The organism is Pseudomonas sp. NY15364, from assembly GCF_048068235.1.
In the GTDB taxonomy this organism is placed as follows: domain Bacteria; phylum Pseudomonadota; class Gammaproteobacteria; order Pseudomonadales; family Pseudomonadaceae; genus Aquipseudomonas; species Aquipseudomonas mendocina_D.
Genome location: NZ_JBLUPX010000006.1, coordinates 1 through 109,646, shown reverse-complemented (window position 1 = coordinate 109,646; position 109,646 = coordinate 1). Strand labels below are relative to the sequence as shown.

The window sequence follows — 109,646 nt, the reverse complement described above, 5'->3', positions numbered from 1 at the left end:
CGACGTTGTTTTCGATCACCTCGTCGGTGCGCAGTTCATCGGCGCGCTGCATCAGCGACTGGCCGACGATGATATCGCCGAAGGCGATCACATAGGCGATCACCGCGGTGGGCACGGCCAGCATGAACACGTCCAGGCTCGGGAAACCAACGTTGAACGGTAGGTAGTTCCACATTTCGCCGAAGGCCGGCGCGGTGATGCCCCATTTCACGTCCGGCATCTTGTACTCGCCCACGCCGATGCCGATGAAGATGGCGATCAGCATACCCGGCACCATGCCGTAGTTGACGATCTTGCGGGCGAAGGGCACGCGTTCGGTCAGGCCTTTGAACGACACCGAAAACATCAGGTACAGGCAGATCAGGCTGCCCAGCACCAGGGAAATCGGCGTGTTGGCCAGACGGCCGCCCGCGCTGATCTCGCCCATCAGTGCGGCGATACCGGCGCCGATGATGATGCCGCCCTTCATCGAGTTGGGGATCAGTCGTACCAGAGCGCTGCCCAGGCGGGTGACGCCGAGGAAGAGGAAGATCACGAACACCAAAAACTGCAGGGCGAACAGCGCCTGAATGGCCGCAGGGCCCGGCTCGTAGTTGCCGAGAAACAGCAGCACCACGGGGATGCCGGGGGTGATCCAGCCCGGCACCAGCGGCACGCCGAGCAGCGCCGGCAGCATGAAGCCGATGCCACATACCACCACGTAGGCCAGGGCCACGTCGTAGGGCAGGCCGAGGTATTTCTCCAGCAGCGGGATCATCGCCAGGCTGACCACGAACATGATCAGTGCCTGCAGCATCTCGGCGGTTTCCCAGCGGTAATGCACGAAGGGCAGGCGCACCTTGAACGGGCCGAATGGCCAGTAAGGTTGTTCGTCGCCGTCACGGCGCTTGAAAATTTGCATGAAGGTTCTCCGTCGGCCGCCAGGGCCGGTTCTTGTTGTTGTGCAAACGGTTCACTCACCCCTCTCCCACCGGGAGAGGGGCCGGGGGTGAGGGCCGCTTCTACAGCGCCTTGGCCATATCGCGCAGGACGAACTTCTGGATCTTGCCGGTGCTGGTCTTGGGCAACTGGGTGAAGACCACGGTCTTGGGCACCTTGAAGCCGGCCAGGTGCTCGCGGCAGAAGGTCATGATCTCGCTGTCGCTGGCCTGTTGGCCGGTCTTCAGGGTGATGAAGGCGCAGGGCGTCTCGCCCCATTTCTCGTCCGGGCGGGCGACAACCGCCGCCTCCAGTACCGCCGGGTGGCGATAGAGCACGCCTTCGATCTCGATGGTGGAGATGTTCTCGCCGCCGGAGATGATGATGTCCTTGAGGCGGTCGCGGATTTCCACATAGCCGTCGGCGTGGCATACGCCCAGGTCGCCGGTGTGGAACCAGCCGCCTTCGAAGGCTTCGGCGGTGGCGCTGGGGTTCTTCAGGTAGCCCTTCATCACCGTGTTGCCGCGCATGAAGATCTCGCCAATGGTCTGGCCGTCACGCGGCACCGGCTCGAGGGTTTTCGGGTCGGCGACCATCACCCCTTCCAGGGTCGGGTAGCGCACACCCTGGCGCGCCTTGATGGTGGCGCGTTGTTCCAGCGGCAGTTCGTCCCATTCGGCGTGCCAGGCGCACAGCGTCACCGGGCCATACACCTCGGTGAGGCCGTAGACGTGGGTCACGGCGATGCCCATTTCTTCCACGGCGCCGATCACCTTGGCGGGTGGCGCAGCGCCGGCGACCATGGCCTTTACCGGATGATCGATGGCCGCCTTGGCCTCGTCCGGCATGTTCACCAGTGCGTTGAGCACGATGGGCGCGCCGCACAGGTGGGTGACCTGCTCGTCGCGGATCAGGGTGAGGATCTTCGCCGGGTCGACGCGGCGCAGGAACACGTGCACGCCCGCCAGGGCGGTGATGGTCCAGGGGTAGCACCAGCCGTTGCAGTGGAACATCGGCAACGTCCACAGGTAGACCGGATGGTTGCCCATGGCCCAGGTCATCTGGTTGCCCATGGCGTTGAGGAAGGCGCCACGGTGGTGATAGACCACGCCCTTGGGGTTGCCGGTGGTGCCGGATGTGTAGTTGAGGCTGATGGCCTGCCACTCGTCTTCCGGCCACTGCCAGGCAAATTCCGGGTCGCCCTCGGCGAGGAAGGCCTCGTAATCCAGGTCGCTGACCGCCTGGCCTTCGCCGTACTCGGGGTCGTCGACGTCGATCACCAGCGGCGGATGGTCGAGCATGCCGATGGCGGCGTGAATCACGTCGAAGAACTCGCGGTCGGCGATCACCACCTTGGCTTCGCCATGCTGCAGCATGAAGGCGATGGCCTCGGCATCTAGGCGCACGTTGAGGGTGTTGAGCACCGCGCCGATCATTGGCACGCCGAAATGCGCTTCGAGCATGGCCGGGATGTTCGGCAGCATCACCGCCACCGTGTCGCCCTTGCCGATGCCACGGCCGGCCAGCGCCGAGGCCAGGCGCCGGCAACGCGCATAGGTCTCGGCCCAGTTACGGCGAATCGAGCCATGCACCACCGCCGGATAGTGCGGGTATACAGCCGCCGTACGTTCGATGAAGCTCAGGGGGCTGAGGGCGACGTGGTTGACGGCAGCGCGGCCGAGACCCTGCTCGTAGATCGACATGGCGGATACACCTTTGGCTGATTGTTAGCTCTGATTATTCCGGTAATGATGCGGGCATTACCGAAGCTTGCTGGCGGCAATTTATAGGTCATTTCTATTTTCTATGGAAGTTGTACCAAGGTTTTATAGAATAATTACTATATGAACATCGACGCTCATCTTTCCGCTGTTCCCCTGCAGTCCTGGCTGCGCATCCAGCGTGAGGCACCGCCCCTGGGGGCGCGTGCCGAGGCGTTGCGCCAGGCCTTGCTGGGGTGCCCGCAGGTGCGCCAGGCTTGGTACCTCACCTGGCAGCCGGCCAGTCGTACCTATGCCCAGGTCGATGACGGCCCGCGCCTGCCACCCGGCATGGGCGATCCGCTGGAGGCCAGTGACGAGACACTGTTCACCGCGCTTGGCGAGCAGGCCAGTCTGACCTTCGACGCCCTGCGCCAGCTACCGTGCTGGTTGGCTGGGCGTTTGCGTCGCGCCGCGCTGCATCATGGCCAGGCGCTGGCCCTGCAACTGCAGCCTGGCCAACCGGGCGTGCTGCTGTTGCAGGTTGACGAGGCGGCCGGGCTGGAGTGGCTGCCCTGGTTGCGCGAGCTGCTGGTGCAGATGGTCGAACTGGCCTCGGGGCTGGCGCGCAGTGCGCCGCTGCTGTCATCCGACCCGCAGCCGGCGCTGCTGCTCGACGCCGAGGCGCGTCTGCTGGAGAGCAACGCGGCGTTGCAGGGGCTACTTGGTGAGCGCTCGCTGGCTCAGGTCGGCGAGCTGCTGCCGGTGAACCATTTGCCGCTGGTGCGCGCCTGCCTGGAGCAGTCGCGGGCTGTGGAGGCGGTGGAGGCGCAGGATGGCGAGCGCATCCTGATATGGAGTTTCATTCCCGATGTCGCCGAGCGCCGCGTGCTGGCGCGCTGCCGCGAAGCGACCCAGGAAATCCGCGAGCAGCGCGAGGCCGCGCGGGCACGACGGCTGTACCGGCTGATCACCGAGAACACCACCGACCTGATCTCCCGGCATACCCCGGACGGCGTGTTCCTCGACGCCACGCCGGCCAGCTGGACGTTGCTCGGCTACTGGCCGGAAGAGCTGCGCGGCATGGCGGTCGACGGCCTGCTGCATCCGCAGGATCAGTTGCAGCAGGCCAAGCAGGCGCGCGAGGCGCTGGAGCAGAACGGCTACCACACCATGAGCTATCGCATCCGTCATCGCGATGGGCGTTATCTCTGGTTCGAGACCGCCAGCCGCGCGATTCGCGAGACCTACACCGGTGCGGTGGTGGAGGTGGTCAGCGTGTCGCGTGACATCAGTGCACGCATCCAGGCCGAGGAAAACAAGCGCCGCCTGGAGGACGAGCTGGCGCACACCACGCGGCTGATCACCCTGGGTGAACTGGCCTCGGGGATTGCCCACGAGATCAATCAGCCGCTGGCGGCAGTGGTCAACTACGCCAGCGCCAGCCAGCGCTATCTGCAGGGGGTGGGCGGCGATCCAGCCGGTGTCGACAAGGTGGGCCAGGGCCTGGCGCGCATCACCGAACACGCCAACCACGCCTCGGCAGTGATCAAGCGCCTGCGCGCCTTCCTGCGCAAGGGCCAGCGGCGTATGCAGGCGCTCAATCTGGCCGAGGTGGCGCGCGAAGCGGTGCGCCTGTGCAACTGGGAAGCCGGCGCGGCACAGGTGGCGGTCAGCGACGCCTTGCCGGACAATCTGCCGCCGGTATTCGCCGACCGTGTGTTGCTCGAACAGGTGCTGCTCAACCTGCTGCGCAATGCCATCGATGCCAACCGCGAACGCCACCCCGGCGCACCCTCGCAGGTGCGTCTGGAGGCAAGCGAAGCGGACGGCAGCCTGGCGATCCGGGTGATCGATCAGGGGCCGGGTGTCAGCGACGAGCAGATGGGCAAGCTGTTCACACCGTTCTACACCAGCAAGGCCGATGGACTGGGGCTTGGCCTGTCCATGAGCCGCAGCATTATCGAGGGTTTTGGTGGGGCGCTGGAGGCATTGCCGGCCGAGGGCGGCGGGTTGTGCCTGGAGTGTCGTTTGCCGTTGGGCAGAGAGGATTAGGTTGATCTGTAGGAGCCGGCTTGCCGGCGATCAGGACTCGTGGCGCGACGCGAATCGGCGGACTGTTCGCTGGCGCTCCTGAGTCCGCCCTACGAGCGGCCAAGTCACTGATAACAACAAGAGGAGCAGCACAGGGATGCAACAACTGGTTTACGTGGTCGATGACGACCAGGGCATGCTCGACTCGACCCTCTGGCTGCTGGAGTCGGTAGGCCTCAAGGGCGTGCCGTTCACCAGCGGTCGTGCCTTTCTCGAGGCCTGCGATGCGGCGGCCAACGCCTGTGTGCTGCTCGACGTGCGCATGCCGGGTATGGGGGGGCTCAATGTGCAGGAGGAAATGCGCGCACGGGGTATCGACCTGCCGATAATTTTCGTCAGCGGTCATGCCGACGTGCCTATCGTCGTGCGTGCGTTCAAGGCCGGCGCCGTGGATTTCATCGAGAAGCCCTACAACGAGCAGTTGCTGCTCGACAGCGTGCAGCAGGCGCTGGATCGCCGTCCGGCCCGCCCGCGGCGCGATGCGCGCCTGGCCGAGGTGCAGGCGCGGCTCGATCAGCTCACTCCCCGCGAGCGTGACGTGCTGCTGCCGCTGGTGCGCGGCTACACCAACCGCGAAGTCGCCGAGCAGCTCGATATCAGCGTGAAGACCGTCGACCTGTATCGCTCGCGGGTGATGAAACGCATGCAGGCCGAGACGCTGCCAGAGCTGGTAGGCATGGCCATCGCCGCCGGGCTGGTCGATCCGCTGGCGTTGCGTTCCGGTGCGGTAAGCAGCTAGTTGCTCAGTCGGCCCAGCCGCGATAGACGTGGGTCATCGGCCTTGGCCCCTTGAGATAGCCAGTGCTCAGTTCGCGGATATGAAAGCCGCCGGCTCCTATTAGCGCGGGTATGTCGCGATCCAGATGGCAGCCGCCGGCCAGCGGTTTCCACAGCGGCGTCAGGCGCTTTTGCCAGCGCACCACCGGCAGATCCGGCGCCAGACCGTGTTCGCAAAACAGCAGGCGCCCGCCAGGCTTCAATACGCGGCGCATTTCGCGCAGGGCGGCGATGGCATCGGGGATAGTGCACAGGGTGAAGGTGCAGACGATGTCATCGAAGCTGGCGTCCGCCGCCTGAATCTGGCCCAGTTCCAGGGCGATCATTTCCACCGGCACCTGGCAGCGCGCGGCGCGTTCACGGGCCAGGCGCTGCATGGCGGCGGATGGGTCGACGCCAACCACCACCTCGACCCGCTGCGGGTCGTAGAAACCCAGGTTGAGGCCACTGCCGATGCCGATTTCCAGCACACGGCCCTGCGCCAGTGGCACGAGTTGCGAGCGCGCCTTCATCACCGCGCCCATGCCGCAGGCGAAATCGATCAGGTGCGGCAGGAGATGGCGGTCATAAAGGCCCATGGTTCAGGCTTCGTCCTGCCCCTCATCGTCCTCATCATTGTCGCCGCGATAGGCGGCAAAGCATTTGAGGGTGTGGTTGACCTCGCTGCCTGCGATCAACCAGCTGTCGTCCGCTTCGCTGTAGCGCGCGGCCTGTACCGAAGCCAGGGAGAACTTCCACAGGCGACGTTCGCGACCATCGATGCAGTGCACCTGTAGCACCGGCCTGGCTGCGCTGTCGCTGCCCGCCGTGCCGGCGCTGATCTGCGCCAGCAGTTCGGTGTCGAGGTCGAACTGCCAGGCATACAGACTGTCGATCTCGAGCATGTCGGCGTCTTGCAGGGCCTCGATCAGGCTTGTCGGTTTCATCGCTTCATCCACGGCATCAGCGCCCCAGGCGGCGCAGGTCGGCAGACTCTATCACGCGCACACCGTCTTCCTCTTCCAGGGCCAGACGCCACAGGGCGCGAGCCAGGGCACAGGCGTCGATGCCGCGATACTTGCCCGGCAGCCAGCGCAGCAGGGGAGCCGCGAGGCGCTCGCCGAGACGAAACTCATGGCGTGCTCCGAGCAGGAGCGATGGGCGGGCGATGGTCAGTTGCGGCCAGTCCATGGCTTTCAGCGCTTGCTCGGTTTCGCCCTTGATGCGGTTGTAGAACACCTTTGATCCTGCGTTGGCGCCCAGGGCGCTGATTACCACCAGGTGCCGTGCGCCGAGCTCGCGAGCGCGACAGGCGAATGCCAGCACCAGGTCATGGTCGACAGCGCGGAAGGCTTCCTGTGAGCCGGCCTGCTTGATAGTGCTGCCCAGGCAACAGAAGGCGGTATCGACCTGCCCGGATAGCTGCGGCAGCAGGGCCTGCAGGTCACCTACCGGGTTTTCCAGGTGCGGGTGTGCGGCCAGGGGGCGGCGTGTCGGTGCCAGCACGCGGGCGACCGTTGGCTCGCTGAGCAGGCGGTCGAGCAGGTGTTCACCGGTGAGTCCGGTGGCGCCGGCGATAAGGATGTGCTGCGGGGTCAGGTACATGCAGTTGTCTCTTGTCCATTACAGTTCAGCTTAACAGGCTGTTGAAAAACTACCTGCGTTGGCAATGCTTCGTTTAAAACAGCCTCGTGCGCGAGTCCGATCAAAATGCTCATTTACAACTCGTAAAGTCGTGCGCGACTCCGAGCGTTTTTCGGCTGTTTTTGCGGGGCCGCCATCGGTATCGTCTTGCCTGCCTGCCTGCCTGCCTGCCTGCCTGCCTGCCTGCCTGCCTCGGCTCGGGCTTCCTGCTTCGCTCTACCTCCTGCATCCATGCAGTCGTCGCCTACGTTTTTCAACGGCCTGTTAGTCCTTTGCCGGACCGCTGGCCACGGCACCGAGCGCGCGCTCGGCCTGGCTTTGGCGTAGTTCGCGCCAGTGCTGGAGTACGCCGCGGGGCGCCCAGATTTGCGGTTCGGAAGGTTCGAAGCCGTCGCTCTGCTCACGCTCGGCGACACGTTCCTTGGCCAGTTCGAAGGCTCGTTCCAAGTTGTCGGTTTCGCCGAGGGCCTCGGCGAACAAGGCGCGGCCGAAATAGGTGAAGTCGTTCTCCTCGCTGCAGCCGAAGGAAACCCGGTCGGCGCGTGCGGCGGTCATCACCAGGGTCTTTTCGTCTTTCAGCGGCGGGATGAAACCGCCGGAGTAGCAGGCGGAAATCACCACCACCTTGTTGCGCTGCTTGAGCGGAGCGAGCAGGGCAGCCAGCTCGCTGGCAGGCAGGTCGGCCAGTTGCAGGCGCGGCTGGTCGAGATTGAGTTCATGACGACGCGAGCCGTGACTGGTCAGGTAAATGAAGATCAGGTCTTCCTCGCCGCTGCGTTCGGCAAGAGCCTGAACCACGCGGGTGAGGTTCTCGCGCGTGGCCAATGGGCGGTCGGCAAGATGGTCGCGGTGATTGATCAGGCTGACGCTGCCGTATGCACCAAAGCGATCACGCATCAACCTGCTGACGTAATCGGCTTCACGCATGAACACGCTCTGCTTGCCGTCGCCCGCCAGGGTCAGCGCGTAGAGTTCGCGTGATGGTGTCGAGGCGGGGATCGCGGCGATGGCCTCTTCGAGCAGTTGTCCCTGTTGCAGCAGGCCCAGCTCCAGGCTGTCGGGCAGTGGCTGGCCCTGTTCGTCACGTACCAGGCGCCCGCTTTGCCAGGTGCCGGACTGACGGCTGCCGTCGGCCAGGGTCAGGGTGCCCTCGCCACTGTATTCTCCGCCGGAGAAATGGCCTCGGTAGGCGCTGCCGTCTGGCAAGGTGAGCAGGCCTTCGCCCTCGTACTGCCAGTCGGCGAATTCGCCGAGGTAGCGGGTGCCTTCGCCATCGGTGTATTCGCCGGGGCCCTGCATCACGCCTTCTACGAATTCGCCGGCCCAGGTCTCGCCGCCAGCGCTCTGGTAGCGACCTTTGCCATGAAACTCGTCGTTCTTGAAACCGCCGCTGTAGTTATCGCCATCGGCGTTGTGGTAGCTGCCCTGGCCGCTGAGCAGACCCTGGGCGAACACGCCGCTGTACTGATTGCCGTAGGCGTCGATGCGTACGCCCTGGCCCTCTGGCTGTCCCTTGACGAACTGGCCCTGGAAGCTGCTGCCGTCGGCCATTTCCAGTTTGCCCAGACCGTGGAAGCGGTCGTTGAGAAATTCCCCCTGATAGCGTTGGCCGCCCTGTTCGAGCAGGCCCACGCCACTGAACCGGTTGCGTTCGAAACCGCCTTCGTAGCGGCTGCCGTCGCTGTAGGTGAGGGTGCCCTGGCCGTGGAACATGCCTTCATGAAATTCGCCCAGATAGTGCTCGCCACCGGGGCCTTGCCACTCGCCGCTGCCTTCCAGCATGCCGTCCTTGAACTGGCCGACGAACCAGCTGCCATTGCGGTAGTCCAGACGCCCGGGGCCTTGCAGTAGGCCATCGACGATCTCGCCGCGATACTGGCCGCCGTCGGGCAGGGTGGCATTGGCCGGCAGTAGCGGACGCGCTTCGTCGCAACCGGCGATCAGCAGGGACAAGCAAACAGGCAGCAGGCGCAAGGCAAGGGAATTCATGGCGGACGTCCAGGTCGGTGCTTTGCTCGGCAGTATGCCGCAAGCCCGCAGGCTTGCGCTGTCGCATCGCACGCTTTGCTGACGCGAGAAGATTCCCGTTCCGGCCAGAGGGCCGGAAACGGGAGCAGGCGGGGATCAAACGAAGCAGAGGGTCAGCGGCTCGGCGATGTAGGCCGGTTTTTCCTGGCCTTCGATTTCCAGCACGGCGCGCGCCTTGAGCAGCCACTGGCCGGGGTTCTTCTCGGTGGCATCGGTCAGGGTGACCACCAGGCGCACCTTGGAATTGACCTTGACCGGCTGGATGAAGCGCACACTGTCGAGGCCGTAGTTCACCGCCATCTTCAGTCCCTGCGGCATGATCATGATCTTTTCCATCAGCATCGGCACCAGCGACAGCGACAGGAAACCGTGGGCGATGGTGGTGCCGAAGGGGGTGAGCTTGGCCTTTTCCGGGTCGACGTGGATGAACTGGTGGTCGCCGGTGCACTCGGCGAACTGGTTGATGCGCTGCTGGTCGATGGTCAGCCACTCGGACTTGCCTAGTTCCTTGCCAACATAGTCCTTGAGCTCTGCTACGGGTACGAACGGCATAGTTCCTCCTTGAGGACGCGTGTGTTGTTTTTGTTTGCGTGAAACCGTTGCGGCCTAGATCATCATGGGGGCGGCATCGGGTCAAGCCTGCCTTGGCGTGATGAATGACGCTGTATAGGTCCGCTCGACGAAGCAATACAGAGGCCAGCGAGATGGCATCACGCCTATAATGGCCGACATGCCTCAATAGATGCCTGGAATCCCCTCTTATGAGCGGAGATCACGGCCATCGCTCGTTTTTCCGGAGATTTCAAACATGCTGCTTCGCGGTCTTTCCTGGCTGGTGCTGTGCCAGTTACTGGGTACCGTTCTCAACGTCCTGCTGCTGCCGATGTTGCCTGGTCCGATCATCGGCATGCTGTTGTTGTTCGTCTTTCTCATGCTGCGTGGCGAGGTGGGCGAGCCGCTCAGCGTCGCGTCTAGCAGCCTGCTCAAATACCTGCCACTGATTCTGGTGCCGCCGGCCGTGGGCGTGATGGCTTATGCCAGCGATATCGCCGCCGATTTCTGGGCTGTGGTCGGCGCGCTGGTACTGTCGTTGCTGGTGTCGCTGGCGTTCGCTGGCTGGCTGATGCAGAAATTGATCGAGCGTCAGCAGCGCCAGGAGGACGTATGAGTCCGGATTGGCAGGGCGCCTGGCAGGCGCTGACCCATCACCCGCTGTTCGGCATCGGCATCACCCTGGGCGCCTACCAACTGGCCATGGCCGCCTACGAGCGAACCCGCTGGGTATTGCTGCAACCGGTACTGGTGTCGATGCTCACGGTGATCGGCATTCTGCTGCTGTGCGGCCTGAGTTTTGCCGAGTACCGCAACAGCGTCGCGGCGCTGACTCTGCTGCTCGGCCCGGCCACGGTGGCTCTGGCCGTGCCGCTGTACCTCAACCTGCGGCGGATTCGCCAGCTGTTCTGGCCGATCATCCTGACGTTGCTGATTGCCGGCACCTTCGCCACTGTACTCGGCGCGGGGCTGGCCTGGCTGTTCGGCGCCGAGCGCATCATGCTGATGAGCATGGCGCCGAAATCGGTAACTTCGCCGATCGCCATGCTGGTGGCCGATCAGATTGGCGGCATCGCGGCACTGGCGGCGGTGTTCGTGATGATCACCGGGGTCATCGGCGCCATCGTCGGACCGTCCATTCTGCGTCTGTGCCGGGTTCATCATCCGGCGGCGCAGGGTATGGCGCTGGGCATCACCGCGCATGCCGTGGGTACGGCGCGCGCCCTGCAGGAGAGCGACGAGTGCGGCGCCTTCGCCGCGCTGGCGATGAGCCTGATGGGGGTGATCACCGCCGTGCTGTTGCCTCTGGCGATTGTCCTGTTGCTGTGAGAGCCTGCCAGGCGATTGGCGATGCCTTGGCCCCCTGCATGAATAACAGGTCATGAACCGATGAATCTGCCGCTGTTTCCGCTCAACACCGTACTGTTTCCCGGTTGCGTGCTCGATTTGCAGATATTCGAGGCACGCTACCTGGACATGATCAGTCGCTGCATGAAACAGGGCTCAGGCTTTGGCGTGGTGTGCATCATCGAGGGTGCCGAGGTCGGCGATGCGGCCAGCCATTTCGCGGCGATCGGCTGCGAAGCGCGGGTCTGCGATTTCCAGCAGCGTCCCAATGGCCTGCTGGGCATTCGCGTGGAGGGTGGCCGGCGCTTCAGGGTCGAGCGCGCTCAGGTGCTGCCGGACCAACTGACCGTCGCCGACGTGCAGTGGCTGGAGGAGCAACCCAACAGCCCGCTGCAGGCCGAGCATGCTGATCTGGCCGCCCTGCACGCGGCCCTGGCCGAGCATCCGCTGGTGGCTGGCCTGGATATGACCGGCGTGGTCGCCGGTCAGCAGCAACTGGCCAATCAGCTGGCCTATCTATTGCCGCTGGAGCCGGCGCAGAAACTGCAGCTACTTCAGCTCGATGATCCTGCCCTGCGCCTGGAGCAACTGCACGCCATGCTCGAGGTGCTCCAGGGCGATGTCTGAGGCGACGCCTTAATAGGAATAGCGCAGTAGTGCGGTGGACAACTGCCAGGTCGCCATGGCGCCCAGCACCGATAGGCAGGCGGGCAGGATGATCCACCACAGGCGCGCCGGCAGCGGCGGCAGCGCTTCCTGGCGCTGACATAGGGCCAGGCTCAGGCCGCATACCGCTGAGGCCAACAGAGCGCCGGCGATAATGTCGCTGGGCCAGTGCACCCCCAGATAGACCCGCGACAAGGCGATCGCCAAGGCAGGCAGGCACGCCACTACCAGCCAGGCCAGGCGCAGGCGTGCCGATTGACCACGGCCGGCCAGCACCCCCAGCACCAGGAAAAAGGCAAAGGCTGCCGAGCTATGACCGCTGGGGAAACTGTACGTCGTTAGCGGTTCGCTCAGCACATCGGGGCGGGCCCGGGCAAACCCATGCTTGAGCGTGGTGTTGCCTAGCGCCGTGACCAGCAGGGTCGAGCCGGCGAAGACCAGGTGACGCCATTGCCGCGCCAGGAACAGCAAGGCGCACAGCACTGCAGCCGCCGCAAACTGGATATGGAAGTCGCCCAGCCGGGTCAGGGTGCCGATCCACTGGTCCAGGTGCGCCTGACGCTGCTCCTGAACCAGAGTCATCAGGCCCTGATCCAGCGCATCGAGATGCGGCCAGCCGATGACGATGGCTATCAGCAGCACGAGGCTGAGCCCGCCACCCAGCAGGCTGGCCCGCGGCTTTTCCGCCAGGCTGGCCTGGATGGTCAGCAGTAGGATCACGCCGATACCGGCCAGCAGCACCGCGGCCTCGGTCCAGAAACCTTCCGCCATTGGCAGGCGCAGTGCCGCGCCGGTGGCCCAGCCCGGTAACAGGTAGGCCACGGCCCAGCCGGCTGCAGCCACCAGGCTGACCAGAATGAAGCGCAGCACTGGCATGTTCAGCATGCCGGCCACCATGGGCAGCATGGGCCGCAGCGGGCCGATGAAACGCCCGACCAGCAGGCTGGCCACGCCGTAATGGCGGAAATACAGCTCGGCGCGCAGGATCCATTGCGGGTGATGGCGCAGTACCGGCAGGCGGCCGATGTTGCGCTTGAAACGTCTGCCCAGCGCGTAGGAAATCATGTCGCCGCACAGCGCACCGGCGTAGGCCAGCAGCAGCGTTTGCCAGAGTGTCAGCACGCCGCTGCCGGCGAGCAGGGCGACACTGAACAGCAGCACCACGCCGGGCAGCGCGATGCCCACCAGTGCCAGGCATTCGAGCAGGGCGATGAGGAAGATCGCCACCCCCAGCCATTGCGGGTTGCCACTCAGCCAGGTGGTCAGGTTGTCCAACCAGACGCTCATCGTTCTGCTCCCTAAACGCTCAACAATCGATAGTCTTGGCCTTCGACCTGCCCACGACGCAAAGGGTTGCGTGTGCAATGGCGAGCATATTGCGCGTCGACGAAACGGTAGGGCAGGTGTTCGTCGCGCCCCAGGGGAATGCCCAGACGTGCGCACTGGATGATCGAGTGCGGTCGTTCGCCGACATCCTCGACGAACAGTCGCTGCGGGTCGAAGCGACGTGCATCCCAGTCCGGCACTTTCAGGCCGAGCGCCTTGCACAGCAACGTCTGCCCGGCGCACAGGCGTTCGGCCGCGCGTGGCCGGCCGAGACTGTCGGGATTGTTGCGCTGCATCGCGGCGAGCGAGTCGGCGCCGCTGATGGCGTCGATCCAAGGATGTCCGGACTTGATCAGTACGGCGTTGCCAGGCCCTTGAGCGCTGAAGTTCAACGAGTCGCCGCCGCGTGCGTAGTACATATAGATGTGCCCGCCATCGGCAAACAGCGCCTTGCGCTTCTCGGTGTAGCCGAGCGAGGCATGGCTGCCCTTGTCCACCAGGTAGTAGGCCTCGGTCTCGATGATCCTTGCGCTCAGCCACAGTGCACCGACGCGATGGCGGATGACCTTGCCGAGAAGCTCGCGCGCCAGCAACTGAGCGTCGCGGTCGAAGAAGGTGTCAGGCAATGGCCTGGCGCCGGGCCAGGGCAGGTTTGAGGGCGGTGTCGCGGGCATGATCTATGCGCAGGGCTCGAAGTGGGCTGATCCGGGCGGCGAGCATAGCAATAAGCACCTTAAAATTGCCTGAATGGGTCTGTATCGGGTTTGGTTGGCCGGGTTGCGTGTTCGGCCTGTCGTTGCCGCGCTTCAGGTCGGCATCCTGTACCGCTTGCCAGACGCCGCTGGGCGCAGCCTCGCGAGCCGGCTATAATCAGCCCCTTTTTCCAACTGCCAGACCTCCGCCGCCATGACCGAGTCCGTGCACGCTTACATGACCCGCCTGGGCCAGGCCGCCCGCCAGGCATCAAAGGTGCTCGCCCGCGCCAGCACCGCGCAGAAGAATCGCGCGCTGCACGCTGCCGCCGATGCCCTCGACGCCGCTCGCGCCGAGCTGACTGCCGCCAACGAACTGGACCTGGCCGCCGCCCGTGCCAGCGGCCTGGAACCGGCGATGGTCGACCGCCTGGCGCTGACGCCGCAGGTGATCGACAGCATGATCGAAGGCCTGCGCCAGGTGGCGACCCTGCCCGACCCGATTGGTGAGATTCAGGGTATGCGCTACCTGCCGTCCGGCATTCAGGTCGGCAAGATGCGTGTGCCGCTGGGGGTGATCGGCATCATCTACGAGTCGCGTCCGAACGTGACCATCGATGCCGCCAGCCTGTGCCTGAAGTCCGGCAATGCCACCATCCTGCGTGGCGGCTCCGAGGCGATTCATTCCAACCAGGCGATTGCCCGCTGCATCCAGCAGGGCCTGGCCGAGGCCGATTTGCCGGCGGCTGCCGTGCAGGTGGTGGAAACCACTGATCGCGCTGCCGTCGGTGAGCTGATCGCCATGCCGAAGTTCGTCGACGTGATCGTGCCACGCGGTGGCAAGGGCCTGATCGAACGCATCAGCCGTGATGCCAAGGTGCCGGTGATCAAGCATCTGGATGGCGTTTGCCACGTCTATATCGACGTCGCCGCTGATCTGGACAAGGCGATTCGCGTTGCCGACAACGCCAAGACCCAGCGTTATTCGCCGTGCAACGCCATGGAAACCCTGCTGGTGCACGCTGCCGTGGCGGGCAAGGTACTGCCGCCACTGGCCGCCATCTACCGCGACAAAGGTGTTGAGCTGCGTGGCGATGCCGCCACCCGCGAGCTGCTGGGTGGCGATGTGCTGGAAGCGAGCGAAGACGACTGGTTCGCCGAGTACAACGCGCCGATCCTGGCGATTCGCATCGTCGACTCGCTGGATGCGGCCATCGAGCACATCAATCATTACGGCTCGCAGCACACCGACTCGATCATCACCGAGAACTTCAGCGATGCGCGGCGTTTCCTCACCGAGGTGGATTCTTCCTCGGTGATGGTCAACGCCTCGACCCGCTTCGCCGATGGTTTCGAGTACGGCCTGGGGGCGGAGATCGGCATTTCCACCGACAAGCTGCACGCACGTGGCCCGGTCGGCCTGGAAGGCCTGACCAGCGAGAAATACGTGGTCTTCGGCGACGGACACATTCGTACATAAATGAAACGGATCGGCGCCCGACGCATCGGCCTGCTCGGCGGTACCTTCAACCCGGTGCACATCGGGCATCTGCGTGCCGCGCTGGAGGTGGCCGAATTCATGGCGCTGGACGAGCTGCGGCTGATCCCCAGCGCCAGACCACCGCACCGCGACACGCCGCAGGCGACGGCCGAGCAGCGTCTGGCCATGGTCGAACTGGCGGTGTCAGGCGAGACGCGGTTGACGGTTGATGACCGCGAGCTGCGCCGCGACAAGCCGTCGTACACCGTGGACACGCTGGAGTCGGTGCGTGCCGAGCTGGCAGCGGACGATCAGCTGTTTCTGCTGCTGGGCTGGGATGCCTTCTGCGGTTTGCCGAGCTGGCATCGCTGGCAGGAATTGCTCGAGCACTGTCACCTGCTGGTGTTGCAACGGCCGGATGCCGACAGTGAAGCGCCGGAGGCGCTGCGCGATCTGCTGGCCGCGCGCAGTGTCAGCGACCCGTTGAGCCTGGTGGGTGCAGGCGGGCAAATCAGTTTCATCTGGCAGACTCCGTTGGCGATTTCCGCCACGCAGATTCGCCACTTGTTGGCAACTGGCCGCTCGGCGCGTTATCTGCTGCCGGATGCGGTACTGGCCTATATCCAGGCGCACGATCTGTACCGTGCGCCCAATGCTTGAAACGCCATGCATGTGCGCTGGCGTCCATTACACGAGGCAAATGAGTCATTTATGAGCAAGCAGAACATGCCCAGCGAAGAGCTGGTCAAGATCGCCGTGGCGGCGCTGGAAGAGATCAAGGCGACCGACATCACCGTGATCGACGTCAAGGACAAGACCAGCATCACCGATTTCATGGTGATCGCCAGCGGTAGCTCCAGCCGTCAGGTCAAGGCGCTGGTGGACAATGTGCTGGAAAAGGTCAAGGAGCAGGGCGTGCGCCCGATCGGCAGCGAAGGTCTGGACAGCGGTGAATGGGCGCTGCTCGATCTGGGCGACATCGTCGTGCACGTGATGCTGCCGACCGCGCGTCAGTTCTACGACCTCGAGCGCCTGTGGCAGGGCGCCGAGCAGAGTCGCGCCCAGCACAGCGCCGAGTAAGCGTAAACCGTGCGGATCAAACTGATCGCCGTCGGTTCGCGCATGCCGCGTTGGGTCGAAGAGGGCTGGCAGGAGTACGTCAAGCGTCTGCCAGCAGAATTGCCGCTGGAGCTGGTGGAAATTCCCCTCAATACCCGCGGCAAGAATGCCGACGTCGCCCGTCTGATCCGTCAGGAGGGTGAGGCCATGCTGAGCAAGGTGCAGCCCGGCGAACGTATAGTCACGCTGGAGGTCCATGGCAAGCCATGGAGCACCGAGCAATTGGCGGCGGAGCTCGATCGCTGGCGCCTCGATGCACGCAACGTCAACCTCATGGTCGGTGGCCCGGAAGGGCTGGCGCCGGAGGTCTGCGCGCGTAGCGAGCAGCGCTGGTCGCTGTCGCCGCTGACGTTGCCGCATCCGCTGGTGCGTATCCTGCTCGGCGAGCAGATCTACCGAGCCTGGACCGTATTGTCCGGCCACCCGTATCACAAGTGATCAAGTAGTCATGCCGCAGCCGATTCGCCTCAAGGATCACGAAAAGGACGCTCGCCTAGTCAAGCGCCGGGTGCTCGTCGGCGGCGTGGTGATCATCCTGCTGACCTGCGTGCTGGTCATGCGCATGTACTACCTGCAGGTGATCCAGTACGAGCATCACAGCACCCTGGCAGAGAACAACCGTATCCACGTGCAGCCGCTGCCGCCGACCCGTGGGCTGATCTACGACCGCAACGGCGTGATCATCGCCGACAACCGCCCCAGCTTCAGCCTGACCGTGACCCGAGAGCGTGCCGGTGACTGGCTTAGCGTGCTCGATACAGTGGTCGAGGTACTGGAGCTTAGCGAGGACGAGCGCGCGTTGTTCGAGCGCCGCGTGCGCCAGGGGCGGCGTCCGTTCGAACCGGTACCGATCCTGTTCGAGCTGAGCGAGGAGCAGATTGCCCGCATCGCGGTCAACCAGTTCCGTCTGCCGGGGGTCGAAGTGGCTGCGCAGCTGGTGCGGCATTACCCGCAGCAGGAGCACTTCGCTCATTCGGTCGGTTATGTCGGGCGCATCAACGAGCAGGAGCTCAAGCGCCTCGATCCTACCGACTATGCCGGCACGCACCATATCGGCAAGACCGGTATCGAGCGTTTCTACGAGGACGAGCTGCACGGCGAGGTCGGCTATGAGGAGGTCGAGACCAATGCCCGTGGCCGCGTATTGCGTGTACTCAATCGCGTCGATCCGAAACCGGGCAAGGACATCGTGCTCAGCCTCGACGTGCACCTGCAGGAGGCGGCCGAGAACGCCCTGGGCGGCCGACGTGGCGCCGTGGTGGCCATCGATCCGAACAATGGCGAAGTGCTGGCGATGGTCAGCCAGCCCAGCTTCGACCCCAATCCCTTCGTCACCGGTATCAGCTTCAAGGCCTACGGTGAGCTGCGCGACTCCATCGATCAGCCGCTGTATAACCGGGTGTTGCGCGGCCTCTATCCGCCAGGCTCGACGATCAAACCGATGGTTGCTGTGGCCGGTCTCGATGCCGGTGTAGTCACGCCTACTTCGCGGGTGTTCGACCCGGGCTTCTATCAGTTGCCCAACCACAGCCACAAATACCGTAACTGGAACCGTAATGGTGACGGTTGGGTCGATCTCAATCTGGCCATCGCTCGCTCCAATGACACCTATTTCTACGATCTGGCGCACAAGATGGGCGTCGATCGCATGCACGATTACATGAGCCGCTTCGGCCTTGGGCAGCGTGTTTCGCTGGATATGTTCGAGGAAGCCGCCGGCCTAATGCCTTCGCGCGACTGGAAACGGGCACGTTATCGTCAACCCTGGTATCCGGGCGAGACGCTGATTCTCGGTATCGGTCAGGGCTATATGCAGACCACACCGCTGCAACTGGCGCAGGCCACCGCATTGATGGCCACGCGCGGCAAGTGGATTCGTCCGCACCTGGCCAAGAGCGTCGATGGCCGCCTGCCGTCAGACCCCAATCCGATTGCGGATATCGTCCTGCGTGATCCCAAGTTCTGGGATTACGGTATTCGCGGTATGGAAGAGGTGTTGCACGGCCCTCGCGGTACCGCGCGCAAAGTCGGTGACAGTTCGGTCTATCGTATCGCTGGCAAGAGCGGTACGGCGCAGGTGGTGGCGATCAAGCAAGGTGAGAAGTACGACCGTAACAAGGTGCAGGAGCGCCACCGCGACCACGCGCTGTTCATCGGTTTTGCACCGGCGAACAACCCGCAGATCGCCGTCGCGGTCATGGTGGAAAACGGTGAGTCCGGCTCCGGTGTTGCCGCCCCGGTGGTCAAGCAGGTGATGGATGCCTGGCTGCTGGATAAGGAAACCGGCCAGCTCAAGGCCAAGTTCGCGTTGCCCAAGCCTGCCGAGGTCAGTCAGCGATGATCAGCAATTTCGACCGTACCCTGTCCGACGAGGACGTGCTGCGTCGTCGCGCCAGTCTGCTGCAGCGCATGCACATCGATGGCTGGTTGCTGCTGCTGTTGCTGATTCTCGGCACTGGCAGCCTGTTCATCCTGTATTCGGCCAGTGGCAAGAACATCGACCTGCTGCTCAAGCAGGCGTCGTCCTTTGGCATTGGCATGCTCGCGGTGGTGGTGATTGCCCAGTTCGACCCGCGCTTCATGGCGCGCTGGGTGCCTCTTGCCTACGTGATAGGCGTCGCGCTGCTGATGGTGGTGGAAGTCATGGGTCATACCGCGATGGGCGCCACACGCTGGATCAATATCCCCGGGGTGATCCGCTTCCAGCCGTCGGAGCTGATGAAAATCATCATGCCGATGACCATCGCCTGGTACCTGTCGCGGCACAACCTGCCGCCGCGCTTCAAGCACATTGTCATCAGCCTGGCGATGATCGGTGTGCCCTTCGTACTGATCGTCAAACAACCCGACCTGGGCACCTCGCTGCTGATCCTCGCCTCGGGCGCATTCGTGGTGTTCATGGCCGGCCTGCAATGGCGCTGGATCATCGGCGCCGCCGCTGCCGTGGTGCCGATCGCGGTGGGCATGTGGTACTTCGTCATGCACGATTACCAGAAACGCCGCGTGCTGACCTTCCTCAATCCCGAGAGCGATCCGCTGGGGTCGGGCTGGAACATCATCCAGTCCAAGGCGGCGATCGGTTCCGGCGGCGTGCTGGGTAAGGGCTGGCTACTGGGTACTCAGTCGCACCTGGATTTTTTGCCGGAAAGCCACACGGACTTTATCATTGCCGTGCTCGCGGAGGAGTTCGGCCTTGTCGGCGTCTGTCTGTTGTTGTTGCTCTATCTGCTGCTGCTGGCGCGCGGCCTGGTGATCACCGCCCAGGCGCAGACGCTGTTCGGCAAGCTGCTGGCGGGGGCGCTGACCATGACCTTCTTCGTCTACGTATTCGTCAACATCGGCATGGTCAGCGGGCTGCTGCCGGTGGTTGGGGTTCCGCTGCCCTTCATTAGTTACGGCGGAACCCATCTGGTCACGCTGTTGTCAGGCTTCGGGATATTGATGGCGATCCACACCCACAGAAAGTGGATCGCTCAGGTTTGATTTGGGGGTTATGGGTTAATGCATTCTCTGCGTAGTTGGGCTGCTCGTACGTTGATGGGAGTCGGTATCGCCGGCGTGTTCGGCACTGGCGCTCAGGCGCTGGCTGCCGATTACGACGGCTCGCCGCAGGTGGCCGAGTTCATCGAGGAAATGACCCGCGACTATGGCTTTGCCAGTGAGCAACTGGTCAGTCTGTTCGCCGAGGTCGAGCGCAAGCAGGCGATCCTCGATGCCATTTCGCGTCCGGCCGAGAAGGTCAAACCCTGGAAGGACTATCGCCCGATTTTCATCACCGACAAGCGTATCGCTCAGGGTGTGGAGTTCTGGAACAAGAACCAGGCTGCGCTGGAAAAAGCCGAGGCCGAGTACGGTGTGCCGCCGCAGTTCATCGTCGCCATCATCGGCGTGGAAACCTTCTACGGCGGCAATACCGGCAGCTGGCGGGTAATGGATGCGCTGTCGACCCTGGCCTTCGACTACCCGCCGCGCGCACCGTTCTTCCGCAAGGAATTGCGCGAGTTTCTGCTGCTGACCCGTGAGGAGCAGGTCGACCCGATCAGCCTCAAGGGCTCTTACGCCGGTGCCATGGGCCTGCCGCAGTTCATGCCGAGCAGCTTCCGTGCTTACGCCGTGGACTTCGATGGCGACGGCCATATCAACATCTGGAGCAACCCGACCGATGCCATCGGCAGTGTTGCCAGCTATTTCAAACGTCACGGTTGGCAGGCCGGCGGCCAGGTCGCCAGTCGCGTCGAGGCCAGCGGTGCTCGCGTCGACGAAGGCCTGACCCAGGGCCTGGACCCGGTGAAGAGCGTCGCCGAGCTGCGCGCGCTGGGCTGGAAGAGCCAGGACAAGCTGGCAGAAGACCTGCCGGTGACCGCATTCCGTCTGGAAGGCGCGCAAGGCGACGAATACTGGTTCGGTTTGCCCAACTTCTACACCATCACTCGCTACAATCGCAGCGTGATGTATGCCATGGCAGTCAACCAACTGGCCGAACTGCTGGTCGAAACGCGGGGTAATCGATGAGTGCGTCCAAACTGCTGCCGCTGGCAGCCTGCGTAACGGCAGCGCTGTTGCTGGCGAGCTGCTCCTCCAATCGGGCACCGCAGCCCGCGGTGGTGCCCGGTCAGTCGGCCGGTATCTCTGGCCCGGATGATTTCAACCGGCCACACAGGGATGGCGCACCCTGGTGGGACGTCGATGTCTCGAAGATTCAGGACGCCATCCCCATGCCACATTACGGGCCGGTCAAAGCCAGCCCATATGTGGTATTCGGCAAGCAGTACTACCCGATTCAGGACGCCCGTCGCTACCAGGCGACAGGGCCTGCTTCCTGGTACGGCACCAAATTCCATGGCCAGGCTACTGCCAACGGCGAAACCTACGATCTGTACGGCATGACCGCAGCGCACAAGACATTGCCACTGCCCAGTTACGTGCGCGTGACCAACCTGGAGAACGGCAAGGTGGTGATCCTGCGGGTCAATGACCGTGGGCCGTTCTACTCCGACCGCATCATCGATCTGTCCTTCGCTGCCGCGAAGAAGCTCGGCTATGCCGAGAAGGGCACTGCGCGGGTCAAGGTCGAAGGTATCGACCCGCACGAGTGGTGGGCGCAGCAGGGTCGTCCGGTGCCATTGGTGCTGGCCAACAATCAGCCGGCCAAGGCTGCTGTGGCTCAACCCGTCGCGCAGCCCGTGCCGCAGGTCGTCGAGCAGTACGCGCCGCCGCCGACGCAGCACGCCGCTGCGGTGGTGCCCGTGCAGATCGACGCAAAAAAAAACGATTCACTCGGAGCCTCTGGCCTGTATCTCCAGGTGGGAGCCTTCGCCAATCCGGACGCTGCGGAGCTGCTCAAGTCCAAGCTGAGCCAGACCAGCAGTGTGCCGGTGTTCATCAGCTCAGTGGTGCGCGACCAGCAGATTCTGCATCGGGTGCGCATGGGGCCGATCAGCAACCAGGGCGAGGCTGAGCAGCTACAGAGCAGCGTGCGCCTGGCCAATCTGGGGCAGGCCACGCTAGTGCGTGCCGACTGATGGCAACTTAACCGGTGTTTGCCGGACTAAATCCGAGGCTCGCCTATTGGCGAGTCGAAAGATGGCCCTTCGGGGCCGTACAACCCATGCAACGATTTTCGAGAGACGGATGAACATCACCAGCTTCGTGCAACGTGCTTCACTGGTTCTTACCCTTCTGGCCGCGCCACTCGCCATGGCCAACCAGCAGGTGGTGCCTGCGGCGCCGCAACTGGCCGCCAAATCCTATGTTCTGATGGACGCCGCCAGCGGCAACATCCTTGTCGAGAACAACGCTGACCAGCGCCTGCCGCCGGCCAGTCTGACCAAGCTGATGACCGCTTACATCGCCACCTTGGAAATCCGCAACGGCAAGATCGGCGAGCAGGATCTGGTGACCATCAGCGAGCATGCCTGGCGCACCGGTGGCGCCGCGTCCGGTGGTTCCACCATGTTCCTGCCGCTGAACAGCCAGGCCACGGTCGACGATCTGCTGCACGGCATCATCATCCAGTCCGGCAACGACGCCAGCATCGCCATCGCCGAATACATCGCCGGCAGCGAAGACGCCTTCGCCGACATGATGAACACTACCGCCGAGCGCCTGGGCATGAAGAACAGTCACTTCATGAACGCCACCGGCCTGCCGCACCCGGAGCACTACTCCAGTGCCCATGACATGGCGATCCTGGCGCGCGCGATCATCGACGAGGACGCCGAGCACTATGCGATCTACTCGCAGAAGGAGTTCCTCTGGAACAACATCAAGCAGCCCAACCGTAACCTGCTGCTGTGGCGCGACCGTACCGTCGATGGCCTGAAAACCGGTCACACCTCGGAGGCCGGCTACTGCCTGGTGGCCTCGGCCGTACGTGATGGTGCGCGCATGATCACCTCGGTATTCGGCACCGACAGCGAGCAGGCCCGTGCGGCGGAAACCCAGAAGCTGCTGACCTATGGCTTCCGCTTCTTCGAAAGCCGCACCTTCTACCAGAAAGGCGCAGAGCTAGCTCAGGCCACCGTCTGGAAGGGCGCCGCACATCAGGTCAAGGCAGGTCTGGCAGAGAACCTGACCATCACCATGCCCAAGGGCCAGCTGGAAAAACTGCAGGCCAGCATGATCATCAACCCGCAGCTGATCGCACCGATCCAGCAGGGCGATGTGATCGGCAAGGTCGAAGTCAAACTGGGTGACGACGTGGTGCGCAGCACCGATCTGGTGGCGCTGGAGCCAGTAGAAGAGGGCGGCCTGCTGCGTCGTCTGTGGGACAGCATTCGACTGTTCTTCTTCGGCCTGTTCAACTGACAGTCACCGCTGAAAGCGACCTGCGTTGTCGTCATGGCATTGAAACCGGCTGAAGCAGTGCCCATTTACGTGCTGTAAGCCATGCCTCTTTTAGCCCGCCGCTCCAACCCGGAGCGGCCCTTTCTGGACGGGCCACAAGCCCGCTGATGCCATGACCGATAGTGATGTCCAACCGCCAAAAATCGATTTTCCCTGTGAGCGTTACCCGATCAAGGTCATTGGTACCGCTGGCGAGGGTTTCTCCGACCTGGTAATCGAAGTGATCCAGCGCCACGCCCCCGACCTGGATACCTCCACGTTGGTGATGCGTGACAGCCGCAACGGTAACTTCCTTTCCGTTCAGGTGCTGATCACTGCCACCGGTGTCGAGCAGCTGCAGGCGATTCACGTCGACCTGCGTGCAACCGGCCGCGTGCATATGGTGCTGTGATACCCATGCCCGAGCTTGTCGTCCGTCACCTCGGGCTGGTCGACTACCAGCCCACGCTGGAGGCCATGCGCCAACTGACCCGTGAGCGCGATGCGCAGACTCCCGACGAAATCTGGTTGCTGCAACATCCCAAGGTGTTCACTCAGGGGCAGGCCGGCAAGGCCGAGCATGTGCTCGCTGCGGGCGATATTCCGGTGATCCAGGTCGAGCGTGGCGGGCAGGTGACCTATCACGGTCCTGGGCAGCTGGTGGCCTATCTGATGCTCGATCTACGTCGCCTCGATCTCGGCGTACGTGAGCTGGTCACCGCCATGGAGCAGGGCCTGGTCGAGCTATTGGCCGGCTATGGCATCGAGGCAGCGCCCAAGGCGGATGCGCCCGGTGTATACGTGGCAGGCGACAAGATCGCTTCCCTGGGGTTGCGCGTCAGCCGTGGCTGCTCGTTCCACGGCCTGGCGCTGAACGTCGATATGGACATGACGCCTTTCCTGCGTATCAACCCCTGTGGCTACGCCGGGTTGAAGATGGTTCAACTTAGGGATCTGGTCGATGCACCGCCGTCAATCGACGAGGTGGCGCAGCGGCTGGAGCAGGCGCTACGCGGCCGATTGGGCTACAGCACAGCAGAGGGCGGTTCCAGGGCGTAGGGCGGACTCAGGAGCGAAGCGAACAGTCCGCCAGGGTCATGTTAAGGCAGGCAGCGCGCGGGCCCTTGAACAGCAGAAAAGTCAAAGGGGCGCCATGGCGCCCCTTTCGTTTATCCAGCGATAGCCGTCAGTTCAGATTCAGCGCTGGAATGAGGCTGGCGTTGACCTCCTGGCCAGGCACTGGAACCGGGGCGGCGAGGCCCAGGTTGTTCTTCTCGAACACGCGGTCGGCGCGATAGCTGGAACGTACCAGCGGGCCGGCGGCGACTTCCATGAAGCCTTTCTCCAGGCCGATGTCACGCAAGCGATTGAACTCTTCAGGGCTGACCCAGCGTTGCACCTTGAGGTGGTTGCGCGTGGGTTGCAGGTACTGGCCGAGGGTGAGGATGTCCACGCCGATGGCGCGCAGGTCATCCATGGTTTCCAGGATTTCTTCGTCGGTTTCACCCAGGCCAAGCATCAGGCTGGTTTTGGTCAGTACGTCCGGGCGGTGTTTCTTGGCGTGCTCGAGCACCTTGAGGGTCTTCTCGTAGCCAGCGCGCGGGTCGCGAACCACATAGGTGAGGCGTTTGACCGTCTCGACGTTCTGCGCGAAGACTTCCAGGCCGGAATCGACCACGCGCTCGATGGCCTGGTGATCGCCATCGAAGTCCGGAGTCAGGGCCTCGACTACCACCTGCGGGGTGTTTTCCTTGATCGCTCGCACGCAGGCTGCATAGTGGCCGGCGCCGCCGTCTTCGAGGTCGTCACGATCCACCGAGGTCAGCACGATATAACGCAGGGCCATCAGCTCCACCGACTTGGCGGTGTTCTGCGGCTCTTCCAGATCCAGCCAGCCATTGGGGTTGCCGGTGTCCACGGCGCAGAAGCGGCAGGCACGGGTGCACACCGACCCCATCAGCATGATCGTGGCCGTGCCGTTGGACCAGCACTCGCCCATGTTCGGGCAATGCGATTCCTGGCAAACGGTGCTCAGGCGGTGTTCGCCGACGTTGCGCTTGACCGCCTCGAAGCGGCTACCGCCAGGGGCCTTGACCCGCAGCCACTTGGGCTTGGGTTCGAAAACCTGGGGCTCGGCCGAGGCGCGGCGCTTCTGGCCATCCTTGATCGCGGTGATGCCTTGGGCGGTGCGAAACTTTTCGCCGCTGGCGACGGATTTGGGCGAGGAGGTGTCGGACATCGGAAATCTGGGCTCCGGTAGAGGCTCCGTGGGCAGGTGGCTTTTGGCCGCCGGCCAGTCTACCACAGAAGGTGTATGCAGACGTTGAGGCCGCCTGTCGACAAAGCACCGGCAAGGTGCCGCCTGGGCGTCGCTGCGACAGCTCGGCAAGGGCTCGCATGGCAAGCCCTTGCCGGAGCAGGCATGGATTCAGCGTGTGCGCAGCTGTTCCAGCAACTGGGTATTGGGGTAGCCATCGGCTGGCCAGTTCAACTGCAGTTGCAGGGCGCGAATGGCTTTGCGCGTATTGGCGCCGATGATGCCGTCGGCCGGGCCTGGGTCGAATCCTGCCTTGGTCAGCAGCTCCTGCAGTTCGACGCGCTCGCTACGACCCAGTTGGCGCTCGCCGCGCGGCCACTGTCCTTTGACTTCGCTTGGACGCAGCAGGTTGTCGGCAAGCAGGCCGATGGCCAGCGCGTAGGACGTGGAGTTGTTGTACTTGAGGATGCTGCGGAAGTTATCCAGCAACAGGAAAGCCGGGCCTTTGTGGCCGGCAGGCAGCTGCAGGCTGGCGCGGGCGCTGGCGGCCGCACCTGTCGGTGCCAGCGGGCGGACGCCGAGCTCTGCCCACTCGGCCAGCGTGCGGCGCTGATCGGGATCGGCCAGGGCGTAGTCGAAGCCGTTCGGTAGATTCACCTCGAAGCCCCAAGGTTGACCACGCTGCCAGCCAGAGGCCTGTAGATAATGTGCGGCGGATGCCAGTGCGTCGGTCGAAGAACCCCACAGATCGCGTTTGCCATCGCCGTCGAAGTCGACGGCATGCTGGTTGTAGGTCGTCGGCATGAACTGGGTCTGCCCCATGGCACCGGCCCAGGAGCCGATCATGCGCTCGCTGGACACATCGCCGTTCTGCAGGATTTGCAGCGCAGCCAGCAACTGGGCGCGCCAGAAACCCTGGCGGCGACCGTCATAGGCCAGGGTGGCGAGGGAGCGAATGACGCTATTGCTGCCGATGTTGTTGCCGAAGTTGCTCTCCAGGCCCCAGATGGCTACCAGGATCGGGGCTTCGACGCCGTACTGCTGCTCGATGCGTTGCAGCACCAGGCTGTGCTGCGCTAGCAGTACCCGGCCGCGGCCGATACGGCTGGAGGAGACGGCACCGTCCAGATATTCCCACACCGGGCGAGTGAACTCGGGCTGACTACTATCTGCTTTAAGCACTGCAGGGTCGGGGGTGACGCCGGCGAATACGCGATCGAATAGCGCTGCGTCGATGCCGGCGGCAATCGCTTCGCTACGCATCGTCTGGCGCCAGTCGGCAAAACTGGGCAAGGGCGTTTCGGCTGCGGTCTGGACCGCTGCAGGGGCAGTGGCAGTAGGCAGATTTTCCGCTGGGGCCTGGGCGCAGGCCGCCAGCAGCAGGAGAGGAAGCAGAGCCAGGGCGCGACGTGGAAGCTGGTGTGGCATGTCTATCTCAAGGCGTTTAAGCAGGCAGTTACCTTAGCATGCTCGACGGGGATTCTGGGCTATCAGCGAAGCGAAGAGGCCCATAAAGCAAGAAGCCTCCCAATTGTGGGAGGCTTCGCGGCGGTAGCTGCCTTTACCTTTCTGTGGTCGTTCCTGGCGGGAGCGAAACAGTGGCTGGGCGACGATGGATTTGGCCTTGTTCGGCCGTTTGCCGGCTTTCTTGCTCATGGCGTTTCCTCATGCAGACTGTCCTGCGCCAATGCAGGCGGCGGAGACTATGCGCCGCTGTACAGAAAATGTCCAGGTTGCGGTCTGGATGGGGAGCTCGTAGGAGCGAGCTCTGCTCGCGAAGCCTTTCAGCTCGTAGGGTGGGCAGCAACAATTACAGGCGCAGACGCTGTCCGGCCAACTGCAGGGTCAGCAGTGCCAGCTCGCTCCACGGATCACCGGGCGCCTGGCCCTTGATTTGTGCGTCGATCAACTGCGCCTGCTGCAGCAACTGGCCCCAGCGTTTGCTGCTGTGACGCTGCAAGGCTTTGGAAACCAGGGGGCGACGTTTATCCCAGACTGGCGGGCGGGCGCTGGAGAAGGTTTTGTCCAATGGGATGCCCTGGCTCTGTTGGTGGGCGATGCCGGCCAGCAGACGAATCTCGCGCGCCAGCGCCCAGAGAATCACCGGGGTTTCCACCCCTTCACCACGTAGCCCTTCGAGGACGCGCAGGGCGTGTGCGGCATCGCCAGCGAGGGCGCAGTCGATCAGGCCGAAGACGTCAAAACGCGCACTGTCAGCTACGGCGGCCTGGACGGTTTCGGCATCCACCTGATTGCCTTCGGCGAGCAGCTTGAGCTTTTCCACTTCCTGGGCGGCCGCCAGCAGGTTGCCTTCGACCCGCGCGGCGATCATGTCCACCGCATCGGCGCTGGCGCTCAGGCCGGCCTGCGCGAGGCGCTGGCGAATCCACTGCGGCAGCTGATTGGCATCTACCGGCCAGATCTGGATGAACTGGCTCACCTGGCCGTCGATCAGCGCTTTGGCCCATTTGGATTTTTGCGTGCTGCCATCGAGCTTGGGCAGGCTCAGCAGCAGGACGGTGTCCTCGGGCGGGCGGGCCAGGTACTCGAGCAGGGCGGCGGCGCCCTTGTCGCCTGGCTTGCCGGAGGGCAGGCGCAGTTCCAGCAGGCGCTTCTCGGCGAACAGCGAGAGGCTGGCACCCGCCTGTAGCAGGTTGCCCCAGTCGAAGTTGGCTTCGGCATTGAACACCTGGCGTTCGCCGAACCCCTGCTGGCGACAGGCATTACGGACGGCGTCAGCGGTTTCCTGGCACAGCAATGGCTCGTCGCCGCTGATCGCATAGACAGGTGCGAGCGTGCCTTGCAGGTGTTTGCCGAGTTGCGCGGGGGCAAGCTTCATCGAGTCGATGTCATTAGGCAGGCGGGGCGTCGGGCCGCAGGTGCGGCCCTTGAGCCTTTAGCGGGACGGCAGTTCGATTGGCGACTGCTGCGGGGCGACCTGGCTCTCGCGAGCACGACGAGCCGCTTCCAGGGCTTCGGCTTCGGCCTTGGCGCGGGCTTCTGCGGTCTGCTGCAGTTGGTCCAGTTGTTCTGGGGTGATCTGCTGCAGGTTCTGCGCAAGTTGCTGGATCATTTCACGGCGCAGCTCGCTGCGCAGCTGAGCAGCTTCCTGGTCGGAACCTGCGAGGTTGTTGTCGTCTTGTTGGTAGTAGTTCTGCACTTCCACCTTGTTACCGGTCAGCAGCAGGTTCTGTGCGCCGCGGATCTCGTATTCCAGGCCCATGGTCAGCTCGTACTCGGCGGTACGCGCACCGCTGCTGTAGCTGGCACTGCGACGATTCTCGGTCTCGCGGGCGATCACCAGTTTGTAGGGCGCACCGGAGTAGACGCGAACATCGTTGTTCTCCAGGATTTCGCGCACTTGCTGCACGGTGTCGCCGTAGGCGTCGCGCGCGCTGACGTCGAGTTCCTTGAGAGCGAACTGTACGTCGCCGGTGCCACGCAGCTGGAAGCCGCACGCGCTGAGCAGGCCAGCCAGGCCGATGATCAGCAGATTCCGTTTCATCATTCTCATATCCCCTTGGCGGATCACGGCGCCACACATGTGTGGCGCCGAGCTTAATCAGTTGGCGACTATGTTGACCAGCTTGCCTGGCACCACGATGACCTTGCGAATGCTCAGGCCTTCGGTGAAGCGCAGCACGTTTTCGTTGGCACGAGCGGCGGCCTCGACGTCTTCACGGCTGGCGCTGGCTGCCACGATGATCTCGCCACGCAATTTGCCGTTGACCTGTACCACCAGGGTCAGGCTGTCCTGCACCAGGGCCGACTCGTCGACCTGTGGCCACTGCGCATCGATCACCGCATCGGTATGACCCAGGTGCTGCCACAGCTCATGGCTGATGTGCGGGGTAATCGGCGCGAGCAGCAGAGTGACGATTTCCAGGCCTTCCTGCAGCAGTGCGCGATCCTGTTCGGTCGCAGTGGCAGCCTTTTCCAGCACGTTCATCAGGGTCATCACCTGGGCGATGGCGGTGTTGAATTTGTGGTGCTGACCGATATCGTTGCTGGCTTGCTTGATGGCCAAGTGAATGGCGCGGCGTACAGCCTTCTGCTCGTCGGTGAGAGTGTTCACATCCAGCTTGCCCGGCAGGCCGGCGCTGACGTGACTCTGCGCCAGACGCCAGACGCGACGCAGGAAGCGGTTGGCGCCTTCGACACCGGCATCCGACCACTCGCAGCTCATGTCGGGCGGCGAGGCGAACATCATGAACAGGCGGCAGGTGTCGGCGCCGTAAGCGTCGATCATGTCCTGCGGGTCGACGCCGTTGTTTTTCGACTTGGACATCTTCTCGGTGCCGCCGATTTCCACCGGCAGGCCGTCGCTCTTGAGCTTGGCGCCGATGACCTTGGCCTTGGCGTCACGCTCGACTTCCACGTCGGCCGGATTGAACCAGTCCTTGCCGCCGTTTTCCAGGGTGCGGTAGTAGGTCTCGGCGACCACCATGCCTTGGGTCAGCAGGTTCTTGAACGGCTCGTTGGACGACACCAGGCCTTCGTCGCGCATCAGCTTGTGGAAGAAGCGCGCGTACAAGAGGTGCAGGATGGCGTGCTCGATGCCGCCGATGTACTGATCCACCGGCAGCCAGTGGTTGGCTGCAGCCGGGTCGACCATACCGCCGGTGTATTGCGGCGAGGCGTAGCGCGCGTAGTACCAGGACGACTCGACGAAGGTGTCCATGGTGTCGGTTTCGCGCTTGGCCGGGGCGCCGCATTTCGGGCAGCTGCACTCGTAGAACTCGGGCATCTTGGCCAGCGGTGAGCCGGCGCCGTCCGGGACCACGTCTTCGGGCAGCACTACCGGTAACTGGTCTTCCGGCACCGGCACGTCGCCGCAGGCGTCGCAGTGGATGATCGGGATCGGGCAGCCCCAGTAGCGCTGGCGGCTGATGCCCCAGTCGCGCAGGCGGAACTGGGTCTTGCGCGCGCCGTGCTCGCTGGCTTCCAGGTCGCCGACGATGGCGTCGAAAGCGGCGCTGAAATCCAGGCCGTCGTACTTGCCGGAGTTGATGGTGGTCAGGCCGGCCTTGTCGCCGTACCAGTCCTGCCAGGTGCTGGCGTCGTAGTCCTTGCCTTCACCGGCGTAGACCTGCGTGATCGGCAGGTCGTACTTGTTGGCGAACTCGAAGTCGCGCTCATCATGCGCTGGCACCGCCATTACCGCACCTTCGCCATAGCCCCACAGCACGTAGTTGGCTACGAATACCGGCAGCTTGTCGCCGGTCAGCGGATGAATGACGAACTGGCCGGTGGCCACGCCCTTCTTCTCCATGGTGGCCATGTCGGCCTCGGCCACGGAGCCGGCCTTGCATTCGGCGATGAAGGCGGAGATGGCCGGGTTGCCCTCGGCGGCGCGTTGGGCCAGCGGGTGTTCGGCGGCCACGGCCACGTAGGTGGCGCCCATCAGGGTGTCCGGGCGGGTCGAGTAGACCTTGAGCTGGCCGTCGATGCCGATGCTGGCGACGTCGTAGTCGAACACGATGTCGGCACCGAAGCTCTTGCCGATCCAGTTGCGCTGCATGGTCTTGACCTGCTCTGGCCAGCCATCCAGTTCATCCAGGCTGCTCAGCAGCTCTTCGGCATACGCAGTGATCTTGAAGTAGTACATCGGGATTTCGCGCTTCTCGATCAGCGCGCCCGAACGCCAGCCACGGCCGTCGATGACCTGTTCGTTGGCCAGTACGGTCTGGTCTACCGGGTCCCAGTTGACGGTACCGTTCTTGCGGTAGATCACGCCCTTCTCGAACAGGCGGGTGAACAGCCACTGCTCCCAACGGTAGTAGTCCGGCTTGCAGGTGGTGACTTCACGCGTCCAGTCGATGGCCAGGCCCAGCGATTTGAGCTGGGACTTCATGTAGGCGATGTTCTCGTAGGTCCACTTGGCCGGCGCCACCTGGTTCTTCATCGCGGCGTTTTCCGCCGGCATGCCGAAGGCGTCCCAGCCCATCGGCTGCAGCACGTTCTTGCCCTGCATGCGCTGATAGCGGGCGATCACGTCACCGATGGTGTAGTTGCGCACGTGCCCCATGTGTAGCTTGCCGCTGGGGTAGGGGAACATCGACAGGCAGTAGAAGGTGTCCTTGCCGGGTTGTTCGCTGACGACGAAGGATTGTTGCGCGTCCCAGTGGGACTGCGCGGCGGCTTCTATTTCACGGGGCGAGTACTGTTCGTGCATGGCTCTGGCGCTGAAGGAATGGGGCTTGCGGGAAACGTCGTAGCATACATGAGCGCTGTCTATCGAGGGAAACCCAGATTATGCCGAGCCCGCCGTTGGTCGCGCCGCCAGGCTGCACACAGGGCCTTCGCTAAGCTTTACTCAAGGCCGCGGTTGTCGGGGCTCGTGAGGTGGTTAGATGGTGGATGCACGGCAGACGGAACGAGGGGGTGGCCTTTACGAGCGACTGCTACAAAGGCTTGCCCTGGCGCTGGAAGAGGCCGATACCGCGAGTCGCCTGCATGCCGAGCCGCTGCGCGAGCTGGAGCTTGATGGGCTGAGCCCGGCGGAGCTGGAGCTGATCCGTGCCTACCTCAACCGTGACCTGCACTGGCTGCGCGGCTGGCACGCGGCAGCTGAAGAGCTGGCGCTGATACAGCGCCAACCACTGCGCAGTGCCAAGTCCGTTGGCGGCAAGCCGATGGGCAGGGTCAAACCCATGATGAAGCGGCGTCAGGCGCTTTGTTGCGCACTCTGCGGTGCGCTAGTCAGCTGGCATCGAGGGCAGGATGCACGAGCTTGCCAGGCCTGTGGCTCCAGGCTGTTTCGCAGCGGTAATCCGCGTTAGCAGCCAGTTGAAAACCAACCTGCTAGGCTTGGGCGCCCCGGAGGTGCCTGATGCCGATTCGCTTCATCCTTAAACAACTGTTGATGCCGCCAGGCGTTCTACTCCTGCTGATCGCGCTGGGCTGGTGGCTGCGTCGCCGCTTTCCACGGCTCGCGTTTGCCTGCGTTGCCGTCGGTTTCGGTGGGCTGTGGCTGATGAGCCTGCCTGCCGTGACGCAGTGGAGTGCCGCCTGGTTGGAGCGTGAGCCGGTGCTGGAGCAGGCGCAGTGGGCAACGCTGGCGCAGCGTGCCGACGCCATCGTGATTCTCGGTGCCGGGCGCGAGCAGAATGACCCGGGCTGGGGGCGTACCGATCAGCCTGGACTGATGGCCTTGGAGCGCCTGCGCTACGCCGCGCGCCTTGCGCGTGCCTCCGGCCTGCCACTTGCTGCCACTGGCGGCCTGCACTACGGCCAGCCGCCCAGTGAGGCGGCGTTGATGGCCGATGCAATGCGCCTCGACTACGGGCTGGAGATTCGCTGGCTGGAGGAGCAAAGCCGCACCACCTGGGAGAATGCCGTGCGCAGCGCTGAATTGTTGCAGCCCCAGGGCGTGCGGCGCGTGGTGCTGGTCACCCAGGCCTGGCATATGCAGCGTGCACGCTGGAGTTTCGAGCAGGCCGGCTTCGAGGTGATCACCGCGCCGATGGGCTATCTCAGCGCGGGTTACGATCGCCCGCTGGGTGGCTGGCTACCGGAGTCGAGGGCTATCTGGCAGAGCAGTCAGTTGCTCAACGAGTTCATAGGGTTGTTGGCGTATCCCATTGTCTACGGCAAGCAGTAGGGCGTACTCGCCGCAGGCAGTTCGCCTGCGGATTCCGCGTTCCGAGGGCTGGCGGGCTGCTCGCTTCGCTCGCGAGACCGCCCTACAGCGTCTTGGCCATGCGGCTGGCCAGCAGCGCCCAGCCCAATAGCAGGGCGCAGAGAATCGCCAGTGGCCAGATGCGCCATTGCAGGTAGGGCGTGAGCCCCTGCATGGGCACCACTTCGCCGTAGAGCACGCCGCGTTCGAACTGCGGCAAGCCGAACTGGATGCGCCCTTGTGGGTCGATGATCACCGTCATGCCGTTGTTGGTCGCGCGGATCATCCAGCGCCCGGCTTCCAGTGCACGCATCTGCGCCATCTGCAGATGCTGTAGGGGGCCGATGGAGGTGCCGAACCAGGCATCGTTGCTCACCGTCAGCAGGATGTCGCTGTCCGCCGCAAGTGCCGCCGCGAACTCCGGGTAGACCACTTCGTAGCAGATGAACGGCGCGATGCGATGTCCCTTGGCCAGCAGCGGTGACTGGTCACTCGGGCCGCGGGCGAAGTCGGACATCGGCAGGTCGAAGAAGGCGATCAGGCCGCGCAGCAGGTCTTGCAGGGGCACGTATTCACCAAACGGCACCAGCTTCTGCTTGAGGTAGGTGCCCTGGCCTTCGCCAAAACTGGTGATCGCGTTGTAATAGCGAATCTCCTCGCGCTCGTTGGACTGCCGCACTGGTACGCCGGTGATCAGCGCACTGTTGCGGTCACGGGCGAAGCGATCCATCACGCCGATATAGCCCTGCGCCATGTCCTTGAGTACCGGGATCGCCGTTTCCGGCCAGACCAGTATGTCGACCTGCTTGGCGCTGAAGCTGAGGTCGCGGTACAGGGCGAGCTGCGCGTTGAGCTGGGCCGGGTCCCATTTCATGTTCTGCTCGACGTTGCCTTGCACGGCCGCGACGCTCAGGCTGTTGCCGGCGGCGCGGGTCCAGTTGTGGTCTTTCAGTGCCAGGCCTGCGAGCCAGGGGCTCAGCAGCAGGAGCAGGGCGCAGAGGTAGCGCGGTTTGTGCTTGCGCAATTGCTCCAAGTTGATGATCAGCGCGGCCGACAGGGCGATGACGAAGGACGACAGCCAGACTCCGCCAATTGGCACCAGGCCGGCCAGCGGTCCTTCGAGCTGGCTGTAGCCGGCGTAGAGCCAGGGGAAGCCGGTGAGGAACCAGCTGCGAAACACTTCCTGGGCGACCCATAGCGCGGCGAATGCCAGGGCGTCGGCCAGTGGCGCTTCGTTGCGGCGTATCCAGCGCGCCCAGAGGACGGCCGTCAGGGCAAAAAGCAGACCCAGGCCGGCGACGAAACCCAGGGTGAGAAAGCCGGCCAGTGCCGGTGATGCCGCGCCATAGTCATGGATGCTGACATACACCCAGCTGGTGCCGGCGGCGAACAGGCCGAAGCCGTAGCTCCAGCCGCGCAGCGCTGCCTGGCCGGGGAGCAGATGGCGCAAACTGAAATAGAACAGGGCAATGGACAGCACGGCCAATGGCCAAAGATCGAACGGGGCGAGCGCCAGGGTGGTCAGGGCGCCTGCGCCGCAGGCAAGCAGGTGGCCGGGCCAGCCTGGACGAGTGATCCATTGCAGCATGGTTAGATCCTTGGAATCAGGGTGGCGCAAGGGTAGAGCGGAAATGGCGCAGGGGGAAGCGGCCGCCCTCGCTGGGCAAGGGCGGCTGAGACTCAGCGGCTAACCGGCGTCAGGCGCAGTAGATGGATGCGGCGGCTGTCGGCGTTGAGCACACGGAAGCGGAATTCGCCGATCTCAGTGACCTCGTTGCGCTTGGGCAGGTGGCCAAAGGCGCTCATCACCAGACCACCAACGGTGTCGTACTCGTCGTCGGAGAACTCGCTGTCGAAGGTTTCGTTGAAGCTTTCGATGGGGGTCAGCGCCTTGATCAGGTAGTCGCCAGAGGGCAGCGGCTTGATGTAGCCGTCTTCCTCGACATCGTGCTCGTCCTCGATATCGCCGACGATCTGCTCGAGCACGTCCTCGATGGTCACCAGGCCGGCGACGCCGCCGTATTCATCGATGACCACGGCCATGTGGTTGTGGTTGGCGCGGAACTCACGTAGCAGCACGTTCAAGCGCTTGGACTCGGGCACGAAGGTGGCCGGGCGCAGCAGGTCCTTGATGTTGAAGTTGGGCTGTTCGCCCTGCAGGATCAGCGGCAGCAGATCCTTGGCCAGGAGGATGCCGATCACGTCATCAAGGCTTTCGCCGACTACCGGATAGCGCGAGTGCGCGGCGTCGATGATGGCGGGCAGGAATTCGCGGGGCGTCTGGCTGGCCTTGATGCTGATCACTTGCGAGCGCGGCACCATGATGTCGCGTACCTGCAGGTCGGCGACCTGGATGGCGCCTTCGACGATGGCCAGTGCTTCGCTGTCGAGCAGCTTGTTCTGGTGGGCTTCGCGCAGGACTTCCAGCAGTTCCTGGCGGTTTCTCGGCTCATGAGCAAAAGCCTGGGTCAGCTTGTTGAACCAGGACTTTTGCTCGTTGCTCGATCGGTCTTCGCTCATGGCGTTTTACTCGGGGTCCTTTTCATTAGGAGATTCGTCACCGGCATAAGGGTCGGGATGACCCAATTCGGCGAGCAATTGTCGTTCCAGATCTTCCATCTCGAGGGCTTCGTCTTCCTCGATGTGGTCATAGCCCAGCAGGTGCAGGCAGCCGTGGATCACCAGGTGCGCCCAGTGCGCCTCCAGCGCCTTGCCTTGCTCGGCCGCTTCGCGCTCGACCACTGGCACGCAGATCACCAGGTCGCCGAGCAGCGGGATGTCGAGAATCCCATCGGGAATCTCGGCAGGGAAGGACAGGACGTTGGTGGCGTAGTCCTTGTGCCGCCAGGTGTGGTTCAGCTCGCGACCTTCGGCCTCGTCGACCAGGCGGATGGTCAGCTCCGAATCGGCCGTGCGTTGGCGCAGGGCCAGCTCGCACCAGCGGCGCAGTTGCGCCTCGTCCGGGTGCTGGCCGTCAGTGGCCAGTTGCAGGTCCAGTTCAAGCATCGTGACCGTCGCCCTTGTCGTTCAGGCGTGCGTCGTGGCGCTCGTAGGCTTCGACGATGCGCTGCACCAGAGGGTGGCGCACCACGTCTTTGGGCTTGAAGTGGGTGAAGCTGATGCCGGGTACGTCACGCAGTACCTCGATGACGTGGGCCAGGCCGCTCTTGGTGCCGCGCGGCAGGTCGACCTGGGTGATGTCGCCGGTGATCACAGCGGTGGAGCCGAAACCGATACGGGTGAGGAACATCTTCATCTGCTCGACGGTGGTGTTCTGACTCTCGTCGAGAATGATGAAGCTGTTGTTAAGCGTGCGGCCACGCATGTAGGCCAGCGGCGCGATCTCGATCACCTGCTTCTCGATCAGCTTGGCCACGTATTCGAAACCGAGCATCTCGTATAGCGCGTCGTACAGCGGACGCAGGTAGGGGTCGATCTTCTGTGCCAGGTCACCAGGCAGGAAGCCGAGCTTCTCACCGGCCTCGACCGCCGGGCGCACCAGCAGGATGCGCCGTACCTGTTCGCGCTCCAGCGCGTCCACCGCGCAGGCCACGGCCAGGTAGGTCTTGCCAGTACCGGCCGGGCCTATGCCGAAGTTGATGTCGTTGTCGAGGATCGCCTTGACGTAGCGCTGCTGGTTGGCGCCGCGCGGTTTGATCACGCCCTTTTTGGTGCGCAACGTCACTTGCGGAAGGTTGCTGGGGTTGACCAGTTCCTCGATGCCGGACTCCTGCAGGTACAGGTGCACCAGGTCGGGCGACAGCTCGGTGGCTTTGGTTTCGCGGTACAGCTTGCGCAGCAGCTGCTCGGCGGCCTGGGTCTTGTCGGCGCTGCCAAGCATTTCGAACTGGTTGCCACGGTTGCGGATTTCCAGGCCGAGGCGCTCTTCGATCAGGCGCAGGTGCTCGTCGAACTGGCCGCAGAGGTTGGCGAAACGGCGGGCCTCGAAAGGTTCGAGGGTGAAACGATGAGGTTCTAGAGAGGCGTTCAAGGTGATGGAGTGATCGTCACTTGTCTGGGTATGAAAAGGCAGCATAACGCTGGTCGCCCACAACGCAAAGTGTGGACGACCGCTACGTTAGTGGAGGGTCTCGGTATCCAGCAGGGTGCCGCGCAGCGAATGGGGCAGGGCGTCGTCGATGTGCACGTCGACGAACTGGCCGATCAGGCGCGGATTGTCGCAACGGAAGTTGACGATGCGGTTCTGCTCGGTACGGCCCTGGAGCATGCCCGGGTCCTTCTTCGAGTAGTCGCTGACCAGGATGCGCTGCACCGTGCCGACCATGCGCCGGCTGTTCTCGAAACCGTTCTGGTTGATGCGGTGCTGCAGCAGGGCCAGGCGCTGTTTCTTCACCTCGTCCGGGGTGTCGTCGACCAGATCGGCGGCCGGAGTACCGGGGCGCGAGCTGTAGATGAAGGAGAAGGAGAAGTCGAAGCCGACGTCCTCGATCAGCTTCATGGTCTGCTCGAAATCCTTCTCGGTCTCGCCGGGGAAGCCGACGATAAAGTCCGAGCTGATCAGGATGTCCGGCACGGCGGCGCGCAGCTTGCGGATGCGCGACTTGTATTCCAGCGCGGTGTGGTTGCGCTTCATCGCCGCGAGGATGCGGTCGGAGCCGGACTGCACGGGCAGGTGCAGGTACTTCACCAGCTGCGGAATCTCGGCGTGAGCCTGGATGATGGCGTCGGAGAACTCCAGCGGGTGGCTGGTGGTGTAACGGATGCGCTCGATACCGTCGAGGGCGGCCACGGCATGCAGCAGCTCGGCGAAATCGGCGATATGGCCGTCCGGCGCTTGCCCGCGATAGCCGTTGACGTTCTGCCCGAGCAGGGTGACTTCCTTCACGCCCTTCTCGGTCAGAGAGGTGATTTCCATCAGCACGTCGACCAGTGGGCGGCTGACTTCCTCGCCGCGGGTGTAGGGCACCACGCAGAAGGTGCAGTACTTGCTGCAGCCTTCCATCACTGAGACGAAGGCGCTAGGGCCGTCGACGCGCGGCTCGGGCAGGCGGTCGAATTTCTCGATTTCGGGGAAGCTGATATCCACCTGGGCGGTCTTGGTCACGCGCGCGGCGTCGATCATTTCCGGCAGGCGGTGTAGGGTCTGCGGGCCGAATACCACGTCGACATAGGGCGCGCGGTCGCGGATCGCCGCGCCTTCCTGGCTGGCCACGCAGCCGCCGACACCGATCACCAGGTCCGGGTTGGCCTGCTTCAGCTCGCGCCAGCGGCCGAGCTGGGAGAACACCTTGTCCTGCGCCTTCTCACGGATTGAGCAGGTGTTGAGCAGGATCACGTCGGCGTCTTCGGGTTTTTCCGTGACCTCCAGGGCCTGATGCTCGCCCAGCAGGTCGACCATGCGCGAGCTGTCGTACTCGTTCATCTGGCAACCGTGGGTTTCGATATAGAGCTTCTTGGTCATGGCACTGTCTGAGGTGGTTAAAAAATGACCGCGCATTATAGGCGTGTGCCAAGAGCGATGCCACCGCTCAGTTCCTGTAGCCCGGATTGCATCCGGGCTACGCATGCGGCGCTGTGATATTCTGCGCGCCCCGTTTTTCCTGCCTTCGAGTCTTCATGAGCAAGCGCGATCCCATCTACAAGGTGATTTTTCTCAACCAGGGCCAGGTGTACGAGATGTACGCCAAGCAGATCTATCAGAGCGATCTGTGGGGCTTTCTGGAAGTGGAGGAGTTCGTCTTCGGCGAGCGCAGCCAGCTGGTGGTCGACCCCAGCGAGGAGAAGCTCAAGGCGCAGTTCGAGGGTGTGGTGCGCAGCTTCGTACCGATGCACGCGATCATCCGCATCGACGAGGTAGAGCGTCTGGGCACGGCGAAGATCAGCGAAGCCAAGGGCGGCGGCAACGTAATGCCATTCCCCATGCCGATGCCGGACAAATAAGCTCAGAGTCGTAGGGGGCGCCGCGCGCACCAGTGTTTTTAAGGCAGCGGCGAGAAGGGCGATCGACCTTCGGCGGTCTGCAGCTCCAGCAGATAGCTGCGGAAGATCTGCCCCAGCACCTGGCTGGCGATTTCCAGTTCATCGCGACGCATCTGTGCCGACACCAGGTCGGCGCTGTCCATGGCTTCGTCCGAGCCATTGACCGACGCCATCTTCAATACGATGTAGGCCTGCACGTTGTTGGCCGGTACGCCTTCGCCGCGGAAGAACATGGTGCCCAGGCGCAGTTGCGCTTCGGCGTGACCCTGTAGCGACGCGCGCTCGAACCAGGTCAGGGCTTGCTTGAGGTCACGTGGGGTGCGTTTGCCGTCGTAGTAATACTCGCCCAGCTCGAAGGCCGCCTGCATGTTGCCGGCGCGTGCCATTTCCTGGCAGCTGGCCAGTGCATCGGGCATTTCTTCGGGAGCGGCGTTCAGGGCGCAGCTGCCGCTGGCGGGGATCAGCAGAGAGTTGCCGCCTGCGAACGCAAACAGCGGGAGGAAAAGCAACAGGCAGCCCAGGGACAGGGTGCGGCCGGTGCGGTTCATCTGGATAACGGGACCTCGGCAGTTCAGGTCGGGTGACGTGCCCGGTCGGCGCAAAACGTGCCGACCGTCGCATTATGGAATAAACCGCGTGCTCCTTACAAAGGCTTTACCCGGTCTGTCGTTTCGCACTTCCCGGCAGGCTCAGCAGCAGCCAGGCCAGCAGCGGGTACGCCGGCGTGAGCAGCACGTGAAACAGGTCGATACGGCGCAGCGGTCCGATCACGCCCTCGGTGCCGACCGCCAGGCCAGCCAGCAGAAACAGGCCCACCACAACAGCTGCGCTGATCGCTGGCGCCCGGCGCGGCCATTGGACTGCGCCGGCATAGAGAATCAGCACCAGCGTGGCCAGGTTCAGTGCCAGGCGGTAATCCTCCAGGTAGCCAAGCTGGCGGAACAGTTCGAAGAAGGCGCACAGACCAAGCAGGATGCGCCCCCAGTTCGGCCGACTCCAGGCCCAGCCACGGCCCAACGCCAAGGCCGCAGCGCCGAGCAGGGGCAGGCCGAGAAAGCTGCTGGCCTGCGAGAGCCACAGGTGCGCGGGCTGCCAGCTTGGGTCGAAACCGTAGCGCATTACGCCGACGCAGGCCGCCGTAGCCGGCAGCAGAAAGCCGAGCAGGGCGCAGAACAAGGCAGGCTGATCACCCTCGCCATAGCGGCCGCGCGCCCGGCCGATCAGCCAGACGCAGGCGGCGCACGCCAGTGCCAGCAACGCATCACTGAAGGCGGTGCTGTATTGCATCAGGCTTTTTTCAGCTCGGCGAAGGCGCGCTCGGCGGCCGCGAAGGTGATTTCCAGCTCCTTGTCGCCATGGGCGATGGAGGTGAAGCCCGCTTCGAAGGCGCTCGGCGCCAGGTACACGCCGCCATCTAGCATCAGATGGAAGAAGCGGTTGAAGCGTGCGCTGTCGCTGGCCATCACGTCGGCGAAGGTGACGATGTCGTCCGCGCCACTGAAGTACAGACCGAACATGGCGCCCGCCTGGGTGGTGACGAAGGGGATGCCGGCAGCATCGGCGCGTTCCTGCAGGCCGGCGAGCATGCGCGAGGTGTAGTCGGTCAGCTCGCTGTGGAAGCCCGGACGGCTGATCAGCTTGAGGGTGGTCAGGCCGGCGGCCATGGCCAGCGGGTTACCCGACAGGGTGCCGGCCTGGTAGACCGGGCCGAGCGGGGCGATGCATTCCATGATCGCGCGCTTGCCGCCGAAGCAGCCCACCGGCATGCCGCCGCCGATGATCTTGCCGAAGGTGGTCAGGTCCGGGTTCACACTGTAGTACGCTTGCGCGCCGCCGAGGGCGACGCGGAAACCGGTCATCACTTCGTCGAATATCAGCACCACGCCGTGCTTGTCGCACTGCTCGCGCAGGCCTTCGAGGAAACCTGGCGCCGGCGGCACGCAGTTCATGTTGCCGGCCACTGGCTCGACGATGATGCACGCCACTTCTTTGCCGACTTGCGCCAGGCACTCGGCCACGGCATCGATGTCGTTGAACGGCAGGGTCAGGGTGTGTTTGGCGAAGGCCGCTGGCACGCCTGCGGAGTTCGGCACGCCCTGGGTCAGGGCGCCGGAGCCGGCCTTGACCAGCAGGCTGTCGGAGTGGCCGTGGTAGCAGCCTTCGAACTTGATGATGCTGTCGCGGCCGGTGTAACCACGGGCCAGGCGGATGGCACTCATGGTCGCCTCGGTACCGGAGCTGACCATGCGCACCATCTCCATCGACGGCACCAAGCTGCAAACCAGCTCGGCCATTTCGGTTTCCAGGGCGGTCGGCGCGCCGTAGGACAGGCCGTGCTCCAGTTGGCGACGCACCGAGTCGAGCACGTCCGGGTGGCTGTGGCCGAGGATCATCGGGCCCCAGGAACCGACATAGTCGACGTAGCGCTTGTCGTCTTCATCCACCACGTAAGCGCCTTCGGCGTGCTTGAAGAACAGCGGGGTGCCGCCGACGCTGCGGAAAGCACGCACTGGCGAGTTGACGCCGCCGGGGATGTGTTTCTGGGCGTTGGCGAAGAGAATTTCGGAACGGGACATGGCAGGTCTCTCTGGAAGCGAATCAGTCGAACAGCGCGGCGAAGGCGCGGGCGCGATCTTCCACCTCGAAGGCGGAGTCGGCAGCGAACAGGGCGTGGATCACGGCGATCATGCTGGCGCCGCGGGCGATCAGGCCGGGTGCGGTTTCCAGTGTCACGCCGCCGATGGCGACGATGGGCTGGGCAAAGCGCGCGCGGGCCTGATCCAGCAGCTCCACGGTGGCAGCTGGAGCGCCGGGTTTGGTGTTGGAATTGAAGAAGCGGCCAAAGGCGATATAGCTGGCGCCCTCGGCGACGGCGCGCTCGGCCAGCTCCAACTGGGCATGGCAGGTGCCGCCAATGACGACATCCGTACCGAGACGGGCGCGGGCGGTGGCCAGCGAGCCGTCGCTCTGACCGAGGTGCAGGCCGACGCCCAGGCGCGCAGCCAGCTCCAGATCGTCGTTGATGATCAGCGTGGCACCGTGGCGCAGGCAGAGTTCGGCCAGAGCTTGCGCTTCATCGAGGCGGCGTATGGCATCGCCTGATTTGTCGCGGTACTGCAGCAGGCGCGCACCGCCAGCCAGCGCCGATTCGGCGTAGGGCAACAGCTTACCACCCGCCAGCAGAGGGGTATCGGTGATGGCGTAGAGGCCGCGCAGACTCATTGGCCGTAATCCAGCGGCAGGCGGCGTGGCACGTACTGGCCGTGGCCGGGTTGTTCGGCGTCGCGCAGGGTACGCCAGGTGTAGTCCAGGGCGCTTTTCACCGCGCTGACCAGTTCTTCACCCAGCGCCAGGCGACCGGCCAGGGTGCTGGCCAAGGTGCAGCCGGAGCCGTGGTAGCTGCCGGGCAGGCGTGCGCAGGTAAAGGTGTGGCGACTTCCATCGCGGCTGTACAGGCGGTTGTGCACTTCGGCTTCGTCGCCGTGGCCGCCGGTGATCAGCAGGTGCTCGATGAAGGGCAGCAGTTTCTCGGCGCACTCGTCGGCGCTGCCTTCCGGCAGTTCGGCGAGGATGCGCGCTTCCGGCAGGTTCGGCGTGGCGATGGTGGACACGGCGAACAGGCGTTCGCGCATGGCATAGCCGACGTCATCCTTGCCCAGCGAGCCGCCGCCGCCGGCGCGTAGCACCGGGTCGCAGACCAGCGGTACACCGTGCAGTTGGCTCATCACTTCGAGCACGTTCTCGACCATCTCTACCGAGCCGAGCATGCCCAGCTTGACGGCGGCGACCGGCATGTCGGCGATCACTGCACGGGCCTGGGCCAGTACCCAGTCGCGGTCGAGCACACGGAAGTCGGAGACGTTGACGGTATCCTGCACGGTCAGGGCGGTCACCGTCGGGGCGGCGTGACAGCCTTGAGCCAGCAGGGCTTCGATATCAGCCTGCAGACCGGCACCACCACTGGGGTCGTGACCGGACATACAGAGTACTACGGGGCGGAAGTTTGGCGTTTTCATGGTGCGCGAGCTTATCACTAACAGGCCTGAAGTCGCTGCACGCCATGCCGGTTGCTAGCCTTTCTGATTCTCGTCTGTATTGGCATTAACCGGCCTGGGGATGGCATCATGCGCGGCCCTGCCGCCTTGCCCGAATGCCTCCAATGACGCTGCGTACCTGCCTGATCATGATGACCGCCCTGGCGGTGATCACCGATAACCTGATCATCCCTTTTTATCCGCAGTATTTCGCCGAGCGTTTCGATAACCCGCCGGAGCAGCATGTCGGCCTCTATCTGGCGGTGGTCAGCCTGGTGGTGATGTCGGTGTTCCCACTCTGGGCGCGCCTGGCCAAGCGTGTGCACCCGGTGCGTATTCTGATCAGCGCGCAGTTGATGGCCGGCAGCCTGACCGCGGCCTGCTATTTCATCGACTCGCTGCCGCTGTTCTGGGTGGTATCGCTGCTGATGGTGGTGTTCAAGGGCAGCTACCTGCTGATGTATCCCTACGTAATGAGCTTGCAGCAGCAGGACAACCACACCCAGACCATCGGCACGTTGTCGGTGGTGGTGCACTTCGGCGCCATTCTCGGTGCCGCGCTGGGCGGCCTGATCCTGCAGATCATGAACATCGGCGACGTGTTCCTGGTAATGGCTGCTGGCGACTTCATCCAGATGGCCATCTGCATGCACCTGGTGCGTGGCTACCTGCCTGCAGCGGGCGAAAAGCCGGCGAGCGACGAGGCGCCGGTGAAGAACGAGTCGCGCAGCCTGCCGGCGATCTACCGCCTGTGTCTGGTGATGCTGCTGTTCTATTTCGTCGGTTACGTGACCCGGCCGTTCTTTGCCGTCTATTGGCAGCAGGTGGCGCACTGGAACAGCGAGATGGCGGCCGGCTTCGTCTATGCGCTGCCCGGCGCTGTGGCCGTGTTGGCGCTGTGGTGGGGGCGCCGCGCGACCCAGCAAGGCAACACCCGTGATGGCATTCTTGCCGGTCTGCTGTTGGGCGCGGCAGCCACTTTCATTCAGGGTTTCGGCGATCAGTGGCTGATCCTGCTCGGCCGAGTGCTGTTCGGTTGGGCGCTGTATCAGGTCACCGTGCGCCTGGATGCCTTGCTGTTCGAACTCAGCTCGCCAGAGCACTACGCTGTGGACTTCAGCAAGATCAACATCTTCCAGTGCCTGGGCAATATGGGCTCGGCCTACGGTGCGGGGCTGCTGGTCAGCCATTACGGCCAGGTCATGCCGTTCTGGGTCGGTGCTGTCGGCTTGCTGCTGACTGCGGCGCTGTTCCCGTTGCTGGTGCGAAAACCCAAGGCTGCGTGAGTCTTGAGTGGCGAATGATAATTTGATGCAGATGCGTATCAATGATTAAATTCGCCCCTCGCACTGCTTCCATCATCCGGGTTCGCCGCGATGCACGACCTTCACCACTTGCTCGACGTGATTTCCCGCAGTCTGCCTGGGCTGCAGGGCCGTATCGGTGATGCCGAGGCTGATCTGCTGGTTTGCGGCAGCGATGGCAACGCACAGCGTATCGCCACGCTTTATCAGCACTGGTGCCAGGCTCATCCCGAAGCCGGGCCGCATTACTGGACGGTGCGCAGCTGGACCTACCTGGTCTGGCAACCCATCTACCTGACCTTGCTCGGCGTGCATCTGGCGCAGCGCATGCCCTGTCTGTCGACGCTTGGGCAGGATGTTCAAAGTGGTGTGGTGCTGGGCTTCTGTCTTTCCGATCACTGCCCGCAACGGGCTGCAGAGGACGAGCTGATCAACCTTGCTGGCAGCCAACTGGCCGACCTGCTGCGCCGCCAGCATGTCGAGTTCTGTCAGGTGCAGAGCATCCACGGCAAGCTGGCTCAGCGGCTGGCAGCCGACTATGTGCTGGCAGCGTTGCTGCTGGTGCAGCGTCAACTGAACCTGGATAACCAGCAACTGCGAGGGTTGTCGGCGCGCTGGCTGGAGGCATTGGGGCTACGCGGTGGTAGCGACCTGCTGGAAGTGCGCCTGGAGGATGGACGTGACTGCCTGACCCTGGAGCGCAAGGCCTGTTGCCAGCATTTTCGGCGTTGCGACGGCGAGCTGTGCAGCACCTGCCCGAAATTGCGCCGTGATGAGCGCCTGGTGCGTCTGCGTGAGGAGCTGGCTCAGGCATGCTGAATCTGCGTGATATCGAAGTGCGTCGTGGTGAGCGGGTGACGCTGGCAGTGGACGAACTGCACCTCGAAGGTGATCGCTTCACCGTGATCCTCGGCCACAACGGCTCGGGCAAGTCGACCCTGATGAACCTGCTGGCGCGGCAGTTGCAGCCGACCCGAGGCTCGCTGCAGCTCGACGAGCGCGACCTGGCCGGTTTTTCCGCCCGTGACTTCGCCCAGCGCGTGGCCTTCCTGCCGCAGCACCTGCCCGACGTCGCCGGCCTGACCGTGCGCGAGCTGGTACGCCTGGGGCGCTTTCCCTGGCGTGGATTGCTCGGCCGCTGGCGCGCCGAGGACCATGCGGCGGTCGATCAGGCGCTGGCCCAGACCGATGTCGCCCATTACGCCGATCACCTGGCCGACAGCCTCTCCGGTGGCGAGCGCCAACGTGCCTGGATCGCCATGCTGCTGGCCCAGCAATCGCCGCTGTTGCTGCTCGACGAGCCCACCTCGGCGCTGGACCTGGCGCATCAGTACGAGCTGATGGGCCTGCTGCGCCAGCTCAATCGCGACAGCGGACGCGGCATCGTCGCCATCCTCCACGACATTAATCTCACCGCGCGGCATGCCGACCGGGTGATCGCCCTCAAGCAGGGACGGATCTTCTTCGACGGCAGCCCGGACGAGCTGCTCAGCGGGCCGTTGCTCAGCCAGCTCTACGACATCGATATCGAACTGATCGAACAGCCCGGCAGCGCCCGCAAGATTGCCGTGGTGGCCTGAGCATGGCGGCAGTTTCGGCGCCCTCACGCCACCTTCTGACGCTGCTCGCGCTGCTGCCCCTGGCACTCCTGCACCTGTGGCTGGCGGCCGATCTTGGTCCGTTCGAGCTGTGGGCGATGCTGGCTTCTGCCGAACACAGCTTCGAGTTTCTGCAGCTGCAACTGTCGGCTCTACCCAGGCTGAGCATGGCGCTGCTGACGGGCGCAGCGCTGGGCTTGTCCGGCAGCCTGTTGCAGCAAATCACGCAGAATCGACTGGTGTCGCCCATGACCATCGGCGCTTCGTCCGGGGCCTGGCTCGGGCTGGTGCTGGCCACCTTGCTGGTGCCGACCTTCGCGGCCGATCACGGGCAGTGGGCGGCACTGCTCGGTGCGCTGCTGGCGGTCGGCCTGGTGCTGCTGATTGCCGGGCGCAGCGGTATTGGCGGGCTGCCGCTGGTGCTGTGTGGCATGGCCATCAACCTGTTGCTCGGCGCCCTGGCTGCCGGGCTGGTCCTGATCAACAACCAGTACACCCAAGGGCTGTTCGTCTGGGGTGCGGGTGATCTGGCGCAGATCGACTGGCACTGGGTGCAGTGGCTGTGGCCCAAGTTGTTGCTGGCACTGCCGCTGCTGATCCTGGCGCCGCGGCCGTTGAGCCTGCTGCAGCTTGGCGGCGATGCTGCCCAGGGCCGTGGCCTGGCGCTGTGGCCGGTGATGCTGGTGCTGTTTCTGGCGGCGCTATGGCTATGTTCGGTGTCGATCACGGCGGTCGGCCTGATCGGTTTCATCGGCCTGCTCACACCGAACATGGCGAAAATGTTCGGCGCCCGCACCGCGCGAGACGAGCTTCTCTACAGCGCGCTGCTTGGCGCCTTGCTCTTGCTCAGCACCGACGCCCTGGCACTGCTGGCCAATCGGCTTAGTGGCCAACTGGTGCCCAGTGGCGCCGCCGCCGCGTTGATCGGTGCGCCGGTAATGTTGTGGCTGGCGCGCCGCCACCTGGCTGCGGAAGATCCACGTGGTCTGCAACTGCCGCGCGGCGCCGAACGCTTCGGTTGGCGCAGTGCGCTTTGGGTGGCGGTCTTCGCACTGCTGGCGCTTACCGTGGCGCTTGGGCTGGCGCGCGGTATCGATGGCTGGCGTTTTGAGTGGCCGTCGGCGTTGGTCTGGTCGCTACGCTGGCCGCGTGTGCTCACGGCTGCTTCGGCCGGCGCCGGCCTGGCGATTTCCGGCCTGCTGCTGCAGCGTCTGCTGCGTAACCCGCTGGCCAGCCCGGATATCCTCGGGCTCTCCGCGGGGGCCACGCTGGCGGTGATGCTCGCGCTGATCATCTTCGGTGGTGCGCTGCTAGGCGCGGTCGCGCCGCTGGCGGCTTTCGTCGGCAGTCTGGCGGTGCTGGCGGTGTTGATGCTGCTGGGGCGGCGTCATCGCTACTCACCAGCGCTGATGGCGCTGCTGGGGATTTCCCTGGGCGCGCTGCTCAACGCGGCGCTGCAGTTCGTGCTGGCCAAGGGCAGTGGCGACTCGTTCGCGTTGCTCGGTTGGCTGGCTGGCTCCACCTACCGCGCCACACCGGCGCAGGCCTTGGGGTTGACGCTGGGCGTGCTGTTGTTCGGTACGCTGGCGCTGCTGTTTCATCGCGCGCTGACACTGATCGGCATCGGCGACGGGGTAGCCGCCAGCCGTGGCCTGAACGTGCCGCGCTTGCGTCTGGCGTTGCTGGTGCTGGTGGCGCTGCTGTGCGCGCTGGTCACCAGCCTGCTCGGGCCTGTGGCGTTTCTGGGGCTTTTGGCCCCGCATATCGCGGTGATGCTCGGCGCGCGCCGGGTAGTGCCGCAACTGCTGCTTGCGGCCTCGCTGGGCGCAGTGCTGATGCTGCTGGCGGACTGGGTTGGCCGCACCCTGATCTTCCCGCTGCAGATTCCGGTGGGCATTGTCGCCTCGGTGCTGTGTGGCGGTTACTTCGTCTTCTTGTTGATCCGTGGGAGATTGACGTGAAGCGTTGGTTGCTCGGCTTGCTGCTGCTGTGGCTGACGCCTGCCTGGGCGAGTGATGCGCCACGGGTCGCTGCACTGAGTTGGGAGGCCACCGAGCATCTGCTGATGCTCGATGTGACGCCACTGACCGTGGCCGATGCCGGTGACTACCGCGCCTGGGTGGTCAGGCCGACGCTGCCTGAGGGCGTGCCGTCGAGCGGTTCGCGCCTGGAGCCCAACCTCGAGTTGCTGGCCGAGTTACAGCCTGAGCTGATCGTCATTCCACCGGTGCTGGAAGACATTCGCCCGTTGCTTGAACGTATCGCGCCGGTGCAGGTGTATCAGGGCTTCAGCCAGCAGCATGACAATCAGCAGGTGCAGCGCGAGGCGTTTCTCGACCTGGCGCGCTCCTTGGGGCGCGAGGCGTTGGCCGAGCAGCGGCTGCAGGCGATGGACACCGAGTTGGCGCAATGGCGTGAGCGGCTGCAGGCCCATTACGCAGAGCACTTGCCGGCCGTCACGGTGATTCGCTTCTCGTCGCCGACCGCCGCCTTCATCAACGGCCCCAACTCCATGCCGCAACATGCGCTGGCGCTGCTCGGCCTGCAGCCGGCACTGGACCTGCCGCCGAGCCCCTGGGGCATCACTCAGGTGCCGATCACCACCCTGGGGAGGATCGAGCAGGGCGTGGTGCTGCATATCGAACCCTTCCCCCAAGAGGCGCAGTTGTTCGCCTCACCGCTGTGGCAGGCCATGCCGTTCGTGCGCGAGCAGCGCTTCGCCGCGATGCCCTCGACCTGGACCTACGGCGGGGTGTTTTCCCTGCAGTACCTGGCTGAGGCGATAGGTGAGGCGCTGCTTAAACTGCCGTCTGAATCTGGAAAAGCGCCCCAACAGCCCCTAGAGTAGAGCGATTCGAATATAAGTCTGCCGTGCGTGGCGGCGCCATCTGATGGGCTAATGGGGGCCTGGGCGTTGTCCGACAGGGTTTTGGAGTCGTATGTACCGGCTGCTCCTGCTCATCGTGAGCCTCGTTTTTTCCTCGCTCGTGGGCGCCGTTACCTTCGACGAACAGATGCGCACTCTGCCTCTGGGGCAGAGCATGTACGTGTTCGAGGACGTGCGCGGCGATGCCAGCATCGACGACATCGCCTCGCCGGCTGTGCAAGGCAGTTTCCGTCTGCATGACAAACCCGTGCTCAACGCCGGCTATTCACGCTCGGTATTCTGGCTGCGGCTGGATTTGCACTACTTGCCGCAGCAGGCACAGGGCCCACGCAACTGGCTGCTTGAACTGGCCTATCCGCCGCTCGATCACCTTGAGCTCTACCTCCCCGACGAGGCCGGCGGTTTCACTCTGGCACAGCGTACCGGCGATTCTTTGCCTTTCGACACCCGCCAGATCCGCCAGCACAACTACCTGTTCGAGCTGAATCTCGAGCCGGACCAGAACAAGCGCATCTATTTGCGCCTGGAAAGCCAGGGCTCGATCCAGGCGCCGCTGACCCTGTGGGCGCCCAACGCCTATCTGGAAGAGCAGCCCGCGCGTATCTACGTGCTTGGCATCATCTACGGCGTGCTGCTGGTGATGCTGGTGTACAACCTGTTCATCTTCCTCAGCGTGCGCGACACCAGCTACCTCTATTACATCCTTTATATCGCCTCGTTCGGCCTGTATCAGGTCTCGGTCAACGGTGCCGGCATCGAGTATTTCTGGCCCAACAACCCCTGGTGGGCCAATGCCGCGACGCCATTTCTGATTGGATCGGCCGCCTTGTTCGGCTGCCAGTTCGCTCGCAGCTTCCTGCACACAGGCGAACACAGCCCCTGGGTCGATCGCCTGTTGCTGCTGCTTATGGCCTGCGGCGCAGGGGTGATGATCCTGGCGCTGAGCATCAGTTATGCCACGGCATTGCGTCTGGCCACCTACCTGGCCCTGCTGTTCACCGTGGTTATCTTCGCCGCCGGTATCCTCGCCTGGCTGCGCGGTATGCGCGTGGCGCGGTACTTCATCTTCGCCTGGACCGCCTTTCTCATCGGCGGCATCGTCAACACGCTGATGGTGCTCGGCTACCTGCCCAACGTGTTTCTCACCATGTATGCCAGCCAGATCGGCTCGGCGCTTGAAGTGGGCCTGCTGTCGCTGGCTCTGGCTGATCGCATCAACGCGATGAAGGAAGAGCGCACGCGCATCCTCCAGGAAGCCGGACGCAAGCTCGAAGCGTTGAACCAGGAATTGGCCGACAGCAACCGCTTCAAGGACGAGTTCCTCGCCACCGTCACCCACGAACTGCGCACGCCGATGAATGGCGTGATCGGCTCGCTGGAGCTGATGCAGACGGTGAAGATGGACATCGAACTGGAGCAGTACCAGAAGACCGCTGCAGCGTCCGCGCGCGACATGATGCGTATGGTCAACGACATCCTCGCCCTCACCGAATTGCAGGCCGGCAAGCTCTATCCGCGGCGCGAGACGTTCAGCCTGCGCGGGCTGTTCGATGGTCTGCGTGCCCAGTATGCGGCGCGCGCCGAAGACAAGGGGCTGACGTTCGCCCTGGAGCTGGACGATAACCTGCCCGACACCCTGGAAGGGGACGCGGCCAAGCTGGCGCAGGCGCTGGGCTATCTGCTGGATAACGCCATCAAGTTCACCAGCCAGGGCGGCGTGAGCTTGCAGGTCGGCCGCGTTGGCAGCGTGGGCAGCAACCTGCCGCTGAGTGTGGTAGTCAGCGATACCGGGATCGGTTTCGCCCCCGTCGACGGCGACCTTTATCAGCGCTTCCATCAACTCGATGGCTCGATGACGCGCAAATACGGCGGCCTGGGCATCGGCCTGGCGATCTGCCGGCAACTGGTTGACCTGCTTGGTGGCGTGCTCAGTCACGAGTCGCAGCCGGGGCAGGGCAGTCGGTTTCGCCTCGATGTGCCGCTGACTCTGCCCCTGCAACCGCAGGCCAGCGATGTCCGCCCGGCACGGCCGCAGGGCGGGGCGCTGCAGCGCCATGCACAGCAATGCACGGTACTGATCGTCGAAGACAATGCGATCAACCAGCTGGTAACCCGCGGCATGCTGCTCAAGCTGGGCTACCGCGTGCGCACCGCCGACAACGGTGCCGAAGCGCTGGAGCTGCTGCGCAATGAACGCGTCGATGCCGTGCTGCTGGATTGCCAGATGCCGGTGATGGATGGCTTCGCCACTTGCCGCGCACTGCGTGCCCTGCCAGGGTGCGCCGAACTGCCGGTGCTGGCGATCACTGCGCACAGTCACAGTGGCGACCGCGAGCGCTGCCTGGCTGCCGGGATGAGCGATTACCTGGCCAAACCGGTGAAGTTCGAGGAGCTGCGCGTGCTGCTGCACGACTGGGTGCTGTGCCGTCCAGCCACGGTTCCCGGCGGCGCTGCCCCGCTCTGACACCCCGCAGCCTCATTCTTGGGATAGGCCGCAGATTTGGCCGGATCGTCCCTTTAGCCATGGTCTGAATCCTGATTCACTGCATGCAAGTGAATCAGGATTCAGACCATGGCTTATCGCATCACCGAAGCTCGACTCGACCGCGATCAGGCGCAGCGCCAGCGCATCCTCGACTGCGCCTTGCAGCGAGTGGCAGAGGGCGGTTTCGCCGCCCTGACCATGCAGGCGCTGGCCGATGATGTCGGTATCGCCACGGGCAGTCTGTACCGCCACTTTCGTAGCAAGGGTGAACTGGCCGCCGAGGTCTTCGCCGCTGCCAGTCAGCGAGAGGTGGATGCCCTGGCCGCCGCCCTGCGCGAGCCGGGCAGCGCCGGTGAGCGTCTGCGCATCGGTCTTGAGCAGTTCGCCGCCCGCGCCTGGCACAGCCGCCGCCTGGCTTTTGCGCTGATCGCCGAACCGGTCGATCCGGAGGTCGATGAGCAGCGCCTGCTCTACCGCGAAGCTTACGCCGAACTGTTCATCGATCTGTTGGAGGAGGGCGCCGGGGCCGGTGAATTTCGTGTCGAGCAGATCGGCCTGATGGCGGCCTGCCTGGTCGGCGCGATTGCCGAAGCGCTGGTCGGCCCTCTGTCGCCACCTGCTCGCGCTGCGCGCGAAGCCGGTCAACCCACCCTGGAGCTGGCGCAGGTCAGCGCCAGCCTTGCCACCTTTTGCCTGCGCGCCGTCGGCGCCGAGGAGCCCACGCGATGAGACCCAGCCTGCATGCCGAAACCCACGAGGTGTTCAACCAGGTGCCGAGCCTGGATGGCGCCAACCTCTATCGCCTCGATCTGCCGTTGCAGGAGTGGACTCGTCGTTATGACGGCGCCTGGGCAGACGAGCGCCTGAGCGCCTACGGGGCTCTTGCAGGTGGCGCCCTGATGCAAGCCGGCTTTCTCGCCAACGAGAACAAGCCAGTGTTCAAGAGTCATGACCGCTACGGTAATCGTATCGATCTGGTGGAGTTTCACCCGGCCTACCACGAGCTGATGCGTACGGCGGTCGAGCACGGCCTGCCGTCGCTGCCCTGGACCGACCCGCGCGCCGGCGCCCATGTCGCCCGCGCCGGACTGACCTATATGCACAGCCAGGTCGAAGCGGCCAGCGGCTGCCCGTTGACCATGACCTTCGCCGCCGTGCCAGCCATCCGCCTGCAGCCCAATGTGGCCGAGCAATGGTTGCCGAAGATCCTCTCCACCGAATACGACCCGCGCAACCTGCCGATGGAGCAGAAGACCGGCGTCACCATCGGCATGGCCATGACCGAGAAGCAGGGCGGCACCGACGTGCGCGCCAACACCACCCGGGCCTATCCCATCGGCCTTGGCGGGCCGGGGCAGGGTTACGAGTTGGTTGGCCATAAGTGGTTCTGCTCGGCGCCGATGTGCGACGCTTTCCTCACCCTGGCCTACACCGACAAGGGCCTGTCGTGCTTTCTGCTGCCGCGTCATCGCCCGGACGGCACGCGCAACCAGTTCTACATCCAGCGCCTGAAGAACAAGCTGGGCAACTGGGCCAACGCCTCCAGCGAGGTGGAATACCGTGGCGCTTTCGCCTGGATGCTCGGCGAGGAAGGGCGTGGCGTGCCGACCATCATCGAGATGGTGGCCATGACCCGCTTCGATTGCATGGTCGGCTCCAGCAGCCTGATGCGCCAGGCGCTGACCCAGGCTGCGCACCACTGCGCGCATCGCCAGGTGGGTGGCAAGCTGCTCGCCGACCAGCCGCTGATGCAGAACGTGCTGGCCGACCTGGCGCTGGAGAGCGAAGCCGCGCTGGCCCTGTGCATGCGCATGGGCCGCGCGCTGGATCACGCGCATGACGCGCAGGAAGACAAGTTCGCCCGCCTGGTCACTGCCGTGGGCAAGTACTGGATCTGCAAGCGCGCGCCGGAAATGATCTACGAGGCCAGCGAATGCATGGGCGGCGCCGGTTACGTCGAGGAAACCATCCTGTCGCGCCTGTACCGCGAAGCACCGGTCAACTCGATCTGGGAAGGCTCCGGCAACGTGCAATGCCTGGACGTGCTGCGCGCATTGTCCAAGGAACCCGGCGTACTCGATGCGTTGTTCGCCGAGCTGGGCGATGGCCATGGCGATGCTCGCCTGAAGGCGCATATCCAGCGCCTGAAGGCAGATTTTGCCGATACCGCCGATATCCAGTACCGCGCGCGCCAGCTCACCGAAGACATGGCCGTGGCGCTGCAGGCCAAGCTGCTGCTGGAGGCGGGCAACGCCACCGTCTCCGATGCCTTTATCGTCAGCCGGCTGGAAGGTCGTGGCCGCGTCTATGGCACCCTGCCACGCGGTGTCGATGTCGAGGCGCTGCTGGCGCGTAGCACGCCGCACCTGGTCTGAGCGAGGACCGCCCGGCACGCTGTTTTTTAGCCGGGCATGCGAGTAATCTTGCCGCCGATGGTTCTGCGTGCACGTTTGTGACGCGGATGAAAAGGGAACAGGGTGCGGCGAATCTCGCCAACGCCCTGGCTGCCCCCGCAACTGTAAGCGGCGAACGATGCCCTCATGCCACTGACGCCGGTCGGGAAGGCGGGCGAAGTGCCAAGCCGTGAGCCAGGAGACCTGCCATCGATAACGGGCGTTTCGCCCATCCTTCATCCGAATCGTCGCGCGGTGGGCGCGGCAAAGGAACTCGCATGCATATCGAACCCGGTGTCGTCGAAGGCGCCAAGATCCTGCTCAGCTACGCAACAGCCGTTACCGCTTTCGGCCTGACCGCCAAACTCGCCCTGGACAGCGTACGCAGCAACGGTGGTGTCGCCGCCCTGGCGTTGCGTAGCCTGCTGACCACCGCCCTGGTGTTCTGCTTCTTCGAGGTGTTTCCGCATCATGCGGTGGGGGTTTCCGAGGTGCACCTGATCCTTGGTTCTACCCTGTTGTTGCTGTTCGGCGCTGGTGCCGCAGCCATCGGTCTGGCGGCTGGTTTGCTGCTGCAGGGGCTGTTGTTCGCTCAGTTCGACCTGCCGCAGTACGGCATGAACGTCACCACGCTGCTGATCCCGCTGTGGGGCATCAGCCTGCTGGCCAAGCGCATCGTTGCGCCCGGCACCGCCTACGTCGATCTTTCCTACAAGCAGGCACTGGCGCTGTCGACTGCCTACCAGGGTGGCATCGTCGCCTGGGTTGCGTTCTGGGCCTTCTACGGTCACGGCTTCTCCAGCGAAAACCTGGCAGCCGTGGGCAGCTTCGGTCTGGCCTACATGAGCGTGATCCTGATCGAGCCGCTGATCGACCTGGGTGTGCTGGCCGGTGCCAAGGCGTTGTCGCGTTTCAGTCAGGGGCCGCTGTTCAACGTGCGCCTGCATCAGACGGCCTGACCCAGTCGCTTAGCGGCGGCGCTGCCAGATCATCTTGCCGGTATTGCTCTCGGTGACCAGGTACTGGTCGCTGAAGCGGTAGTAGGCGGCGGGTTGATAATCGGCGGCGCCTGCCAGGCGCACCATCAGCATGCCGTCCTGGCTGCGCCAGTGGCCGCTGTACTGCACCTCGCCGGGGCTGTCGTAGCTCCAGTCGCTGCCGCCGCCGGCCGAGCGACTCCACTGGGTGACGCTACCGTCGGCATTCAGTTGAAGGGTCATCAGGGTGTTGAACGAGGCGAAATTGGCGCCGCCGCTATTGATGATCTTCTCGTGCACCCAGGTGCCGACCAGCGCCGAATCCTGAGCGCCTGTGACGGAAGGCGTCGCCGCCGTTGTTGCGGCTTCGCGCTGGAACAATGCCTGGCGTTCCAGCACCTCGCCGTTGCGGGGATTGCGCGCCGCAATGCTGGTGTTGAGCATGGCGTTGGCATAGGTGGCGTTCATGTTGGCCAGCAGCAGGCCGGTCTGTGGGTCGCTGATCTCGGCACGTAGCAGCTTGCCGTCGTAACGGCCTTTGACGATCAGACGCAGATGCTGGTTTTCCACGTACTCGCCTTCCACCTCGGCTTCGTTCTGACGCAGGATCAGCTCGCTCGACTGGCCGTCGAGCGTAGCCCGGTAGTGGCCATCGAGTTCACCGGCTTGAGTGCTTGAACATGAGGCCACGACCAACAGCACAACGATTGCACGACGCATGAAGATGACCTCTGGGCAATTGCTCCAAGCCTAGTCGTTGGCAACGCGATGTGAGGTCTGTCGAGCTATGTTTTCGTCACCGTATGCAGGCAAGATAGGCGCGTACGTTCAGTCAGGAAGATGCACAGTGAAAGCCTGCTCAGATGATTTCATCATTGCCCATACCCCAGAAGAAGCAGTCGACCGCCTCGCCGCCCTGCACCAGGAGGCCACCGGCGCCCTGAGCCACGCGCTCAAGCGTTACCTCAAGGAGCGCATCCGCCCCGATGCCAGCGAGCACTGCCTGTTCCGCTACCCCGAATTGCGCCTGACCTACCTGTGCCAGGGCGAGGTGCCGACCACCGTGCGCGCCTACGCCAAGGTGCAGGTGCCGGGCACCTACGCCATCACCGTGACCCAGCCGGCGGCCTTTCGCAAATACCTGTTGGAGCAGCTGCGCCCGCTGATGAACGATTTCACCCTGCGTGTGGAAGTCGGCCGCAGCCAGCAGAACATTCCTTACCCGTATGTGGTCGAGGGTGGCGATGAACTGGCCGGCAGTGGCGTGACCGCCGCCGAGCTGGCGCGGGTATTCCCCAGCACCGACCTGTCCGCCGCCACCGACGGCACTGCCGACGGCCTGTACGACTGGGAGAACATCGACCCGCTGCCGCTGGCGCTGTTCGACGCGGCACGCACCGACTTCTCGCTCAAGCGCATCCAGCACTACACCGGCAGTGACTGGCGCCATGTGCAACCGTGGATCCTGCTGACCAACTATCACCGTTACGTCGACCAGTTCATCCGCCACGGTCTGGACATGCTGGTGGGCGACTCGCGCTTCACCCGCATGGTGCTGCCGGGCAACGTGGTGATCGAGCGTGGCATGGCCGAAGGCGAGATGCAGGCAATCATCGAGAACGTGGTCTGGCACCGCTACCAGATGCCGGCCTACCACCTGCAGGCCGAGGATGGCCACGGCATCACCCTGGTCAACATCGGTGTCGGCCCATCCAACGCCAAGAACATCACCGACCACCTCGCCGTGCTGCGCCCGCATTGCTGGCTGATGATCGGCCACTGTGGCGGCCTGCGTCAGTCGCAGACCATCGGCGACTACGTGCTGGCCCATGCCTATATGCGCCGCGACGGTATTCTCGACCGCGTGCTGCCGCCGCATATTCCGCTGCCGGCGCTGGCTGAAGTGCAACAGGCGCTGCAGGAGGCCGCCAAACTGGTCACTGGCGAGGAGGGTGACGAACTGAAGAAGCGCCTGCGTACCGGCACTGTACTGACCTACGACGACCGCAACTGGGAGCTGCGCTGGGCCCAGGAACGGCCGTTGATCAACCTGTCACGCGCGGTAGCGGTGGACATGGAAAGCGGCACCATCGCCGCCCAGGGCTATCGCCTGCGGGTGCCCTACGGCACGCTGCTGTGCGTATCGGACAAACCGCTGCACAGCGAGATCAAGCTGCCCGGTGCGGCGGGCGCCTTCTACGAGCGTGCGGTGACGCAGCACCTGCATATAGGCATCGCCGCGCTGGAGCTGATGCGTAGCCAGCTCAATTCGCTGCACTCGCGCAAGTTGCGCAGCTTCGACGAGCCGCCGTTCCGCTAGGTCAGGCCGCGACGGGCGCCTCGTCACGCAGCAGCTCGGCCAGTGCTGCGCGGTCGATGTTGGCGCCGCTGAGCACCACGGCCACGCGCTGGCCGGCATTGAGCGCACTCTCATGCATCAGGGCGGCCAACGCCGCGGCGCCGGCGCCCTCGGCGAGGTTGTGGGTGTCCTCGTGATAGGTGCGGATGGCGGCGCGAATCTTCTCGTCGTCGACCCGCACGATGCGTGCGGCGCCGGCGCGAATCATGTCCAGCGCCAATTGCTGCGGCTGGCGGCAGGCCATGCCGTCGGCCAGGGTATCGGCGCGGTCGGTCTGCACCAGGCGGCCCTGCTCGAAACTCTGCGCATAGGCGTCGGCGCCGCTGGCGACCACGCCGACGATCTCGGTGTCGAGACCAAGCAGGTCGCGGGTGCGGATCATCCCGCAGATGCCCGAGCCCATGCCGATGGGCACGTAGACCCGGCGCAGATTCGGCACCGCCTCCAGCAGCTCCAGGGCGTAGGTGGCCACGCCGCGCACCAGATCTTCATGCAGTGACGGCACCCAATGCAGGCCATCGCGCTCAGCGATGCGCGCGGCTTCGGCGCGAGCTTCGTCGAAGTCGCGACCATGTTCGATCACCTCAGCGCCGAGAGCGCGCATCGCCGCGTTTTTCTCGCGGGCGTTGCCGTGCGGCACCAGGATGCGAATCGTCAGGCCGGCTGCGCGCGCCGCCAGTGCCAGGCTCTGGCCGTGGTTGCCACGGGTTGCGGTGACCAACCCGCGCACCTGCGGTTCGCGACGCAGTAGGGCGTCGATATAGACCAGCCCGCCGCGCACCTTGAAGGCCGCGGTCGGGGCATGGTTCTCGTGCTTGACCCAGACCTCGCAGCCCGTGCGCTGCGCCAGCAGCGGCCAGGCCAGTTGCGGCGTGGCCGCCATGTTGCGGTGAACCAGTGCAGCGCTCTGGCGCAGTTGGGCGAGGTCGAACATGACGGATGCTCCGGGTGGCGTTGACTTCGATGCTAGTGCGGCGCATTGTATGGGTAAATCTTTATATTGTATGGCAAGCAATGTGGCTTCCTGACCTTCAAGACAGCGCCTTACCCACTTACCTGGCATTGGTCGAGGCCATCGCCGCGGCCATCGGCCGGGGTGAACTCAAGCCCGGTGAGCGGCTGCCGCCGCAGCGACGCCTGGCCTGGACGCTGGGCATCAACCCGAGCACGGTGATGCTTGCCTACCGTGAGGCAGCGCGTCGGCACCTGGTTTCCGGCGAGGTCGGCCGTGGCACCTACGTGCTCGCCGGCAGCCGCGAAGCGAGCCTGTTCCGGCTCAAGCAACCGACCGCGCAGGGCGATATGATCGACCTGTCGACCAACGTACCGGTGCATGACCCGGACAACCTCGATCTCTCCACCAGTCTCGCCGCACTGGCTGCACGGGGTGAGTTGGACGCCTTGCAGGCTTACCCATCTGCAGCCTTGGTCGAGCGTGCGCACCTGGCTGGTGTGACATGGCTTCGCCGACGCGGCCTGGAACTGGCACCGGGCGGCCTGCTGCTCTGCGCCGGTGCCCAGCAGGGCGTGTCGGCCGCGTTGCTGGCGCTGTGCGAGGCCGGTGAGCCGATTCTGGTGGAGCGCTATACCGCGCCGGGGATCAAGGCCGCCGCCAGGCAGTTGCGCCTGCCGCTGCATGGCGTGGCGATGGACGAGCACGGCATTCTGCCCGATGACCTCGACCGCCAGGCCCGCGCGACCGGGGCTCGCGTGGCGGTGCTCACACCCTGTTTGCAGAATCCTACCGGCGCCAGCCTGGACGCCGAGCGCCGCACGGCCATCGCCGAGGTGGCGCGGCGCCGTGGCTTGTGGATCATCGAGGATGATGTCTACGGCGTACTCGGCAGTGAGGCCCCGCTGGCGGTCCGGCTGCCTGAGCGCTGCCTGCTGATCAGCAGCCTGTCCAAGAGCGTCGCGCCCGGCTTGCGTCTGGGCTTTATCGCCGGCGCGCCGGAGCTGCTCGAACGCATCGATCCCGAAGCTCAGGCCACCCGCTGGGCGGTGACACCGCTGAGCCTGGCGCTGGGCTGTGAATGGATCGAAAGCGGCATCGCCGAACAGCGCTTGGCCTGGCAGATCGAGGAATTGCAGCAGCGTTGGCGCCTGGCCGCGCGCGTACTCGGGCCGCGTATGCCGCAGGGCAGGGCGGTGGCGCCACATCTATGGCTGGATGCTGCAACGCCGGCTGGTCTGGCCGAGGCGTGCCGGCAGCATGGCGTCGAGGTGGTGCCGGCCGAGGTGTTCGCGGTCGAGGCCAATCCGGGGCACGCCGTGCGCATCAGCCTCGCTGCGGCAGCCAGCCGGGTCGAGCTCAAGCAGGCGCTGGAAGGAATCGTGGCGGCCTGGCCTAGCGCTTGAGTGTCATGTGCAAGATAGGGAATGGACGGCCGCCGCCGTCCAGGCGCGAGCGGTCGGTCACGACGAACCCCAGGTGTTGGTAGAAACCGGCGGCCTGCGGGTTTTGCTCATTGACGTCCACCCGGGTGGCGCCCAGCACGTCGATGGCGTGGCGCATCAGTCGCTTGCCCACGCCCTGGCCGTGGCAGGCGGGGTCGACGAAGAGCATTTCCACCATGCCCTCGCTGGTGCCGAGAAAGCCCAGTATTCGCCCTGACTCATCGCGTGCGCAGGTCAGCTGCACTGCCGGGAAATACTGCTCGCGCAGCAGCGGCTTGATCACCTGCAGATCGCTTGCCGGCAGGAAGTGGTGAGTGGCGCGCACGGCAGCCTCCCAGATTTCCACCAGGGTGGGCAGTTCGGCATCGGTGGGTGTGTCGAGAGTCAGCGGCATAACGGCAGGCATCTTGGATGAAACGGGGCGCAGAGCATGCCAGCTCTGCGCCCGCGCTGTCATTTGCTCGCGTCGAGCACCACGCGGTAGCGCGCCTTGCCGCTGCGCAGATGGTCGATGGCCACGTTCACCTGGCTCATGGGGAATTGCTCGACCTGTGGCAGGATCTGATGGCGCGCGCAGAATTCGAGCATGGTGGCCATGGTTTTCGGCGAGCCTACCGGCGAGCCGGACAGGCTCTTTTGCTGCGGAATCAGGTTGAACACATGCACCGGAATGGCGCTGGGCACGATGCCGACGAAGTGCAGGCGGCCCTTGCCGCGCAGGGTGCCGAGCAGGGCAATCCAGTCGAGGTCGGCGCTGGCGGTGACCAGGAGGAAATCCAGGGTGCCGGCAATCGCCTTCATCGCCGCGCTGTCGGTGGAGGCCACCACCTTGTGCGCGCCCAGGCGTTTGGCTTCGTCCTGCTTGTTCAGCGACGAGGTGAAGGCCGTCACCTCGCAACCCCAGGCGTTGAGAAAGCGCAGCGCCAGGTGGCCGAGGCCGCCGATACCAACTACGCCAACGCGGTCGGTGGGCTTGATGTCGAACTCCAGCAGTGGGCTGAACACCGTGGAGCCGGCGCAGAACAGCGGGCCGACCAGCGCCGGGTCGAGGCCGTCGGGCAGCGGCACCGCCCAGGCCCAGTGCGAGCGCAGGCGGTCGGCGAAACCACCGTGGCTGCCGACGATGGTCGGCTTCACCGAGCGGCACAGCTGGTGCGAGCCTTCCATGCACGAGCCGCAGTGCATACAACTGCCCTTGTACCAGCCGATACCGACTCTTTGACCCAGCTTGAGACCGCGTGCCTGCTCGCCGAGACGGACGATGGTGCCGACCACCTCATGGCCGGGGATGAAGGGGTAGCGCGCATTGCCCCATTCGTTGTCGATCATCGATTGGTCGGAATGGCAGATGCCGCAGTATTCCACCGCCACTTCCACCTCTTCGGCGCCGAGCGGGCCGGGGTCGTAGCTCAGGCGTTCCAATGGCGCCTTGGGTGCCGTGGCAGCCCAGCCGGTGAAGGTGGCGAGTTCGGCGTTATTGCTCATCGGTGGCTCCTGATCGCAGGGGGAAACTCGCAGCTTAGTCGCTCTGGCAGGACGTGGAAGCACCATCAGCGCCGCTTATCGTGGGTTACACTGCGCAGCTCATTTTCATCGAAGCTCGTTGCATGTCGCGCCCTCGTCCTCCCGCCAATCGCCGTTCTGCCGCCCCGCGTCGTGTGGCCAAGGCTCCGCCTGCACAGCCGCGGCTGTTGATCCTGAACAAGCCGTTCGACGTACTCACCCAGTTCAACGATGAGCAGGGCCGCGCCACACTCAGGGACTTCGTCGATGTGCCAGGCGTCTACCCGGCCGGGCGTCTGGATCGTGACAGCGAAGGCTTGCTGCTGCTGACCAACGATGGCCGCCTGCAGGCGCGTATCGCCGACCCCAAGCACAAGCTGCCGAAGACCTACTGGGTGCAGGTGGAAGGCGAGCCGAGCGATGGACAGTTGCAGCAGCTCCGCGATGGCGTGACGCTCAATGACGGCCCGACCCTGCCGGCTGAGGCGCGGCGCCTGGACGAGCCCGAGCTGTGGGAACGCAACCCGCCGGTGCGCTTTCGAAAAAGCGTGCCGACTGCCTGGCTGGAGTTGGTGATTCGCGAGGGGCGCAACCGTCAGGTACGGCGCATGACCGCCGCTGTCGGCTTGCCGACCTTGCGCCTGGTGCGTGTGGCCATCGGGCCGTGGCGGCTGGATGGGTTGCAGCCTGGGCAGTGGCGTGAGGTGCCCGCGCGTTTGCCGTAGAGGCGCGCGGCTTGCCTGATGAAGCACTGAAAATCCATATACCGTCACTCCCGCGCAGGCGGGAGCCCAGTTTCTAGGGTCCCGCCTTCGCGGGAATGACGACTGTTTCAGAACCTAGTGTGTCGTGGGGCCGCCTGGGCTGCGCGCACCCGTGCTCAGGGCAGCGGACGTTTTGTCGCAGAGGCCGGGCCGGCGACCATGACCTGAATCAATAACCGGCCTTGATCACGGCGATACCTTTGTTCAGCACTTCACGCCAGGCCTGGCGCACGTCTGCGTCGCATTCCTTGTCGTGTTCGCCGATGGTCAGCAACAGCGCGTCGAGCCACAGGTCGTAGAGTTCCGGGCGAATGTCCAGGCGCTCACGCGAGTGCGATTCGCCGAGGGCGCGCAGCTTGGTGTCAGGCATGCCGCGGGCGTGCATCACCAGGTTGAGGATGCCCTGACGCAACAGCTGCTTCTGCGCGCTCATGTCGGTGTCGACGAATTTCTCGCGAATCAGCGGCGAGCTGGCGAGGAAGTGGCGGTAGAAACTGTCGAAGAAATCCGGGCTGGCGCAGCAGCGTCCATAGCTTTGCATCACCAGATTGGCGGCGCTCATGTGTAATTCCTTGAGTAGGCGGCAGGTCGCATCGAGACGATGGCCTGGAGACGGTCAGATGTAGCGCTGGCTACTGCGGTCATTCAACCATGAATGCCGCGCGCGGTCTCGATAATGTAGGTGATGATCGGCTTGGCGAGGAAGGCGAACAGGCACAGGCCCAGGCCGAGGAACAGGATGGCGGTGCCGAGGCGGCCGGCCTTGGACTTCTTCGCTAGGTCCCAGATGATGAAGAACATGAACAGCATCAGGCCGCCCACCAGAACGTACATCATCAGGGCTTCAAATTGTTCGGTTTCCATGGTGCCTCGTTGATTCGCAGGGAAAACGCAGGGCGAAAATTATACGCGGCCTGACCCAGGGCGCGGCATGATCGGTTTCACCCTGCGACTTTCAGTCGCGCAGGTGCTGCAACGGCAACTGCGTGCTGGACAGAATCTGCTGCAGCACGAAGCTCGAGCGCACGCTGGATACTCCATCGATACGGGTCAGGGTGCCTAGCAGCAGCTTCTGGTAATGATCCATGTCCGGCACTACCACCTTGAGCTGGTAGTCAGCGTCCATACCGGTGACCAGGCAGCATTCCAGCACTTCCGGGCATTTGCGGATTTCATCCTGAAAGTGTTCGAAGCGCTCCGGTGTGTGCCGGTCCATGCCGATCAGCACGTAGGCGGTCAGGCTCAGTCCGAGTTTCTTGCGGTCGAGCAGGGCGACCTGGCCGGTGATGTAGCCGTCGTCTTCCAGCTGCTTTACCCGGCGCGAGCAGGGCGATGGCGAGAGGCCGATACGTTCGGCGAGTTCCTGGTTGGACAGGGCAGCGTTGCGCTGCAATTCGGCGAGAATGTTCAGGTCGTAACGGTCGAGTTTGTCCATTTTTCATGTGACTCAATATTTGATTGCGTCAGATAGTGCTCCTTTAGCTGTAAATTGCGCAATCGGTAAATTTGTAAGCAATATTAGCAATCTTATTTCGGCGCGGCGGGCGTAAGCTTTCTCTCAGTTTCACGGCCCGGACGACAAGTCCTACCGGCCTCGCCCAACCAGGTGAGCCGGCGCCGACGGTCCTACCGGACCGCACCGGCACCCGGGTCCGCACTGCCCAACCAGGCAGGCGACGAAAGCGGCGACAACATCGCCAGCACCGGACAGATTCCCCGAGGGGGCCGCAAGGCCCCTTTTTTATTGCCTGAAATTTCCGTTGCCTGAGGCGTGCCGAAAGGCGGGGCAGGACCTTGCGGTCAGTGCTTGACCACTTCCTGCGGGTCGGCGTGCACCAGTACTTCGGCGCGTGGGTAATGCGCGTGAATGGCCTTTTCCACGGCCTCGCAGTGCGCATGCGCGTCGGACAGGCTCATCTCGCCCGGCAACTCCAGGTGCAACTGAACGAACCAGCGCGTGCCGGAAATGCGTGTGCGCAGGTCATGCGAGCCCAGCACGCCAGGTACCGCATTGGCCAGCGCGTACATGTGCTGAGTGGTTTCGCTGGGCAACTCCTCGTCCATCAGCACGGCCACCGCGCCGCGCACGATGCTGATGGCGCTCCAGAAGATGTAGAAGGCGATACCGATGGCGAAGATCGCATCCATCTGCAACCAGCCGAAGCGGGTCAGCAACAGGGCGAGCAGAATGCTGCTGTTGAGCAGGATGTCGGATCGGTAGTGCAGCGAGTCGGCGTGAATCGCGGTAGAACCGGTCTCGCGCACCACCTTGCGTTGAAAGGTCAGCAGGACGACGGTCAATCCCAGCGACAGCAGCATGACGGCGATGCCGACGCCTTCGGCCTCCAGCGGTTGCGGAGATTGCAGGCGTTCGATGCCCTGCAGGCCGATGAGCACAGCACTGACGCCGATGAACAGTGCCTGACCCAGCCCGGCCAGGGCTTCGGCTTTGCCGTGACCGTAGCGGTGATCCTCGTCGGCCGGGCGCAGGGCGAAGTGCACGGCGATCAGGTTGATCAGCGAGGCGGCGCTATCGAGCAGCGAATCGGTGAGGCCGGCCAGCAGGCTGACCGAACCGCTCAGCCACCAGGCAATCGCCTTGGCCAGCACCAGCGTCAGCGCTACGGTCAGCGCTGCGCGGGTGGCCAGGCGCATCAGCCGGGCATGCTGCGGGTTGTGCATGGGCTCAGGCCGCCGGACGCAGGCCGTAGGCCGCCAATTGCTCGGCGCTGCCGCTGTGCTGGATCAGGCGCGGATCATCGAGCGGCAGTTGGTGGCCGGTGCTGGTTTCGATCAGGGTCTTGAGCGCGTACTGGTCGACCTTGCCGTCTTCGCCAATCAGCTTCTGCAGCTGCTGCGGGTCGACTTGAACGGTCTGGCCTTCGGGCAGGTAGATGGCGCCGGTGGCGAAGTCCACGGCGAAGGCGATCAGGCCGGGAATCACATAGAACAGGATACCGACGGCGTTTGCCACGGCAATCGCCGGGTCGATCTTGCCTTCGATCTGGCCACGGCGATCCGGGTAGAAGATTGATCCACAGGCGGTCAGTTGAGTGAGCAGGGTAGCGGCGACAACGCCAGCGATGACACGGGATTTCGTGCGCATGAGCACCTCCTGGAAAAAGTGGCGCAACTATAGCAGTTCGCCATTGCAAAGCCGCGGGTTGCAGCGGTTGTCGATAAGACCGGCGGCAGCGCTGGCGGTTCGCCGCATCGCGGCTGCTTTATAATCGCCGGCCTGCTGTGGAGAAATGATGAACACCCTGCCGATCGATTCGCTGCTGCCTGACTTGCGCGATGCACTGAGCGCCCGCCACGAAGTGGTGCTGGAGGCGCCGCCCGGCGCCGGCAAGACCACCCGCGTACCGCTGGCGCTGCTCGACGCGCCCTGGCTGGCCGGGCAAACCATCCTCATGCTGGAACCGCGCCGCCTGGCAGCGCGTGCTGCGGCCGAGCGCCTGGCCAGCGAGCTAGGTGAGCGAGTGGGCGAGACGGTTGGCTATCGCATTCGTCTGGACAGCAAGGTCGGGCCAAACACCCGTATCGAGGTGGTCACCGAAGGCATTCTCGCCCGCCGCCTGCAGGACGATCCGGCGCTGGATGGTGTCGGCCTGGTGATATTCGATGAATTTCACGAGCGCAGCCTCGATGCCGACCTGGCCCTGGCGCTGACGCTCAATGGCCGCGCCATGTTCCGTGCGGTGGACAGCGGCGAGGTGCCGCTCAAGGTGCTGCTGATGTCCGCCACTCTCGAAGGCGAGCGCCTGTCAGCCCTTTTAGGCGATGCGCCGGTGCTGCGCAGTGAAGGCCGCATGTTCCCGGTGGATATCCGCTGGGGCGCGCCGTTCCAGGCAGGCGAGTGGATCGAGCCACGAGTGTTGCAGACGGTGCAGCAGGCACTGGCCGACGAGCCGGGCAGCCTGCTGGTGTTCCTGCCGGGCCAGGCCGAGATTCGCCGCGTGGCCGAGCAACTGGGTGAGGCGCTGAACGGTCGCGACGATATCCTGCTCTGTCCGCTGCATGGTGAGCTGGAACTGTCCGCCCAGCGCGCCGCCATCGAGCCAGCCCCGGCAGGCAAGCGCAAGGTGGTGTTGGCGACGAACATCGCCGAGACCAGCCTGACCATCGACGGCGTGCACGTGGTGGTCGACGCCGGCCTGGCACGGGTGCCGCGCTTCGATCCGGCCAGCGGCATGATGCGGCTCGACACCCAGCGCATTTCCCGCGCTTCGGCCACCCAGCGTGCCGGTCGTGCTGGCCGCCTGCAGCCGGGCGCTTGCTATCGCTTGTGGTCACAGGCGCAGCACGAGCAGCTTAGCGCCTATTCCAGTGCGGAAATCCTCCAGGCCGATCTGTCCGGTCTGGCCCTGCAACTGCTGCGCTGGGGCGTGACGCCGCAGGAGCTGAGTTGGCTCGACGTACCACCGCCCGCCGCCTACGCCCAGGCGCTGGATCTGCTCGGCCGCCTCGGTGCGCTGGATGAGCGCGGCGCGCTGAACGCCCATGGCCAGGCCATGGCTGAGCTGCCCAGCCATCCGCGCATTGCCCATCTGCTGCTGCGCGGTCGGGCTCTGGGCCTCGGTGCACTGGCTTGCGACCTGGCGGCGTTGTTGTCCGAGCGCGATATCCTGCGCGGCGGTGGGGCTGATCTGCACAGCCGCTTAACCCTGCTATCTGGTGAAAGCCGCGCCGCGCGCAGTGCCCAAGGTGGCGTGCAACGCGCGCGGCAACTGGCGAAACAGTTTCACGGGCTGATCAAGAATCGTCCGGTGACTCAGGCGGTGAGCGACCCCGAGCACCCACGCTGGCTCGGCTGCCTGCTGGCTTTCGCCTACCCGGATCGCATCGCCCAGCAGCGCCGTGCAGGTGGCGCCGACTACCGCCTGGCCAATGGCCGCGCGGCGCAGTTCGGTGAAGCCGATGCCCTGATGAAGCACGAATGGCTGGTGGTCGCTGACCTGGGCAGTCGCCAGGGCCAGCGCGAGGAACGCATCTACCTGGCTGCCGATCTCGACCCGGCGCTGTTCGCCAGCGAGTTGGCCGAGCAGGTGCAGACGCTGGAGATGCTCGACTGGGATGAGCGCGAGGGCGTGCTGCGCGCCGAGCGCCAGCGTAAGGTCGGCGAACTGGTGTTGGAGCGCCAGGCGCTGGCGGCGCTGGATGAGGCCGCGTGCGGCCGGGCATTGGTCGGCCTGGTGCGGCGCAAGGGGCTGGAGTTGCTGCCCTGGACGCCGGAGCTGCGCCAGTGGCAGGCGCGTGTGGCGTTGTTGCGCGAGCTGGACATTCAGCAGCAGGGGCAAAGCGAATGGCCGGACTTGTCGGATGCCGCGCTGCTGGCCAGCCTCGATCAGTGGTTGACGCCATTCTTGAGCAAGGTCAATCGCCTCAGCCATTTCGCAGGCCTCGATCTGCCTTCGATCCTGCAGGCGCTGTTGCCCTGGCCGTTGCCACAACGCCTCGACGATTTGGCACCGCGTGCGCTGAGCGTGCCGTCAGGCTCGCGCATCGCCATCGACTACACGGAAAATCCGCCGGTGCTCGCCGTGCGCTTGCAGGAGCTGTTCGGCCTGGCTGCCACGCCGCGCATCGCCGGCGGCCGCCTCGGCCTCAAGCTGCATTTGCTGTCGCCGGCACGGCGCCCGGTGCAGGTGACCCAGGACCTGGCCAGCTTCTGGGCCAATACCTACATCGATGTGAAGAAGGATTTGAAAGGCCGGTATCCGAAGCACTACTGGCCGGACGATCCCTTGATTGCCGAGCCCACTGCGCGGGCCAAGCCAAGAAAATGAGAAGCCGATGCTGACGCTGAACATCGGGCCTTTGGCCCTTGGTGTATTCCATGTGCTGCTGTTGGGCAGTCTGCTGCTGGCCACACTAGTTGGCTGGTTGATCGGTCGTCGCCACGGCTGCAACCCGGAAAGTCAGTTGTTTCGCATGCTGATGCTGGGGTTGTTGGTGGCGCGCCTGGCCTTCGTGCTGATGTATGCCGGTTACTACCGCGATGAGCCGTGGCGCGTGGTAGACATCCGTGATGGAGGCTTCATCGCCTGGCCGGGTGTGCTCGCCGGGCTGATGCTGGGCGCCTGGTATCTCTGGCATCGGGCACAACTGCGGCGATCGCTGGGGGTGTCGATGAGTGTTGGCCTGGCACTATGGCTGGGCGGCAGCCTGGTGCTGCAGGCGCTGGAGCAGGGTACGCGGCTGCCCGATCTGCAGGTGCGGGATATGCAGGGTAATCCTGTGAATCTGCGCGACTACGCGGGCCAGCCGTTGGTGGTCAATCTATGGGCTACTTGGTGCCCGCCGTGTCGGCGTGAGATGCCGGTGTTGATGCAGGCGCAGCAGCGTGAGGCGGCAATCACCTTTCTTTTCGTCAATCAGGGAGAAAGCGCTGCGCTGGTGAGCGAGTTCATCGCTGCGCAGCAACTTAGCCTGGGCAATTTGCTGCTCGACGAACAGGTCAAGCTGGGGCTACTGGTGGGCTCGCGTGCACTGCCCACCACGCTGTTCTACGACGCCGAGGGGCGGCAGATTGGCAGCCATCTCGGCGAGCTGTCGCACGCGAGTCTCGAGCGAGCGCTGGCCAGGCTGCGAGGCGATTGAAGGGTCAGTACAGCCACAGGTTCTCGCCTGACTCCTGCAAGCGCTGGTAAACCTTGTCCAGGTCGTCGCGCAGGCGCTCGGCACCTGGTGCATGGCGAGAGTAGATCAGCCTCAGCGGCAGGCGTTGCACTTCGACGAAGGGTAATTCGTCCATGCCCAGCGTGCGCATCGCCTGCTCGACGGGGGCGCGGTAGTCCAGCAGGTAATCGGCGCGCCGCCGCTGGAGCATTTCCAGAGCCGAGGTATGGCTGCGGGTGCGGTGATGGATGATGTTGCGCGCCGGATCTTCCAGCCATTGATTGACGTCCTGCCAGTAGCTGTAGCCAGTGATCATGATCACCCCACGGCCCTGTAGCTCGTCCGGAATGATGGGCGCCGGCGTGTCGAGGCGAAAGTACAGGTTGAGGGTGATTTCCCCCAGCAGGTGTCGGCTCTCCAGAGTGTGGCCGGCCAGCTCGGGCTTGCCGGATGCGCCGGCCCAGAGCTGGATGCTGCCGTCGAGCAGGCCACCGTAGAGGCGGGCGCCGGGGTAGGAGCGAAAGTCCGCCTGGTATCCCGCCTCGTCGAGCAGGCGGGCGGTCAGCTCCAGGCCCGAGCCACTGGGCTGTCCTTGTGCGTCGGTATAGGAATAGGGTGGAAACTCATAGTAACCGACGTGAACGCGTTGCCTGGTTTCGGCAGCATGGGCGGCGTGTAACCAAAGCAGGGCGATGAATATCAGGCAGAAGCGTCTTGGCATCCGGGTATCGCGGCTCTTCGCCGTCTTTTCGTTGTTATTGAGTGGTGCTCGCCGAGCATGGACAAGTCTCGGTGGACTTGTCCAGCCCTGCCCCGGTTATTCCTCGCTGGGTAGAAAGAAGCGACCTATGACCGGCAGGTGGTCGGAGATGGCCAAGGTATCGCGTTGGCGAACCTGGCTGGCGAGTGGGGTCAGGCGTGGGCTGTAGAACAGGTAATCGAGGGTGCGGTCCGGGCCGCTGGCGGCCGGATCATTGGGGTAATGGGTGTACCACCTGGCCTGGTCGTCACCACTGGCCTGTTTCAGGCTGGGAATCATCGGGTAGCGGCGGGCCAGGTCCTGCAGTTCGCTGTCGGCGGCGTACCAGCTACGTTGATCCTCCGGAAGATGCTGAAACTGACCGGGTGGTAGCAGGTTGAGATCGCCGCCCAGCACCCAGGGTTTGTCGCTGTTTTGCAATTGCTGGAGCAGACCGTCGGTCATCTCTACCTGGCGCTGCATGGTGTCCGCGCCCTGAGCGAAGGCATCGAAATGGGTGTTGATCGCTACCAACTCTTCACCACCACGAATCGGCAGGTAGCTGACCAGCAGCGCGCGCTTGAGTTGAAACTGACGGCTCAGCAGATCCGTTTCGAGCATGGGCAATTGCAGGCGTTCGGCGCGGGCGATCTGGAAGCGGCTGAGGGTGCCGAGCTTCATGCCAACGCTGCCCAGGATGCGCGGGTGCGGGACGAAGCCGGCCTTCCAGTAGAACGCCTGAGTACTGCAGGGGTAGAGATCGCCCAGGCGCGCCTGCAGCAGGGCCAACTGGTCCTGGTAGTCGCTGGCCCTGGCGTTGTCATGCAGCTCCTGCAGCAGCACCACGTCCGGCTTTTCGTCGCGCAGGATGCGCACCACTTCATCCAGCGTCAGGGCCAGGTCTTCGCTGCTCGGGCGTTCGTCCGGGCCATCGCCGCTGGGCAGGTCGTACCAGAACACGTAGCGTTTGCCGGCCAGGTATTGCACGTTCCAGGTCATCACCTTGAGCGCTTGGCCAGGTTGCAGTTGTGCGACCTGGCCGCTACACGACACGGCCGCCTCTTCATGGGGTTGCGGGCGCCAGGTCAGGGCGTAGACCAGCGCGAGCAGCACGGCGAGCGAGGGCAGCGCTATGAGCAGGAGCAGGCGAAGCGGACGATGCAGAGACATGATGAAACGGGCGACTGTGCTGGAAGGAGGCGAGGATACCCGAGTGCGTCGGATCGGCCCAGGCATGCGCAGTGCTAAGCGGTTCCCGCTCCGTTTCGCCCGCCAGGGACAGCGGCCAGGGGCTGCAGTACCATGCTGAAAGGTTCGACAGGCCGTGCCGTCGGCCGTCATGCGGGATGCTGACTGGCAGCGTCGCCAACACTGGGCTTTGGGGAGCCGTGCATGTATCGCAAGGTATTTGCCAACAAGGTATTCGACCGCAAAGTGGTGCTGATCACCGGTGGCTGCGCTGGCATTGGCCGGGCGTTGGCCATGCGCCTGGCACAGGCGGGCGCGCGCTTGGTGATTCTCGACCTCAATCAGGCGGCGCTGGACAGTCTGGTGCAGCACCTGGCCGATCACCACAACGCCGAAGCGCTCGGTCTGCTCTGTGACGTCGCCGATGCTGGGGCCGTGCAGCGCGCCGTGGCGTTGGCGGTCGATCATTTCGGTGGGATCGACGTGCTGGTCAACAACGCCGGCATCACCCACCGCAGCACGTTCGCCGAGACCAGCCTGGAGGTCTTCCAGCGGGTCATGGCGGTCAACTATTTCGGTGCGCTGCACTGTACCCAGGCGGCGCTGCCGAGCCTGATCGCCCGCAGCGGCCAGGTCATCGTGCTCAGCTCGCTGTCGGGCATCGCGCCGTTGCTCTATCGCAGTGCCTACAACGCCAGCAAGCATGCGCTGCATGGCATGTTCGAGACGCTGCGCTACGAACTCAAAGGTTCGGGAGTCAATGTGATGCTGGTGTGCCCCGGTTTCACCGCTACCGATCTGCGCAAGAACGCCTTGGTTGGCGACGGCTCGGTGGCCGCACAGGCACCGCTGGCGATGGGTAAGGTCGCCTCGCCGCAGGATGTAGCGGAGGCCATCTACCAGGGGGCGCTAAAGCGCCGACGTCTGTTGGTGCTGTCGAATGTCGATTGGCGCGCGCGGGTGCTGGCGCGCTTCTTCCCGAGGCTGTTCGAGCGCGTGCTGTTGCCACGCCTGTCCGGCTTGCGGCCGCAGGGTTCGGGGCGCCACTGATGCGCCTCAGGCTGCTCGTGCTGTTGATGCTGGCGCCGCTGTACCGCGCCGGCGCAGCCGAGCCCTTGCGGGTGATAACCGACCTTTGGCCACCCTTTCGCATGGAAGACGAGAATGGCCAGTTGCAGGGGCTGTATATCGATCTGCTCGCTGAGTTGTCACGACGTACCGGCCTGCACTTCGAGGTGCAGCGGGCGCCCTGGGCGCGAGGCCTGGCGGCGCTGGAATAGGGCTCTGCGGACCTGATGACCGGCCTGGCCAGGACGCCCGAGCGGGAGCGCTACATTCGCTATCTGGAAGTGCCTTACTACGCCTGCTCGCCGCGTTTCTACGCTAGCCCGGCATTGTCTGAACGACAACGCCGCGCTGCGATACCAGCCCGCGGTGGCCAGGCCGACCTCAGCCGTGCTCGTGTTGCGCCGCACCCACCAGCATGAGTTCCACGTCCCAGAAGGCAGCCTCGATCTTGTGGCCGTCGAGATCTCTGACGAAACACCCGTAGTAGGGCTCGCCATAATCCGGGCGCGGCCCTGGCTGGCCTTCGTCCTTGCCACCGGCTGCCAACGCCGCCTCGTGAAACGCATGCACCGAGGCCTTGTCCGGAGCGACGAAGCCGAAGTGGCTGCCGTTGCCTAGTGTTGCGGGTTGGCCGTTGATTGGTGTCTGCACCCAGAACTCCGGGTACTCGCGGCCGAAGGCCACCGCACCGGGGTGGCGCATGATCTCCCGGCAACCGAGGGTCGCCAGCACCTTGGCGTAGAAGGCGCTGGCGGCGTCGAAGTCATTGGTACCGATCGATACGTGGGACAGGATGCTCGGGTTCGTTTCGCTCATGGCGCTCTCCTTACGCGGCCAAAGCTGCAAGCCTAGTCACTGTTCTCGCTGTGCGCCGCTGGCTGCGGTTCGAGCAGCATGAACAGGCGGAACAGCACGACGATGGCGAACAGTTGCAGGAAGCCGTTGCCGGCCTGATGCAGCACCCACAGCAAGGTGTCGCTCTGGCTTGGCTGCGTCCACCAATCGAGCAGCCACATCGGTACCAGCACGTTGGCCAGGCAGGCGAATACCGGCCAGAAGCGCCCCTCGGTCATCGTGAAGCTGGCCTGCAGTGCGCGTAGCGGTGGCTCCTGGCGCAGCACCAGGATCAGTTCGGAGAAGGCCAGGCGCATCATGATCCAGATGCCCGGCACGATGAACAACGACAGGCCGAGCATGATCGCCAGGGTGCTCAGCCCGGTCATCAGGGCGAAGGTCGGCCACAGCTGCAAGCCGGCGGCGAACAGCTGCGCGTTGCCGGGCGTCTGGCCGATGCTGCGGGCATGCAGGAAGAGAATCAGCGGCGCGGCGTACAGCGGGTAGAAGAGTATGCCGAGCAGCACGCCATAGGCTGGATTGGCGCCCTCGCCGAGCTGAGCGGCGAGGATCGTCTGGGCGATGGCTTCGAGCAGCAACAGCGGCAGGGTCAGGCGGGCAATGGCGGCGAGGTTGTGGCTGGAGAAGAACCAGGCGTCACGCAAAACGGAAAGTGGGCTCATCGACGGGTTACCAAATGTCAGGGCACCCGTACTGTGGCGGGTTGCCGGGATAGGTTCAAGGGTACTCCAGCTGCGCGTTGGGCTGCGCCTTGAGCAGACGCGGCAGTTCGCCGCCGGGCACTTCCAGGGTCAGTTCGGGCGGGCCGGGCGAATACAGCAGAAAGTCGCAGGCCAGCACCGCGCGGTCGATCAGCAGGGTGATGCTGGCGTCATGCCCGAACGGGCAGGCGCACATCGGAACACAGCCGGTTTGCTCGATCAGCTCCTCGTCGCTGGCGATGCGCGGGCGACTGCCGAGCAGCGTCTTGAGCCTGGCCCAGTCGGCGCGGGCGCCTTCAAGGGTGATCAGCATGGCGTAGCGCTGTGCACCGTTGCGCAGGAACAGGCTCTTGCTCTCCACACCGCGCAGGCCGAAACGCTGGCGCACGGCATGGGCGGCGGGGTAATCCAGCACTGGCTCATGCTCGACCAGGCGGTGGCTGATTCCCTGGCTCTGGAGCAGATCGAGGTTACGCTGGCACAGCTGTTGGAGAGGCGTCATGGCTCCAAGGATAGGGGCTGCGCCGCGCCCGGGCCAGCCCTGGGCGCGCCTGCCGCCCGGCTCTGGCATACTGGCGCCTTCGTCGCCCCCGAGGACTCCAGGTGAAGAAGATCGCCGTATTCGCCGATGTGCAGAACCTCTACTACACGGTGCGCCAGGTGCATGGCTGCCATTTCGACTACAGCGTGCTGTGGGCCGAGGTCAGCCGTCGTGGCGTGATCGTCGAGGCCTACGCCTACGCTATCGACCGGAGTGACGCCAAACAGCAGCAGTTTCAGCAGATCCTGCGCAAGCTGGGTTTCACCGTGAAGCTCAAACCCTATATCCAGCGTGCCGACGGCTCGGCCAAGGGCGACTGGGACGTGGGCATCACCATCGACGTGCTCGACGCCATCGAGCGCGTCGACGAGATCGTTCTGGCCTCCGGTGACGGCGATTTCGACCTGCTGCTCGAACGCGTGCGCAGCCGTGGCGTCGAAGCCATCGCCTTCGGCGCGCCGGGGCTGACGGCGCAGTCGCTGATCCGCGCCGCCAGCCTGTACGTGCCCATCGAGGGCGAACTGTTACTACGCAATAACTGAGGTTTTACGTGGAATCCATCGCCGTCATCGACTTCGAAACCACTGGCGTATCGCCGAGCCAGGCGCGCGCCACCGAAATCGGCGTGGCGATCATCGAGGACGGGCGCATCGTAGACCGCTACCAGAGTCTGATGAACAGTGGCGCCTGGGTGCCGCCGTTCATCGAGCAGCTCACCGGCATCAGCAACGCCATGCTGCGCAAGGCGCCGCCCTCCGATCAGGTGATGAACGAGGTGGCCGACTTCATCGGCGAGCGGCCGCTGCTGGCGCACAATGCCTCTTTCGACCAGAAGTTCTGGGACGCCGAACTGGCTCGGGTGCGTCGTCGTCGCTTGCAGCCTTTCGCCTGCTCGCTGCTGTTGTCGCGGCGCCTGCTACCGGAGGCGCCCAGCCACAAACTGGGCAACCTCAACGCCTGGGCCGGCTTGCCTGACACCGGTCGTGCCCACCGCGCGCTGGCCGATGCCGAGATGGCCGCGAACCTGACGTTGCACCTGTTCGGCCTGCTGCGTGAGCGCCATGGCCGGCACCAGGCCGATCATGCCTTTCTTTGCCAGTTGCAGAACCTTTCGGCGGCCAAGGTGCGGGCGTTGCTGGCCACCGCCAGCTGAGTTTGCCTCGTATCTGTAGGAGCGGCTGGGCGGCATTCCACTTCAGCCGCGAAGTGCTGTGGAATTGCGTGGGCGAATCTTCAGCAACGAGCATCACTGTCGCGGCTAAAGCCTCTCCCACGGTTTGGTAGCTTGCCGGGCAATTTCGCGGCTGAAGTGGAATGCCGCCCAGCCTCTCCTACGGCAGGTGTGAACGGGTAAACTACCCGCCAGTTCTTCTACTTCCTGCGGTTACCCTCCATGACCTTCGCTTCCCTCGGTTTGATCGAGCCGCTGCTGCGCACCCTTGCTGACCTCGACTACCAGACGCCGACCCCGGTGCAGAGCCAGGCCATTCCCGCTGTGCTCAAGGGCCGCGACCTGATGGCTGCCGCGCAGACCGGCACCGGCAAGACCGCCGGTTTTGCTCTGCCGGTGCTACAACGCCTGACCCTGGAAGGCCCGCAGGTCACCAGCAACAGCGTGCGTGCGCTGGTGCTGACTCCGACTCGCGAGCTTGCCGAGCAGGTGCTGCAGAGCTTTCTGAGCTACGGCCAGCATCTGCCTTTGAGCAGCTACGCGGTGTATGGCGGGGTCAGCATCAACCCGCAGATGATGAAGCTGCGCAAGGGTGTCGACGTGCTGGTGGCCACGCCAGGTCGGTTGCTCGACCTGTATCGACAGAACGCCGTGAAGTTCTCCCAACTGCAGACCCTGGTGCTGGATGAAGCCGACCGCATGCTCGACCTGGGTTTTGCCCGCGAGCTGGATGAGCTGTTCAGCGCGCTGCCGAAAAAGCGCCAGACTTTGCTGTTCTCCGCCACCTTCTCCGATGCCATTCGGCAGATGGCTGGCGAGTTGCTGCGTGACCCGCTATCGGTGGAAGTGAGCCCGCGCAACGCCGCCGCCAAGACGGTCAAGCAGTGGCTGATCCCGGTGGACAAGAAGCGCAAGAGCGAGCTGTTCCTGCATCTGCTGCAGGAAAAACGCTGGGGCCAGGTGCTGGTCTTCGCCAAGACCCGCAAGGGCGTCGACCAGCTCGAACAGGAGCTGCTGGCCATGGGCGTGGCTGCCGACTCGATCCACGGCGACAAGCCACAGCCGAGTCGCCTGCGCGCACTGGAGCGCTTCAAGGCGGGTGAGGTGCAGATACTGGTGGCCACCGATGTGGCCGCGCGCGGCCTGGATATCGATGACCTGCCGCTGGTGGTCAACCTCGACCTGCCGATTAACGCCGAGGACTACGTGCACCGCATCGGCCGAACCGGCCGCGCCGGTAGCACGGGCGAGGCGATCTCCCTGGTCTGCGCCGACGAGGTGGATCAACTGGCGGCGATCGAGAACCTGACCCAGCAGTTGATCAAGCGTGTCGACGAGCCGGACTTCATTCCAGATCACCGCGTACCGCAGACGGCGGTGGGTGGCCAGGTCCTGAAAAAACCGAAGAAGCCCAAGCAGAAACTGATTCCCGGTGCCGCCAAGCCGGCGGGCAAGGGCAATATCCACCTCGGCCGCTGGTTCGAGGAAGAGGACGCCAAGCCCAAAGCCAAGGCGGTGCGCAAGGTGCCGAGCTTCGGCAGCAAGCCCAAGGGCGGAAAAAAGTAGGGTGCGCCATGCGCACCGAACTCAGAAGAGGTTGGCTGGTGCGCACGGCGCACCCTAAGGCATAGCGGGTCAAGCCTGTGCGGCCACGGCAGCCGCCGTCATGTCATAGATCACCAGGCACACATGCTCCACCGGCTGGCCCGCCAGCGGCAACAGGGTGACGTTCTGATACATGAAGTCGGCCTGGCCGGTAATCGGTTGGTAACTCTTGAAGCGCATCAGGTACGGACGTTGCTGCCACAGGCTGAAGGCGCGGGTGCCCAGTTGCACCACGTTTTCCACCTTGCGCTCCAGCCAGGGCCGGTCGATGTCGGGGAACAGCTCGAACAGCGAGCGGCCCTGCACCTGGTCCGGGCCAAGCCCGGAGTGGTTTTCCATGAAGGCGTTCCACACCTCGACGCGGTACTGGCGGTCGAGCACCACCACGCCGACGTCGATGCATTGCACGATGTCGAGCAGCCAGTGGACTTCCTTGATATCGATCTGCGCGGGCATCGTCTCACTCCATCAGGTAGCCGATCTTGGCGGTCAGGCGCTTGATCGAGTCTTCGGTGAACAACAGCAGCAGGTCGAAATGGATGGCGTGGCCCTCCAGGCTGTAGCTGATCTCAACGGCCAGGGTCTTGCGCCAACGTTGACGGTTGACCTGGATGATCTGGTCTAGGCTGGCATGCTGGCCCAGTAGTTGCGGGTGGCCCTGGGAGAAACGCAGGTCGAGCTGCTCGGCGATACCGGCGAGGCAGGCGCCGATCAGGATGCTGGCCAGATCCAGGAGCATCTCCGAGGTTTGCGCTTCGTTCTTCGGCTGCCAGCCGAGCAAGCGCGCCATGTCCTCCACTTCCGAGTCGTGGAACAGCAGCAGGGCTTCGCCGGCGATGGCCTCGCCGATGAAACCCTGGCAAATGGCGCTGAAACGTTCGCCGCGCTGGGCGTCGAGCAGGGTCATGTGCAATTCGCTGACTTCGAAGATGTTCACCTGCGGCACCGGCAATTGCACGAATACACCCAGCACCTTGGCCAGCAGTGCGGCGGCGCGGCCCATGGCAACGTTGCTGACTTCGCGCAGGGCATCGCGGAAGCTGACTTTCAGGTCCGACAATGCCACCGCCTGGGCCTGCGCCGCTGGCGTGTCCTGCGGGTTGAACAGGCCCAGTTCGATCAGCGTCTGGCGCAGAATCTCGGGGTCGGCGGGTTTCTTGATGAAGGCCAGGGCGCCAAGTTCACGCACACGGCGCACGGCTTCTTCCTGAACGTCGCCGGAGACCACGATGACCTGGCTGCTGAGCCCTTCGGCGCGCAAAGCGGCCAGGGTCTGGTAACCGTCGAGCACCGGCATGGTCAGGTCGAGCAGCATGACCTGACCCTGTCCCTGGCGGATCAATGCCAGTGCTTCCTCGCCGTTGGTGGCCTGGCTGAGGGTGACCGGCCATTCAGCCGGCAGCGCGCGGATCAATTGCTTGCGCGCCATATTGGAGTCGTCGCAGATCAGCAGAGGGATCACCGCAGCAAATTACCTGTGTGGGAGGCGCTGAGATTGAGCATAGCCGCAGCCTGCGTGGCGTCACAGCGGTTTTCAGCTATGGCCCGGATGCAACCAGCCGAGTATGCCCTGTGCCGCCACCCGCCCACTGGCGAAGCAGGCGGTGAGCAGGTAGCCGCCGGTGGGTGCTTCCCAGTCGAGCATTTCGCCGGCGCAGAACACGCCGGGCAGCGACTTGATCATCAGACCGTAATCCAGCGCCGCGAATGGCACGCCGCCGGCGCTGCTGATCGCCTCATCCAGCGGCCTGGGGCGCAACAGGGTAATCGGCAGCGCCTTGATCCAGGGCGCCAGATCGGCCGGCTCGGCAAAGGCAGCAGCAGGTGCCAGCTCGCGCAGCAGCGCAGCCTTCACACCGTCGAGACCGGCCTGGCGGTGCAGGTGCTTGGCCATCGAGTGCTTGCCGCGCGGCTTGGCCAGCGCTTGTTGCAGCTTGGCCAGTGGCATCTGTGGCAGCAGGTCGAGGCTGATCACGGCCTGGCCGTCGGCCTCGATGGCGCGACGGATCTCGGCGGAAAAGGCGTACACCAGGCTGCCTTCGATGCCGCCCGCCGTCAGCACGAACTCGCCGATACGTGCGGGCTGATCCGCCAGGCCGAGGGCGACGTTCTTCAGTGGCGCGCCGGCGAATTTCTCGCGCAAGTAGTCGCTCCAGCCGGCGACCTCGAAACCGCAGTTGCTCGGTTTCAACGCCGCCACTTCGATGCCGCGCGCCTGCAGCAGGGGCACCCAGGCGCCGTCGGAGCCCAGGCGCGCCCAACTGCCACCACCCAGTGCCAGCAGGCAGGCATCGCTGACCACGGCGCGTTCGCTGTCCGGCCCGGCGATGCGCAGGCTGCCATCTTCGTTCCAGCCCAGCCAGCGGCTGCGCGTATGAATCGTCACGCCCAGCTCGCGCAGGCGGCGCAGCCAGGCGCGCAGCAGTGGCGCGGCCTTCATGTCGCTGGGGAACACGCGCCCGGAGGTGCCGACGAAGGTGTCGATACCCAGCCCGTGAATCCATTCGCGCAGGGCTTCGGCATCGAACTCGCGCAGCAGCGCCGCCACTTCGGCCTGGCTTTCGCCGTAGCGGCCGATGAAGGCATCCTTGGGCTCGGAGTGGGTGATGTTCATGCCGCCGACGCCCGCCAGCAGGAACTTGCGCCCCACCGAGGGCATGGCGTCGAACAGCTCCACGCGCATGCCGCCTTGCGCCAGCATCTCGGCAGCCATCAGCCCGGCAGGGCCGCCGCCGATAATGGCAACGTGATGGGCGTTGGGCTTGGTAGCTGTGGTCATGGTGGCAGGATGGTCCGAGAAAGGCTGCGTATTCTACCCGAGTGCTCCCTGGGCTTGTCATTTGCCCGGGGTTCGGGCAGGTTCTGGTCGAACCTTATTGGCTGGAGCCCGTTATGTCCCAGATCTGCCCTGACATCGATCCTGATGGCCTGATCGAATATTCGGTGGTCTACACCGACCGCTCGCTGAACCACATGTCGCAGTCGTTCCAGGGTGTGATGCGCGATATCTCCGCCACTCTCAAGCAGGTCTACAACGCCCATGCCGTGGCAGTGGTGCCGGGCAGCGGCACCTACGGCATGGAAGCGGTGGCGCGTCAGTTGGCAACCGAGCAGAAGTGCCTGGTGATCCGCAACGGCTGGTTCAGCTACCGCTGGACGCAGATCTTCGACATGGGCCGGATTCCCGCCGCGGCGCAGGTACTCAAGGCACGCCCGGTCGCCGACGGCCCGCAGGCCGCCTTCGCTCCGGCGCCACTGGACGAAGTGCTGGCCACCATCGCCGCCGAAAAACCGCAGGTGGTGTTCGCCCCGCACGTGGAAACCTCCTCGGGCATGATCCTGCCGGACGATTACCTGCGTGCGGTGAGCGATGCGGTGCACGCCGTCGGCGGCCTGTTCGTGCTCGACTGCATCGCCTCCGGCACCCTCTGGGTGGACATGCAGGCTTGCGGTATCGACGTGCTGATCAGCGCGCCGCAGAAGGGCTGGAGCGCCTCGCCGTGCTGCGCCCTGGTGATGCTGAGCGAAGCGGCCCAGGCGCGCGTCGAGGCAACTCAGAGCAGCAGCTTCGCCTGCGACCTGAAGAAGTGGCTGCAGATCATGCAGGCCTACGAGCAGGGCGGCCACGCCTACCACGCCACCATGCCCAGCGACGCCCTGGCGCGTTTCCGCGATGCCATGCTGGAGGCCAAGGCCCTCGGTTTCGCCAAGGTTCGCGAGCAACAGCAGGAACTCGGTGACCGGGTGCGAGCTCTGCTGGCGGCGCGCGGCTTCAAGAGCGTCGCCGCCAAGGGCTTTGAAGCGCCAGGGGTAGTGGTCTGCTACACCGACGACGCGCAGATCAAAACCGGTGCCAAGTTCGCCGCCATCGGCCTGCAGATCGCCGCTGGCGTACCGCTGCAATGCGACGAGCCGGCGGACTTCCAGACCTTCCGCTTGGGCCTGTTCGGCCTGGACAAACTGGGCAACATCGAACGTACCGTGGCGACGCTGGAGCAGGCTTTGGACAAGGTGCAGGCCGGCTGATCGTCAGGGGCATGTAGGGCGGGTGCAACCCGCCACCAGCGAATTGGCGGGTTTCACCCGCCCTACGGGCGTCTAGCCCAACCCACGTGCCGCCCACACCTTCGCCGCGCTGTGATGCAGGATGCCGTGGCGGCGGGCGAGGACGGCGTGGTCCTTGGAGTAGCCGCCGCCGATCACACCTAGTACCGGGATGTCGCGGCCCAGACAATGCTGCAGCACTGCTTCGTCGCGGGCGGCGAGGCCGGCGTCGGTAAGTTGCAGGTAGCCCAGGGCATCGTCCTTGTGCACGTCGACGCCGGCGTCGTAGAGCACCAGGTCCGGTTGGTAGATTGGCAGCAGGTAGTTGAGGATGTCGTCCACCACTTTCAGGTAATCCTCATCGCCCATGCCGCGTGGTAGGGGAATATCCCAGTCGCTCTGCGCCTTGCGCGCCGGGAAGTTCTGTTCGCAATGCAGCGACACGGTAACCGCGTCCGGCTCGTTCTCCAGCAGCCGCGCGGTGCCGTCGCCCTGATGCACGTCGCAGTCGAAGATCAGTACCCGGTGCACGCGGCCGGCTTCGAGCAGATAGCGGGCGATCACCGCGAGGTCGTTGAAGATGCAGAATCCTGACGGAAAGTCGTAATGCGCATGGTGCGTGCCGCCAGCCAGGTGGCAGGCCAGGCCATGACGCAGGGCCAGTTCGGCGGTCAGCAGCGAGCCGCCCACGGCGCGCACGGTGCGTCGGGCAAGGGCATCGCTCCAGGGCAGGCCAAGGCGGCGTTGGTCCTCGTAGGAAAGCTCGCCAGCCATATAGCGGGCGATATAGTCCGGGCAATGCACCAGGGCGAGGATCTCCGCCGGGCACAACTCGGGACGCTGTAGCTCGGCATCGGTGGTCAGGCCGCTATCGACCAGGTGATCGCGCAGCAGGCGGAATTTCTCCATGGGGAAACGATGCCCGGCCGGGAAAGGCGGGCTGTAATCCTCGTGGTAGACCAGCGGTAGCGGCATACAATGGGTGCTCATCGAGTCGAGACATTATGGTCGCAGCCAATCGAGACAATCGCCATGCCCCTGATCGAAACCTGCACCGAGCGCCTCTTGCTGCGTGCCTGGCGCGACAGTGACCTGCCGGCGCTGATCGCACTCAATGCCGACGCCGAGGTGATGCGCCATTTCCCGTCGCCTCTGGACGCGGAGCAGAGCGCACAACTGCTGGCGCGCATCCGGGCGCATTTCGCTGAGCACGGCTTTGGCTTCTGGGCGCTGGAGCGGCGCGATACGGGCGAGGTGATCGGTGTCACGGGCCTGGCACACGTCGGCTTCGATGCGCCGTTCGTGCCGGCTGTGGAGGTCGGCTGGCGCCTGGCGCGCGCCCATTGGCGTCAGGGCTATGCCAGCGAGGCGGCGCGCGCGTCATTGGCCGTGGCCTTCGAACGCCTTGCGCTGGACGAGGTATTGAGCTTCACCGTGCCGGCCAATCTGCCGTCGCAGGCGGTTATGCGCAGCATCGGCATGCAGCGTGACGCGGCTGCCGACTTTCTCCATCCGCGCGTGCCGGCCGGCCATCCCTTGCAACCGCATGTGCTCTATCGCATTCGCCGCGAGCAGTGGGAGGCCGGGCGATGAAGAATGTGCTCGCCTATCACCAGCTCAGCAAACACGCCCCCGAGCGTTTCGCGCCAGGGCCGGGGCAGTTGGATTGGGCGACTCAGCCGGCGCCGTTTCGTCGCTACGAGGGTGCCCGGTTGATCGAGCTGTACCACCGCCCGCTGGAAGAGGGGCCGGCGTACGACACGGCTTTCGCCGGGCCGCAGACATCGCCCGCGCCACTGAGTCGCGTCAGCATCTCGCAACTGCTGTACGACAGCCTGGCCATTTCCGCCTGGAAGGAGGCTGGCGGCAGTCGCTGGGCGCTGCGGGTCAACCCGTCGTCCGGCAATCTGCACCCGACAGAGGCCTACCTGTTGCTGCCGCCTGGTGCGGTCGAGGATGACGGGGTGTTGGTCCACTACGCGCCGGATGTCCATGCCCTGGAGGTACGCAGTGAGCTGCCGTCGCCGCTTGGCCGGCAACTTGCCGACTGCCTGCCTCACGGCGGTTTTCTCCTAGGGCTTAGCAGCATCGCCTGGCGCGAGGCCTGGAAGTATGGCGAGCGCGCCTACCGCTACTGCCAGCACGACCTGGGGCACGCCCTGGCGGCGTTGGCCATCGCTGCCGGTGTGCAGGGCTGGCAAGTGCGCATGCTGCAGGGCGTGGTCGAAGCACGTCTGGACGGCCTGCTGGGGCTGGATGGAGAAAATTTTCACGAGGCCGAACACGGCGACTGCCTGCTGTGGATAGGCCCGAAGCAAACGATGGAATTTGCGCTGCCCGAAGCCCTGTTAACGGCGCTGGCGCGACTCGAGCGGATGGGCGCGCCCAATCGCCTGTCGCGCGTATATCGCCACTGGCCCGAGTTGCAGCGTGTGCATGGGCTGTGCCGGGCGCCAGCGCGGCCCCTCGCCGAATGGAGCGTAGATGTTGCCGGCGTTCGCAATGACAACCCCGGCCTGCCGCTCAGACCGATCCTGCATCGCCGACGCAGCGCGCAGAGCATGGACGGCCGCAGCGGTATTCAGGCTGCACTGTTGCTGGCCTGGCTGCGCCGCCTGATGCCGGCGCAATCGCCAGTGTCGTTCGCCGTGACCGGTGAGCCGAGCGAGATCGACCTGCTGCTGTTCGTCCATCGTGTGCAGGGCCTGGTGCCTGGCCTCTACTGGCTGGACCGCACGGGCAGCGGCGTGCAGCCGCTGCGCGAGGATTACCTGTGGCAGCGGGTGGATGTTGACCTCCCGCTATATCGTCTGCTTGAAGGCGATGCGCGTGGCCTGGCGGGGTTTCTCAGCTGCGGCCAGGACATCGCTGCCGACGGCTGCGTGGCCTTGTCCATGCTGGCACGGGTGGAGGGCGCCGTGGCGGATGGCGCCTGGCGTTATCCACGGCTCTACTGGGAATGTGGCCAGATTGGTCAGTTGCTCTATCTGGAAGCCGAAGCGGCAGGGCTTTCCGGTACGGGCATCGGCTGCTATTTCGACGATGCTTTGCGCGAATTGCTCGGAGATGCCGACAGCGGGCTGCAAAGTCTTTACCATTTCACCCTTGGCCGCGCCGTTTGGGATGAACGCCTGACATCGCTGCCGGCCTACCCGCAATTGCGTATACCCCCATGCAAGGAGATGACACCCCATGACTCAGGTTCTCGATGATCTGGTGGCGCTGCTCAGCCTGGAGCAGATCGAGGAAAACCTGTTCCGTGGCCGCAGCCAGGATCTTGGTTTTCGCCAGCTGTTCGGCGGCCAGGTGCTTGGCCAGTGCATCTCCGCTGCCAGCCAGACGGTCGAGGAAGCGCGTCACGTGCATTCCATGCACGGCTACTTCCTGCGCCCTGGCGATGCCAGCCTGCCGGTGGTCTATCAGGTCGAGCGCACCCGCGATGGCGGCAGCTTCAGCACACGCCGCGTGGTGGCGGTGCAGAAGGGCAAGCCGATCTTCTTCTGCAGTGCCTCGTTTCAGTACGACGAGGAAGGCTTTCACCATCAGAGCGAGATGCCGGATGTCCCCGGCCCCGAGAACCTGAAATCGGAAACCGAGCTGGCGCGCATGGTGGCGCCGATGATTCCCGAGCGCATGCGCGAGCGTGCGATCAGCGACAAGCCCATCGAGATCCGCCCGGTCACCCTGATCAACCCCTTCGCCCCGCAGCCCTGCGAGCCGGTCAAGTACGTGTGGTTCCGCGCTGCCGGCGAGCTGCCGGACGACCCGCAACTGCACAAGTACCTGCTGGCTTACGCCAGCGATTTCAACCTGCTGACCACCTCGATGCAGCCGCATGGCGTGTCGGTGTTCCAGAAGTTCATGCAGGTGGCGAGTCTCGACCACTCGCTGTGGTTCCACCGCAACCTGCGCATGGACGACTGGCTGCTGTACGCCATGGACAGCCCCTGGGCCGGCAATGCCCGCGGCTTCTCCCGTGCCAGCATCTACAACCGCCAGGGCGAGCTGGTCGCGTCGGTGGCTCAGGAGGGGCTGACGCGCGTGCGCGAGGACTGGAAGTGAAGGTACTGCGCGAAGCACGTCACTGGGTGTTCGACATGGACGGCACCCTGACCCTGGCGGTGCATGATTTTGTCGCGATCAAGCGTGCCCTGGACATCCCCGAAGAGGACGACATCCTCCATCACCTGGCCGCGCTACCGGCGGATGAGGCCGCCGCCAAACATGCCTGGCTGCTGGAGCATGAGCGCGAACTGGCGGTGGCCTCACGCCCGGCACCAGGGGCCATCGAGCTGGTGAGGGCGCTGTGCGAGCGCGGCTGCCAGCTTGGCATTCTTACCCGCAATGCTCACCCGCTGGCGTTGCTGACCCTGCAGGCAATTGGCCTGGATGACTGCTTTGCCACGGCCGATATCCTTGGCCGCGACGAGGCGCCGCCCAAACCGCACCCGGGCGGTTTGCTGCACCTGGCCGAGCGCTGGGCGGTCAAGCCGCAGGAACTGGTGATGGTCGGCGACTACCGCTTCGACCTGGAATGCGCCCAGGCTGCCGGTGCGCGCAGCGTGCTGGTCAACCTGCCGGACAACCCCTGGCCGGAGTTGACCGAGTTGCATGCGCAGGATTGTGCGCAGCTGCTGGCTGCGTTGGCCTGAGTGGCGGCACGGCGCTCTTAGGGCGAAATCGGGGCGAGCGGATCGCGAATGAATTCGCTCCTACAGAGAGGGCACTGCGCAGCAGTCGCCTTCAACGTTCTCTGAGGCCTCGGGTGTCTGCCACTGAATAAGGCGGCTTCAGGTTCTGTAGGAGCGAATTCATTCGCGAAAGCGAACTTCAGGCCGCATCCGAATTGCCGCCATACAGCTATCGCCAAGCCTCAGGGTCCCGGATTTCATCCGGGCTACGGTGCGGCGTCAGTCCGTCAGAACTCCCACAAAAAAACGCCCCCGCAAAGACTGCGGGGGCGGCGCGTTGGATAAGGTCGTCCTTGAAGCAGGTTACGCGCAGTCAACCTTGTGGGGCGTTGCTCCCCGTATTGCTCCAGCCACCACCCAGGGCCTTGTACAGCTCCACTTCACTGCTGAGCTGGGCCAGGCGGTCGGCGATCAGTTGCTGGCGCACGCTGAACAGCTGACGTTGGGCGTCGAGCAGGGTCAGGTAGCTGTCCACGCCGGTGCGGTAACGGCGTTCGGCCAGGTCGTAATAGGTCTCGGTGGTTTCCAGCAGAGCGCGCTGGGCGTCCAGTTGCTGGCGGTAGGTGGTGCGCGCAGCCAGGCGGTCAGCGACTTCCTGGAAGGCCACCTGGATGGCTTTCTCGTACTGCGCGACCTGGATATCGCTCTGCAACTCGGCGTAGTCGAGGTTGGCGCGCAGACGGCCGGCGTTGAAGATTGGCAGGCTGATCTGCGGCTGGAACAGCCAGGTGCCCGAGCCGCTGTCGAACAGACCGGACAACTGGCTGCTGGCGGTGCCGGCATTGGCGGTCAGGCTGATGCTGGGGAAGAACGCCGCGCGCGCCGCACCGATGTTGGCGTTGGCGGCCTTGAGCTGGTACTCGGCCTGCAGCAGGTCAGGGCGACGCTGCAGCAGGTCGGCGGGCAGACCGGCCGGTACCTGCTCCAGCAGTTCGGCGTTCAAGGCCAGGCCTTGCGGCAGGTCGGCCGGCAGGCCGGTGCCGAGCAACTGGGTCAGTGCGTTGCGATCCTGCGCGACCAGACGCTGGTATTGCGCCAGGCTGACGCGCGCACTGTCCACCGAGCTGCGTGCCTGGCTCAGGGCCAGGGCATCGGCGACACCGACGTCAAAGCTGCGTTGGGTCAGCTGGTAGCTTTCCTCGAAGGTCTTCAGGGTGTCCTGGGTCAGTTGCAGCAGCGCCTGATCCGCCTGCCATTGCAGGTAGGCGTTGGCGACGCTGGCGACCAGGCTGATCTGCGTGCTGCGCGCGGCCTGCTCGGTGGCCAGGTACTGCTGCAGGGCCTGCTCGCTGAGGCTGCGGATACGGCCGAAGAAATCCAGCTCCCAGGCGTTGACGCCCAGGGTCGCGCTGTACTGACCGCTGGTGCGGGCTTCACCGGTCTGGCTCAGGTCGGCTGGCAGGCGCTGGCGAGTGCCGGCGCCATCGGCGGAGACCGAAGGCAGCAGGTCGGCGCGCTGGATACGGTACAGCGCGCGGTAGGCCTCGACGTTCAGCGCGGCGACGCGCAGGTCGCGGTTGTTTTCCAGTGCCACCTGCACCAGTTGTTGCAGTGCCGGGTCGCGGAAGAACTCGCGCCATTGCAGGTCTGCTGCTGCACGGCTGCCTTCACTGGCGGCGCTGCCATAGGCTTCGCCTTGTGGCCAGTCTGCTGCCACCGGAGCGTCAGGGCGTTCATAGTCGGGAATCAGGCTGCAGCCGCTGAGCAGAGCGGCTGCCACGGCGAGGGACAACAGGGACTGCCTCATTGCAGTGCCTCCTTCTCTTTTTCACTGGCCGGCTCGGGGCGCTTCTTCTCGAAAATCGAGCAGACCACTACGTAGAACAGCGGAATCCAGAAGATCGCCAGCACCATCGCGCTGAGCATGCCGCCGATCACCCCGGTACCGATGGCATGCTTGCTGCCCGCGCCGGCGCCACTGGCGATGGCAAGCGGCAGACAGCCGAGGATGAACGCCAGCGAGGTCATGATGATCGGACGCAGACGCATGCGGCAGGCTTCGATGGCGGCTTCAGCGAAGGTCATGCCCTGTTCGTACTGCGCCTTGGCAAACTCGACGATAAGGATCGCGTTACGCGCCGACAGACCAATGGTGGTGAGCAGGCCGACCTTGAAGAACACGTCGTTGGACAGCCCGCGCAGCTCGGTGAACAGCAGCGCGCCGATGATCCCCAGCGGCACCACCAGCATCACCGAGAACGGGATCGACCAGCTCTCGTACAGCGCTGCCAGGCAGAGGAACACGACGATGGCCGAGATCACGAACAATGCCGTGGTCTGCGAGCCGGCCAGGCGCTCCTCGTAGGACAGGCCAGTCCACGAATAGCCGACGCCCTGTGGTAGCTGCTTGGCGATTTCCTCGACGGCAGCCATGGCATCACCGGTGCTGTAGCCGGGCGCCGGCGCACCGAGGATTTCCACCGCCGACACGCCGTTATAGCGCGCCAGCTTGGGCGGGCCGTAAGTCCACTCGCCACTGGCGAAGGCGCTGAACGGCACCATGCGGCCCTGGTCGTTGCGCACATACCACTTGTTCAGGTCTTCCGGGGCCATGCGTGCGTCGGCCACGCCCTGCAGGTAGACCTTCTTCACTCGACCGCGGTCGATGAAGTCGTTGACGTAACTGGCACCCCAGGCGATCGACAGGGTGCTGTTGATGTCCGCCAGCGACAGGCCGAGGGCGCGGGCGCGCTCGTCGTCGATCAGCAGCTGGTACTGCGCTTCGTCACGCAGGCCGTTGGCGCGCACGCTGTCGAGTACCGGGTGCTGGTTGGCCAGTTGCAGGAACTTGTCACGTGCCTCGTTCATCACCTGGTGGCCAACACCCGCCTGATCCTGCAGGAAGAAGTTGAAGCCGGTAGCGTTACCCATCTCCATCACCGCCGGCGGGGCAAAGGCGAATACCAGGGCATCGCGGAAGCTGAAGAAGTGCATCTGCGCCCGTTGCGCCAGTGCGGCTACGCCATTCTCGGCGCCGGGACGTTCACCCCAGGGCTTGAGCATGATGAAGGCCAAACCGGAGCTCTGACCGCGGCCGGCGAAGTTGAAGCCGGTGACGGTGAACACCGATTGAACCGTGCTGGCTTCCTCTTCCAGCAGGTACTGGCGCATCTCGTCGACCACCACCTGGGTGCGCTCGGCACTGGAGCCGGACGGCGTCTGCACCTGGGCGAACAGCACGCCCTGGTCTTCCTCGGGGAGGAACGCGGTGGGAATGCGGGTGAACATCCAGGCCATGATCGCGACGATCACCAGGTACAGAATCAGGTACGGTGTCTTGCGCTTGAGCATGCCCGCCACGCCGCGCTGATAGGCATTGCTGCCGCGGTCGAAGGTACGGTTGAACCAGCCGAAGAAGCCGCGCTTGGCCTCGTGGTGGTCGCTGTCGATGGGTTTGAGCAGGGTAGCGCACAGCGCCGGCGTGAAGATCAGCGCCACCAGCACCGACAGGGCCATGGCCGAGACGATGGTGATGGAGAATTGCCGGTAGATGACCCCGGTGGAGCCGCCGAAGAAGGCCATCGGCAGGAACACCGCCGACAGCACCAGGCCGATACCCACCAGCGCGCCCTGAATCTGCCCCATGGATTTCTTGGTCGCTTCCTTGGGTGACAGGCCTTCCTCGCGCATCACCCGCTCGACGTTCTCCACCACCACGATGGCGTCGTCCACCAGCAGGCCGATGGCCAGGACCATGGCGAACATGGTCAGGGTATTGATGGAGAAACCGAACGCGGCAAGTATGCCGAAGGTCCCGAGTAGTACCACCGGCACCGCCATGGTCGGGATGATGGTGGCGCGCAGGTTCTGCAGGAACAGGAACATCACCAGGAACACCAGCACGATGGCCTCGAACAGGGTCTGTACCACCCCTTCGATGGAAGCCGAGATCACCGGTGTGGTGTCGTAGGGGAAGACCACTTCCATGCCGGCCGGGAAGAACGGCTCGAGATTGGCGATGGTTTCACGCACTGCCTTGGCCGTGTCCAGGGCGTTGGCACCGGTGGCCAGGCGAATCGCCAGACCGGAGGCCGGCAGGCCATTGAACTGCGCGTTGATGGCGTAGTTTTCACCGCCCAGCTCGACCTTGGCGACATCACCCAGGCGCACCTGGGAGCCATCGGCCTGCACCTTGAGCAGAATCTTGCGGAACTCTTCCGGGGTCTGCAGGCGGGTCTTGCCGATGATGGTGGCGTTGAGCTGATTGCCCGGCGACGCCGGCAGCCCGCCGAACTGGCCGGAGGAAATCTGCACGTTCTGCGCCTGGATGGCGCTGCGCACGTCAACCGGGGTCAGCTGGAAGCTGTTGAGCTTGGTCGGGTCGAGCCAGATGCGCATGGCGTACTGCGCGCCGAACACCTGGAAATCACCGACGCCCTTGGTCCGCGAAATCGGGTCCTGCAGGTTGGAGACGATGTAGTCCGACAGGTCTTCACGGGTCATGCTGCCGTCTTTCGACACCACGCCGATGATCATGAGGAAGTTGCTCACCGACTTGGTCACACGGATGCCCTGTTGCTGGACTTCCTGCGGTAGCAACGGTGTCGCCAGTTGCAGCTTGTTCTGCACCTGAACCTGGGCGATATCCGGGTTCACCCCCTGTTCGAAGGTAACGATGATCTCCATGCTGCCGTCGGAGTTGCTGGCCGAGCTGACATAGCGCAGGCCGTCGATACCGTTGAGCTGCTGCTCGATCACCTGCACCACGGTGTCCTGCACCGTCTGCGCGGAGGCGCCCGGGTAGCTGACCTGGATGGAAACGGCGGGTGGTGCGATGCTTGGATACTGGTTGATCGGCAGCTTGAGGATGGACAGGCCACCCGCCAGCATGATCACCAGGGCGATCACCCAGGCGAAGATCGGCCGGTCGATAAAGAATCTGGACATTCAGTGTTTCTCCGTTAGTCCTGGCCGTTGGCTGGTTCGGTGCCCTGGTCAGGCTGTTCGGTCTTGACGTTGCTGGCCGGCACGGCCCTGACCTCGGCACCCGGCCGCACGAACTGCAGGCCTTCGGTGATCAGGCGGTCGCCGTCCTTCAGGCCATCCTCGACCAGCCAGGCATTGCCGGCGGTGCGGTCGGCCTTGAGTACACGCTGCTCCACCTTGTTTTCGGCATTGACCACCATCGCCGTCGGCTCACCACGCTGGTTGCGGGTCACACCCTGCTGCGGGGCGAGGATGGCGTTTTCCTTGACCCCCGACAGCAGCTCGGCGTGCACGAACATGCCCGGCAGCAGCAGGTGATCTGGGTTGGGGAATACCGCGCGCAGGGTCACCGAACCGGTACTTTCGTCCACTGCGACTTCGGAGAACTCCAGCGTGCCTTCATGCGCGTAGCGGCTGCCGTCCTCCAGCTTCAGCGCGACCTTGGCGGCGCTGTCGCTGGCCTTCTGCAAACGTCCTTCGGCCAGGTCGCGGCGCAGGCGCAGCAGTTCCTTGCTCGACTGGGTGACGTCGACGTAGATCGGGTCGAGCTGCTGAATGGTGGCCATGGCGCTCGCCTGGCCGTTGCTCACCAGCGCACCTTCGGTCACGGCGGAACGGCCGATACGGCCGCTGATCGGCGCCATCACTCTGGTGTAGCGCAGATCGATACGCGCCTGCTCCAGGGCGGCATCGGCCTGCAGGCTGGCCGCGCGGGCCTCGTCGTAGGCCTGCTGGCTGACGGCCTTGTCATTGACCAGCAGCTTGTAGCGATCAGCCAGTGACTTGGCGGACAACAGCGTGGCCTGGGCGCTCTTGTAGGCAGCCTCGTAGGTGGCCGGGTCGATCTGATACAACTGCTGCCCCGCCTTGACCTCGCTGCCCTCGGTAAACAGGCGCTTCTGGATGATGCCATTGACCTGTGGGCGCACCTCGGCAATGCGATAGGCGCTGGTACGGCCTGGCACTTCGCTGGTCAGGGCATAGGGTTGCGCCTGCAGCGTGACCACACCAACCTCGGGGGTTGGCTGGGCCTGCGGGGTACTGTCTTCCTGGCAGCCGGTGAGCGTGAGCATTGCCACGGCGATGGCGGAAACCAAGGCGGCAAAGGCTGGTTTCTTGTGCATCTGAGAGAACCTCGTTTATCGGATACGCGGCCCGGGCGGGCGAAGGGATGGGAGTTGAGAACCAATGACGCAGAATATACTTACAAGCGTGAATGTTTGTAAATGCCTGGGACTGTCTGCATACTTCTGACCGCTTCTACTGAAGAAGCGTTTCAGGCAATGCGACAGTGGGTTAGGTAATGGCTAGACGAACCAAGGCAGAGGCGCAAGCAACGCGGGCGCTGATACTCGATGCCGCCGAGCAGGTGTTCCATGCTCAGGGGGTCTCGCATGCGTCTCTGGCCGAAGTGGCGAAAGCCGCTGGCGTCAGCCGTGGCGCCATCTACTGGCATTTCGAGAACAAGATCGACCTGTTCCAGGCCATGCTCGAACGTCTGCGCCTGCCGCTCGAGGAACTGGCGCGTGCCAGCGAGAGCGAGGACGAGCCTGACCCGCTGGGCTGCATGCGTGAATTGTTGATCAAAGCACTGACGCGCCTGGCCTGCGAGACGCAGACCCACCGCACCCACGACATCCTGCGTTACAAGTGCGAATACACCGGTGAGCTGCTCGGCCTGCGCGAGCGCATGCAGGCGCTGAGCATTGAGTGTGATCAGCGCATCGCCAAAGCGCTGAGCAACGCGGTCAACAAGGGCCAGTTGCCGAGCGACCTGGACTGCGCGCGGGCGGCCGTCTGTCTGCATGCCTATATGGAAGGTATCGAGTCCAACTGGTTGCTGGTGCCCAACTTCGACCTCGCGCAGCAGGCGCCTGCGCTGGTCGATACCGTGCTGGATATGCTGCGCAGTCCGGCGTTGCGCCTGATGCCGGTCAGCCAGGCGTCAGGCGAGAAGTAGGGTGCACTGTGCGTTCCAGAGGCTAGCCCGTTTTTTCGCTGCGCCAGCGCACCCTACGACATCGCAATCAAGGCTGAGATTCAGCCCGCCTGACGCTGCACGGGCCAGTCGGGCAGCTTGTGTGGCGCGCGCAAGCGGGCTTCCAGCCTGGCGGCGAACTGGCGGGCCTCCTCTTCGCTGCGAAAACTCACGCAATGTTGATCCAGTCGTACCTGCCACAGGCATTCGCCGCCCTGATCACGCGGCTGAACGAGAACTTTCATGCGAACCACCTCCTTAAGCTGCGACGAGTCGCCGGTGCTTGTTGGGGACAATCAGGATAGTTCGCTTGCATGACCTTTTTCTGATCTAAATCAAATGGCCGACCAGCGTGATGGCCGCTTCGCGATAAGCGGTACCGCGAAGGAAACGTGACTGGGTCGGCCCACTACACCATCGCGCCTCAGAACCCTTCGAGCACGATCTTGCCCTTGGCCTTGCCACTCTCCAGCAACGCATGGGCGCGACGCAGGTTGGCGGCATTGATGGTGCCGAAATGCTCACCGAGAGTGGTCTTGAGCACGCCGGCGTCGACCAGATCGGAGACCCGCTCCAGCAGACGATGCTGCTCGATCATGTCTGCGGTCTGGTACAGCGAACGGGTGAACATCAACTCCCAGTGCAGCGACAGGCTCTTGCGCTTGAGCTGCATCACATCCAGCGGTTGCAGCGGGTCGTCGATCAGCGCCAGACGCCCCTGCGGCGCCAGGCACTCGACCAGTTGCGCGTAGTGCTGGTCGGTCTGGGTCAGGCTGGCGACATGGGTGACCTGGCCGATGCTAATGCGCGCCAGTTCCTCGCTCAGCGGCTTGCTGTGATCGATTACATGATGTGCGCCCAGATCACGGACCCAGGCTTGGGTTTCCGGGCGCGAGGCAGTACCGATCACGGTCAGGCCGGTCAGGTTGCGCGCCAGTTGGGTGAGAATCGAACCGACACCACCGGCGGCGCCGACGATCAGCAGGCTCTGGCCTTGATCGGCCGAGCCCTCGGCAACCTGCAGACGTTCGAACAGCAGTTCCCAGGCGGTGATGGCGGTCAGCGGCAGGGCTGCAGCTTCGGCGAACGACAGGCTGCCCGGCATATGGCCAACGATGCGTTCATCGACCAAGTGCAGTTCGCTATTGGCGCCGGCACGGTCGATGGCGCCGGCGTAGAACACCCGGTCGCCGGGCTGGAACAGAGTGACTTCGCTGCCCACGGCCTTGACGACGCCGCTTGCATCCCAGCCCAGCACCTTGGCGGCACCATTCTCCGGCGCAACGCCGAGGCGGATCTTGGTATCGACCGGGTTGACCGAGATGGCCCGAACCTCGACCAGAAGATCGTGTGCACCCGGAGTGGGTTCGGCCAGCTGCACGTCCTGCAGTGCTTCGGGATGGTCGGCAGGCAGGGATTGGTAGTAAGCGACGGCTTTCATGGAAATGGTCCTCTGTGAGAAATCAGGTAAGGGGTTGCAGCGGGAGCAGATCGATACCCGCAAGCCGCTCGCCGAATGCGTTGGTGAAGTGTAGGAAGTGCGGCGCTGCATGATGCTGGTCCAATGCCTCGGCGTCGCGCCATTGTTCGATCATCACGAACTGGTGCGGGTCCAGCTTGTTGCGGTGCAGCGCGTACTGCAGGCATCCGGGCTCCGCGCAGGTGGCCGTGACCAGACGTTGCAGGCCTGCGGCCACCGCCTCGGCATGACCAGGCAGGGCCTTGATGGTGGCGATCAGTGTGAGAGCAGTGGTCATGGCGGGCTCCGATAGGGAATTGAAGCCATGCTCTTTTATTTGTGTGGAAAGAAAAAGAAGCGGGTAATAGAGTCTCTTTCATCATTATTTTGAAAGTGAGCGGCCATGCTGCGTTTCGACGACCTGCAACTCTTCGTGCGAACTGCCGAAACCGGCAGCCTGTCCGCTGCGGCGCGGCTGCTGGATGTTTCGCCAGCCGTGGCCAGCGCGGCCCTCAAGCGTCTTGAGCAGCAGCTGCAGGTGCGCCTGCTGGCGCGTTCGACGCGCAGCCTGCGCCTGACGCCCGAGGGCGAGCTGTATCTGGTGCATGCCCGGCTGGCGTTGCAGAGCCTCGAGGAGGGGCGCCAGCAACTGGTCGGCAGCCAGGAGGGGATTTGCGGTGTATTGCAGCTATCGGCGCCGTCGGATCTGGGGCGCAATACGTTGTTGCCCTGGCTCGACGCGTTCCAGGACGAGCATCCGCAACTGCAGCTGCGTCTGCTGCTGGCCGACCGGGTGACCGACCTGTTCCGTGAGCCGGTGGACATCGCCCTGCGCTACGGCGCACCGGAGGATTCCAGCCTGGTGGCACTGCCGGTGGCAGCGGACAATCGTCGGGTGCTCTGCGCTTCACCTTCCTATCTCGCCCGGCACGGTTCGCCGCGCAGCGTGGAGGAGCTGCATCAGCACAACTGCCTGCTCTATATGTTGCATGGCCGAGCGTATGATCGCTGGCGCTTTCAGGATGGCAAGCGCGAGGTACTGATGAACGTCGCGGGTGACCGGGTCTGCGACGATGCCGATGTCACTCGGCGCTGGGCCGTGGCCGGGCGGGGTGTGGTGTACAAGTCCTGGCTGGATGTCGCCGAAGACGTGCGCGAAGGGCGCCTGCAGGTGCTGCTGCCGAACTGGCTGGGCGAGCCGACGCCCCTGTATCTGGTGTGTGCGCACCGTGCTCAGCTGAGCAAGGCGGTGCATCTGCTGCGCGAATTCGTGCAACTGCGCTGCCAGCGTTTGCTGGACGCTGCGCCATGGCGTTAGCACTTGATGCGATAAAGCCAGCAAGCCCTGCTAGACTCTCGTACGCAGTGCCTGCGGCAACGCACCGCAGTGTCGCGCTGCCATCCTCTGTTTAGAGTCGCGCCCCATGAAACTGGCCCGCAATGACCGCTCACTGACCGCTTGGGTGCTGTACTTCAGCATCCTGTTCAGTGCGTTCGTCTGCGCGATCAGCCACGGCCAGATGGCCGGCATGCAGCTCAGCGGTCTGGATGGCCAGTACTGCTCGTTCGATGGCAACTTCGGCGCCGGCGCCGGCGCCGACCTCGACGGCTCCGGCATCGTTGCGCCCAACCCGGCTACCGGTACGGGCTGCGCCTTGGCCAGTTTGTTCAGTGCGCTCATCCTGGCGGCATTCTTCGGGCTGCTCGGCCTGCTCGTGGCCGAACGTGTGCGTCCGCTGGCGGCCCTGCATATTCCCCGTCTTACCCGCTATCGCTGGCCTCCCGCCAATCCCCGCGCTTCTCCCTTCCTGCTTCCTGCGCTCTGAAGTCGCCCGTTAAACCTGGCTTTGAGGCTAGGTCGCGTGCGGGCTTATCGAACAAAAGCCTGGAAGCCTTACATGTTTCGTATGACCACCCTGGCGCTGCTCGCCTGCAGCACCTCCCTTGCCTGGGCGCAAGATGACGCCTTGACGCTGCCTGCCAGCACCGTATCTGCCGTTGCTGCAGAGCCTGACGAGGCTACTGGCATCAACCTGGACAAAACCATCGAGAGTGGCTCGCGCCTCAACCTCAGCGCTCGTGAAAATCCGGCCTCGGTCAGCGTGGCGGATCGGGCGACCATGGAGCGTCTGGGCGTACGCAACTTTCAGGATGCTGCCAATGCCTTGCCCGGCGTGAACGCCTCGGCACCACCCGGCTGGGGCGGCTACGTGGCCTATCGAGGTTTCAATGGCGCACAGATCGGCCAACTGTTCAATGGCATCAACCTGCAATACGGCGGTTCGGCGCGTCCTGTTGGCGCCTGGATCTATGATCGCGTCGAACTGCTGGGCGGGCCGTCGTCCTTCCTCAATGGCAGTGGCGCGGTTGGCGGCAGCCTGAACTACATCACCAAGCTCGCCAGCCGCGATAAGGACAGCTTGGAAGGGCGCGTCAGCTACTCGCGCTACGACACCTGGGAAACCGCCATCGGCGTCAATCAGGCGCTCAATGAGGGCGACGGTCCGCGGCATTACGCGCGCCTGGATTACAGCCGCACTCACACCAACGGTTATATCGACCGCCAGGAAAACCAGGCCGGCAACCTGGCCTTCTCCCTGCTCAGCGACATCAACGACCAGCTCTCCCACACCCTGGCCATCGAGTACCTGGAGGAGCAGGAAGACAGCCCGTACTGGGGCTCGCCGGTGTTGCAGCCACTGAGTGGCAAGCTGCGTATCGACAAGCACAACCGCTTCAACAACTACAACGTCGAGGACGGCCGCTACGAGCAACGCACCCGCTGGCTGCGCTCGATTACCGACTACCGCCTCGATGACGCCACCCAGCTGCGCAACACCTTCTACCACTACAAGGGCCAGCGCGATTACCGCAACCTCGAGCGTTATCGCTACAACGCCGCCAATACCGAGGTGACCCGTTCTGCTGCTTACCGTCAGCGCCATGATCAGGAGGTCAATGGCGACCGCTTCGAGCTGACCCATGCCGGCGATCTGTTCGGTCTGGCCAGCGACTGGGCCTTCGGTCTGGAGTACAGCCGCAACCAGCAGACCAACTACCCGCTGTCGATCTCGGCGAACTTCGACACGGTAGACCCCAACGGTTTCGATCCAGGCGAGTTTCTCGACATCCCCGGCATGGACGCCCCGCGTACAAAGGGTCGCAGCACCTGGACCGATACCGCCTCGGCCTTCGTCGAGAACCGTACCCGGCTGACCGATCGCCTGGCGCTGATCAGCGCGCTGCGCTACGACCATATCGACTTCGAGGTGGTCGAACATGTAACCCGCGTCGAGCTGGATCGCCGCTGGGATGCCTTCACCGGACGCGTCGGTCTGGTCTATGACCTCACCGATGCCGTCAGCCTCTACACCCAATACAGCACCTCGGCCGAACCGCCAGGCGGCACCCTGACCAGCGCCTCGGTCGCCCAGGTCGCCGATTTCGACCTGAGCACCGGCCGCCAGATCGAGGTGGGCAGCAAGTTCGACTTCCTCGATGGTCGCGGCTCGGCGACGGCGGCGGCGTACCGCATCGTGCGCAAGAACATCTCGGTGCCGTCTTCCAGTGTGCCGAACACCACCGAGCAGGCCGGGCAGCAGACCTCCACCGGTGTCGAATTGGCCGCCTCGTTCAAGATCACCCCGCAGTTGCTCGCCGCCGGTAACTTCGCCTGGGTACGTGCCGAATACGACGAGTTCAACGAAAACGTCGGCGGTGTGGCGGTATCGCGCAAGGGCAAGAACCCGGTGAACATCCCCGAGCGCGTGGCCAACCTCTGGTTGACCTACGACGTTGCACCGGACTGGCAGGTGGGGGCCGATGCGCGTTATGTCTCCTCGGTCTATGCCAACACCGCCAACACCATGTGGGTGCCGTCGTACACCGTCTACGGGTTGTTCCTCAAGCACGACCTGGATACTCACACCGAGCTCAGCGCGCGGTTGCGCAACCTCACCGACGAGACCTACGCCCGCTTCATCCACCAGAGCAACACCCAGTACTACCTGGGCGAGCCGCGCAGCCTGGAAGTGGCTGTGCAATGGCGTTACTGATGGCGCTGAAACGCCAGCTGTACCTCTGGCATCGCTGGCTGGGTATCGGCCTGTGCCTGCTGATGGCGCTGTGGTTCGTCTCCGGGGTGGTGATGCTGTATGTCGGCTACCCCAAGCTGACCGGCAGTGAGCGCCTCGGGCATCTACCGGCACTGCCCGCGAGCTGCTGCGCCGAGGTGCCGGCGCAATGGGCACAGCTGCCGTTGCGGCGCCTGCGTCTGAGCAGTCTGGGCGGCCAGCCGTTCTATCTGCTGGAGTTGGCCGACGGGCGCCGCGTGACCCTGAATGCGCGTAGCGGTGAGCCGCTGCAACGTGCCGACGAAGCCTGGGCGCTGGCTGGCGCTCGGCAATATGCCGGCGATGTGCCGCTGCGCTATCGCGGCCAGTTCGAGGAGGACGTCTGGACGCATTCGCGTGCGCTGGATGCCGAGCGCCCGTTGCATCTGGTCGAGCTGGGCGATGCCGAGCGTACCTGGCTCTACCTGTCGGGCAGAACTGGCGAAGTGGTGCGTGACGCCAGCCTGCAGGAGCGGCGCTGGAACTGGCTGGGTGCCTGGTTCCACTGGCTCTATCCGCTACGCGGTGGCTTCGGTTTCGACAATGGCTGGCGCGTACTGGTGATCGGTTTGTCCCTGCTGGGCACGGCCATGGCCGTGCTGGGCATGGTGGTTGGCCTGATGCGTTGGCGCTTTCGCAAACCCTATCGCAACGGCTCCCGCAGCCCTTACTCCGGCGGCTGGTGGCGTTGGCACCATATCGGCGGCCTGCTGTTCGGCGTTGTGCTGATGGCGTGGATCTTCAGTGGCCTGATGTCCATGCGGCCCTGGGGCACCACCGACAGCCGTTCACGCCTCGACGCTGCGTTGATGCAGGGCGGCGCGCTACGGGCAGCGGACGTTTCGCTCCCCATCAGCCGCGCACTGCAACTGCTGCGCACCGAGCTGGATGTGGTCGAGCTGGAATGGCGTCGCCTCGATGGCAGCACCTATCTGGTGGCACGAGCGGCGAGCGGCGAGAGCCGCATGCTGCACGGCGAGACCTTGCTGCGTCAGCTGCCCCGCGAACAACTGCTCGATACGGCCCACCTCATGGCGCCGGATGTGGCACTGCAAAGCGAGTGGCTGGAGCGCTTCGATACCTACTACTTCGCCCGCGATGCGCAAAGCATGTACGGCTCGCAGAACCGACCGCTGCCGGTGCTGCGGGTGCGCTTCGATGACCCGGAGCAGACCTGGGTCTACCTCGACCCGGCCAGCGGCGAGATGATCGCGCGGCATGACCAGCGCCAGCGCGTCGGCCGCTGGCTGTTCAACCTGCTGCATAGCTGGGACTGGCCGCCGCTGCTGGAACGCCCGCTGCTGCGCGAAGCTCTGATCATCGCCTTCAGCCTTGGCGGTCTGGTGATCTGCCTCAGCGGCACAGTGTTGGGATGGCGACGTTTGCGTCGCTCAGGAGTACCGAGCCGCAGAAGCACGCTCCTGCGAAACGAAGGAAGGTCGTAGTGAACCCCTTTCATGAAACCCCTTATGGAGGCACCTGTCATGCGTGAGTCCACCTCGTTCTACAACCTGGCCTGGCGCTGGCACTTCTATGCCGGGCTGTTCGTCATCCCGTTCATGATCCTGCTGTCGATCACCGGGATCATCTACCTGTTCAAACCGCAGCTCGACGCCTGGATGTACGCCGACCTGATGCAGGTGCCGGTCGCCGAGCAGCGCCTCAGTGCCGATCAGCAACTGGCTATCGTCCGCGAAGCCTATCCGCAGGCGACGGTCAGCAAATACCTGCCGCCCGCTGTACAGGATCGCAGTGCGCAGTTCGTGATCAATCAGGGCGGCCAGGAGCTGAACCTGTTCGTCGATCCCTACAACGGCAGCCTTCTCGGCGCCCAGGACGCCCTGTGGAATCTGCAGGCGGTGGTGCGCAAGCTGCACGGTGATCTGCTGATCGGCACCGTTGGTGACCGGCTGATCGAACTGGCCGCTGGCTGGGGCATCGTGCTGGTGGTATCCGGCCTGTACCTTTGGTGGCCGCGCGGCAGCAGCGGGGCGGGTGTGTTGTGGCCACGTCTGAGCGCAGGGGGGCGCCTGTGGTGGCGCGACCTGCATGCGGTCACCGGCTTCTGGGGCAGCGCACTGCTGCTGTTCATGCTGCTCACCGGTATGACCTGGACGGGCTACTGGGGCGCGCAGTTCGCCGGTGCCTGGAATCATTTTCCCGCCGCGATGTGGGATGACGTGCCCAAGTCCGGGCAACTGACCGGCAGCCTCAACAGCAGCAGCCAGCAAACCGTGGCCTGGGCGGTGGAAGTCACGCCGCTGCCCGCGTCCGACCCGCATGCCGCGCATCACGGCCATGCCGGGCATCGGGCCGCAGCGGCCTCCACCAGCCTGCTGCAGCATGTGGTCGATAGCGCCGCCGAGCGCGGTGTCCAGCCTGGTTACAGCATCAGCCTGCCCCAGGGCGAGCAGGGCGTTTACACCGTCGCCCTGTTCGCCGACGATCCACGCAACGATGCCACGTTGCACTTCGATCAATACAGCGGTGCGGTACTCGCAGACGTGCGCTGGCAGGACTACGGCCCGGTGGCGAAAACCGTGGAAACCGGGGTGATGCTGCACGAAGGCAAGCTGTTCGGCCTGGCCAACCAACTGCTGATGGCGGCGATCTGCCTGCTGATCATCTTCAGCTCCGTCAGCGGCCTGGTGCTGTGGTGGAAACGCCGCCCGGCCGGACGCTTCGGTGTACCGCCGCTGCGCCACGACCTGCCGCGCTGGAAGACCGCCATCGGCGTGATGATCGTGCTCGGTGTGATCTTCCCGCTGGTCGGCGCTTCGCTGCTGCTGGTCTTCGTTCTTGACTGGCTACTCTCGCGCTTTCGCCAACTGCGGCCATCGACCCGGCCGCTGGCATGAGTGAACAGTTTGATCGTCGCAAGACGTTATAGGCTCGACCCATGATTCGATTCCAAACCAGGAGGCAACACCCCATGACCCTGAAGAAAACCCTGCTCGGCCTCACCCTGCTGCTGCCGGCGCTGTTGGTGCAGGCCCACGAGTACGAAGCCGGTCAACTGCATATCGACCACCCCTGGTCGCGCGAGATGCCGCCGGTGGCGCCGACTGCTGCCGCTTATTTCGTCATCCACAACAAGGGCAGCGAAGCCGATCGTCTGCTCAGTGTCAGCACCCCGGTGGCCGGCAAGGCCGAGTTGCACGAGCATGTGCATGCCGATGGCGTGATGAAGATGCAGCAGGTGCAGGACGTGGCCATCCCCGCTGATGGCGAGGTGAAGTTCGAGCCCATGGGCTATCACGTCATGCTGTTCAACCTGAAGCAGCAGGCCAAGGACGGTGAGCGCTTCCCGTTGACCCTCAACTTCGAGAAAGCCGGTGCTGTCGAGGTTGAGGTCGCCGTGCAGAAAGATGCGCCGGCAGGCCATGATCATGCTGCCGGTCATGATGCAGGCAAGCACCAGCACTGATGCTGTTCACGGCACGCAGGCGCACGCTCGCCGCCCAGCTTGGGCTGCTGGCGTTCGTCCTTATCGTGCTGGCGCCACTGGCGTCGCAACTGCGTGCCGAGCCGGCTGACTGGCGCTGGCTGAACGAGCTTGGCTGTCATGACGGGGCGGGCAGCGTGCCGGCCCCAACGAGCAGCTCCAGCCCAGTGTTGCAGGTGGATGCCTGCGGCTACTGCTCGCTGCTCTCGCATTGTCCGGTGCTGGCCGACAATGGCTCGGTGCTCGCGAGCCGCTTGGAGTTATCTCGCGATACCACCCTGAGGTTGCCTGAGCGACCGCTGCCGGGCGCCAACTTTCCTCATGCGCTGTCACGTGCACCGCCATGCGCACCTGAAGTCACCACTCCCATGAGGCCGTTACCAGGCCTCTTCGCCAATCGACTTTTCAGGTATCCGCATGTCCGTTTCCTTCGTTTCGGGCGCCGTTTCCGTGCGCGCTCGTTTTCCCCTGTCCGTTCTGGCCGTAGCCTGCGGCCTGTGTTCCATGACTGCCCTGCAGGCTGCCGAGGAGCCTGTGCACGAACTGCCGCCCACGGTGATCACGGCAATCCAGCAAAGCTCGCCGCTGACCGTGGTGGCCGACCCCAAGGATCCACGCCAGCCGGTACCGGCCAGCGATGCGGCCGACTACCTCAAGACCATTCCCGGTTTCTCCGCGATTCGCAGCGGTGGCAGCAACAGTGACCCGGTGTTGCGCGGCCTGTTTGGCTCGCGCCTGCTGCTGCTCACCGATGGCGGGCAGATGATCGGCGCCTGTCCGGGGCGGATGGACGCACCCAGTTCCTACATCTCGCCAGAAACCTTTGATCGGCTGACCGTTACCAAGGGCCCGCAAACCGTGATCTGGGGGCCGGGCGCGTCCGCTGGGGTGGTGCGTTTCGATCGCGAGCCGGAGCGTTTCGGTGAGCTGGGCGCGCGCCTGCATGCCAGCGTGCTGGCCGGCTCCAATGGCCGTTTCGACCGAACCCTGGATGGCGCCGTGGGCAGCGAGCAGGGCTACCTGCGGGTGATGGGTAACCGCTCGCAGTCGGACGATTACGACAACGGTGACGGCGACACCATCGCCTCGCGCTGGGACAAGTGGAACGGCGACGTGGCCCTGGGCTGGACGCCGGATGCCGATACCCTGATCGAACTCACGGCTGGCCGTGGCGATGGCGAAGCGCGTTACGGTGGTCGTGGCATGGACGGCACTCAGTTCAAGCGCGAAAGCCTCGGCCTGCGCATCGAGCGCAGCAACCTCGGTGGCGTGCTGGATAAGGTCGAGGCCAAGGTCTACTACAACTACGCCGACCACATCATGGACAACTTCCGCCTGCGCGTGCCGGACCCGAGCAGCATGATGGCCGGGCCGATGGCGGCGCAGGTCGACCGTCGAACCCTCGGTGCACGCCTGGCCGCGACCTGGAAGTGGGACGACGTCGAGCTGATCACCGGCGTCGATGCGCAGCGCAGCGAACACCGCCAGCGCAGCTCCAGCGGCGGCATGATGGGCATGCCCTATGTCGACGCTGATCGCTTCCCCTGGGACAAGGACGCGCTGATGCACAACTACGGCGTGTTCGCCGAAGCCACCTGGAGCCTGGCCGAGGGTGATCGGCTGATCTCTGGCGCACGCCTGGATCGCGCCTCGGCCAAGGACTACCGGCAGAACTTCAGCGACATGATGGGCATGACCACGACCAACCCGACGGCGGGCGAGACCCGCGCCGATACCTTGCCCAGTGGTTTCGTGCGCTACGAGCACGACCTGTCCGACTCGCCGACCACCGTCTATGCCGGCATCGGCCACGTGCAGCGCTTCCCCGATTACTGGGAGCTGTTCTCCGCCGGCCTCAATGGCCCGGCCGACGCGGACAACGCCTTCGATGGCATCAAACCGGAGAAGACCACCCAGCTCGATATCGGCATCCAGTACCAGGACGACAAGCTGCAGGCCTGGGCTTCGGCCTATGTCGGGCAGATCCGCGACTACATCCTGTTCGACTACCGGGGCATGAACACGCAAGCTGACAATGTCGACGCACGCATCATGGGCGGCGAGTTGGGCGTGGCCTACGCCTTCGACTCCAACTGGAAGGCCGACGCGACCCTGGCCTACGCCTGGGGCAAGAACAGCAGCGACGGTGAAGCGCTGCCGCAGATGCCGCCGCTGGAAGCGCGCCTGGGCCTGACCTACCAGCGTGACGACTGGAGCGTCGGTGCCCTGTGGCGTGTGGTCGATGGCCAGGGGCGCATCGCCGAAGGGCGCGGCAACGTGGTGGGGCAGGACTTCGGCGACAGCGCCGGCTTCGGCGTGCTCTCGCTCAATGGCGCTTACCGCGTTAGCCAACAGGTCAAACTCAGCGCCGGCGTGGATAACCTGCTCGACAAGAACTACGCCGAACACCTCAACCTGGCTGGCGACGCTGGCTTCGGCTTCCCGGCCGAAACGCGTATCGACGAGCCGGGCCGTACCTTGTGGGCCAAGGTCGATTTCGACTTCTAAGCCATAGCTAGCCCGGAGCTACGAAGCGTAGCGATCCTCTCGTAGGCGTCCGCTTGCGGGCGATTGGCGCTTGCACAATGCGGATCGCCCGCAAGCGGGCTCCTACGTTTGGCCGGGCACGGTAGCCACCTTTCCCGGATTACATCCGGGCTACGATTTTGCGTGCGCTAATAGAGTCTTAAGGTTCAGGCGCCAGAGTAGTCCCCGCAGACACACTTTCCCCTGCACCGAGAGGACTACACCATGCGCAAACTGCTTCTGCTGTCTCTGGCTCTGGCCAGCCCGCTGACCTTCGCCGCCACCGAATGCACCACTGCCGACAAGTCGCAGTGGCAGGATCAGGACAAGTTCCAGGCCGACCTCAAGGCCCAGGGCTACGAGATCAACAAGTTCAAGGTTACCGGTGGCAACTGCTACGAAATATACGGCTTCGACAAGGACGGCAAGAAGGTCGAGATTTACTTCGATCCGGTCAGCGGCAAGCCGGTCAAAAGCAACGTAGAAGGCTGATGAGCGCCGCGACCGTGCGCGTGTGGGACCCAGTGGTGCGCTTGTTCCACTGGTCCCTGGCCGGCGCTTTCCTGGCCAACTACTTCTTTACCGAAGAGGGCGAAGACTGGCATCGCTGGTTCGGCTACTACGCCGTGGCCTGGCTGGCGATCCGCCTGGTATGGGGTTTCGTCGGCACGCCGGCGGCGCGCTGGGCGGATTTCTGGCCGACCCCGGCACGCCTTGGTGCGCATTTGCGTGCGTTGATTGCCGGTCAGCCCTATCACCGTCTGGGGCATTCGCCGTTGGGCGCGCTGGTGATGCTCCTGATGATGACGCTGATGCTCGGTCTGGGCGTGACCGGCTTTCTGATGGAGGAAGTCGATTATTTCTGGGGCGCGGATCTGCCGCTGGAAATCCACGAATTCTGTGCCAACGGCCTCATGGCGGTGGTCGGCTTGCATATCGCTGCAGCGCTATTTGAGAGCTATCGGCTGCGCGAGAACCTGCCGTTGTCGATGGTGACTGGCAAGCGGCGCAAGCTGCAGGAACACTGAGCGTACAGTCGCGGCTAAAGCCCCTCCCACGGAGCGTGGGTACTGTGGGAGGCGCTTCAGCGGCGATGCTCTTGCTCAGGCCAGGCGCGCATCCAGGCTGTTCTGCGCCAGGCGCTTGGCCTGGGCTTCGGTCATGCCCAGGTGTTCGTGCAGGGCGGCGAAGTTCTCGCCGACGTAGCCGCCGAAGTAGGCCGGGTCGTCCGAGTTCACCGTCACCTTCACGCCGCGTTCGAGCATCTCGAGGATGTTGTGCTGGCCCATGTGCTCGAACACGCAGAGTTTGATGTTCGACAGCGGGCAGACGGTCAGCGGGATCTGCTCGTCGATGATGCGCTGCATCAGCCGTTCGTCTTCGATGGCGCGCACGCCGTGGTCGATACGCTTGATCTTGAGCAGGTCCAGCGCCTCCCAGATGTATTCGGGTGGGCCTTCCTCGCCGGCATGCGCCACCGCGTGCAGGCCTTCGCTGCGTGCCTTGGCGAACACCCGCTCGAATAGCCGCGGCGGGAAGCCCTTCTCCGAACTGTCGAGGCCAACGCCGATAAAGGCATCGCGAAACGGCATGGCTTGTTCCAGGGTCTTGAAGGCCTCGTCCTCGGGCAGGTGACGCAGGAAGCTGAGGATCAGCCCGTGGCTGATGCCCAGCTGCTTCTCGCCGTCGAGCAGCGCTTGCTGGATACCGCGCAGCACCACCTCGAAGGGAACGCCGCGGTCGGTGTGGGTCTGCGGGTCGAAGAAGGGTTCGACATGAATGACGTTCTGCGCCTTGCAGCGTTGCAGGTAGGCCCAGGTCAGGTCGTAGAAATCCTGCTCGGTGCGCAGCACGTTGGCGCCGGCGTAATACAGATCGAGAAATTCCTGCAGGTTGTTGAAGGCATAGGCCGCGCGCAGGGTCTCGACATCGGCCCAGGGCAGGGCGATCTGGTTGCGTTCGGCCAGGGCGAACAGCAGCTCGGGCTCCAGCGAGCCTTCCAGGTGCAGGTGCAGTTCGGCCTTGGGCAGGGCATTCAGCCATTCGGGCATGGTCGGTTCTCGTTGTCAGGCTTGGGTAGCAGCAAAGTTTAACTGTTGGGACAGGATCGTGCTGCAGCTGGCGAGCCAGCTGCGCAGGGTGGACTGATCGTTCCCACGCTCCGCGTGGGAATGCCCTTGCAGACGCTCTGCGTCTGAAGGACGCAGAGCGTCCCTGGCTGGTCTCCCACGCCAGAGCGTGGGAGCCATCATCAGCCCTACGCTTCCTCGCGCCGATAGGCATAGGTATCGGCGAACCTCGACAGCAGGTACGCGGCGCTGGTCACCGGTGTGTACTTGGCCGGGTTGTCCGCGCTGGAGCAGTTCGGCAGGCAGTCGATCAGCGTGTCGGGATGCGGTTCGGCGAAGAACGGCATGGAGTAGCGATCCACCCCCAGCGGGCTGATCACCCGGTGCGGCGTCGAGGTGTACCGATCGTTGCTCCAGCGCGCCATCATGTCGCCGATGTTGACCACGAAGCTGCCGGCAATCGGCGGCGCGTCGATCCACTCGCCATCGCGTGCACGTACCTGCAGGCCGCCGGCATCGTCCTGGTAGAGCAGGGTGATGCAGCCGTAATCGGTGTGTGCGCCGGCGCCTTGTTGGTCGGCGCTGGTGGCGGTGTGGCGCGGCGGGTAGTGGATCATGCGCAGCACGCTGATCGGCTCATGAAAGCGCGCGTCGAAGAAATCGTGCTCGATGTCCAGCGCCATGGCCATGGCGCGCAGCAGGGTCTTGGCCAAGTCCTGCATATCGGCGTAATGCTGTTCCATCAGCTCGGCCCAGCCGGGTAGATCCGGGTGGCGATTCGGCCCTCGCAGTGGTTTGCCTGCCAGCACCTCGGGGTGATCGGCCGGCATGTGGAAACCCATGTCGAAGGTTTCCTTCAAATCGCTCGGTTTGCTTGGGTCGAGCTGTTCGGTGGCGATGGCACCGTAACCGCGGTGGTGGGCGGTCTGGGTGATATCGATCTTGAGTTTGTCGTCGGCAGGCAGGGCGAAGAAGTGCTTCGCCGCACTGAGCAGGGCGTCGATGCGCTCGCTGCCGATGGGGTGGCCGACGATATAGAAGAAGCCCCAGTCGCGGCAGGCGCGGTCGATCTGCTCGGCCACGGCAGGCCAGGCCAAAGCGTCGTCAGCGTAGAGAGGGGCGATGTCGATGATGGGTAATGCGTTCATGTTGAGCCTCGGGTGGGCGTTGCTGCGAGTCTTCTCGTACCCAGGGCAGCGGAAAGAGATCTCGGATGAGATCCCCTTGATGCGGTTCTGCAGTGCAGGGACGGCATCGGTAGTTGCCAGGTGGCGGGTTACTTCGGTATCTCGGCCTTCACGTTCTCCACGTAGTAGTTCATCGAGGCCAGCTCGGCATTGGTCGCGCTTGCGCCTTCGGCAATGCGCACCGCGCCGCTCTGATCCTTGATCGGGCCGGTGAAGGGGTGGAACTTGCCGCTGCGAATGTCGGCGATGATCTGCTCGGCCTCGCTCTTCACGTCAGCCGGCACCAGGTCGCTGATCGGCAGCTCGATGGTGTCCTCGGCCAGGCCGCCCCAGAAATCCTGCGGCTGCCAGGTACCGTCGATCACAGCCTGGGTGGATTTGACGTAGTGCGGGCCCCAGTCGTTGACGATGGAGGTGAGCACGGCCTTCGGCCCGAAGTGAGCCATGTCCGAGGCGTAGCCTACGGAGTAGATGCCACGGCGCTCGGCGGTCTGGATCGGCGCCGGGCTGTCGGTGTGTTGGAACATCACGTCCACGCCCTGGTCGATCAGCGCGTTGGCGGCATCGGATTCCTTGCCCGGATCGAACCAGGTGTTGACCCACACCACCTTGATCTCGGTGCCCGGGTTGTACTTGTCCAGCGCCAGCTGGATGGCGTTGATATCGCGGATCACCTCGGGGATCGGGAAGGAGGCAACGTAGCCGACCTTCTTGGTCTTGGTCATCTTCGCCGCGAGGAAGCCGCCAACGTAGCGACCCTCATAGGAGCGCGACAGGTAGGTGCCGACGTTCTTGTCCTGCTTGTAGCCGGTGGCGTGTTCGAAGGTCACCTTGGGAAATTGCTTGGCCACCTTGATGGTCGGGTTCATGTAGCCGAAGGAGGTGGTGAAGATCAGGTCGAAACCACCCTTGGCCATGTTGCGGATCACCCGCTCGGCGTCGGCGCCTTCCGGCACGTTCTCGACGAAGCTGGTGGTGACCTTGTCGCCCATTTCCTTGCTCAGCATCTGCCGGCCCTGTTCGTGCTGGTAGGTCCAGCCATGGTCGCCGATGGGGCCGATGTAGACGAAGCCGACCTTCAGCGGATCGGCGGCGGAGGCGCTGAGCATGGCGCCAAAGCCCAGGGCGGCGACGAGGGTGCGCAGCAGCGGTTTCTTGCTCTTCTTGTGCATGGTGGGTGCAGCTCCAGTCTTGGTGTTGGGGTGGCCGTTGGTTGGCTGATCCCCTGACTGCAAAAAGCTGACCAACAAGACAGATAGCCTTACTGAAAGCCTTTGCGGGCAAGAGCGGAGAATGGTGTGGAGCGCTATTGGTGCGATGGCCGTGCAGATGCTGCGTTGTGGTGCGATTGCCCTGCTGCAAACCGTAGGGTGCGCCGTGCGCACCGGCAGTTTTTCGGTGCGCACGGCGCACCCTACGGTTCAGGATCAGGCGTTGACCAACTGCTTCGCTGCCTGGCGGTGATCAGCGATCAGCTGCGCCACGTCCAGCCCCTCGATCTGCCCGTCGATGACGCGCCAGGTGCCGCCGATCATCATCCGGTCGGCGCCGCACAGCAGCAGCGCGGAGAGTGGATCGTGGCTGCCGGAGAAGCGCAGCTCGTCGAGCTTGAACAGCGCCAGGTCGGCTTGCTTGCCCACCGCCAATTCGCCGATATCGCTGCGCCCCAGCAGCTTCGCCGAACCCTTGCTGGCCCAACCGAGCACGCGTTGCGGAGTGATCTGCTCGGCGCCATAGCGCAGGCGCTGGATGTACAGCGCCTGGCGCGCTTCGAGGATCATGTTCGAGGCATCGTTGGAGGCCGAGCCGTCGACACCCAGGCCCAGCGGCGCACCGGCGGCTTCCAGCTCTACACTGGGGCAGATGCCCGAAGCCAGGCGCATGTTGGAGCTGGGGCAATGGCAGATGCCGGTGCCGGCGGCGCCGAGGCGGATGATTTCCTCGGGGTTGAAGTGGATGCCATGGGCCAGCCAGGTGCGCGGGCCGAGCCAGCCGACGCTGTCCAGGTAATCCACTGTGCGTAGGCCGAAGCGCTGCAGGCAGAAGTCTTCCTCGTCGAGGGTTTCGGCCAGGTGGGTGTGCAGGCGTACGTCCAGCTCCTCGGCCAGTTCGGCGCTCTGGCGCATGATTTCCTGAGTCACCGAGAAGGGCGAGCAGGGCGCCAGGGCGATCTGGATCTGCGCGCCGTCGCCGCGCTGGTGGTACTGGCCGATCAGGCGCTGGCTGTCGGCCAGGATCACCTCGCCCTGTTGCACCGTCTGCTGCGGCGGCAGGCCACCATCGGCTTCGCCCAGGCTCATGGAGCCACGGGTGAGCATGGCGCGCATGCCCAGTTCGCGCACCGCCTCGACCTGCACGTCGATGGCATTTTCCAGGCCGCCGGGGAACAGGTAATGGTGATCGGCGGCTGTGCTGCAGCCGGACAGCAGCAGTTCGGCCAAGGCCACCTTGCTGGCCAGCGCCAGTTTCTCCGGCGTAAGGCGCGCCCACACCGGGTAGAGCGTCTTCAGCCAGGGGAACAGCGGCTGATTGACCACTGGCGCCCAGGCGCGGGTGAGGGTCTGGTAGAAGTGATGGTGGGTGTTGATCAGGCCCGGCAGCACCACGTGCTCACGGGCATCGAAGGTTTGCTCGCAGGGTGTTGAAGGCTGCTGGCCTTTGCTGAGCACTTCGGCGATGCGGCCATCCGCGATCACCAGGCCGCCGGAAGCGTCCAGGTCATTGGCGGTGAAGATGGCGAGGGGGTTCTTGATCCAGATACGGGTAGCTGCCATGAGCAGGCTCCTCTGAGGTTGATGTCAGGTAAGCCAGCTCAGTGTTGACCCTGTCTGCTGATCCAGGTACGTCGGAAATGACGTGCGGCGAATATAGCTGACTCTGGAGTCAGGGGCAACAAGCCTGTCGCGGCTAAAGCCCCTCCCACAGTGCGATATGACACCTGTACAGAGCGTGTGAAAACGCACTGACGCCAGAAAAATCCAACGCCCCGACTGGTTCGGGGCGTTGGTGTTTTTGATGCTTGGAAATGGAAAGCGGGATTTACCCCAACAGTTC

At 64.4% G+C, this 109,646-nt stretch carries 104 protein-coding genes, 3 pseudogenes and 1 riboswitch (1 of these 108 running past the window's edge); of the genes and pseudogenes, 54 read left to right on the top strand and 53 right to left on the bottom strand.

The window, feature by feature from the left end; genetic code table 11:
- A protein-coding gene (locus ACNFCJ_RS07510; RefSeq protein WP_416770638.1) for a solute carrier family 23 protein crosses the window boundary here: on the bottom strand, positions 1-901 show its 5' portion. 473 nt of this gene lie to the left of the window's left edge; the window shows 901 of its 1,374 coding nt (coding positions 1-901); it begins with the start codon at positions 899-901; its stop codon lies beyond the left edge, outside the window.
- Between the two features lie 100 nt (positions 902-1,001).
- A complete protein-coding gene (locus ACNFCJ_RS07505) occupies positions 1,002-2,621 on the bottom strand; it encodes an acyl-CoA synthetase (RefSeq protein ID WP_416770636.1) in 1,620 nt (539 codons plus the stop codon).
- 141 nt (positions 2,622-2,762) lie between these two features.
- On the opposite strand from ACNFCJ_RS07505, the gene ACNFCJ_RS07500 reads away from it, so the two are divergent.
- Positions 2,763-4,673: a sensor histidine kinase gene (locus tag ACNFCJ_RS07500; protein WP_416770634.1), complete on the top strand. Its 1,911-nt coding sequence runs from the start codon at positions 2,763-2,765 to the stop codon at positions 4,671-4,673.
- A 136-nt stretch (positions 4,674-4,809) separates the two neighbouring features.
- Complete coding sequence (locus ACNFCJ_RS07495) at positions 4,810-5,451, top strand: response regulator transcription factor (RefSeq protein ID WP_416770632.1); 642 nt, start codon at positions 4,810-4,812, stop codon at positions 5,449-5,451.
- A 4-nt stretch (positions 5,452-5,455) separates the two neighbouring features.
- Here the strand turns inward: ACNFCJ_RS07495 and ACNFCJ_RS07490 are convergent, their stop codons facing one another.
- The 5 genes from ACNFCJ_RS07490 to ACNFCJ_RS07470 all read right to left on the bottom strand — a co-directional run bounded on the left by ACNFCJ_RS07490 (position 5,456) and on the right by ACNFCJ_RS07470 (position 9,692).
- Positions 5,456-6,067: a class I SAM-dependent methyltransferase gene (locus ACNFCJ_RS07490; RefSeq protein WP_416770630.1), complete on the bottom strand. Its 612-nt coding sequence runs from the start codon at positions 6,065-6,067 to the stop codon at positions 5,456-5,458.
- A 3-nt stretch (positions 6,068-6,070) separates the two neighbouring features.
- Complete coding sequence (locus tag ACNFCJ_RS07485) at positions 6,071-6,415, bottom strand: DUF5629 family protein (protein ID WP_416770628.1); 345 nt, start codon at positions 6,413-6,415, stop codon at positions 6,071-6,073.
- A gap of 16 nt (positions 6,416-6,431) precedes the next feature.
- The gene (locus ACNFCJ_RS07480) at positions 6,432-7,073 is read right to left on the bottom strand and encodes an oxidoreductase (RefSeq protein ID WP_416770626.1); all 642 of its coding nucleotides are present in this window, start codon (positions 7,071-7,073) and stop codon (positions 6,432-6,434) included.
- A gap of 303 nt (positions 7,074-7,376) precedes the next feature.
- Complete coding sequence (locus tag ACNFCJ_RS07475) at positions 7,377-9,101, bottom strand: C13 family peptidase (RefSeq protein WP_416770624.1); 1,725 nt, start codon at positions 9,099-9,101, stop codon at positions 7,377-7,379.
- Positions 9,102-9,236: 135 nt separating this feature from the next.
- Complete coding sequence (locus ACNFCJ_RS07470; protein WP_143497550.1) at positions 9,237-9,692, bottom strand: MaoC family dehydratase; 456 nt, start codon at positions 9,690-9,692, stop codon at positions 9,237-9,239.
- Between the two features lie 256 nt (positions 9,693-9,948).
- Here ACNFCJ_RS07470 and ACNFCJ_RS07465 point away from each other — a divergent pair, with 256 nt between their 5' ends.
- Genes ACNFCJ_RS07465 through ACNFCJ_RS07455 form a run of 3 tightly spaced genes read left to right on the top strand, consistent with a single transcriptional unit; the run spans position 9,949 to position 11,666 of the window.
- Positions 9,949-10,308, top strand: a complete 360-nt coding sequence (locus tag ACNFCJ_RS07465) for a CidA/LrgA family protein (protein WP_099526355.1) — start codon at positions 9,949-9,951, stop codon at positions 10,306-10,308.
- Positions 10,305-11,021 carry an LrgB family protein gene (locus ACNFCJ_RS07460; RefSeq protein WP_296229650.1) on the top strand — a complete coding sequence of 239 codons (717 nt, stop codon included), beginning with the start codon at positions 10,305-10,307 and terminating at the stop codon, positions 11,019-11,021. The genes ACNFCJ_RS07465 and ACNFCJ_RS07460 overlap by 4 nt, the downstream gene beginning before the upstream one ends.
- Before the next feature lie 60 nt (positions 11,022-11,081).
- Positions 11,082-11,666: an LON peptidase substrate-binding domain-containing protein gene (locus tag ACNFCJ_RS07455; protein ID WP_296229649.1), complete on the top strand. Its 585-nt coding sequence runs from the start codon at positions 11,082-11,084 to the stop codon at positions 11,664-11,666.
- A gap of 9 nt (positions 11,667-11,675) precedes the next feature.
- On the opposite strand, the gene ACNFCJ_RS07450 is transcribed toward ACNFCJ_RS07455, so the two are convergent.
- Both ACNFCJ_RS07450 and ACNFCJ_RS07445 read right to left on the bottom strand, forming a co-directional pair.
- On the bottom strand, positions 11,676-12,992 hold the full coding sequence (locus tag ACNFCJ_RS07450) for a bifunctional DedA family/phosphatase PAP2 family protein (protein ID WP_416770621.1): 1,317 nt from the start codon (positions 12,990-12,992) through the stop codon (positions 11,676-11,678).
- 11 nt (positions 12,993-13,003) lie between these two features.
- Positions 13,004-13,705, bottom strand: a complete 702-nt coding sequence (locus ACNFCJ_RS07445; protein WP_416770619.1) for a DNA-3-methyladenine glycosylase — start codon at positions 13,703-13,705, stop codon at positions 13,004-13,006.
- A gap of 232 nt (positions 13,706-13,937) precedes the next feature.
- Between ACNFCJ_RS07445 and ACNFCJ_RS07440 the strand changes: the two genes are divergently transcribed.
- From ACNFCJ_RS07440 to lipB, 11 genes are all read left to right on the top strand, one after another.
- The gene (locus tag ACNFCJ_RS07440; protein WP_416770618.1) at positions 13,938-15,203 is read left to right on the top strand and encodes a glutamate-5-semialdehyde dehydrogenase; all 1,266 of its coding nucleotides are present in this window, start codon (positions 13,938-13,940) and stop codon (positions 15,201-15,203) included.
- Positions 15,204-15,863 carry a nicotinate-nucleotide adenylyltransferase gene (nadD, locus tag ACNFCJ_RS07435; protein WP_017361990.1) on the top strand — a complete coding sequence of 220 codons (660 nt, stop codon included), beginning with the start codon at positions 15,204-15,206 and terminating at the stop codon, positions 15,861-15,863.
- A gap of 66 nt (positions 15,864-15,929) precedes the next feature.
- Complete coding sequence (gene rsfS, locus ACNFCJ_RS07430) at positions 15,930-16,283, top strand: ribosome silencing factor (RefSeq protein ID WP_179575928.1); 354 nt, start codon at positions 15,930-15,932, stop codon at positions 16,281-16,283.
- A 9-nt stretch (positions 16,284-16,292) separates the two neighbouring features.
- Positions 16,293-16,760 carry a 23S rRNA (pseudouridine(1915)-N(3))-methyltransferase RlmH gene (gene rlmH, locus ACNFCJ_RS07425; protein ID WP_013717179.1) on the top strand — a complete coding sequence of 156 codons (468 nt, stop codon included), beginning with the start codon at positions 16,293-16,295 and terminating at the stop codon, positions 16,758-16,760.
- Between the two features lie 10 nt (positions 16,761-16,770).
- Complete coding sequence (gene mrdA, locus ACNFCJ_RS07420; RefSeq protein WP_416770617.1) at positions 16,771-18,663, top strand: penicillin-binding protein 2; 1,893 nt, start codon at positions 16,771-16,773, stop codon at positions 18,661-18,663.
- Positions 18,664-18,701: 38 nt separating this feature from the next.
- On the top strand, positions 18,702-19,805 hold the full coding sequence (gene rodA, locus ACNFCJ_RS07415; RefSeq protein ID WP_172825349.1) for a rod shape-determining protein RodA: 1,104 nt from the start codon (positions 18,702-18,704) through the stop codon (positions 19,803-19,805).
- Positions 19,806-19,823: 18 nt separating this feature from the next.
- Positions 19,824-20,834 carry a lytic murein transglycosylase B gene (mltB, locus tag ACNFCJ_RS07410; protein WP_143504746.1) on the top strand — a complete coding sequence of 337 codons (1,011 nt, stop codon included), beginning with the start codon at positions 19,824-19,826 and terminating at the stop codon, positions 20,832-20,834.
- Complete coding sequence (locus ACNFCJ_RS07405; protein WP_416770616.1) at positions 20,831-21,844, top strand: septal ring lytic transglycosylase RlpA family protein; 1,014 nt, start codon at positions 20,831-20,833, stop codon at positions 21,842-21,844. Before mltB ends, ACNFCJ_RS07405 begins: the two co-directional genes overlap by 4 nt.
- Positions 21,845-21,953: 109 nt before the next feature.
- Positions 21,954-23,129, top strand: coding sequence for a D-alanyl-D-alanine carboxypeptidase family protein (locus tag ACNFCJ_RS07400; protein WP_143504745.1), 1,176 nt, complete (start codon positions 21,954-21,956; stop codon positions 23,127-23,129).
- Between the two features lie 151 nt (positions 23,130-23,280).
- The gene (locus tag ACNFCJ_RS07395; protein WP_143504744.1) at positions 23,281-23,559 is read left to right on the top strand and encodes a DUF493 domain-containing protein; all 279 of its coding nucleotides are present in this window, start codon (positions 23,281-23,283) and stop codon (positions 23,557-23,559) included.
- Between the two features lie 5 nt (positions 23,560-23,564).
- Positions 23,565-24,206 (top strand): lipoyl(octanoyl) transferase LipB, encoded by a 642-nt coding sequence (lipB, locus tag ACNFCJ_RS07390; protein WP_143504743.1) that lies wholly within the window; start codon positions 23,565-23,567, stop codon positions 24,204-24,206.
- A gap of 127 nt (positions 24,207-24,333) precedes the next feature.
- On the opposite strand, the gene lipA is transcribed toward lipB, so the two are convergent.
- The 6 genes and pseudogenes from lipA to leuS all read right to left on the bottom strand — a co-directional run bounded on the left by lipA (position 24,334) and on the right by leuS (position 31,579).
- A complete protein-coding gene (gene lipA / locus ACNFCJ_RS07385) occupies positions 24,334-25,386 on the bottom strand; it encodes a lipoyl synthase (RefSeq protein ID WP_017675502.1) in 1,053 nt (350 codons plus the stop codon).
- 189 nt (positions 25,387-25,575) lie between these two features.
- Positions 25,576-26,832 (bottom strand): lytic murein transglycosylase, encoded by a 1,257-nt coding sequence (locus tag ACNFCJ_RS07380; RefSeq protein ID WP_416770614.1) that lies wholly within the window; start codon positions 26,830-26,832, stop codon positions 25,576-25,578.
- Positions 26,833-26,913: 81 nt separating this feature from the next.
- Positions 26,914-27,060: pseudogene (gene arfA, locus ACNFCJ_RS07375) on the bottom strand (alternative ribosome rescue factor ArfA); the annotation flags it as partial.
- A gap of 154 nt (positions 27,061-27,214) precedes the next feature.
- Entirely contained in the window at positions 27,215-28,243 is a 1,029-nt protein-coding gene (gene holA, locus ACNFCJ_RS07370; protein ID WP_416770613.1) for a DNA polymerase III subunit delta, read from the bottom strand.
- Between the two features lie 57 nt (positions 28,244-28,300).
- Complete coding sequence (gene lptE, locus ACNFCJ_RS07365; RefSeq protein WP_026088442.1) at positions 28,301-28,912, bottom strand: LPS assembly lipoprotein LptE; 612 nt, start codon at positions 28,910-28,912, stop codon at positions 28,301-28,303.
- A 54-nt stretch (positions 28,913-28,966) separates the two neighbouring features.
- On the bottom strand, positions 28,967-31,579 hold the full coding sequence (gene leuS, locus ACNFCJ_RS07360; RefSeq protein ID WP_416770611.1) for a leucine--tRNA ligase: 2,613 nt from the start codon (positions 31,577-31,579) through the stop codon (positions 28,967-28,969).
- Between the two features lie 178 nt (positions 31,580-31,757).
- Between leuS and ACNFCJ_RS07355 the strand changes: the two genes are divergently transcribed.
- On the top strand, positions 31,758-32,186 hold the full coding sequence (locus ACNFCJ_RS07355; protein WP_416770610.1) for a hypothetical protein: 429 nt from the start codon (positions 31,758-31,760) through the stop codon (positions 32,184-32,186).
- Positions 32,187-32,236: 50 nt separating this feature from the next.
- Positions 32,237-33,007 (top strand): YdcF family protein, encoded by a 771-nt coding sequence (locus tag ACNFCJ_RS07350; protein ID WP_416770609.1) that lies wholly within the window; start codon positions 32,237-32,239, stop codon positions 33,005-33,007.
- Between the two features lie 82 nt (positions 33,008-33,089).
- Here the strand turns inward: ACNFCJ_RS07350 and lnt are convergent, their stop codons facing one another.
- The 5 genes from lnt to miaB form a co-directional block, all read right to left on the bottom strand.
- The gene (lnt, locus tag ACNFCJ_RS07345; protein ID WP_416770608.1) at positions 33,090-34,613 is read right to left on the bottom strand and encodes an apolipoprotein N-acyltransferase; all 1,524 of its coding nucleotides are present in this window, start codon (positions 34,611-34,613) and stop codon (positions 33,090-33,092) included.
- 92 nt (positions 34,614-34,705) lie between these two features.
- Positions 34,706-35,545: an HlyC/CorC family transporter gene (locus ACNFCJ_RS07340; RefSeq protein WP_108234609.1), complete on the bottom strand. Its 840-nt coding sequence runs from the start codon at positions 35,543-35,545 to the stop codon at positions 34,706-34,708.
- Positions 35,546-35,551: 6 nt separating this feature from the next.
- Positions 35,552-36,031, bottom strand: a complete 480-nt coding sequence (gene ybeY, locus ACNFCJ_RS07335; RefSeq protein ID WP_179543967.1) for an rRNA maturation RNase YbeY — start codon at positions 36,029-36,031, stop codon at positions 35,552-35,554.
- Positions 36,024-37,016 (bottom strand): PhoH family protein, encoded by a 993-nt coding sequence (locus tag ACNFCJ_RS07330; protein WP_416770702.1) that lies wholly within the window; start codon positions 37,014-37,016, stop codon positions 36,024-36,026. Before ACNFCJ_RS07330 ends, ybeY begins: the two co-directional genes overlap by 8 nt.
- 87 nt (positions 37,017-37,103) lie before the next feature.
- Entirely contained in the window at positions 37,104-38,447 is a 1,344-nt protein-coding gene (gene miaB, locus ACNFCJ_RS07325) for a tRNA (N6-isopentenyl adenosine(37)-C2)-methylthiotransferase MiaB (protein WP_416770607.1), read from the bottom strand.
- A 155-nt stretch (positions 38,448-38,602) separates the two neighbouring features.
- Between miaB and ACNFCJ_RS07320 the strand changes: the two genes are divergently transcribed.
- Complete coding sequence (locus tag ACNFCJ_RS07320; protein WP_013717157.1) at positions 38,603-38,926, top strand: DUF1820 family protein; 324 nt, start codon at positions 38,603-38,605, stop codon at positions 38,924-38,926.
- Between the two features lie 38 nt (positions 38,927-38,964).
- Here ACNFCJ_RS07320 and ACNFCJ_RS07315 read toward each other — a convergent pair whose 3' ends face one another.
- From ACNFCJ_RS07315 to ACNFCJ_RS07295, 5 genes are all read right to left on the bottom strand, one after another.
- Entirely contained in the window at positions 38,965-39,513 is a 549-nt protein-coding gene (locus tag ACNFCJ_RS07315) for a tetratricopeptide repeat protein (protein ID WP_024309557.1), read from the bottom strand.
- 106 nt (positions 39,514-39,619) lie between these two features.
- Positions 39,620-40,252, bottom strand: coding sequence for a DUF6962 family protein (locus tag ACNFCJ_RS07310; protein WP_181565207.1), 633 nt, complete (start codon positions 40,250-40,252; stop codon positions 39,620-39,622).
- Positions 40,252-41,541 (bottom strand): glutamate-1-semialdehyde 2,1-aminomutase, encoded by a 1,290-nt coding sequence (hemL, locus tag ACNFCJ_RS07305; protein ID WP_416770606.1) that lies wholly within the window; start codon positions 41,539-41,541, stop codon positions 40,252-40,254. Before hemL ends, ACNFCJ_RS07310 begins: the two co-directional genes overlap by 1 nt.
- Positions 41,542-41,563: 22 nt before the next feature.
- Complete coding sequence (gene thiE, locus ACNFCJ_RS07300; protein ID WP_416770604.1) at positions 41,564-42,187, bottom strand: thiamine phosphate synthase; 624 nt, start codon at positions 42,185-42,187, stop codon at positions 41,564-41,566.
- A complete protein-coding gene (locus ACNFCJ_RS07295) occupies positions 42,184-42,981 on the bottom strand; it encodes a hydroxymethylpyrimidine/phosphomethylpyrimidine kinase (protein ID WP_416770603.1) in 798 nt (265 codons plus the stop codon). The genes thiE and ACNFCJ_RS07295 overlap by 4 nt, the downstream gene beginning before the upstream one ends.
- Positions 42,982-43,124: 143 nt before the next feature.
- On the opposite strand from ACNFCJ_RS07295, the gene ACNFCJ_RS07290 reads away from it, so the two are divergent.
- From ACNFCJ_RS07290 to ACNFCJ_RS07250, 9 genes are all read left to right on the top strand, one after another.
- Positions 43,125-44,285 carry an MFS transporter gene (locus tag ACNFCJ_RS07290; RefSeq protein ID WP_416770602.1) on the top strand — a complete coding sequence of 387 codons (1,161 nt, stop codon included), beginning with the start codon at positions 43,125-43,127 and terminating at the stop codon, positions 44,283-44,285.
- A 90-nt stretch (positions 44,286-44,375) separates the two neighbouring features.
- Positions 44,376-45,122 carry a siderophore ferric iron reductase gene (locus tag ACNFCJ_RS07285; protein ID WP_416770601.1) on the top strand — a complete coding sequence of 249 codons (747 nt, stop codon included), beginning with the start codon at positions 44,376-44,378 and terminating at the stop codon, positions 45,120-45,122.
- Complete coding sequence (locus tag ACNFCJ_RS07280; RefSeq protein ID WP_143504726.1) at positions 45,116-45,883, top strand: ABC transporter ATP-binding protein; 768 nt, start codon at positions 45,116-45,118, stop codon at positions 45,881-45,883. The genes ACNFCJ_RS07285 and ACNFCJ_RS07280 overlap by 7 nt, the downstream gene beginning before the upstream one ends.
- Positions 45,884-45,885: 2 nt before the next feature.
- Positions 45,886-47,862 (top strand): Fe(3+)-hydroxamate ABC transporter permease FhuB, encoded by a 1,977-nt coding sequence (fhuB, locus tag ACNFCJ_RS07275; RefSeq protein ID WP_416770599.1) that lies wholly within the window; start codon positions 45,886-45,888, stop codon positions 47,860-47,862.
- Positions 47,859-48,749 carry an ABC transporter substrate-binding protein gene (locus ACNFCJ_RS07270; protein ID WP_416770597.1) on the top strand — a complete coding sequence of 297 codons (891 nt, stop codon included), beginning with the start codon at positions 47,859-47,861 and terminating at the stop codon, positions 48,747-48,749. The genes fhuB and ACNFCJ_RS07270 overlap by 4 nt, the downstream gene beginning before the upstream one ends.
- A gap of 91 nt (positions 48,750-48,840) precedes the next feature.
- Positions 48,841-51,252 carry a 7TM diverse intracellular signaling domain-containing protein gene (locus ACNFCJ_RS07265; RefSeq protein ID WP_416770596.1) on the top strand — a complete coding sequence of 804 codons (2,412 nt, stop codon included), beginning with the start codon at positions 48,841-48,843 and terminating at the stop codon, positions 51,250-51,252.
- A gap of 108 nt (positions 51,253-51,360) precedes the next feature.
- Complete coding sequence (locus ACNFCJ_RS07260) at positions 51,361-52,002, top strand: TetR/AcrR family transcriptional regulator (RefSeq protein WP_416770594.1); 642 nt, start codon at positions 51,361-51,363, stop codon at positions 52,000-52,002.
- Positions 51,999-53,648: an acyl-CoA dehydrogenase family protein gene (locus ACNFCJ_RS07255; protein ID WP_416770593.1), complete on the top strand. Its 1,650-nt coding sequence runs from the start codon at positions 51,999-52,001 to the stop codon at positions 53,646-53,648. Before ACNFCJ_RS07260 ends, ACNFCJ_RS07255 begins: the two co-directional genes overlap by 4 nt.
- A gap of 41 nt (positions 53,649-53,689) precedes the next feature.
- Positions 53,690-53,893: riboswitch (cobalamin riboswitch) on the top strand.
- Between the two features lie 51 nt (positions 53,894-53,944).
- Entirely contained in the window at positions 53,945-54,625 is a 681-nt protein-coding gene (locus ACNFCJ_RS07250) for an energy-coupling factor ABC transporter permease (protein ID WP_279921923.1), read from the top strand.
- Between the two features lie 9 nt (positions 54,626-54,634).
- Here ACNFCJ_RS07250 and ACNFCJ_RS07245 read toward each other — a convergent pair whose 3' ends face one another.
- Positions 54,635-55,363 carry a hypothetical protein gene (locus ACNFCJ_RS07245; RefSeq protein WP_416770591.1) on the bottom strand — a complete coding sequence of 243 codons (729 nt, stop codon included), beginning with the start codon at positions 55,361-55,363 and terminating at the stop codon, positions 54,635-54,637.
- A 67-nt stretch (positions 55,364-55,430) separates the two neighbouring features.
- On the opposite strand from ACNFCJ_RS07245, the gene amn reads away from it, so the two are divergent.
- On the top strand, positions 55,431-56,963 hold the full coding sequence (gene amn / locus ACNFCJ_RS07240) for an AMP nucleosidase (protein WP_177429645.1): 1,533 nt from the start codon (positions 55,431-55,433) through the stop codon (positions 56,961-56,963).
- 1 nt (position 56,964) lies between these two features.
- On the opposite strand, the gene ACNFCJ_RS07235 is transcribed toward amn, so the two are convergent.
- Positions 56,965-57,936 (bottom strand): threonine dehydratase, encoded by a 972-nt coding sequence (locus ACNFCJ_RS07235; RefSeq protein WP_416770590.1) that lies wholly within the window; start codon positions 57,934-57,936, stop codon positions 56,965-56,967.
- Positions 57,937-58,016: 80 nt separating this feature from the next.
- On the opposite strand from ACNFCJ_RS07235, the gene ACNFCJ_RS07230 reads away from it, so the two are divergent.
- A complete protein-coding gene (locus ACNFCJ_RS07230; RefSeq protein WP_416770589.1) occupies positions 58,017-59,360 on the top strand; it encodes a PLP-dependent aminotransferase family protein in 1,344 nt (447 codons plus the stop codon).
- On the opposite strand, the gene ACNFCJ_RS07225 is transcribed toward ACNFCJ_RS07230, so the two are convergent.
- Together ACNFCJ_RS07225 and ahr are read right to left on the bottom strand one after the other, a co-directional pair.
- Positions 59,350-59,793 carry an acetyltransferase gene (locus ACNFCJ_RS07225; RefSeq protein ID WP_416770588.1) on the bottom strand — a complete coding sequence of 148 codons (444 nt, stop codon included), beginning with the start codon at positions 59,791-59,793 and terminating at the stop codon, positions 59,350-59,352. The two genes, ACNFCJ_RS07230 and ACNFCJ_RS07225, sit on opposite strands and share 11 nt — an antisense overlap.
- Before the next feature lie 59 nt (positions 59,794-59,852).
- Complete coding sequence (ahr, locus tag ACNFCJ_RS07220) at positions 59,853-60,884, bottom strand: NADPH-dependent aldehyde reductase Ahr (RefSeq protein WP_416770587.1); 1,032 nt, start codon at positions 60,882-60,884, stop codon at positions 59,853-59,855.
- 173 nt (positions 60,885-61,057) lie between these two features.
- Here ahr and ACNFCJ_RS07215 point away from each other — a divergent pair, with 173 nt between their 5' ends.
- Positions 61,058-61,627, top strand: a complete 570-nt coding sequence (locus tag ACNFCJ_RS07215) for a pseudouridine synthase (protein ID WP_179575923.1) — start codon at positions 61,058-61,060, stop codon at positions 61,625-61,627.
- A gap of 208 nt (positions 61,628-61,835) precedes the next feature.
- Here ACNFCJ_RS07215 and ACNFCJ_RS07210 read toward each other — a convergent pair whose 3' ends face one another.
- The 5 genes from ACNFCJ_RS07210 to ACNFCJ_RS07190 all read right to left on the bottom strand — a co-directional run bounded on the left by ACNFCJ_RS07210 (position 61,836) and on the right by ACNFCJ_RS07190 (position 64,772).
- On the bottom strand, positions 61,836-62,228 hold the full coding sequence (locus ACNFCJ_RS07210) for a globin (RefSeq protein ID WP_084340292.1): 393 nt from the start codon (positions 62,226-62,228) through the stop codon (positions 61,836-61,838).
- Positions 62,229-62,311: 83 nt separating this feature from the next.
- Positions 62,312-62,530 (bottom strand): DUF2788 domain-containing protein, encoded by a 219-nt coding sequence (locus tag ACNFCJ_RS07205; RefSeq protein WP_003240295.1) that lies wholly within the window; start codon positions 62,528-62,530, stop codon positions 62,312-62,314.
- Positions 62,531-62,621: 91 nt separating this feature from the next.
- The gene (locus ACNFCJ_RS07200; RefSeq protein WP_004424680.1) at positions 62,622-63,101 is read right to left on the bottom strand and encodes an Lrp/AsnC family transcriptional regulator; all 480 of its coding nucleotides are present in this window, start codon (positions 63,099-63,101) and stop codon (positions 62,622-62,624) included.
- 365 nt (positions 63,102-63,466) lie between these two features.
- A complete protein-coding gene (locus ACNFCJ_RS07195; protein ID WP_416770585.1) occupies positions 63,467-64,348 on the bottom strand; it encodes a cation diffusion facilitator family transporter in 882 nt (293 codons plus the stop codon).
- A gap of 4 nt (positions 64,349-64,352) precedes the next feature.
- A complete protein-coding gene (locus ACNFCJ_RS07190) occupies positions 64,353-64,772 on the bottom strand; it encodes a polyribonucleotide nucleotidyltransferase (RefSeq protein WP_143504711.1) in 420 nt (139 codons plus the stop codon).
- Positions 64,773-64,920: 148 nt separating this feature from the next.
- On the opposite strand from ACNFCJ_RS07190, the gene hrpB reads away from it, so the two are divergent.
- Together hrpB and ACNFCJ_RS07180 are read left to right on the top strand one after the other, a co-directional pair.
- Positions 64,921-67,455: an ATP-dependent helicase HrpB gene (hrpB, locus tag ACNFCJ_RS07185; protein ID WP_416770583.1), complete on the top strand. Its 2,535-nt coding sequence runs from the start codon at positions 64,921-64,923 to the stop codon at positions 67,453-67,455.
- 7 nt (positions 67,456-67,462) lie between these two features.
- Positions 67,463-68,269, top strand: a complete 807-nt coding sequence (locus tag ACNFCJ_RS07180; protein ID WP_416770581.1) for a prolipoprotein diacylglyceryl transferase family protein — start codon at positions 67,463-67,465, stop codon at positions 68,267-68,269.
- A 4-nt stretch (positions 68,270-68,273) separates the two neighbouring features.
- On the opposite strand, the gene ACNFCJ_RS07175 is transcribed toward ACNFCJ_RS07180, so the two are convergent.
- Together ACNFCJ_RS07175 and ACNFCJ_RS07170 are read right to left on the bottom strand one after the other, a co-directional pair.
- Positions 68,274-69,008, bottom strand: a complete 735-nt coding sequence (locus ACNFCJ_RS07175; protein ID WP_106733522.1) for a substrate-binding periplasmic protein — start codon at positions 69,006-69,008, stop codon at positions 68,274-68,276.
- Between the two features lie 96 nt (positions 69,009-69,104).
- Positions 69,105-70,196: an endonuclease/exonuclease/phosphatase family protein gene (locus tag ACNFCJ_RS07170; protein ID WP_416770579.1), complete on the bottom strand. Its 1,092-nt coding sequence runs from the start codon at positions 70,194-70,196 to the stop codon at positions 69,105-69,107.
- 222 nt (positions 70,197-70,418) lie between these two features.
- On the opposite strand from ACNFCJ_RS07170, the gene ACNFCJ_RS07165 reads away from it, so the two are divergent.
- Together ACNFCJ_RS07165 and ACNFCJ_RS07160 are read left to right on the top strand one after the other, a co-directional pair.
- On the top strand, positions 70,419-71,264 hold the full coding sequence (locus ACNFCJ_RS07165; protein ID WP_143504707.1) for an SDR family oxidoreductase: 846 nt from the start codon (positions 70,419-70,421) through the stop codon (positions 71,262-71,264).
- Positions 71,264-71,620 (top strand): annotated as a pseudogene (locus tag ACNFCJ_RS07160) (transporter substrate-binding domain-containing protein); the annotation flags it as partial. The gene ACNFCJ_RS07165 and the pseudogene ACNFCJ_RS07160, both read left to right, overlap by 1 nt.
- A 43-nt stretch (positions 71,621-71,663) precedes the next feature.
- On the opposite strand, the gene ACNFCJ_RS07155 reads toward ACNFCJ_RS07160, so the two are convergent.
- The 3 genes from ACNFCJ_RS07155 to ACNFCJ_RS07145 are packed head-to-tail and all read right to left on the bottom strand — an operon-like array spanning position 71,664 to position 73,340.
- Positions 71,664-72,098, bottom strand: a complete 435-nt coding sequence (locus ACNFCJ_RS07155; protein ID WP_416770576.1) for a VOC family protein — start codon at positions 72,096-72,098, stop codon at positions 71,664-71,666.
- Positions 72,099-72,130: 32 nt separating this feature from the next.
- Positions 72,131-72,799 (bottom strand): hypothetical protein, encoded by a 669-nt coding sequence (locus tag ACNFCJ_RS07150; protein WP_416770574.1) that lies wholly within the window; start codon positions 72,797-72,799, stop codon positions 72,131-72,133.
- A gap of 55 nt (positions 72,800-72,854) precedes the next feature.
- On the bottom strand, positions 72,855-73,340 hold the full coding sequence (locus ACNFCJ_RS07145) for a YbaK/EbsC family protein (RefSeq protein WP_416770572.1): 486 nt from the start codon (positions 73,338-73,340) through the stop codon (positions 72,855-72,857).
- Between the two features lie 101 nt (positions 73,341-73,441).
- Here ACNFCJ_RS07145 and ACNFCJ_RS07140 point away from each other — a divergent pair, with 101 nt between their 5' ends.
- The 3 genes from ACNFCJ_RS07140 to ACNFCJ_RS07130 all read left to right on the top strand — a co-directional run bounded on the left by ACNFCJ_RS07140 (position 73,442) and on the right by ACNFCJ_RS07130 (position 76,116).
- Positions 73,442-73,921 (top strand): NYN domain-containing protein, encoded by a 480-nt coding sequence (locus ACNFCJ_RS07140; protein WP_416770571.1) that lies wholly within the window; start codon positions 73,442-73,444, stop codon positions 73,919-73,921.
- An 8-nt stretch (positions 73,922-73,929) separates the two neighbouring features.
- Positions 73,930-74,532 carry a PolC-type DNA polymerase III gene (locus tag ACNFCJ_RS07135; RefSeq protein ID WP_099526216.1) on the top strand — a complete coding sequence of 201 codons (603 nt, stop codon included), beginning with the start codon at positions 73,930-73,932 and terminating at the stop codon, positions 74,530-74,532.
- 240 nt (positions 74,533-74,772) lie between these two features.
- Entirely contained in the window at positions 74,773-76,116 is a 1,344-nt protein-coding gene (locus ACNFCJ_RS07130; RefSeq protein WP_416770569.1) for a DEAD/DEAH box helicase, read from the top strand.
- 69 nt (positions 76,117-76,185) lie between these two features.
- Here ACNFCJ_RS07130 and ACNFCJ_RS07125 read toward each other — a convergent pair whose 3' ends face one another.
- The 3 genes from ACNFCJ_RS07125 to ACNFCJ_RS07115 form a co-directional block, all read right to left on the bottom strand.
- Positions 76,186-76,611: a PAS domain-containing protein gene (locus tag ACNFCJ_RS07125; RefSeq protein ID WP_179574485.1), complete on the bottom strand. Its 426-nt coding sequence runs from the start codon at positions 76,609-76,611 to the stop codon at positions 76,186-76,188.
- Positions 76,612-76,615: 4 nt separating this feature from the next.
- Positions 76,616-77,617, bottom strand: coding sequence for a response regulator (locus tag ACNFCJ_RS07120; RefSeq protein WP_416770568.1), 1,002 nt, complete (start codon positions 77,615-77,617; stop codon positions 76,616-76,618).
- A 72-nt stretch (positions 77,618-77,689) separates the two neighbouring features.
- Positions 77,690-78,934 carry a TIGR03862 family flavoprotein gene (locus ACNFCJ_RS07115; protein ID WP_416770567.1) on the bottom strand — a complete coding sequence of 415 codons (1,245 nt, stop codon included), beginning with the start codon at positions 78,932-78,934 and terminating at the stop codon, positions 77,690-77,692.
- A 113-nt stretch (positions 78,935-79,047) separates the two neighbouring features.
- Here ACNFCJ_RS07115 and ACNFCJ_RS07110 point away from each other — a divergent pair, with 113 nt between their 5' ends.
- Positions 79,048-80,181, top strand: coding sequence for an aminotransferase class V-fold PLP-dependent enzyme (locus tag ACNFCJ_RS07110; protein WP_273255622.1), 1,134 nt, complete (start codon positions 79,048-79,050; stop codon positions 80,179-80,181).
- 72 nt (positions 80,182-80,253) lie between these two features.
- Here the strand turns inward: ACNFCJ_RS07110 and ACNFCJ_RS07105 are convergent, their stop codons facing one another.
- On the bottom strand, positions 80,254-81,174 hold the full coding sequence (locus tag ACNFCJ_RS07105) for a histone deacetylase (RefSeq protein ID WP_416770701.1): 921 nt from the start codon (positions 81,172-81,174) through the stop codon (positions 80,254-80,256).
- 57 nt (positions 81,175-81,231) lie between these two features.
- On the opposite strand from ACNFCJ_RS07105, the gene ACNFCJ_RS07100 reads away from it, so the two are divergent.
- From ACNFCJ_RS07100 to ACNFCJ_RS07085, 4 genes are read left to right on the top strand one after another with little or no spacing between them, the layout of a single operon-like run.
- Complete coding sequence (locus ACNFCJ_RS07100) at positions 81,232-81,792, top strand: GNAT family N-acetyltransferase (RefSeq protein WP_416770564.1); 561 nt, start codon at positions 81,232-81,234, stop codon at positions 81,790-81,792.
- A complete protein-coding gene (locus tag ACNFCJ_RS07095) occupies positions 81,789-83,411 on the top strand; it encodes a SagB/ThcOx family dehydrogenase (RefSeq protein WP_416770563.1) in 1,623 nt (540 codons plus the stop codon). Before ACNFCJ_RS07100 ends, ACNFCJ_RS07095 begins: the two co-directional genes overlap by 4 nt.
- On the top strand, positions 83,392-84,261 hold the full coding sequence (tesB, locus tag ACNFCJ_RS07090) for an acyl-CoA thioesterase II (protein ID WP_143502548.1): 870 nt from the start codon (positions 83,392-83,394) through the stop codon (positions 84,259-84,261). Before ACNFCJ_RS07095 ends, tesB begins: the two co-directional genes overlap by 20 nt.
- Positions 84,258-84,851 carry an HAD family hydrolase gene (locus ACNFCJ_RS07085; RefSeq protein ID WP_416770562.1) on the top strand — a complete coding sequence of 198 codons (594 nt, stop codon included), beginning with the start codon at positions 84,258-84,260 and terminating at the stop codon, positions 84,849-84,851. Before tesB ends, ACNFCJ_RS07085 begins: the two co-directional genes overlap by 4 nt.
- 352 nt (positions 84,852-85,203) lie before the next feature.
- Here ACNFCJ_RS07085 and adeC read toward each other — a convergent pair whose 3' ends face one another.
- From adeC to ACNFCJ_RS07070, 3 genes are read right to left on the bottom strand one after another with little or no spacing between them, the layout of a single operon-like run.
- Positions 85,204-86,637, bottom strand: coding sequence for an AdeC/AdeK/OprM family multidrug efflux complex outer membrane factor (gene adeC, locus ACNFCJ_RS07080; protein WP_416770561.1), 1,434 nt, complete (start codon positions 86,635-86,637; stop codon positions 85,204-85,206).
- The gene (locus ACNFCJ_RS07075; RefSeq protein WP_416770560.1) at positions 86,634-89,777 is read right to left on the bottom strand and encodes an efflux RND transporter permease subunit; all 3,144 of its coding nucleotides are present in this window, start codon (positions 89,775-89,777) and stop codon (positions 86,634-86,636) included. The genes adeC and ACNFCJ_RS07075 overlap by 4 nt, the downstream gene beginning before the upstream one ends.
- 14 nt (positions 89,778-89,791) lie before the next feature.
- A complete protein-coding gene (locus tag ACNFCJ_RS07070; protein ID WP_280064649.1) occupies positions 89,792-90,940 on the bottom strand; it encodes an efflux RND transporter periplasmic adaptor subunit in 1,149 nt (382 codons plus the stop codon).
- Positions 90,941-91,119: 179 nt separating this feature from the next.
- Here ACNFCJ_RS07070 and ACNFCJ_RS07065 point away from each other — a divergent pair, with 179 nt between their 5' ends.
- Complete coding sequence (locus ACNFCJ_RS07065) at positions 91,120-91,776, top strand: TetR family transcriptional regulator (protein ID WP_280079085.1); 657 nt, start codon at positions 91,120-91,122, stop codon at positions 91,774-91,776.
- Between the two features lie 80 nt (positions 91,777-91,856).
- Here the strand turns inward: ACNFCJ_RS07065 and ACNFCJ_RS07060 are convergent, their stop codons facing one another.
- From ACNFCJ_RS07060 to ACNFCJ_RS07050, 3 genes are all read right to left on the bottom strand, one after another.
- On the bottom strand, positions 91,857-92,039 hold the full coding sequence (locus ACNFCJ_RS07060; RefSeq protein ID WP_017675436.1) for a hypothetical protein: 183 nt from the start codon (positions 92,037-92,039) through the stop codon (positions 91,857-91,859).
- A 179-nt stretch (positions 92,040-92,218) separates the two neighbouring features.
- Positions 92,219-93,235: a zinc-binding alcohol dehydrogenase family protein gene (locus ACNFCJ_RS07055; protein WP_017675435.1), complete on the bottom strand. Its 1,017-nt coding sequence runs from the start codon at positions 93,233-93,235 to the stop codon at positions 92,219-92,221.
- A gap of 22 nt (positions 93,236-93,257) precedes the next feature.
- Positions 93,258-93,551: a putative quinol monooxygenase gene (locus ACNFCJ_RS07050; protein WP_017675434.1), complete on the bottom strand. Its 294-nt coding sequence runs from the start codon at positions 93,549-93,551 to the stop codon at positions 93,258-93,260.
- A 105-nt stretch (positions 93,552-93,656) separates the two neighbouring features.
- On the opposite strand from ACNFCJ_RS07050, the gene ACNFCJ_RS07045 reads away from it, so the two are divergent.
- The 10 genes and pseudogenes from ACNFCJ_RS07045 (at position 93,657) to ACNFCJ_RS07000 (ending at position 104,364) form a co-directional block, all read left to right on the top strand.
- Positions 93,657-94,571 (top strand): LysR family transcriptional regulator, encoded by a 915-nt coding sequence (locus tag ACNFCJ_RS07045; RefSeq protein ID WP_017675433.1) that lies wholly within the window; start codon positions 93,657-93,659, stop codon positions 94,569-94,571.
- Between the two features lie 106 nt (positions 94,572-94,677).
- Complete coding sequence (locus ACNFCJ_RS07040; protein ID WP_416770556.1) at positions 94,678-95,079, top strand: DUF2946 domain-containing protein; 402 nt, start codon at positions 94,678-94,680, stop codon at positions 95,077-95,079.
- Positions 95,080-95,151: 72 nt separating this feature from the next.
- Entirely contained in the window at positions 95,152-97,308 is a 2,157-nt protein-coding gene (locus tag ACNFCJ_RS07035; RefSeq protein ID WP_017675431.1) for a TonB-dependent receptor, read from the top strand.
- 5 nt (positions 97,309-97,313) lie between these two features.
- On the top strand, positions 97,314-98,810 hold the full coding sequence (locus ACNFCJ_RS07030; RefSeq protein WP_416770700.1) for a PepSY domain-containing protein: 1,497 nt from the start codon (positions 97,314-97,316) through the stop codon (positions 98,808-98,810).
- Between the two features lie 39 nt (positions 98,811-98,849).
- Positions 98,850-100,223, top strand: coding sequence for a PepSY-associated TM helix domain-containing protein (locus ACNFCJ_RS07025; RefSeq protein ID WP_017675429.1), 1,374 nt, complete (start codon positions 98,850-98,852; stop codon positions 100,221-100,223).
- Positions 100,224-100,297: 74 nt separating this feature from the next.
- Positions 100,298-100,792, top strand: coding sequence for a copper chaperone PCu(A)C (locus tag ACNFCJ_RS07020; RefSeq protein ID WP_017675428.1), 495 nt, complete (start codon positions 100,298-100,300; stop codon positions 100,790-100,792).
- Positions 100,792-101,142 (top strand): annotated as a pseudogene (locus tag ACNFCJ_RS07015) (DUF2946 domain-containing protein); the annotation flags it as partial. The gene ACNFCJ_RS07020 and the pseudogene ACNFCJ_RS07015, both read left to right, overlap by 1 nt.
- Before the next feature lie 85 nt (positions 101,143-101,227).
- On the top strand, positions 101,228-103,318 hold the full coding sequence (locus tag ACNFCJ_RS07010) for a TonB-dependent copper receptor (protein WP_416770553.1): 2,091 nt from the start codon (positions 101,228-101,230) through the stop codon (positions 103,316-103,318).
- A gap of 243 nt (positions 103,319-103,561) precedes the next feature.
- Positions 103,562-103,828, top strand: coding sequence for a PepSY domain-containing protein (locus ACNFCJ_RS07005; protein WP_017675426.1), 267 nt, complete (start codon positions 103,562-103,564; stop codon positions 103,826-103,828).
- Positions 103,828-104,364, top strand: coding sequence for a cytochrome b/b6 domain-containing protein (locus ACNFCJ_RS07000; protein WP_017675425.1), 537 nt, complete (start codon positions 103,828-103,830; stop codon positions 104,362-104,364). The genes ACNFCJ_RS07005 and ACNFCJ_RS07000 overlap by 1 nt, the downstream gene beginning before the upstream one ends.
- Positions 104,365-104,439: 75 nt before the next feature.
- Here the strand turns inward: ACNFCJ_RS07000 and ACNFCJ_RS06995 are convergent, their stop codons facing one another.
- From ACNFCJ_RS06995 to ACNFCJ_RS06980, 4 genes are all read right to left on the bottom strand, one after another.
- Positions 104,440-105,387 (bottom strand): adenosine deaminase, encoded by a 948-nt coding sequence (locus ACNFCJ_RS06995; protein WP_017675424.1) that lies wholly within the window; start codon positions 105,385-105,387, stop codon positions 104,440-104,442.
- Positions 105,388-105,593: 206 nt separating this feature from the next.
- Positions 105,594-106,553 carry a 2-oxoglutarate and iron-dependent oxygenase domain-containing protein gene (locus tag ACNFCJ_RS06990; RefSeq protein ID WP_092377556.1) on the bottom strand — a complete coding sequence of 320 codons (960 nt, stop codon included), beginning with the start codon at positions 106,551-106,553 and terminating at the stop codon, positions 105,594-105,596.
- Positions 106,554-106,681: 128 nt separating this feature from the next.
- On the bottom strand, positions 106,682-107,764 hold the full coding sequence (locus tag ACNFCJ_RS06985) for a BMP family ABC transporter substrate-binding protein (RefSeq protein WP_092377553.1): 1,083 nt from the start codon (positions 107,762-107,764) through the stop codon (positions 106,682-106,684).
- A gap of 255 nt (positions 107,765-108,019) precedes the next feature.
- A complete protein-coding gene (locus ACNFCJ_RS06980; RefSeq protein WP_416770550.1) occupies positions 108,020-109,366 on the bottom strand; it encodes an 8-oxoguanine deaminase in 1,347 nt (448 codons plus the stop codon).
- Positions 109,367-109,646 lie beyond the last annotated feature (280 nt).

What these genes read in the sequence shown, in the direction of transcription:
- ACNFCJ_RS07505 (WP_416770636.1), bottom strand. Translation starts at nt 2,621, where the DNA reads ATGTCGATCTACGAGCAGGGTCTCGGCCGCGCTGCCGTCAACCACGTC.
- ACNFCJ_RS07500 (WP_416770634.1), top strand. Translation starts at nt 2,763, where the DNA reads ATGAACATCGACGCTCATCTTTCCGCTGTTCCCCTGCAGTCCTGGCTG.
- ACNFCJ_RS07495 (WP_416770632.1), top strand. Translation starts at nt 4,810, where the DNA reads ATGCAACAACTGGTTTACGTGGTCGATGACGACCAGGGCATGCTCGAC.
- ACNFCJ_RS07490 (WP_416770630.1), bottom strand. Translation starts at nt 6,067, where the DNA reads ATGGGCCTTTATGACCGCCATCTCCTGCCGCACCTGATCGATTTCGCC.
- ACNFCJ_RS07485 (WP_416770628.1), bottom strand. Translation starts at nt 6,415, where the DNA reads ATGAAACCGACAAGCCTGATCGAGGCCCTGCAAGACGCCGACATGCTC.
- ACNFCJ_RS07480 (WP_416770626.1), bottom strand. Translation starts at nt 7,073, where the DNA reads ATGTACCTGACCCCGCAGCACATCCTTATCGCCGGCGCCACCGGACTC.
- ACNFCJ_RS07475 (WP_416770624.1), bottom strand. Translation starts at nt 9,101, where the DNA reads ATGAATTCCCTTGCCTTGCGCCTGCTGCCTGTTTGCTTGTCCCTGCTG.
- ACNFCJ_RS07470 (WP_143497550.1), bottom strand. Translation starts at nt 9,692, where the DNA reads ATGCCGTTCGTACCCGTAGCAGAGCTCAAGGACTATGTTGGCAAGGAA.
- ACNFCJ_RS07465 (WP_099526355.1), top strand. Translation starts at nt 9,949, where the DNA reads ATGCTGCTTCGCGGTCTTTCCTGGCTGGTGCTGTGCCAGTTACTGGGT.
- ACNFCJ_RS07460 (WP_296229650.1), top strand. Translation starts at nt 10,305, where the DNA reads ATGAGTCCGGATTGGCAGGGCGCCTGGCAGGCGCTGACCCATCACCCG.
- ACNFCJ_RS07455 (WP_296229649.1), top strand. Translation starts at nt 11,082, where the DNA reads ATGAATCTGCCGCTGTTTCCGCTCAACACCGTACTGTTTCCCGGTTGC.
- ACNFCJ_RS07450 (WP_416770621.1), bottom strand. Translation starts at nt 12,992, where the DNA reads ATGAGCGTCTGGTTGGACAACCTGACCACCTGGCTGAGTGGCAACCCG.
- ACNFCJ_RS07445 (WP_416770619.1), bottom strand. Translation starts at nt 13,705, where the DNA reads ATGCCCGCGACACCGCCCTCAAACCTGCCCTGGCCCGGCGCCAGGCCA.
- ACNFCJ_RS07440 (WP_416770618.1), top strand. Translation starts at nt 13,938, where the DNA reads ATGACCGAGTCCGTGCACGCTTACATGACCCGCCTGGGCCAGGCCGCC.
- nadD (WP_017361990.1), top strand. Translation starts at nt 15,204, where the DNA reads ATGAAACGGATCGGCGCCCGACGCATCGGCCTGCTCGGCGGTACCTTC.
- rsfS (WP_179575928.1), top strand. Translation starts at nt 15,930, where the DNA reads ATGCCCAGCGAAGAGCTGGTCAAGATCGCCGTGGCGGCGCTGGAAGAG.
- mrdA (WP_416770617.1), top strand. Translation starts at nt 16,771, where the DNA reads ATGCCGCAGCCGATTCGCCTCAAGGATCACGAAAAGGACGCTCGCCTA.
- mltB (WP_143504746.1), top strand. Translation starts at nt 19,824, where the DNA reads ATGCATTCTCTGCGTAGTTGGGCTGCTCGTACGTTGATGGGAGTCGGT.
- ACNFCJ_RS07405 (WP_416770616.1), top strand. Translation starts at nt 20,831, where the DNA reads ATGAGTGCGTCCAAACTGCTGCCGCTGGCAGCCTGCGTAACGGCAGCG.
- ACNFCJ_RS07400 (WP_143504745.1), top strand. Translation starts at nt 21,954, where the DNA reads ATGAACATCACCAGCTTCGTGCAACGTGCTTCACTGGTTCTTACCCTT.
- ACNFCJ_RS07395 (WP_143504744.1), top strand. Translation starts at nt 23,281, where the DNA reads ATGACCGATAGTGATGTCCAACCGCCAAAAATCGATTTTCCCTGTGAG.
- lipB (WP_143504743.1), top strand. Translation starts at nt 23,565, where the DNA reads ATGCCCGAGCTTGTCGTCCGTCACCTCGGGCTGGTCGACTACCAGCCC.
- lipA (WP_017675502.1), bottom strand. Translation starts at nt 25,386, where the DNA reads ATGTCCGACACCTCCTCGCCCAAATCCGTCGCCAGCGGCGAAAAGTTT.
- ACNFCJ_RS07380 (WP_416770614.1), bottom strand. Translation starts at nt 26,832, where the DNA reads ATGCCACACCAGCTTCCACGTCGCGCCCTGGCTCTGCTTCCTCTCCTG.
- holA (WP_416770613.1), bottom strand. Translation starts at nt 28,243, where the DNA reads ATGAAGCTTGCCCCCGCGCAACTCGGCAAACACCTGCAAGGCACGCTC.
- lptE (WP_026088442.1), bottom strand. Translation starts at nt 28,912, where the DNA reads ATGATGAAACGGAATCTGCTGATCATCGGCCTGGCTGGCCTGCTCAGC.
- leuS (WP_416770611.1), bottom strand. Translation starts at nt 31,579, where the DNA reads ATGCACGAACAGTACTCGCCCCGTGAAATAGAAGCCGCCGCGCAGTCC.
- ACNFCJ_RS07355 (WP_416770610.1), top strand. Translation starts at nt 31,758, where the DNA reads ATGGTGGATGCACGGCAGACGGAACGAGGGGGTGGCCTTTACGAGCGA.
- ACNFCJ_RS07350 (WP_416770609.1), top strand. Translation starts at nt 32,237, where the DNA reads ATGCCGATTCGCTTCATCCTTAAACAACTGTTGATGCCGCCAGGCGTT.
- lnt (WP_416770608.1), bottom strand. Translation starts at nt 34,613, where the DNA reads ATGCTGCAATGGATCACTCGTCCAGGCTGGCCCGGCCACCTGCTTGCC.
- ACNFCJ_RS07340 (WP_108234609.1), bottom strand. Translation starts at nt 35,545, where the DNA reads ATGAGCGAAGACCGATCGAGCAACGAGCAAAAGTCCTGGTTCAACAAG.
- ybeY (WP_179543967.1), bottom strand. Translation starts at nt 36,031, where the DNA reads ATGCTTGAACTGGACCTGCAACTGGCCACTGACGGCCAGCACCCGGAC.
- miaB (WP_416770607.1), bottom strand. Translation starts at nt 38,447, where the DNA reads ATGACCAAGAAGCTCTATATCGAAACCCACGGTTGCCAGATGAACGAG.
- ACNFCJ_RS07320 (WP_013717157.1), top strand. Translation starts at nt 38,603, where the DNA reads ATGAGCAAGCGCGATCCCATCTACAAGGTGATTTTTCTCAACCAGGGC.
- ACNFCJ_RS07315 (WP_024309557.1), bottom strand. Translation starts at nt 39,513, where the DNA reads ATGAACCGCACCGGCCGCACCCTGTCCCTGGGCTGCCTGTTGCTTTTC.
- ACNFCJ_RS07310 (WP_181565207.1), bottom strand. Translation starts at nt 40,252, where the DNA reads ATGCAATACAGCACCGCCTTCAGTGATGCGTTGCTGGCACTGGCGTGC.
- hemL (WP_416770606.1), bottom strand. Translation starts at nt 41,541, where the DNA reads ATGTCCCGTTCCGAAATTCTCTTCGCCAACGCCCAGAAACACATCCCC.
- thiE (WP_416770604.1), bottom strand. Translation starts at nt 42,187, where the DNA reads ATGAGTCTGCGCGGCCTCTACGCCATCACCGATACCCCTCTGCTGGCG.
- ACNFCJ_RS07295 (WP_416770603.1), bottom strand. Translation starts at nt 42,981, where the DNA reads ATGAAAACGCCAAACTTCCGCCCCGTAGTACTCTGTATGTCCGGTCAC.
- ACNFCJ_RS07290 (WP_416770602.1), top strand. Translation starts at nt 43,125, where the DNA reads ATGACGCTGCGTACCTGCCTGATCATGATGACCGCCCTGGCGGTGATC.
- ACNFCJ_RS07285 (WP_416770601.1), top strand. Translation starts at nt 44,376, where the DNA reads ATGCACGACCTTCACCACTTGCTCGACGTGATTTCCCGCAGTCTGCCT.
- ACNFCJ_RS07280 (WP_143504726.1), top strand. Translation starts at nt 45,116, where the DNA reads ATGCTGAATCTGCGTGATATCGAAGTGCGTCGTGGTGAGCGGGTGACG.
- fhuB (WP_416770599.1), top strand. Translation starts at nt 45,886, where the DNA reads ATGGCGGCAGTTTCGGCGCCCTCACGCCACCTTCTGACGCTGCTCGCG.
- ACNFCJ_RS07265 (WP_416770596.1), top strand. Translation starts at nt 48,841, where the DNA reads ATGTACCGGCTGCTCCTGCTCATCGTGAGCCTCGTTTTTTCCTCGCTC.
- ACNFCJ_RS07260 (WP_416770594.1), top strand. Translation starts at nt 51,361, where the DNA reads ATGGCTTATCGCATCACCGAAGCTCGACTCGACCGCGATCAGGCGCAG.
- ACNFCJ_RS07255 (WP_416770593.1), top strand. Translation starts at nt 51,999, where the DNA reads ATGAGACCCAGCCTGCATGCCGAAACCCACGAGGTGTTCAACCAGGTG.
- ACNFCJ_RS07250 (WP_279921923.1), top strand. Translation starts at nt 53,945, where the DNA reads ATGCATATCGAACCCGGTGTCGTCGAAGGCGCCAAGATCCTGCTCAGC.
- ACNFCJ_RS07245 (WP_416770591.1), bottom strand. Translation starts at nt 55,363, where the DNA reads ATGCGTCGTGCAATCGTTGTGCTGTTGGTCGTGGCCTCATGTTCAAGC.
- amn (WP_177429645.1), top strand. Translation starts at nt 55,431, where the DNA reads ATGTTTTCGTCACCGTATGCAGGCAAGATAGGCGCGTACGTTCAGTCA.
- ACNFCJ_RS07235 (WP_416770590.1), bottom strand. Translation starts at nt 57,936, where the DNA reads ATGTTCGACCTCGCCCAACTGCGCCAGAGCGCTGCACTGGTTCACCGC.
- ACNFCJ_RS07230 (WP_416770589.1), top strand. Translation starts at nt 58,017, where the DNA reads ATGTGGCTTCCTGACCTTCAAGACAGCGCCTTACCCACTTACCTGGCA.
- ACNFCJ_RS07225 (WP_416770588.1), bottom strand. Translation starts at nt 59,793, where the DNA reads ATGCCGCTGACTCTCGACACACCCACCGATGCCGAACTGCCCACCCTG.
- ahr (WP_416770587.1), bottom strand. Translation starts at nt 60,884, where the DNA reads ATGAGCAATAACGCCGAACTCGCCACCTTCACCGGCTGGGCTGCCACG.
- ACNFCJ_RS07210 (WP_084340292.1), bottom strand. Translation starts at nt 62,228, where the DNA reads ATGAGCGCCGCCAATCTGGTGATGCAAAGCTATGGACGCTGCTGCGCC.
- ACNFCJ_RS07205 (WP_003240295.1), bottom strand. Translation starts at nt 62,530, where the DNA reads ATGGAAACCGAACAATTTGAAGCCCTGATGATGTACGTTCTGGTGGGC.
- ACNFCJ_RS07200 (WP_004424680.1), bottom strand. Translation starts at nt 63,101, where the DNA reads ATGGACAAACTCGACCGTTACGACCTGAACATTCTCGCCGAATTGCAG.
- ACNFCJ_RS07195 (WP_416770585.1), bottom strand. Translation starts at nt 64,348, where the DNA reads ATGCACAACCCGCAGCATGCCCGGCTGATGCGCCTGGCCACCCGCGCA.
- ACNFCJ_RS07190 (WP_143504711.1), bottom strand. Translation starts at nt 64,772, where the DNA reads ATGCGCACGAAATCCCGTGTCATCGCTGGCGTTGTCGCCGCTACCCTG.
- hrpB (WP_416770583.1), top strand. Translation starts at nt 64,921, where the DNA reads ATGAACACCCTGCCGATCGATTCGCTGCTGCCTGACTTGCGCGATGCA.
- ACNFCJ_RS07180 (WP_416770581.1), top strand. Translation starts at nt 67,463, where the DNA reads ATGCTGACGCTGAACATCGGGCCTTTGGCCCTTGGTGTATTCCATGTG.
- ACNFCJ_RS07175 (WP_106733522.1), bottom strand. Translation starts at nt 69,008, where the DNA reads ATGCCAAGACGCTTCTGCCTGATATTCATCGCCCTGCTTTGGTTACAC.
- ACNFCJ_RS07170 (WP_416770579.1), bottom strand. Translation starts at nt 70,196, where the DNA reads ATGTCTCTGCATCGTCCGCTTCGCCTGCTCCTGCTCATAGCGCTGCCC.
- ACNFCJ_RS07165 (WP_143504707.1), top strand. Translation starts at nt 70,419, where the DNA reads ATGTATCGCAAGGTATTTGCCAACAAGGTATTCGACCGCAAAGTGGTG.
- ACNFCJ_RS07155 (WP_416770576.1), bottom strand. Translation starts at nt 72,098, where the DNA reads ATGAGCGAAACGAACCCGAGCATCCTGTCCCACGTATCGATCGGTACC.
- ACNFCJ_RS07150 (WP_416770574.1), bottom strand. Translation starts at nt 72,799, where the DNA reads ATGAGCCCACTTTCCGTTTTGCGTGACGCCTGGTTCTTCTCCAGCCAC.
- ACNFCJ_RS07145 (WP_416770572.1), bottom strand. Translation starts at nt 73,340, where the DNA reads ATGACGCCTCTCCAACAGCTGTGCCAGCGTAACCTCGATCTGCTCCAG.
- ACNFCJ_RS07130 (WP_416770569.1), top strand. Translation starts at nt 74,773, where the DNA reads ATGACCTTCGCTTCCCTCGGTTTGATCGAGCCGCTGCTGCGCACCCTT.
- ACNFCJ_RS07125 (WP_179574485.1), bottom strand. Translation starts at nt 76,611, where the DNA reads ATGCCCGCGCAGATCGATATCAAGGAAGTCCACTGGCTGCTCGACATC.
- ACNFCJ_RS07115 (WP_416770567.1), bottom strand. Translation starts at nt 78,934, where the DNA reads ATGACCACAGCTACCAAGCCCAACGCCCATCACGTTGCCATTATCGGC.
- ACNFCJ_RS07110 (WP_273255622.1), top strand. Translation starts at nt 79,048, where the DNA reads ATGTCCCAGATCTGCCCTGACATCGATCCTGATGGCCTGATCGAATAT.
- ACNFCJ_RS07105 (WP_416770701.1), bottom strand. Translation starts at nt 81,174, where the DNA reads ATGCCGCTACCGCTGGTCTACCACGAGGATTACAGCCCGCCTTTCCCG.
- ACNFCJ_RS07100 (WP_416770564.1), top strand. Translation starts at nt 81,232, where the DNA reads ATGCCCCTGATCGAAACCTGCACCGAGCGCCTCTTGCTGCGTGCCTGG.
- ACNFCJ_RS07095 (WP_416770563.1), top strand. Translation starts at nt 81,789, where the DNA reads ATGAAGAATGTGCTCGCCTATCACCAGCTCAGCAAACACGCCCCCGAG.
- tesB (WP_143502548.1), top strand. Translation starts at nt 83,392, where the DNA reads ATGACTCAGGTTCTCGATGATCTGGTGGCGCTGCTCAGCCTGGAGCAG.
- adeC (WP_416770561.1), bottom strand. Translation starts at nt 86,637, where the DNA reads ATGAGGCAGTCCCTGTTGTCCCTCGCCGTGGCAGCCGCTCTGCTCAGC.
- ACNFCJ_RS07075 (WP_416770560.1), bottom strand. Translation starts at nt 89,777, where the DNA reads ATGTCCAGATTCTTTATCGACCGGCCGATCTTCGCCTGGGTGATCGCC.
- ACNFCJ_RS07070 (WP_280064649.1), bottom strand. Translation starts at nt 90,940, where the DNA reads ATGCACAAGAAACCAGCCTTTGCCGCCTTGGTTTCCGCCATCGCCGTG.
- ACNFCJ_RS07065 (WP_280079085.1), top strand. Translation starts at nt 91,120, where the DNA reads ATGGCTAGACGAACCAAGGCAGAGGCGCAAGCAACGCGGGCGCTGATA.
- ACNFCJ_RS07060 (WP_017675436.1), bottom strand. Translation starts at nt 92,039, where the DNA reads ATGAAAGTTCTCGTTCAGCCGCGTGATCAGGGCGGCGAATGCCTGTGG.
- ACNFCJ_RS07055 (WP_017675435.1), bottom strand. Translation starts at nt 93,235, where the DNA reads ATGAAAGCCGTCGCTTACTACCAATCCCTGCCTGCCGACCATCCCGAA.
- ACNFCJ_RS07050 (WP_017675434.1), bottom strand. Translation starts at nt 93,551, where the DNA reads ATGACCACTGCTCTCACACTGATCGCCACCATCAAGGCCCTGCCTGGT.
- ACNFCJ_RS07045 (WP_017675433.1), top strand. Translation starts at nt 93,657, where the DNA reads ATGCTGCGTTTCGACGACCTGCAACTCTTCGTGCGAACTGCCGAAACC.
- ACNFCJ_RS07040 (WP_416770556.1), top strand. Translation starts at nt 94,678, where the DNA reads ATGAAACTGGCCCGCAATGACCGCTCACTGACCGCTTGGGTGCTGTAC.
- ACNFCJ_RS07035 (WP_017675431.1), top strand. Translation starts at nt 95,152, where the DNA reads ATGTTTCGTATGACCACCCTGGCGCTGCTCGCCTGCAGCACCTCCCTT.
- ACNFCJ_RS07025 (WP_017675429.1), top strand. Translation starts at nt 98,850, where the DNA reads ATGCGTGAGTCCACCTCGTTCTACAACCTGGCCTGGCGCTGGCACTTC.
- ACNFCJ_RS07020 (WP_017675428.1), top strand. Translation starts at nt 100,298, where the DNA reads ATGACCCTGAAGAAAACCCTGCTCGGCCTCACCCTGCTGCTGCCGGCG.
- ACNFCJ_RS07010 (WP_416770553.1), top strand. Translation starts at nt 101,228, where the DNA reads ATGTCCGTTTCCTTCGTTTCGGGCGCCGTTTCCGTGCGCGCTCGTTTT.
- ACNFCJ_RS07005 (WP_017675426.1), top strand. Translation starts at nt 103,562, where the DNA reads ATGCGCAAACTGCTTCTGCTGTCTCTGGCTCTGGCCAGCCCGCTGACC.
- ACNFCJ_RS07000 (WP_017675425.1), top strand. Translation starts at nt 103,828, where the DNA reads ATGAGCGCCGCGACCGTGCGCGTGTGGGACCCAGTGGTGCGCTTGTTC.
- ACNFCJ_RS06995 (WP_017675424.1), bottom strand. Translation starts at nt 105,387, where the DNA reads ATGCCCGAATGGCTGAATGCCCTGCCCAAGGCCGAACTGCACCTGCAC.
- ACNFCJ_RS06990 (WP_092377556.1), bottom strand. Translation starts at nt 106,553, where the DNA reads ATGAACGCATTACCCATCATCGACATCGCCCCTCTCTACGCTGACGAC.
- ACNFCJ_RS06985 (WP_092377553.1), bottom strand. Translation starts at nt 107,764, where the DNA reads ATGCACAAGAAGAGCAAGAAACCGCTGCTGCGCACCCTCGTCGCCGCC.
- ACNFCJ_RS06980 (WP_416770550.1), bottom strand. Translation starts at nt 109,366, where the DNA reads ATGGCAGCTACCCGTATCTGGATCAAGAACCCCCTCGCCATCTTCACC.